The following is a 109,368-nucleotide window of genomic DNA, read 5'->3' as shown; positions in this document are numbered from 1 at the left end:
CGGGCGACGGCGTCGTCGGGTTCCAGGGCACGCGCCTCGTCGTCGCGCGCCCGGCCGTCGATCGCTCGGACGCGACGGAGCTCGCCTTCTTCCGCACCGACGGGGCGCTCGCGCCCGCGGGCAGCGTCCGCTTGCGCGGGAGCGTCGGCTCGGTCGTGGTCGAGGACAGCGGCGACGTCGTCACCGTCGGCTGGACCGGCAACGCGACGACGGGCCGGCGCGCGATCGTCCATCACGTCGACGGTCGCGGCGTCCCGCGGCTGGTCGGGGCGGCGACGTTCGGCGGCGACTGGACGTGGACCCGCGCCTACGACGACGAGCGGGTGATGGGCTTCGATCGAGGCTCGCTGCTCGCGGCGCTCCCGATGACGACGCTGCGCGGGCGGCATCAGCCCACCGCCGCGGTGCAGGTGCTGTCGCTCGATCCGTCGGGACCGCGCGCGATCGCGGAGAAGCCGGCGCCGTTCGTGGATCGCCTGATGTTCGTCGACGGACGGCTCCTCGCCTTCTCCGCCGACGGCGTCACGGTCGTCCGCCGCGAGGGCGAGCAGGGCGCGGAGCAGACCTGGGACGACCTGCGATCGCGATGAGGTTCATCGACGATCGACGGCTATAGACAGCCGGCGCGCTCGATCTCGGCGACGCGCTTCGCGACGGCGTCGCGCAGCTCGGAGCGGCGGGTGGGATCGAGCGGCGCGAGCGCGAGCGCGGCGCCGGTCGGTGTATCTTCCACGTTCGCGCGGGTGGGCGGCAGCGCCCAGAGGCGGAGCCCGTGGTTGCGCGCGCCTTGGTGGTCGCCGAAGTGGCCGCGGCCGCGATGGCGATCGGCGCCGTTCACGCGCGCCTGGTCGTGCACGCGGAGCCGCAGGTCCTCGACGTTGGAGGCGCGCGTCGAGAAGTGGACCGCGACGCCGTCCTGCGTGTCGGAGACGTGCATGCGCGTTCCGGGGACGCCGAGCGGACACCACTCGACGACGCTCGCGGACTGGAGCGCGTCGGGATCCGCGCCGCCGAGCGCGTACCGAGCGCAGCCGGAGACGCCGAGCAGCAGAGCTGCGCACCACACGTACGCGGAGGGGCCCATGGCTCGAGACGAAGCAACGCGCGCGCCGCGCACGCCTCGCGCGTGGCGCAGGAGCTGCGTGCGGCACTCCGCATGCTCCATCGAGGGCATGCGAACGGATCTAGCCGCTGCGATCGTCCTCGCGATCCTCGGGATCGGAGGAGGCCTCTCGACGCTGGTGAACAGAGCGACGACGAAGCTCCACCGCGACACGGACGAGGAGGTCCGCACGATGTTCCGCGCGGACGCGGAGACGCCGCCGCGCGTCGTCGAGCCCGCCGACCTCGAGCCGCTGCCGCCGCCGGTCCAGCGATGGCTGCAACGATCGGGCGTCGTCGGGCGGCCGGTCGCGCGCGGGATCCGACTCCGGCAGGTGGGCGCGATGCACACGTCGCCGACCGCGGCGTGGTTCCCGGTCCGCGCGGAGCAGTACTTCACCACGAGCGAGCCGCAGTTCGTCTGGTGGATGGAGGGCCGCATGAAGAGGGTGCTCCCGCTCGCGGGTCGCGACGCTTACGTCGACGGCGTGGGCTCGACGCACGTGACGGCGGCGGGGCTCGTCGACGTCGCGAACGCGCGCGGCCGGAAGGTCGATCAAGGCGCGCTCCTCCGCTGGCTCGCGGAGACGGTCTGGTTCCCGTCGGCGGCGCTGGAGCCGTACGTCGTCTGGGAGCACGAGACCGCCCTCACGGCGCGCGCGACGATCACGAGCCACGGCGTGACGGCCGCCGCGGTCTTCGCGTTCGACGAAGACGGTCGCCCGATCGGCTTCGACGCGGAGCGCTACTACGGCGCCGACGGCCCGCTCGAGCACTGGGCGGGCCGCAACACCGAGTGGGGTGTCGTCCGCGGCGTCGAGATCCCGACGCGCGGAGAGGTGACCTGGCATCTGGAGACCGGCAACTTCACGTTCTACCGCTGGCGCATCACCGACGTGGAGGAGGGAGCTCCCTTCCCTTACACCGACGCGAGACCTGAGCCCGACTGAGAGGCCGTCTCCCACTTTGCCGCGAATTTGGCGTTTATATCCAAACATACTTCGATATCCTTCGTTCGTGGCCTCACCGTTCGCGCACGTCCTTCATCAGGCGATGATCGCGAAGCTCGCGCGTGGTCCCGCGTTGGCGCGAGGGCGCGCCTACGCGGCCGAGCGGCGTGTCATGTCGATGGCGCGGAAGGAGACCCAGATCGTGGCGGTCGTTCGAGGGACGTCGTTCTACGCCGTCTCGCTCTGGGTCGGCGACGACGGCCTCGGCTACGTGTGCTCGTGCCCCTGCGGCGCCGAGGGCGACTTCTGCAAGCACTGCGTCGCGGTCGCGGTGACGTGGGTCGAGGCCCATCCGCCCAATCCGCCCAAGTAACGCCCGTCGCGCGCCCGTCCGTCGCAATACGCCCTCGCGCGCCCCGTCCGTTGCATCGTGCAACGCGCGCGCCGTGACTGAATGCGCGACGACGAAGGCTCGTCCTTCGACGACATGCGTTTGCTTCTCTCGTCGCTCGTGCTCCTCGGCTTCTCGGCGCTCTCTTCGCTCACGGCGTGCGGCACGTACCGCGGCGAGGCCAACGGCGGGGCCCTCGACCTCACGCCATCTGCTCCTTCTGGCGCGTCTGGCCCGTCTGCTCCGCGGTTCTCGCGGCCGAGCCTCAACGTCAGCTTCGCCGTCACGGGCCAGACGAACGCGGCGGTTGCGTCGTACGCCAGCGTGTCGGCCGCGACGCACGGGACGGCGACGCTCGCGACGAGGAACGACACCGAGGCTGTACGCCGCGCGCTGTTCCCTTCCATCGTCCGCGGCCAGGCGCTCGACGTCGTCTTCGTCGTGGACACGACGGCGTCGATGGGGTGGGCGATGACCTCGGTGAAGAGTGAGCTGCACGCGGTGGTGACGACGCTGGCGGCGACGAACCCCGACGTGCGCTACGGCGTCGTCGCGTTCCGCGATCGCGGTGACTCGTTCGAATCGAAGGTCGGCTTTCGTTTGGACGGCGATCAGCGGCAGGTGCACGCGGCGATCGACTGGCTGACCCCGCTGGGCGGCGGCGACTACCCGGAGCACGTCCACGCGGGGCTCGACGCCGGCCTCCGCGGCGCCGGCGCCTGGCGCCCCCAAGCCGCGCACCACGTCGTGGTGATCGGCGACGCCCCGGCGCAAGACTACCCCGACGATCCACGCACCTTCCGCAGCGTGACGGAGGAGGCACGACGCCAACAGGTCCGAGTCCACACCGTATCGATCGCCTGCGCCTTCATCTGCCACAAGGAGCTAGGCCTCTAACCCCACCGCGACCGAGCGCGCAAGGCAGCCGCCTCCATCCGCAAGCCGGATGCGTGAAGCAGACGCTCTCCCCGCGGTGTCTGCTCTTCGTCGCCAGCACCTTCGCGAACGCGTGCTCGCCGCGATCGACGTCTACGTGAGCAGGCGAAGCGCAGCGCGCACGGCGACGTCGAGCGGCTCCGACCACACCACCGATGGCAGTCGCGCAAGCGCGGTGCCCACATCTCGCTCGCGAAACCCAAGCCGAACGAGCGCAAAGCGAACGATCTCCCACGGTGTCCGCTCATCACGCAGCACCGGCGCGAACGCACCAATCGCCCCGCACCGACACGGATCAACCGCGCCAGCGTCGCCCGAGTGACCCCCGCCCCCATCCGCCAGCACGGAATCAACGCTCACGTTCGCCCTGCCGCCCCCCGTACCGGCCATCGCGACGCTCCCCCCCACATCGTGGGCACGCAAGCTCGTCGCACCGACGACGTCCATTCCGACCGCCGGGACACTTCCGTCCGGATCGGGGCCACGCGAGCTCGTCGCGCCGGCGACCTTCGTTTCGGCCGCCGGAGCACTCCCGCCCACGTCGGGGCCACGCGAGCTCGTCGCACTGACGACGTCCATTCCGACCGCCGGGACACTCCCGTCCACCTCGGGGCCACGCAAGCTCGTCGCACCGGCGACCTTCGTTCTGGCCGCCTCGGCGCTTGCCAGGTCCGTTGCTGGAGAGGAGGCGCTGGCCGCGGCCGTCGTTCCGACTGGCGAGTCGATCAGGTTCGGGGGCGCGCTATGGTCGACGGCGGCGGCCCGCGCGGCGCGCGCCTCCTCGATCTTGCGCGTGATGTGTTCGGCGCCGAAGGCCTGCTCCGCGACGAGCCGATTGTGTGCTCTGCAGAGGAGCCGGACGTTCTCGAGCGTGCCGGCGCCGCCGAGCGCACGCGGCTGACGATGATCGACCTCGAGCCAGTCTCGCGACAGACAGCGCTCGCCGTCCGCGCCGACGAAGGTGCACTGCCCCGCGTCACGTTCATGGACCTCGCGCAGCGTCTCGCGCGAGACGTTGCCCGGATCCGCGCGGCCCTTGCTCCTCCGCGGATGCTTCGCCTTTCCGAGCTTCGTCTTCTCGAGGTGCAAGAGCAGCAGATCGAGCGCGCGCTCGATCACCACCGCCAGGTCGCCGTTCGGGTTCACGTGCCGCAGGAGCGCGCGTGCCAGCTCGAGCTTGTCACGCAGCTCCGCCGCGGCCGTGAACATGATCTGAAAACGCTCGACCGTGAGCGGCAAGAGCTGTGCGCTCGGCGACGGCGACGACGCAGACCCGGCGAACGCCGGCGTGGCGGCGTTCACGGCCGCCGCATCGGTCACGAGCTCGCGCTGCGTGGCGAGCGGTCGAATCGTGTCGGGCACGTCGGGCTTCGGTGCGTGCTTCGCGACGAGGAGATCGAGCTGCGTGCGTGACTTGCCGCTCGCTTCGGCGATGAGGTCAGTGACGTTCGCCTCCGTGAAGAGCGCGCGGAGCTGCAGTACGCCGGAGAGGTGCATGCGCCCGTCACCGATCGCCTCGACGAGCTCCGGGAAGCGCGCGCCCAGCCGCGCAGCGGCGATCCGCCGCGACGCCTGGTCCTCGCTCAGCCCGAGCTTCCGTGTGCAGAAGTCGTGCAGCGACGAGCACGCTTGCTCGAGATGGAGCCGTCGTTTCTCGACTTCGATGAGGTAGGCGAGCATCGCCGCGACAGCGCGACGCTCATCACCAAGGACGCGACAAAGCGCGGATAGGAGCTGTTCGTTCGAGAGGTCATCGATGCGCATGACCTCTCGTACCACGCGATTTTTCAGCCTCTTCAGCGCCTCGAGGTCGACCGCGCGAGGGCATCGATCCGAAATGAATCGTCGCCCTTCCGAAACGCGCACCACGTGTCTGCCATGCGCGGCGCGGGGTCGTCGAAGGGGCCACTCGCTTCGTCGCGCGCTCGTCACTCCAGAAACCGTCAAGCACCACGAACCAAGCGGAGGCATTTCGCTCCCACTCACACTCCTCAACGCTTCTGAACATCGGCGATGGCGAAAGGCGTGTCGCGCACATACTCCACTCCGCATGGCGGCTCCTCCGACGCCGTGCTTGGACGACACGCCCCCGCTGCCTGCCGAATGAGCGCGCGGCCGGCGCGCAGCTACACCACGCCGTCGACGACATGACCTCGGAACAGCACAGCACCGCGCCGTCGACGGACCTCGAGACAGCACCGCGCGCGATACCGCCGCAAGGCCGCAGAGCAGTTAAGGCCACGCCGTCGACGGCACAACTCCGTACAGCACCGCGCGATACGAATGCGAGGCCGCGGCGGATGGCAGCACGACGCGACGGCTCGACGCGCGTCCCAGACGAAGCGCGCGCGATACCGAGGCGCGGAGGGGCACGGGCCGGGGCGCCGCCTGACGAAGCGTGCCATATACGCGGGGCGGGGGGCGCGCGAAGAGACACGCTCGATACGGCGGGGTAGAGAGCGGCACGCGCGGCGAGACGACGCTCGATACCGCAGGCGCGAGTGGCACACGGGCCGGGCGCGGCCCAGACGAAGCGCGGGGGCGGAGGGCGCGCGAAGAGACACGCGCGATACGGCGGGGTAGAGAGCGGCACGCGCGGCGAGACGATGCGCGATACCGCGGGGAGGAGGTCGTTGCGCAGGCGCGGCGAGACGATGCGCGATACCGCGGAGAGCGGAGGGCCACGCGCGGCGCGCGGCATGACGATGCGCGCGGGACCGAGGCGCGGGAGGGCGCGGTGAGACGACGCGCGATACCGCGGGAGAGCGGAGGGGCTCGCGCGGCGCGCGGCATGACGATGCGCGCGGGACCGAGGACGGCGCGCAGGAGCGGCGAGACGATGCGCGATACCGCGGAGAGCGGAGGGGCTCGCGCGACGCGCGGCATGACGATGCGCGCGGGACCGAGGACGGCGCGCAGGAGCGGCGAGACGATGCGCGATAGCGCGCGCAGCGGAGGGGCACGCGTGGCGCGCGGCCAGACGATGCGCCGCACCATACGCGGGGGCCGAGGGCGCCGCGCGGTGAGGCGACGCGCGGTTACCGCGCGGCTCGGTCAGACGCGTTTGCCTGGTGGGGGCTTTTTGGAGCCGCCTGGGGTGTCGCGGAAAGAGAGGATGACCTCGACGCCGAGGGCGATGGCGATTCGGTCGAGCATGCGGAGGGTGATGTTTTGGCCTGCCTCGATCCTTCGGACGTTCTGGGCGGCCGTGCCGAGGAGCTCCGCCATCCGCTCTGTCGTGATTCCCTTCGATTTTCGGAGCGCGACGAGCTGCCGGATCGTTCGGGCGACGAAAGCGTTGGGGTTCCTGGACACAGACCAGCAGGGCCCCAATCGGCGGCGGCCCACTAGCATCATTCATGATGCGTACCTAAGCTAATTCGATGTTCTTCGTGCCGAGAACGCTGGGCGAGCTGCTCAAGTTGCTCCTCGAAGAGATACGAAAACGCGCGCGCGAGCGGCGACGGTTGGGGCTCCGCCGCCGCCGGCGCACCACCGGACGATGACCGCAGAACCGCGACCGCAGAACCGCGACCGCGAAACCGGGACCGGGACCGGGACCGCGCCGCCGCGACCGCGCGGGACCACAACAGCACGAAGCCGCCGACGCGCGGGACCACAACAGCGCGCCGCCACAACCGCACGGCGCCACAACCGCACGGCGCCACAACCGCGCGCCGCAGAGGCGATCACTCCTAGAAGTCGGCGCGTGTGAAGCGGGTGGCGATGGTTGCGGATACACGCTGCGCGCGGTCCGTTACGCGTGACGAGAGTTGCTGGAACTCGGGGCGGGGGCGGATGGGATCGAGAAGCGGGCAGCGTTCGAGCCAGAGTACGTCGATGAGGCCCTGCTCGGTCGATACTCGCAACGCCTCCAGCGCCTGGTCGAGCGCGCCCAACGCGCAGCGTAGCTCCGCGCGGAACTGCGCGTTCAAGGACGCGCGGCGTGGCGGGACCGACGCGTCGTACGGGAGCTGCGCCTCCATGCTCGCGTCCGCCAGCCGCTCGGCCGTCACTCGGCCGAGTGGGATGTCGAGCATCGACGTGACCATCTTCCGCGGCGCGGGTGGGAGCTTCGCTTGGTCCACGATCGCCTGCAGCCGCTCCGCGCTCTCACGATCGGCGTGCCACACCGCGTCGCGCGTCTGGATGAGGATCCACGGCAGCGCGTCGCCGAGCTGCGACGGCATCTCTCCGAGAGCTCACGCATCTTTGCGCGCTCGCCCAGCATCGCGTGGACGCGCGCCTGATGGTGACGCGCGACGACGACCTCCGGATCGATCGCGAGGACACGCTCGAACAACGCGAGCGACTCCTCGACCCGACCCACCTCGCTCATGATGCGCGCGAGCCAGTCGAGCGCGTCGACCGAGTTCGGCGCGACCCCCAGCGCCGTACGCAGATGCCCCACCGCCGCCTCGGGCTGGTTCGTCTGCAACGCGAGGAGCGCGCGCGCCACCTGCGCCTCCGGCTGATGAGGATCCACGCCGAGCGCTCGCTGCGCCAGCGCCTGCGCTCGCGCCGCCGTCTCCGGACCGAAGAACTCGAGGCCATAGACCCGCGCGAGCGAGAGCGCCAGCGTCCCCGTGATGCGCGCGTCGTCCGGAGCCAGCTCGTGCGCCTCACCGAGCAGCTGCACCGACTCGCGCGCCACGTCGAGCCACCCGCGACGCAGGAGGAAACGACCGCGCAGGAAGAGATCCTGCGCCCGCGCACGCGCCTCCTGCGCGAACGTGATCGACGACGACGAGGCGCTCACCGCAGGAGCAGCCGGCGCCGCCGGAGCAAGAGCAGAAGCAAAAGCAGGAACCAGGAACACGCGCGGGCGCCGGCGCCGCGAGCGCCTGCGCGATCGTCGCCGCCGCTTCGTCGGCGATCGTGAGCACGTCGGCCGGCTTGCGCTCGAAGCGCTGGGCCCAGAGCTGAAAGCCGTCCTCGACCGCGATCAACCGGAACGTCACCCGAACGAGCTCCCCCTGACGACGAAGCGAACCGTCGACGACCACGTCCACGTCGACCGCGCGCCCGATCGAACGAACGTCGCGCTGCGGATCGGTGTACTGCGCGGTCTCGCCGCGCGGGCGCGCCAGCACGCCCGCCGTGACGCTGAGCGAGTCGACGAGATCCTCGCACACGTTCTGGACGAGGTACTCGTCGCCGGCGGGTCCGAGGTTCAGGATCGGCAGCACCGCCAGCACCCGCGCGCCGCGCGCGTGCGTGCGCCCGAGCGTGAGCGGCAGCGCCGAGCAAGCCGCGGAGCGGCTACCAACCGCCCACGATCGCGGGCAAGACGTCGCCGGAGCTCTCGAGGGCACCGACGCGTGCCGGCGACACGATCGTCATCGATGCCTCGTCGTCCCGCATGAACCGAACGCTCGATCGTACCACCCACCTCACGAATGCCGAGGCCGCCCCTTGACATTCAGGCCTCTGACACTATTTGAAGATTATCAAAACATCAAACAGTGTTGCGAAATGCGAACCCAGGAAGTCTTCAAAGCCATTTCGGATCCGACCCGACGGAGAGTGCTGAAGCTGCTCCAGGGCGGATCGAAAACGGCGGGCGAGCTCGCCGAGGCGTTCGACATCACGAAGGGCTCGCTGTCGCACCACTTCAACGTCCTCAAGGCGGCCGATCTCGTTCGTTGCGAGCGGCGCGGACAGCAGATCGTCTACTCGCTCAACACGACGGTCTTCGAGGACGTCGCGGCGTTGCTTCTCGACCTCTTCCGGGTCGACAAGCGGAAAGGAGAGCATCGATGAAAGTGAACCGCACCCAGCTCCTCAGCCTCGGCCTCGTCGTCCTCGCCTTCGTACTGGCTGCGGTGCTCTACCCACGCTTGCCCGAGTCGGTGCCCACGCACTGGAACGTGAAGGGCGAGGCGGACGGCTTCACGCCGAAGCCGTGGGGACCGTTCGTGCTGCCGCTCGTGATGGCCGGCGTTCACGCGCTCCTCGTCGTCCTCCCGCGGATCTCTCCGCGCGGCTACCGCATCGATCGGTTCCGCGGCACGTTCGAGATCATCCAAGCGTCCGTCGTCGCGTTCCTCTTCCTCGTGAGCTTGCTCGTGCTGCTGGCGGGGATCGGCGCGGCCGTCCCGATGAACCGCGCGATCCACGCCGGCGCCGGCCTCCTCTTCGTGGTGCTCGGGAACTTCATGGGCAAGCTGACCAAGAACTTCTTCGTCGGCATCCGCACGCCCTGGACCCTCGCGAGCGACGAGGTCTGGCTCCGCACCCATCGCCTGGGAGGGAAGCTCTTCGTCCTCGCCGGCGTCGTCCTCGTCGTCTCCGGCCTCCTCGGCGGTGGAGCGATCCCGATGCTCGTCGCGATCGCGCTCGCGTGCGGAGTCCCGGCCGTCTACTCGTACGTCGCCTACCGGCGCATCGAAGACGTCAAGAACACCTCCCACGGCGAGACGTGAGTGGACACCGACTCGACGACGGACCTGCTCCTCACCGCGTTGCAGACGCGCGACCTCGCGGCGGCCACCGCGAGGTTCGACGCAGCGATGAAGGCCGCGCTGCCGCCGGATAAGCTCGGCGCGACGTGGGACGCGCTGATCGCGCAGCTCGGGGCGCTCCGCGGGTGGACGATCGTTCGACGCGCCCACACGGACGGGAAGGACGTCCGCGTCGCGCGGCTCGACTTCGAACGCGGCGTGCTGCTCGCCCTCGTCTCGATCGCCCCGCCGAGCCAGGAGATCGCCGGCCTCTTCTTCAAGCCCGCCCCGACGGAGGCGACGACCGCGCCCTACGTCGACCTCTCCGCCTTCCGCGCCGAGGAGGTCTCCGTCGGCCGCGCGCCGTTCGTCTTGCAGGGCACGCTCACGGTCCCGAACGGCGCCGGGCCGTTCCCCGCCGCCGTGCTGGTGCACGGATCAGGACCGCACGATCGCGACGAGACGATCGGCGCGAACCGACCGTTCAAGGACATCGCGGAGGGCCTCTCTTCGCGCGGCGTGGCCGTCCTTCGCTACGAGAAGCGCACGTTCCAACACGGCGCGAAGCTCGACGACACGATCACCCTCGACGACGAGGTCGTCGTCGACGCGGTCGCGGCGGTGGACCTCCTGCGAGCGAGATCCGACGTCGACGCCGGGCGCGTCTTCGTGATCGGCCACAGCCTCGGCGCGCTCCTCGCCCCCGAGATCGCCGCTCGCGCGGCGCCGGTCGCGGGGGCGATCCTGCTCGCGCCTCCGGGTCGCCCGCCGTGGGACTCCGTCCTCGCGCAGATGCGCTACCTCGAGGCGCCTCCCGCCATCCTCGCGGAGGTCGAAGCGGCGATCGATCTCCTGAAGGCGGGGAAGCTCGGCGCGGGGAAGCTCCTCGGCGCCCCCGCCTCGTACTGGCAAGACTGGGCCGCGCGCGACGGCGTCGCGACGGCGAAGGAGCTCGGCAAGCCGATCCTCGTCCTTCGCGGAGAGCGGGACTACCAGGTCACCGACGAGGACGTCGCGACCTGGCGGGACGGCCTCTCCGCCGCGGAGGACGCCGTCTTCGTCACCGTCCCCCACGCGAACCACTTGTTGATCCCCGGCCACGGAAAGCCCGGACCGGCCGAATACGAGACGCCGGGCCACGTCGACGCGTCCGTCGTGGCCCGGCTCGCCGACTTCGTCCTTCAGGGCCGGATCGCGACCTTCATCACGCCGTCGCGTTGATGCGCGAAGAGGTCGTACGCCTCTTCGATGCGGTCGAGCGCGAAGGAGTGCGTGACCAGCTTCTCGAAGGGGGCGCGGCGCGCGGCGACGATGCTCATGAGGCGCCGCATCCGCTCCTTTCCGCCGGGGCAGAGCGTGGTCACGACGGTGTGATCGCCGAGGCCCGCCGCGATCGCGTCGAGCGGCATCGCGAGGTGGCCCGAGTAGACGCCGAGGCTCGACACCGTGCCGCCGGGGCGGACCGATCGCAGCGCGCGCTCGAACGTCTCCTGCTTCCCGAGCGCCTCGATCGCGACGTCGGCGCCGCCGTTCGTCAGCCGCTTCACCTCCGCGACCACGTCCTGCTGCGTGAAGTCGAGCACGACGTCCGCGCCCATCGCCTTCGCCATCTCGAGCCGCGCCGGCACGCTGTCGACGCCGATGACGAGCGACGCGCCCGACATCTTCGCGCCCGCCGTCGCGCAGAGGCCGATCGGGCCCTGCGCGTAGACGACGACCGCGTCGCCGAGCCGCACATGCCCGCGCTCCGACGCGGAGAAACCGGTCGACATGATGTCGGGGCAGAGGATGACCTCCTCGTCCTTCAGCCCGGCCGGGATCTTCGCGAGGTTGGCCTGCGCGTTCGGGACGATCACGTAGTCGGCCTGACACCCGTCGATCGTGTTCCCGAAGCGCCAGCCGCCGAGCGCCTGGTAGCCGTCACCGCCGCGCGAGCACTGCGCCGCGCTGCCGGAGAGGCAGGCGCGGCACTGGCCGCAGGGCGTGATCGCGCCGGCGATGACGCGGTCGCCGCGCGCGTAGCCCTCGACGCCGGGGCCGATCTCCTCGACGACGCCGACGAGCTCGTGTCCGACGATCAGGCCCTCACGAACCGGGTATTCGGCCTTCAGGATGTGGACGTCGGTCCCGCAGATGGTCGTCAACGTCGTCCGGACGAGCACCTCCCCGTAATTGGGAATCGGCCGCGCGACCTCGCGGAGCTTGATCTTGCCTTTTCCCTCGAACCGCGCAGCGCGCATCGTCGTCGCCATGTCGTTCCTCGCTTTCCTATTGCTCTCGCGGTGAGGACAGCGGCTCGCTGCCCGTCCGAACGAGATAACCCTCTACGTCGACCGGAATCCTCATCAGGAGGTGGCTCTCCTTTTCGGGATATCGGCCGTAAATCCTCACTTCGTACGGACCGGCGTGGCCCGCGCGCAGGCGCACGTCCTGCATTCCACGATCGAGCACGACGCGCCCGCTCGTGCTCGTCACCGGGACGCCGGCGGGCGCGAGCGTGACCCAGCGCTGGTCGATCGCCACCCCGTCGACGGGCCGGCCGAAGCGCACCACCACGTCGTCTCCGGCCTTCACCGTCGTGCGCTCCACCCACGCGAAGGTCCGGTCGGGCCCCTTCTCCGCGCGCTCCTTGATCCCGCGCAGCATCGCGCGCTCCATGACGAAGTGCGCCGGCTCGAACGCCATGAAGAGCACCGGCGCGAGCGGCACCGGGACGTCGCCCGCGTGCGTTCGGACGTGCAAGCGCGACGTGCGCTCCGAGGTCGGCTCGACCTCGAAGACCGAATGGCGGAGCGCGAGCAGACGGCCCTCCTCGACGTGATCGACCTCCCACCCGAGGCGATCGGCGAAGAGCCCGCCGAGCGGCGCGCCGCGGTCCTGGCCGATCTGGACGAGCCACGACCACACGACCGAGGCCGGCGCGTCGATCGCGATCGCGCGATCGCCGGCGCGCTCGGGCGTCGCGGAGCGCTCGTCGCCGGGCAGCCGCTCGCTCCGCTCCTCCGCGGTCGATCCCCAGTCGCGCTGCCACGGACGCACCGCGACCAGGAGCGCGAGGTACACCACGAGCGCGTACGCCAGGACGGAGCGGATCATGTCGTGACCCTCCTCGGCTCCGCCGGCGCGGTGAGGATGTCCGAGAACGCGAGCAGCAGCACGTCGCCGAGGACGGCGGCGATCGACCGCGACGCCGACGGCGCGCTGATGACGACGAGGAGGAGCGAGGCGAGCACGCCGAGCTTCACGAGGCCGCCCCAGACGTGGCGCAGGCCCGCGACGTTCCACGCCCCGAACCCGGCCGCGACGAACCCCGGCGTCGCGATCGCGAAGAGGACCGTGCCGACGACGAGCTCGATCCCCTGCCGCGCGTCCTGCACCGCGGTGCCGAGCGCGACGTGCGCGAGCCCGTGCAGGATCAACGCGAGCCCGACCGTCCTCTTCGCCAGGAGCGTTCGCATGCCGCCCCGACAAGCACACGCAGTGCCGCGCGCGTCGTCGGCGACAACCGCGCGGCGAGCGCGCTCACGTGGCGAACGCGGGCGCAAACCGTGCGCCTTCGCGCGAGGGGCGCGCGTCCCAGAGCTTGCGGATGTCGGCGGGCGACCTCCGCCGCGCGCGGCGCTGGAGGCGCGCGGGCTCGACGCCGCTCGAGCACGCGAACGACGCGATGCGAGGATCGTCGAGCGCGAGCACGTGGTCCGGCGGACCGTCGAGCACGATCCGCCCGCCGTGCAAGAGCACGACGCGATCGGCGATGCCGTACGCGGTCGCCATGTCGTGCGTGATGACGATCGACGTCACGCAGAAGCGCTCGCGGACGTCCTCGATCAGCCCGTCGACGACGCGCGACGTCACCGGATCGAGCCCCGACGTCGGCTCGTCGTAGACGAGGATCTCGGGGCGCATGACCATCGCGCGCGCGATGCCGACGCGCTTCGCCATCCCGCCGGAGAGCTCGCCCGGGAGGAGCTCCGCCGCGCCGGCGACCCCGAGCGCCTCGAGCTGCTCCATGACGCGCGGCCGGACCTCCTCCGCGGGCAGGTGCTGATCCTCCGTCAGCGGGAACGCCACGTTCTCGAAGACGGTGAGCGAGTCGAGGAGCGCGTACTTCTGGAACACCATCCCGAAGCGCCGCCGCTCCACCGCAAGCTCGTGCTCGCCGAGACCGACGAGGTCCCTCCCCTCGAGCAAGATGTGCCCCGCGGTCGCGCGCTCGAGCCCGACGAGGACGCGCGCGAGCGTGCTCTTGCCCGAGCCGGAGCCGCCGAGGACGACGATCGTCTCGCCGCGCTCGACCACCAGATCGATGCCGTCGAGCACGGTGCGCTCCCCGAAGCGCTTCACGAGGCCGCTGATCTCGAGGAGCGGTGCCAACACCGCGTGACGCCGCAAGAGTCGTTCCGTCGCGACCGGGACCCGGAAGTCGAGGCCTAGATGCCATTGTCGGGCGCGATATCCGACGCGACGATGCCGACGAAGAGCGGCGAGAGCTCGGCCCCGCCCGTGCCCACCACGAGCTGGCGGGCCGAGACCGCGAGCATGAACGGGACCGACGCAAGGCCTGCGCGGCGCGCGCCGTTCCTGCGCGTGGAACGTGACGTGCTCCCCAGGTGAGCATGCCCAGCCAGCTTCCGTCGGAGATCCCGCTCCAGCTCGCGATCGTCATCGCGCTCCTCGCGACGGCCGCGCTCGCGACGCTGCTCAGACCACGCCGAGCAGCGCACCGACGGCGTAACCGAGAGCGGCGCTGACGAGGCCGATCGCCGCATAGGAGAGGCCGCTCCGCAGCGGTCGTCCCACCGTGATCTTCGCGCCCAGCGCGCCGAGGGCGAAGAGCCCGAGCGCGCCGAGCAGCACCGCCGCGACGACGCCGGCCTCGCGCGAGAGCAGCGCGAACGGGATCACCGGCAGCACGGCGCCGCCGAGCGAAGCCACCCCCACGATCGCGGACGAGCGCAGGCTCGCGCGACGATCGATCGGCTCGAGCGCGTGCTCCTCCGCCATCATCACCGCGACCCAGACGTCCGGATCGCGGCAGATCGTGTCGACGACGCGGTCGAGCAGCGGACCGGCGAAGCCCTTCCGCGCGTAGATCCCGCGGATCTCGTCGCGCTCGATCAGCGGAACGCGCGCGACGTGGCGGTACTCTCGCGCGCGTTCGGCGCGGTACATCTCGCCCCGCGCCGACGACGACGTGTACGCGACCGCGGCCATCGAAGCGGCCTCGGCGAGGCCCGCCGCGACGCCGGCCGCGAGCGTGATCCGGACGCTCGCGCTCGCGGCCGCGACCCCGAGCACGACGCCGAGGGTGTTCACGAGCCCGTCCTGCGCGCCCAGGATCAGGTCCGAGAGCCAGCGACCTCGGACGTGAGGATCGACCTCATCGTGATGCCGGCGCTGCTCGTCGATCGCGGTCATCATTCGTGCACGCGCGATGCATCGATTGCGCCGGCCAGGCCCGACCCTTGCTGGGAGGTGGAGGAAGGAGAAACGACGATGGTCTGCGTACGCGATCGAATGACGGCCCCGGCGGTCACGGTGAAGGTCGACACCTCTTCGGGCGACATCATGAAGCTGTTCGCATCGGGAGCCTTCTCGGCCCTTCCGGTCCTCGACGACGAAGGCCGGCTCGCCGGCGTCGTCTCCACCACCGACGTCGTCCGGAAGGTCGTCGCGTCGAGCGAAGGCTCGAGCGCGCGCGCCTCCGATCTGATGACCTCGCCCGCGATCGTCGCGAAGCCGGGGGAGCCGCTCGACGACGCGGCGTGGAGGCTCGTCGCCGCGCGCGCCCACCGCCTCGTCGTCGTCGACGGCGATGAGCCGATCGGCGTGCTCTCGATCCGCGACGTGCTCGGCGGGCTCCTCCACCGCGCGGCGCCGCAGCCGATCCGGACGATCATGAGCCGGCCGGTCGAGACGGTCGAGGTCGGGGACTCGATCGCGAAGGCGATCCATTGCCTCGCCTACGCCGGCGTGCACGGCCTCGTCGTGCTCGACGGCGCGCGTCCCGTCGGCGTCTTCACCCACGCCGAGGCGCTCGCGGCGCGTCACCTCCCGCCGCTCCTGCTCGAGGATCCGGTCGAGGAGGTCATGAGCTACGAGACGATCTGCTTCGACGGCGCGACGCCGATCGATCGCGTGGCGGCCAGCGCGGCGACGATGAACGTCCGCCGCGTGCTCGTCGTCGAGGACAAGCAGCTCGCCGGCATCGTCAGCGACGTCGACGTCGTCGACGCGCTCTCGCGCAGCGGAACCGACGTGTGATCATGCTCGCGCGACCGGCTGCGATCCACGTCGTGGCGGCGGGCATGACCGTGGCCGCGGCCGCCGTCGTCGTGTTCCCGTTCTGGCCCTGGATCCTCGTCGCGCTCTGGATCAGCGGGCTCGTCGCGAGTCCGTGCGAGCGGCTCCTCGCGCGTGCGCGCCATCGCGGTCCGCTCGCCGCCCTGCTCACCGCCGCGGTCCTCCTCGGGATCGCCGCCCCCGTGGTCGCGATCGTCGTGCCGCTCTCGCTCGAGGCGGCCGAGCTCGTTCGCCGCGTCATCGCGAGCGGCGACGCGCGCAAGATGCTCGAGGCGCTCCTGTCGCCCACGAACGGCGGCGGCATGCCCACCGTCGAGGAGCTCCTCCGCCTCGGGAGCACCGAGGGCGGACGAGCCTATGCGTTCGCGCGCGCGGTCGCGGGCGCGACGAGCCACGCCGCGCTCGGCCTCGTCGTCTTCGTGACCGTCGTCTACGTCCGCCTCGCCCACGCCGCCGCCGTGCGCGCGTGGGCGCTCGCGCACGCGCCGGTCGCGCCCGCCATCCTCTCCCGGCTCGCGGCCGCGTTCTCGGAGACCGGCCGCGGCTTGATCATCGGGACGGGCGGCGCCGGCGTCGCGCAGGGCACGGTCGCGACGATCGCCTACGTCGCGCTCGGGGTTCCGCACCCGCTCGTCCTCGGGCTCCTCACGACCTTCACCGCGATGGTGCCCGGTGTCGGCGCCGCCTTCGTCTGGGTCCCCGTCGCGGCCGCGCTCGCGCTCACCGGCCGCCTGACCGCCGCGATCGCGCTCGTGCTCATCGGCGTCGCGATCGTCGGCACCGTCGACAACGTCGTGCGGCCGGTCCTCGCGCGCTACGGGCGGCTCGATCTGCCGATCCCCCTCGTCTTCGTCTCGATGCTCGGCGGGTTCAGCGTCGCCGGTCCCGCCGGCCTCCTCCTCGGTCCGCTCGTCGTCCGCCTCGCGAAGGAGTGCCTGCTCCTGTCGCGCGAGGCGGCGGCCACGTAGCGCTGGCCGGCATCTTGCTCCGACGGAGCGCGGGAGGTGCCCGCCATGAACCCCGTGCTCGTCGTCGTCGAAACTCGTCATGGGCACTGCGCGAAGATCGCAGAGCGCGTCGTCGACCGCATCCGCGCCGAGGGCCTCGAGGTCTACCTCGAGCAGTCGCCGGGAGCCCATCCGATCGCGGTCTCTCGCTTCGGCGCCGCCGTCGTCATCGCCGCGGTCTACGACCGGCGCTACCCGCGCTCGATCGAGGAGCTCGTCCGCTCCCACGCCTACGCGCTCTCGTCGTGTCCGAGCGCGTTCATCTCCGTCAGCCTCGGCGCCGCGGCGAAGCGCAAGTCCGCGAAGGCGGGGATCGCGCGACTGACGCGCTCGTTCCTCGAGCGCACCGGCTGGCGCCGCTGCCACGTCGTCATGACGGGCGGCTGCATCGCCTACCCGCTCTACGCGCCGTGGCTGCGCCGGACGATGCGCATGGCGGCGTGGCTGATGGGGCTGCCGACCGACACGACGAAGAGCCACGACCTCACCACCTGGAGCGCGATCGACGACGCAGCCGACGAGGTCCTCGCGGACCTCGCCACGCTGCGCCTCCAAACGCCGATGCGCGTCGCGTGATCGGGTCTTCACTCGTGCGCCATGACGATGTCGACGCGACGATCGAGCTGCCAGCTCGGCTCGTCGGTCCCCACCGCGTCGAGCTCCCCGCGCGACGTCTCCTGCAGCCGCGCGGGATCGAGCCCGAGCTGCGTCAGGAACGACCCGACGGCGTGGGCGCGCCGCGCGCCGAGCGCCATGTTGTACTCCGTCGTGCCGCGAGGATCGGCGCGACCGACGAGCATGAGCGCGCCGTCGCCGAGGTGACCGTCGCGCACGCAGCGCGCGATCTTCCCGAGGACGACGTGATCCGCGGGCAGGAGCTCGCTCTTGTCGAACTCGAACTTCGGCGAGCCGTCGATGCTGTTGATGTCGATTTTGCACGTACGCGCAATTTCGTCGGAGACCGCGATCGACGGGCTGACCGGGCGCGACTCGGGCGCGCGGAAGAACGCGCTCGTGATGCTCGGATCGGCGGGCGGCGTCGGGCTCGCAGCGGGTTTCTTGTCTCCGCCACACGCAGCGGCGAGCGCTCCGAGGGCGAGGACGAACAGGAACGGTGATCGATGGACCATGACACACCTCCGAGCCCGCCTCGGAGCACCGTTCATACCAACGCCGCCGCTTCGTCGCAGACGTGCTCCGCGCTCACGCTCCGGATCGCTTCGAGCGCGGCGCTCGCCTTCTCCATGAAGTGCTGCGTTCCGTCGATGACGATCCGTCGCGGATGCTCCGCCCACGCTTCGAGCAAGCGCGCGTCGATCGCGAGCGCCTCCTCGTGGGTCTCGCGGCGGATCGTCGTCCCGCGGTACGCGGTGGGGTCCGGCGGAACGCGCAGATGGATGACCTCGTCGTAGCGCCGGAGCTCCTCGTACATCGACGTGCGGAGCTCCGCGAAGAAGTCGGAGCGGTGGCCGGGCCAATACGCGAGGCCGTCGATCGTGCCGCGATCGCAGAGCACCGTCGCGAGCGCGTCGTTCGCGTGCGCGAGCGACTCGAGCTCGTTCTGGATCCAGAAGATCGCGCGCTGCACCGCGCGCTGCTCGATCTCGCCGGAGCGGCGCGGGAAGCCTCCCCCGAAGACGATGGCCGCCGCCTCGGGGAGCACCTCGACGTGGCGGCAGAGCTCGCGCCGCGCCATCTCGAGCACGGCGGTCTTCCCCGCGCCGGGGCCGCCGGTGAGGACGACGCGTTTGGGTGGTTTGTAAAACGGTAGGGTCGACATGCCTCTCGTCGTCGCAGCGCGCATGCCACGCGCAACCGTTGCGCCGCGCGCGCAGCCGCTGCGGTCCGCTCAGCCCAGACGCGCGACGAGGTGGCGGAACGCGTCCGTCGACGTGAAGATGCCGATCACGCTGTCGCGATCGAGCACGACCGCGCAGCCGTATTTCTCCGCCGCCATGACGCGCGCGACGTCGCGGAGCTTGGCGTCCGGCGTCGTGGTGTAGACGTAGGGCGTCATCGCGTCGACGACCTGGTCGAGCTCCTGGTTCGCGCCGCTCAACGTCTCGACGAGGTAGAGATCGCGCTCGGAGACGATGCCGACGAGCTCGCCGTGGCGCACGACGGGGAGGTGGCGGCAGCGATGCCGCCGCATGAGCCCGTGCGCCTCCGCGAGCGAGACGCTGGTCTCGACCGTACAAGGCGCCGCCGTCATGACGTCACGCATCGTCGTCTCGTGGAGGGGTTCGGTGTTCATGCACCTCTCCCGCTGCAAGTCCTCTGCCGGCTCACTCGAAATGGCCGATCCGCAGCGACGCCGCGAGCGCGCGCCGCGCTGCCGGGTCGAGCCGCGGCAAGTTCTTCCGGACGTTGGCCGCGCTCTTGTCGGCCCAGCCGCGGCCGGTGCGCACGAGGTCGCCGCCGAAGTCCGCGAGGTCCCCGCGCTCGAACCCGCTCAGCCAGCGATGCTCCCGCGACGCGGCCCACGTCGGCGCCCAGAGCGCCGTCTTCTCCGCCATCTTCTGCACGAGGAGCGCGCGCTGCTCTTCCGTGAGCGCATCGTAGAGCTGGAGCATCGCGGCGCGGAGCGGGCGGCTCGACTCTTCCATCGCCCACGACACCTGGTCGGAGAAGATCGCGACCTCGACCTCGTCGACCCTCCCCTCCTCCACGCTCTGCGCGAGGATCTCGAGGAACGCGGCGCGCGCGTGCACGATGACGTGCGACTTGAACTCGGCCTCGTGAACGATCATCGCGACGTTGGCGCGCGACGCGTCGTCGAGGCCGAGCTCGTCGCGCGCGGTCCGCAGCATCACGATCGGCAGGACCGGCGCCGCGGACGAGGCGTGCACCTTCGCCGCCATGAGCGTCGGCGGCGGGGCCATGCTCTCGCGCTCGCGCACGCTCGCGAGGAGGCAACCTCCGAGGACGAGCGAGAGGCCGACCGTACGCGCGAAGCTGCCGACGCGGGACATGCCCGGACGTCGAGCAATGACGGTGCCGCGCAAGGTCTGCGCGCCTCGAACGGTACGACGTATGCCTCACCGATCGACGTCATGAGCTCGAACCGTGTCCACCCCGTCGCGCTCGCCCTCGCCGCCTTCGCGGTCGGCCTCCTCGTGAGCACGTTCTCGCACGCGGAGGAGACGACGGCGACCGCGCCTCCCGTCACCGGCGGCTACGCCGGCCCGGAGATGAAGGTCTCGACGCTGGCCGGCGACGCGGTGCTCCTCGCCGGCGGCCAGGCGGGTTGGATCCTCGCGGACTCGATCGTGATCGGCGGCGCGGGGTACGCGACCGTCACCGACGTCATCCCGCCGCTGTCGCTGCAGGCGCCCGGCGGCAACGCGCGGCTCGGGCTCGGGTACGGCGGCGTCCGGATGGGCGGGATCCTCGCGCCGAAGCAGCGCGTCCACGGCGCGTTCGGGCTCCTCATCGGCGGCGGGATGGCGTACTCGGCGACGCGGGACGAGAGCTTCCGGCGCCACGATCGCTTCGTCGTCGTCGAGCCGGCGGTGGAGGTGGAGGCGAACGTCGTGCGTCACGTGCGGGTCGCGCTCGGCGGAGGGTATCGCTTCGTCGGCAACACCGAGGAGCCGGGCTTCCTCCCGATGCGGCTCAGCGGTCCGTCGGCGATGCTCGTCTTCCGCTTCGGGGAGCTCTGATGGAGCTCGAGATCGTCGGCGCGGCGCGCACCGTCACCGGCTCGAAGCACGTCCTCCGCACGCGGAAAGCAGCGGTGCTCCTCGACTGCGGTCTCTTCCAGGGCCGCCGTCACGACTCGTTCACGAAGAACCGCCACCTCGGCGTCGCCGGCGCCGACCTCGACGCGGTGGTGCTCTCGCACGCGCACATCGATCACGCCGGCGCGCTCCCGATCCTCGTCAAGCAAGGGTTCCGCGGGCCGATCTACTCGACCCACGCGACGCGCGACCTCGCTGCCGTCATGCTCGCGGACGGCGCGAACATCCAGGAGTCGGACGCGCGCTACGTGAACAAGGTCATCGAGCGAGACCACGCCGACATGGAGCCGGTGGAGCCGCTCTACACCGAGGCCGACGTCGCGCCGGTGCTCGAGCAGATGGTCTCGGTCCCCTACCACCGGCGCGTGCCCGTCGCGCCGGGGGTCCACGTCACCTTCCTCGACGCCGGTCACGTCCTCGGCAGCGCGGTGACGGTGCTCGACGTGGAGGACGGCGGCGCGCGGCGGCGGATCGTGTTCACCGGCGACCTCGGGCGCCACAGCATGCCGATCCTCCGCGACCCCGAGGTCGCGAACGACGCGCACGTCCTGTTGACCGAGAGCACCTACGGCGATCGCGTCCACCCGCCGATGACGGAGATGCACGAGGAGCTCGCCGCGATCGTCCAGCGCGTCGCGGCGCGGGGCGGGAAGATCATCGTCCCTTCGTTCGCGCTCGAGCGCGCGCAGGAGATCGTCTATTCACTCCGCCGCCTCCGGGCCGATAAGCGAATACCCGCTATACCCGTCTACGTCGACTCGCCGCTCACGGTGAAGATCACCGACATCTTCCGGATGCACCCCGAGTGCTACGACGAGGAGGCGCGCGCGCACCTTCGTCGCAACGAGCCGCTCTTCGACTTCGAAGGGCTCCGCTACGTCTCCGCGGTGGAGGACTCGAAGGCGCTCGATCAGCTGCGCGGGCCTGCGCTCATCATCGCGGCGAGCGGCATGTGCGAAGGCGGACGCGTGCTGCATCACCTCCGCGCCGGCGTCGAGGACGAGCGGAACGCGGTCGTGATCGTCGGCTTCCAGGCGCAGCACACGCTCGGACGCCGTCTCGTCGAGCGCCGGCCCCGCGTGCGCATCTTCGGGGTCGAGCGCGAGCGGCGGGCGGAGGTGTTCGTGCTCAACGGCTTCAGCGCGCACGCCGATCGCGACGACCTGGTCCGCTACGCGAGGGCGACGCACCGCGCCGGCGCGCTGAAGACGATCGTGCTCGTCCACGGCGAGCCGAACGCGCAGCGCTCGCTCGCGGACGCGCTCGCGGACCACGGCTTCCCCCACGTCCTCATGCCGCGGCCGCACGAGGTCATCCGTCTGGTGTGACGGCAGCTCTTGCGCCGCGGCGCGGTCTCTGCGCCCGCGCGCTCCGCACCTCTGCTGGTCTCGCCGCACGGTGCGTGGGTATCGGTGTTGCATCGAGGCGGTGCATGCGCGGCGGATTTCGACTTGGGCAGCTGTTCGGGATTCAACTCGGCGTCGACTGGAGCTGGGGGCTCATCTTCCTGCTCTTGACGTGGAACCTCACGACGGTGTTCCACGAATGGCACCCGTCATGGAGCGGCGGGGCGTGTTTCGTCCTCGCGGTCGTGGCGGCGCTGCTCTTCTTCGCGTCGGTCGTCGCGCACGAGCTCGCCCACGCGCGCGTGGCGCAGGCGTTCGGGATGCGGGTGCGGGAGATCCGGCTCTTCCTCTTTGGAGGCGTCTCGAACCTCGAGCGCGAGCCGCCGTCGCCGAAGGCCGAGCTCCTGATCGCGGTCGCGGGCCCGCTCGTGAGCATCACGCTCGGCGTGCTCTTCCTCTTCACCGCGACGCTGACGCTCTCGCACGTCGATCCGGCCGATCCGGTCGCGACGCTCGCGAGCCTGGGTCCGCTCGGGACGCTGCTCTTCTGGCTCGGCCCGGTGAACCTCGTCGTCGGCGTGTTCAACCTCATCCCGGGCTTCCCGCTCGACGGCGGTCGCGTGCTCCGCGCGCTGGTCTGGAGGGCGACGGGGAGCCTGCACCGCGCGACGGAGGCGGCGACGATGATGGGGCGGATCGTGGGCTGGTCGTTCGTGCTCCTCGGCATCTTGATGTCGTTCGGCGCGCAGATCCCGTTCTTCGGCACGGGAGCGGGGCGCGGCATCTGGCTCGCGTTCATCGGCTGGTTCCTCAGCTCGGCGGCGGAGCGCAGCTTCGGCGCGCTGCTCGTCGAGGAGGCGCTCGAGGGCACGCGCGTCGGCCACCTGATGCGTCGCAGCGGCTACGTCGTGCCGGTGGGCACGAGCGTGCGCGAGGTCGTCAACGACTGGTTCATGCGCTCGAGCGACCACGCGTTCCCGGTCGTCGACGGTCGCGAGCGGCTCGTGGGCCTCGTCTGCGTCGCCGACGTGCGCAAGCTCGCGCAGGACCGCTGGGACACGACGTCGGTGTCGGAGGTCATGACGCCGCGCGAGGAGCTCGCGGTCGTGTCGCCGAACGACAACGCGCACGCGGCGCTGCGTAAGCTCGGCGAGCTGAACGTCGACCAGCTCCCGGTGCTCGACGAGGGCCTCCTCGTCGGCATGCTGACCCGCGCCGACGTCGCGCGCTGGCTCGAGCTGAACATGAACGACAAGCCCCGCTTCGGCGCGCCGCGCACGGCCTGAGCCCGCGATGCCCACGCCGTTCACGCCGTTCGCCCCCTTTGCGCCCTTCGCGCCGAAGCACATCCTCGTCGCGACGGACTTCGAGGACGCCTCCCGCCACGCGGAGGACCTCGCTGTAGCGCTGGCGGCGGAGTTCGGCGCACGCATCACGTTGCTCCATGTCTGGACGGCGCCGCCGCCGGTGTATGCGGGGGCGTTCGCGTGGCCGATCGAGGGCGTGGAGGCCGCCGCGCGCGCGGCGCTCGAGCGAAGGTTGGCGAGCTTGAGGCAGCGACACGCACGGAGCGAGGCGATGCTCGCAGGCGGGCACCCAGCCGACGTCATCCTCGCAACAGCAGCGGCCGACCACGCGGACCTGATCGTGATGGGCACCCACGGCCGCCGCGGCCTCCCCCACATCGTGCTAGGCAGCACCGCCGAACGCGTCCTGCGCCAATCCAACATCCCCGTCCTCACCACCGGAGCCACGGCAACGACGCCCACGTGACGCCCGGCCGAGATCGCGCGTCCGCGGTCCTTTGCGTCCTTGCGTGTCGGCGAGTCCGCAACGGTCCGATCCGAAGGTGGCGAGGGGGCGTACGGCGGCGAGCTCAAGGCCCTCACCGTTCTCGCGCAGCATCCGGTGACACGGGCTCGGTACCACGCGGCGACATGGTGGTCCGTGCCTCCATGCCGGAATTCGCGCGCGGAGATGCGGCGGCGGGCTCGGGACAATGCGACGGTCGTATCGCACGCGCCCTCCCCACCCATCCGACCGCCATCTCGCGCGCCCCGCCCGCCCGCCTCGACACCACGACCCTGTATGCTAATCAAATTTGAGCCTTTAATCAAATTTGATTATTGTCTGCGAAGGGCCTGCGACGACGCGCTCACCAAGCGGTGAAGCCGCCGTCGACGTAGAGCTCGGCGCCGGTGACGTACGAGGCGTCGCTGCTTGCGAGGAACGCGATCGCGGCCGCGACCTCTTCGGGGCGGCCGACGCGGGCCATCGGCGTGGACGCTGCGATGTACTCGCCGAGCGCGCGGCCGGCCTCCGTTCGCATGTCGGTGAACGGCTCGATCATCGGCGTCTTGACGAAGCCGGGATGAACCGAGTTCACGCGGACTCCCTGCTTCGCCCAGTGGATCGCCGCGTTCTTCGTCATCGTCCGCAGCGCGCCCTTCGCCGCGTGGTACGCGAACGAGGTGCCCGTACCGCCCGAGGCGCCGTAAATCGACGACACGTTCACGATCGAGCCGCCGTACTTCCGGAGCTCCGCCGCGGCGGCCTTCATCCCGAGCCATGCGCCCGTCTGGTTCGTCGCGATGACCTTCGCGTAGCCCTCGGGCGTCTCGCTCTCGAGGTCCTCGCTGCACGCGATGCCCGCGTTGTTCACGAGGACGGTGACCTTCCCGAGCGTCGCCGCGCGATCGATCGCGCGCGCCCACTCGACCTCCGACGTCACGTCGAGGTGCTCGTAGACCGCACGGCCCTCCGCGCGCCGGATCTCGGCGGCGAGCGCCTCTCCTTCACGGTCCAGCACGTCGGTGATCACGACGGCCGCCCCTTCGTCCGCGAGCCGACGCGCCGTCGCTGCGCCAATACCGCGAGCGCCCCCCGTCACGAGCGCGACCTGACCTTGGAATCGTTTCATGAGTACCTCTCTTCCCGGCACGTTCCACGCGCCATGCCATCCACGCGGAGCGGGCCCGCCACGCGACGCAACCTTCGACGTGGCCTCGACATCGGGTGGCGACGTGGCCTCGACGCAACTCCTGCGCATCGCACGCGCCGCTTGCGCCCGCCGCCACCGAACCTCCACGCGGCGCTTGGCCCGGCCGTGGTCGTGACGGGTCGCCGGAACGCGAGCCGGATCGCGAGGAGCCGGCCCGGCCCTTGCTCTCGACCCTGCGCATGAAGAAGATCCTCGTCGCGCTCGATGGCTCGCCGCGTCATCACGGCGTCCTCCATGCGGCCGCCGAGCTGGCGGCTGCCACGGGCGCGGAGCTCGTCCTCTTCCGTGCCGTCACGGTCCCGTCCGACGTGCCCGTCGATGCGTACACGATGGCGCCGGCGGACTTCGCGCGCACCCTCGAGGAGCATGCCCGCGCTGCGCTCGAGGTGGCGGCGCGCGAGATCGGCGCGGACAAGGTCCTGCGTGTGCACGTCGAGGCCGGCACGCCGTGGGACGCGATCTGCCGCGCCGCGCGGGAGGACGACGTCGATCTCATCGTCCTCGGCTCGCACGGCTACGACGTCCTCGACCGCTTCCTCGGCACGACCGCGGCGAAGGTGGTGAACCACGCGGATCGCTCGGTCCTCGTCGTCCGTGCGCCCGAGCGAGTCACGAGCAAGTAACGACGCCATGAAAGGAGCCGTCCCATGAGCAGCATCGCCGTCATCTACGAGAGCCGCTATGGCCAGAGCGCGAAGATCGCCGAGCACATCGTCGACCGCGCGTGCCGCGAGGGCCATGCGGTCCGTCTCGTGCGCGCGAGCCTCGCGACGCGCGCCGAGCTCGACGGCCACGACGGCTACGTCGTCGTCGCGCCGGTCTACTTCGGACACCACGCGCCGGAGCTCGAGCGGTTCGTACGGACCTATCGCGACACGCTCGCGTCGCGACCTTTCGCCCTCGTCTCGGTCAGCAACTCCGCCGCCAACCCCGACCTCGGCGCGCGCCGCAACGCCGCGCGCATCGCGCAGGCCCTCGTCGACGACGCAGCGCTCCCTGCCCGCGCCGTCGTCACCGCCGGCGGCGCCATCGCGTACCCGCGCTACGGTCTCTTCACGAAGCTCATGATGCGCGCGATCGCCTGGAAGACGGGCGAGCCACTCGACACCTCACGCGTGCACGAACGCACCGACTGGACCGCCCTCGACCACGACCTCGCCCCGTTCTTCATCGCCTTCGCGCCCGCCGCCACCGCCGAGCCCGATGTCCCACAGTCGAACGACCCCCGCCTGTCGGGCATTCGCCGCCTATCGACCGCCCCTCGCTCGGCGAGCTTCGCACGCCGCTGACGCATCCTCGCGCGAGGCAGACCGTATCTCCCACCGATCCGTATCGGCAGCTCAATTGAAGCGCGAACCTCATACTCGCGACGGACGGCTCTCCGCCCTTCCGAAACATCGTCGAGACACGCTTCGACGAAACGCGGGCATTGACAGCGACGAGCGTCGGCGAGCCCGAACGCGGCGCCGATGCAGCCTTCGCGCATCGCGTGTGTAACGCGCATCAGGCGAAATCTTCGTTCGATACGGCTCGGGCTTCCTCTCGCCGGAGTCCGCCTGCGAGACGACCGGCGAACGTACGCCGCCGGCGTCCGCTCTGGATGGGTGATCTACGTGAGCAGACGGAGCGCGGTGCACACAGCGACGTCGAGCGGCTCCGACCACACCGTCGCGGGCAGTCGCGCGAGCGCGGTGCCGACGTCTCGCTCACGAAACCCAAGCCGAACGAGCACAAAGCGAACGATCTCCCGCGGTGTCCGCTCGTCGTTCAGCGCCAGCGGCCATTCAGGCGACGCCGGCGCAGCGGATCCGAGCATCGCCGCGACAGCGCGACGCTCATCACCAAGGACGCGACAAAGCGCGGATAGGAGCTGTTCGTTCGAGAGGTCATCGATGCGCATGACCTCTCGTACCACGCGATTTTTCAGCCTCTTCAGCGCCTCGAGGTCGACCGCGCGAGGGCATCGATCCGAAATGAATCGTCGCCCTTCCGAAACGCGCACCACGTGTCCGCCATGCGCGGCGCGGGGCCGTCAAAGGGGGCACTCGCCTCGTCGCGCGCTCGTCACTCCAGAAATCCGTCAAGCACCACGAACCAAGCGGATGCATTTCGCTCCCACTCGCGCTCCTCAACGCTTTTGAACATTGGCGCAGGCGGGCTCGGAGCGCGCTTGCCAGTCGCTTCAACGGAGCCGCCGTGATGCGCGAACGTGAGCGCGTCATGTGATGGGTTCTGGGGCGGTGTTCGCGGGTGGGTGTGGGGGCGTCGTGACTGGGAAGCCGGCGCGGCGGGAGAGCTCGTCTTCGAGCATTTCGTGGATGGCGCCTTCGACTTCGCGGCGGAGGCTGCGGACTGCGCGGGCGTCGCTTTCGCTGCCGCGGTGGGTCACCGGGATGGGCTCGCCGACCATGAAGCGGAGCTGCGTCGGATGCAGGATGGGAAGCAGATGCGCCGGGCGCGGGAGCGGGATGCCGAGATGCCAGCGGCGGCCGCGGGCGTACGCGTCGCCGACGATGTCGAACAGGTCGTCGCCGCCGATGCACGCGAGCGGGATGATGGGGGCGTCGTTGCGCATCGCGGCTCGCACGAAGCCGTAGCGGCGACCCCATAGCAACCGATAACGAAGCTCGCGGGGCTTCAACGCCTCGCGAAGCCCGCCCGGCAACACCAGCACGAGCTTGTCCTCCCGCAGGAGCGCGTCGGCGTTCTCGGGCGTCCCGTCGACGATGCCCGCCTCCCTCGCGATGCGACGCACGATCGGGATCTGCCACCAGAGATGCTCACCCAACGACCAGACCTCACGGCCCGTCAGCGCTCGAATGCGCGCGAGCGCGAGCGCCAGGTCCCAGAAACCGAACGCGTGGTTCGCGACGATGAGACCTCGGCCCGGCGGGAGCCGCTCGGCGCCGGTCACCTCCACACGAAGACGGCGCGCGACGGCGTCGAGCAAACGGCTGTACCGCTCGGCGCGCCGTGGGCCCGGGCTCATCGCCGTGGACCGACGGTCAGGACCGGGACCGGCGAGTGCCGGACGACCTTCTCGGCGACGCTCCCGAGGACCACGCGCACGACGCCGCGACGGCCGTGCGTCCCCATCACGATCAGATCCGCGCCGGTGCTCTTCACCGCCTCGAGGATCTTCTCCCACGGATCGCCGGGCAGCATCATCGTCTCGACGCGCTTGTAGCGCTCCACCGCCTTCGCGAACGCCTGGTCGAGCATCGCCTTCCCCTTCGTCTCCATCTCGTCGATCGGAAACGAGACGCCCTCCGCGTACGCCGAGTAGTAGTAGGGCGGCATCCACGACACGTGGAGGAGCGTGACCTTCGCGTCGAAGCGCGTGCCGAGCGTGAGCGCGAGGTCGACCGCGTGCTCCGAAGCATCGCCGAAGTCGACCGGGACCAGGATGTGACGGAACGGGTTCATGCCGCTCTGTCGGTGCAAGGCATGCGCCACTCGATTCTGCGCGCGATTTTCGGCCCGACCTGAAGGGCAGCCGCAACCCGCGCGGCGCAGCGCAGACTCTGCGCTCAATGGACCGTGACGACCGGGACCTCGGCGGTGCGCAGCACGGCCTCGGCGACGCTCCCCACCAGCGCGCGCGCGAGGCCCTTGCGGCCGTGCGTGCCCATCACGATGAGGTCCGCGCGGACGTCCTTCGCGACCGAGAGGATGACCTCGCGCGGATCGCCTTGCTCGATGTGGGTCGTGAGCACGACCTTGCGATCGCGATGCCGCTCCGCCGCACGCTTCAGCGCGGCCTCCGTCGACTGCACGAGGCGCGTCGCCACGTCCGCCGAGGCGACGAGCACACCGTCCGGGAACCCGACGATCGGGAGCTGGAACGCGGAGATGACGTGCACCTTCGCGTCGAGCGACTCGGCGAGGTCGACCGCGAAGTCGAGCGCGTGATCGCTCGGAGGGCCGAAATCGATGGGGACCAGGATCATTTCGATGCGGCGCATGCACGAGCATCGAGCAAGAAGCCGACCAGCGGCGCGCGGCGCAAGCGCGGCGCGCGCCGCGCAAGGCGTGCGCTAATCGGCGTAGCGCTCGGCCGGATCGGCCGGGTCGATCGGGTCGTCGTCGAGGGCGACGGCGTAGTCGGCGAGGTAGTGCCCGCCGACCTCCTCGTCGGCGCGGTCGTCGCGCGCGTCCTCCGCGACGTGCTCGGCCGAGGTCACCTCCGCGATGAACTCCTCCGCGAACGACTCGGCGTCGTCGTCGATGAGACGCGTGTGCGAGCGCGCGACGTCCGGAAGGAACGCGTCGCCGTCGTCGGCGTCGAGCCTCGGGGGCGGAGGGCGCTTGGTCTTCTTCGGCTTGCTCATGATCATCACCGACTCCTCGCGCCGCGTGCGCGGCGCTCTGCGATGCGACATAGGCGAGCAATCCACGTTCCACGGCGCGCTGCGGTGCATGTTGCATCGACGCGCAGATCGTGCGCGGCACGGCACCTGCCTCGTACGAGCGTATGAAGATCGACAAGCTCTGCTCACGTGACGCGGTCACGGTCCCGCCCGACGCCAAGGTCGTCGACGCGGCGCGCTTGATGCGCTCGCATCACGTTGGCGCCGTCGTCGTCACCAACCCCGACAAGCGCCCGATGGGGATCCTCACCGACCGCGACATCGTCGTCGGGATCGTCGCGAAGGACGTCCCCCACTTCGAGACGCTCGACGTGCGCGACGTGCTGACGCCGGATCCGATCGTGGCGCTCGAGCACGAGGACGCCGACGCCGTGCTCGCGCGCATGCGCCGCCACGGGATCCGCCGCGTCCCCGTCGTCGACAAGGAGGGCCACCTCATCGGCGTCTTCGCGCTCGACGACGCGCTCACTCACCTCGCCAGCAAGCTCGGCGACGTCACCTCCCTCCTCCGCGCCGAACAATGGCGCGAGCAGCAGCGGAGGCGCTGAGATGAGCCCCGCCGAGAACCTGCACCCGAGCGCAGGCGCCGCGCGCACGATCCTCGTCGGCACCGACTTCTCCAAGAGCGCCGAGAACGCGATCGCGCGCGCGATCCGGATCGCGAAGGACGCCGGCGCGACGCTCCACGTCGTCCACGCGAGCTCGCGTCTGCCGCGGGCGCTCGCGAAGGCGCTCGGCCTCTCGAGCGCCGCGCTCGCCGGACGGCGCGACGACGACGCCGGGGCGGTCGCGCTCGAGCGGCCGCGCGCGCGCGCGATCGCCGAAGGGGTCGCCGCCCGCGGCCACCACGTCGCCGGCGCCGCGACGAGCGTCCTCCGCGCGAAGGCGCGCGAGCTCGCGGCGGACCTGATCGTCGTCGGCGCGCGCGGGCGCTCGGTGCCGGACACGTTCGTCGGCTCGACCGCCGAACGGATCGCCGGCTCCGTTCGCGTCCCCGTGCTCCTCGTCCGAACCGCTCCGCCGCGCACGTACCAAGAGGTGGTCATCGCGGCCGACGCGAGCACGCACCTCGAGAAGGCCGTCGCCGCGGCGGCGCTGGTCGCGCCCGGCCGTCCGTTCTCCGTCGTCCATGCCTACGAGGGGACCTTCGAGTCCACCCTCCGGCTGCAAGGGGCGAGCGAGGCGAACATCCGGAGCTACCGCCGCGAGTGCCGGCGCGAGGCGCAGGCCGCGATGGCAGCCCGCCTCGCGGACGCCGGCGTCGACGCGCGCGCGCTCGTGCTCCGGCACGGCGATCCGCGACGCGTGCTCAGGCGTGAGCAAGGCATCGGACGCGTGCTGCTCGTGATCGAGCGCGGTCGATCGATGATCGCGCACGGGCTGATGGGCAGCATCACGCGCTCGGTCGTCGAGCACGGGGTCGCGGACATCCTCATCGTGTAGAGCATCGTATGGAGAGCGCGCTCACGCCGTCGGCCACGACGCCTCGCGGCCGGCGACGATCTCGAGCAGCTCGCGCGTGATCGTCTCGCGGCGGCCCGACTGCAGCAAGCGATCGAGCTCCGCGCGGCGGTCGTCGCAGGCTCGCCGCGCCGCGTCCGCCGCCGCGATGCGCGCGCGGAGCTCCGCCCGCAACGTCTCCGCCGCGGCCACCGCGAGCCGCCCCTTCGTCGCCTCCGTGATCGCCGTCGCGACGACGTCGCCGAGCGCGCTGAACGTCTCCGGCGGTCGATCGACGGGCTCGCGCGCGGTGAGGAGCGGCACCACCGCGAGACGTGCGTCGTCGTCGACGACGTGCACGATGACGACGGCGGAGTCGCGCCCGTGCTGGAGCACCGCTCGCGCCACCGCCAGCGCGACGTCGTGGAGATCGTCGTGCGTGACGCTGCCCGGCGATCGGAAGCGCACGCGCGCGTCGAGCTCCGGGATCTGCCGCACCGCCTCGGCGAGGCGCTCGCCGACGATGCCGAGGTCCCCCGCCGGCATCGCCTCGATGATGCGCCGCGCGAGCGCGCTCGAGTACGGCCGCTCCGGTCCGAAGACCACGCTGAGCGTCGCCGCGGCCTCGAGCGCCTGCGGCGGACCGGCGAGCCGCTCCACCGTCTCGTCGACCCAGCGCTGGTACGTCGCGGCGGCGGACGCGGCCTGCTCGACGAGCGGGAGCTGCGCGCGCGAGACCGCCCAGATCGCGTGGACGACCTGGCGGATCGCGGTCACCGCGCGGATCGATCGTTCCACCGCGTTCACGTCGTTCGTCCCGACGTCAATCATCGGACGACACCTCCGGATGGAAGGTCGAGACGTTCGCGCGCAAGAACGCGGCGAGCTCTTGCCGTCCTGCCTCGGGGAGGACGCCGTCCTTCTCGACGACGGTGGCGACCGACGGGAGCGCGCGCGCGGCGGCGACGGCGAGGTGCGTCGCGACGTCGAGCACGCGATCGGCCGGGAGCTTCAAGAGGAGATCGTGATCGGAGGCGAGCGCGAGGCGCGTCGTCTCTTCGAAGAGCGAGAGCGGCGCGGCGGGGCGGCCGTTCAGGAGCGCGCGCAGCCGACCGCCGAGCGCGAGGCGGCGCGCGGTGCTCTCCTCGAGCCGCGTCCCCAGGCGCGAGAACGCCTCGAGCTCGAGGAACGACGCGTAGTCGAGGCGGAGGCGACCCGCGAGCTGGCGGAGCGCCTGCGGCTGCGCCTTCGCGCCGACGCGGCTCACCGAGGTGCCGACGTCGATCGCCGGACGCTGCCCCGCTGCGAAGAGCCCCGCGCTGAGGACGATCTGACCGTCCGTGATCGAGACGAGGTTCGTCGGGATGTAGCCGCCGAGCCGTCCTCCCTCCAGCGTCGCGATCGGGAGCGCGGTGAGCGATCCGCCGCCGAGCGCGGGCGAGAGCTGCGCCGCGCGCTCGAGGAGACGCGCGTGCAGATAGAAGACGTCGCCGGGATAGGCCTCGCGTCCGGGCGGGCGGCGCAAGAGGAGCGAGAGCTCGCGCCACGCGACCGAGTGCGCGCTGAGGTCGTCGTAGACGACGAGCGCGTGCTCGCCGCGGTACGTGAAGTGCTCCGCGACCGCGGTCGCGGCGTACGGCGCGAGGTAGCGGAGCCCGGCGCTCGCGTCCTCCGGCGCCGAGACGATCACCCAGCGTCCCCCCGCGCGCCGCAGCGCTTCGGCGACGAGCCACGTCTCGGCGCGGCGACGGCCGATCGCGCAGTAGACGCAGACGACGTCGGTGCCGCGCTGGCGGAGCATCGCGTCCTTCGCGATCGTCGTCTTCCCCGTCCCTTCGTCGCCGACGATGAGCTCGCGCTGGCCGCGGCCGATCGGGAGCATCGCGTCGATCGCGAGCGTGCCGGTGAGGAGCGGCGCGTGGACCGCGGCGCGCTGATCGATCGACGGCGCCGCGCGCTCGATCGGAGCGGTGACGCGTCGCCCCTGGAGCGGCCGCCCGTCGAGCGGACGACCGAGCGCATCGACGACGCGGCCGAGGAGCGCGTCGCCGACGTCGATCGACGCGACGCGGCCGGTGAGGCGCACCGGATCGCCCTCCCCGATCGTCGCGGCGGCGTCGAGCGCGACGGCCTGCACGGAGTGGCTCGCGAGCCCGAGCACGAGCGCGTGCGAACCGCGCCCCACCTCGACGACCTCCTCGAGCGCGGCGGACGGGAGCCCGGCGATGCGGAGGACGCCGTCCGCCGCGTGAACGACGCGCCCTTCCTCGCGCGCGATCACCGACGGCGCGAACGTATCGACCGTCCGCCCGATCGCCGCTCCGACGCGGCGCACCGTCTCCTGCAGGTCCTCAGCCATCGGTCGCTCCTTCGCCTTCGCCTTCGCTGAGCGCGCGTGCGCGCGCGGCGAGGGCGGTGAGGTTCCCGGCGATCGACGCGTCGAGGACGTGCTCTCCGATCGTCGCGACGACGCCGGCGACGAGGGCGGGGTCTTGCCGCGTCGCGATCGTGGGGTCGGCGTCGAGCGCGTCGGCGAAGGCCTTTCGTAGACGCGTGACCGCCTCCGGCGCGGGCGGACGCGCGAACCGCAGCTCGATCTCGGAGACGCGGCGCCCCGCGCCGTCGCGACGGAGGTCGTGCTCGGGGACCGCGCGCGCGAGCTGCTCGACGAGCGCGTCGTCGAGCGCCCGCGGTGAGAGCTCGGCGAGGAGACGCGCCGCGATGTGCGTGCTCTCTCGGATCGCGAGGTCGCGCACCGCCGCGCGCGCCTCCTCCCGCTCCGAGTCGAGGAGCCGCTCGCCCTGCGCCCGCGCGGCCGCGGTGTCGTCCTTCGCCTCCGCGAGCAGGCGCGCGCGCATCGCGGCCGCGTCCTCGGCCGCCTCGCGCATGACGCGTTCGCGGAGCTCGCCGAGCTCCTTGTGCTTCTCTCGCATCTCCTCGAGCGCGCGCGTCGCCTCGTCGCGCTTGGCCTCCGCCTCGACGCGCAGTCTCTCGTCCGCCGCGCGACGCTCCGCGAGGCTCTTCTTCAGCGGGCGGTAGACGAAGCGCGAGAGCACCCAGACGAGGATGAGGAAGTTCACCGTCTCGAAGAGGAGACTCGTGAAGCTGAGGCCCATGACGTCACCTCACGAACGGGTTGGCGAACAGGAGGATGAGGCCGATGACGAGCGGGTAGATCGCCGACGACTCGACCATCGCGAGGCCGACGAAGAGCGTGCGCGTGATCGTGCTCGCCGAGTCGGGCTGGCGCGCGATCGCGTCGAGCCCCTGCGCGAGCGCGCGGCCCTCACCGAGCGCGGCGCCGAACGAGCCTCCCGCGACGGTGATGCCGGCGGTGATGATGCTGACGATCGAGATCCAGTCCTGGGCGGTCATGTGACCTCCTTTCGTACGTGTTGGCTCGTCTCGCGGAGGGAGCTCGCGGCGAAGACGAGCGTGAGGACCCCGAAGATGTAGGCCTGGACGAGCCCGGTCAGGACGCCGAGGAGCATCAGGGGGACCGGGATCAGGAGGCCCGCGAGGTAGACCACGATCGCGATGACGAGCTGCCCGGACAACATGTTGCCGAACAGGCGCAGCGCGAGCGCGATCGTTCGTCCGAGCTCTCCGATGATGTTGAACGGGAGCAGGAACGGGGTCGGCTCGATGTAGTGGCGGAGGTAGGCGAGGCCGTGCGTGCGGACGGCGTGGACGTGCCCCGCGAAGAAGGAGATGAGCGCGAGCGACGCCGCGAGCGAGAGGTCACGCGTCGGCGTCGCGACGCCGGGCACGAGGCTGATGACGTTCGCGACGCCGAGGAAGACCCAGATCGTCACGATGAGCGGGACGAGCGCGCGGACGTCGGCGGAGGTGGACGTCACGATCGATCGCTCGAGCACCTCGTACCCGATCTCGAGCGCGTGACGCGCGCGCGGGATCCTGAGCGCGACGAGGCCCGCGGCGAGGAGGAGGATCGAGATCACGAGCATGACGAGCATGCTGTCGGTCATGACGAACGGCCCCGCCGACGCCAGCGCTCGCGGAAACGGGTTCATCGCCTCACCCTCCGGAGCACCGCGAGGCGCACCGCGAAGAGCCCGGCCGGCGCGGCCCACGCAGCGACCGGCGAGATGCGCGCCGCGATCAGGACGAGGACGCCGAGGGCGACGAGGCCGAGCGGCATCGTCACGAGCGCAGCGGCGGCGCCGCGCTCGGCCGCGAGCGCCACGCGCCAGCGCGTGATCGCGAGGTGGACCCCCGCGCCGAGGCCGCCGAGGACGAGGCCGATCACGATCTGCAGCGCGGTTGTCATGGCTCGTCGCTCCTCTCGTCGTCGCTCTCGAGCCCGCGCTTCACCTGCGCGTAGACGCCGTAGGCGCCGGCGGCGAGCCCGAGCCCGACGCCGACGAGCGCGAGGCGAGGGCGATCGAGCCACTCTGCGACGAGCCTGCCGCCCGCGGCGCCGAGCGCGAGCGGCAGCACGAGCACCCAGCCGAGCCCCACCACGCGCACGAGCGACGTCCAGAGATCGGTGCGCATGCGGCGCGCGCGCGCGAGCCGCTCGGCCTTCTTCGCCGCCCCGCGCGCGAGGTCCTCGTGCGATGTCATCGGCGCCCCCTCTCGACCAGACGGCGGAGCGCCTCGCGCGCGAGGTCGTCGATGATGCCGCGCTCGCGCGCGATGCGACGCTCGCGGCGATCGACGTAGCGCTCGAGCTCCGGCCCCACCGCGGCGAGGCTGCGGGTCGCGACCGCGTCGCGCACCATCACGCGGCACTCGCGGCCGCAGAGGTGAAGGAGGCCGCCGCCGACCGCGATGAAGCCCTCGCCCTCGTCGTCGCGGTAGACGACGAGGCCGACCGGGAGCGTGGCGACGAGCTCGGTGCGGCCGGGCGCGACGCCGAACCAACCGCTCGCGTCCTCGGCGCGGACGGCGCGGACGGGGGCGTCGAGGACGACGCTCGAAGGCGTCCGCACGCGGAGGAGGAGCGGATCCATCACGTCACCTCCAGGTCGTCGAGGGCGCCGATCATGTAGAGGCGGTCCTCCTCGACGTCGTCGAGCTCGCCGTTCAGGATCGCGGCGCAGCCCTCGATCGTGCGCTCGATCGGGACGCGCGCGCCTCGCCGGCCGGTGAACGGCTCCGAGACCTTGAACGGCTGGGTGAGGAACTTCTCGAGCCGGCGCGCGCGGCGGACGAGCGCGCGGTCTTCGGGCGAGAGCTCGTCGAGCCCGAGCATCGCGATGACGTCCTGGAGCTCGCGGTAGCGCGCGATCGCGGAGCGGACTTGCTCGCCGACCTCGTAGTGCCGCGCGCCGAGCACCTCCGGCGACGAGAGGCGCGACTGCGAGCTCACTGCGTCGACGGCGGGGTAGAGGCCCGCGGCGGCGAGCGAGCGCTGGAGGACGACGCGCACGTCGAGGTGCGCGGTGACGGCGGCGGCGCCGGGATCGTGGAGGTCGTCGGCCGGCACGTAGACCGCCTGCACCGACGTGATCGCGCCGTCCGCGGTCGACGCGATCCGCTCCTCGACCTCCGCGATCTCGGTCGCGAGCGTCGGTTGGTAGCCGACGCGCGACGGGAGCCGGCCCAGCAGCGCGGAGGTCTCCATGCCGGCCTGGACGAAGCGGAAGATGTTGTCGACGAGGAGGAGGACGTCGCGCCGCTCGCTGTCGCGGAAGTGCTCGGCGATCGTCAGCGCCGCGTGCGGGACGCGGAGGCGCGTGCCCGGCGGGGCGTCCATCTGCCCGAAGACCATGACCGCGCGGTCGAGCACGCCGCCGCGCTCGAAGTCGCGCCAGAGCTCGTGGCCCTCGCGGATGCGCTCGCCGATGCCGGCGAACACGGCGACGCCCTGGTACTGCGCGACGACGGCGTCGACGAGCTCCATCAGGAGGAGCGTCTTGCCGACGCCGGCGCCGCCGAAGAGCCCGGTCTTACCGCCGCGCGCGAAGGGGCACAACAGATCGACGATCTTGATCCCGGTCCACATCGGCTCGAGCTTCGTCTCGTGGAGGTGCAGCTCCGGCGGCGCGCGGTGGATCGGCTTCTGCTCGCTCGTCTTCACGGGGGGCCCGCCGTCGAGCGGCTGCCCCGTCGCGTCGACGACGCGGCCGAGGAGCGCGCGTCCCACCGGCACGGTGAGCGGCGAGCCGGTCGCCTCGACCGCCGCGCCGCGCGAGAGGCCTCGGGTCGGCGCGAGCGCGAGGGTGCGGACGAGCCCCGGCTCGAGGTGCGCCTGGACCTCGAGCATCGCGCCGCTGCCGGCGACGCGGAGTCCCTCGCGCACGGCCGGTGGTGCGGAGCGCTCGACGCGGACGTCGACGACGCCTCCGTGCACCGCCGCGATCCTCCCGTCGGTCCTTGGGCGCACGGTCTATCCTCCCGGGGCGAGGATCGCGCGCACGCCCTCCGGCAGACGGCGACCGATCGGATCGGTGGCGTGGACGAAGTCGGTGAGCGCGTCGACGACGACGCCGGTGATCTGGCTCGCGCGCGCCCGCTCGAGCCCGAGCTCGCGTGCCATGCGCGCGTCGAGGCGCTTCCGCGAGGGGCACGCCGCCGACGCGGGATCGAGCTCGCGCAAGCGGCTGCGGAGCGCGACCGGGAGGCGCGCGATGTAGCTCGCGGCGAGGCCGGGCGGCAGGCCACGCACGATCGACTCGAGGACGACGTCGAGCGCGCGCTCCGCCTGGTCGTTCGTCTCGACGCCCGCGCGGTCGCGGATGCGCGCGAGGAGCTTCGCCTTCGTCCCGAGCGCGCGCGAGTGCCGCCGCTTCAAGGACGTCCACTCGTCGAAGCGACGGGTGCGCGCCGGCCCGCCCTCCGCGATCTGCGCCTCTACCACCGCGGTGAGCTCCGCGGGGGTCGCGGCTCCTTCGAGGATCAGGTCGTCGAGGGTCGCCATCCCGACGACACGTCTTCCTTCGACGAGCGGCACGCGGCGGATGTTGCGCTCGCGCATGAGCCGGATCGCGTCCGCGTGCGGCGCCTTCGCGTCGAGCGACGTGACGGGGGTGGACATGATGTCGCCGAGCTGGGTCGCGCGCGGATCGCGTCCTTCCGCGACGACGCGCAGCGCGAGGTCGCGATCGGTGACGAGGCCGACGACGGAGCGGCCGTCGCTGACGAGGACGCAGCCGATCTCGTTGGTCTTCATCGCGAGCGCGGCCTCGACCGCGGTCGCGTGCCGGCTCTGCACGATGACGCGGGCGTGGCGGTAGGCGGAGAGCGAGGGGCTCATCGCGTCACCGCCACGGCGCAGCCCGCGAGCTCGCGGAGGATGTCCATCGACGTAACGACGCCGGCGAAGCGCTCGCGCTCGTCGACGACGACGAGCTGATGGACGTTCTCGACCGCCATCCGCCGGATCGCGAGCTCGAGCGGCGCGTCGGCGCGCACGGTGAGGACGTGCGGCGTCATGAGGTCGCGCGCGAGGCGCTCTTCCGCGCGACCGTAGTGCTCGGTCAGGTCCGTCTTCGAGATGACGCCGACGACAGCGCCGTCGCGCGTACACACCGGCGCGCCGCCTAGCCCTCGCTCCGCGAGCGCCGCCGCGACCTGCTCGACCGGCATGTCGTCGGGCACCCACAGCGGCTCGGCCTCGATGATCGCTCGCACGGTTTGCATGACACCCCTCGCCGAGTGCAAGACCAGCACCACCAGCTCGCCCGGCCATGATTCGCGGTACGGGCGGCGCGAGAGCCGCAAAGGCTGCGCCGCCGTGCATAATTCGCGCGACGCGGAGGCGACTGCGCGGCGCAGCGCCGGCTCAATCGTCTACGGTCTACGGAGTCTGCGTCGGTAGTGCAGAATTCGGCAAACGAAAACGGTGTCGTTCTCGCGACGGAAGAACAGCACGTGACTTCCGGCTCTCGCTCGCCAGAGACCAGGACGGATGTGCTCGGCTGGACGGCCCGCGCGACACTCGACCTAGCGCGACCGGCCGGGAAGCCCGAACCTCGCCCGAACGTGCGCGAATGGATCACCCTCGAAGGGTCCGCTTGCGTCTCCTTCGTCGATCGCATTCCGGTCTTCGGGAAGGTCGACGTGGCGCATGGCTGATACGGTGCGAACGCCGACGCGTTCAGCGCCGCCGAGAGCACGATGAAGCCAGGCTAACTGCGCGCCGCAGCCGAGCGCGCCGAGCCCAGGGAAGGTCTCGCGCGAGCGCGCCGGCATCGCGACGGTCGTGCTGGAGCAAGAGGAGCCCAGGCTCCCGGGCGTCCGCCTCGCCACGATGCACCGGGCCAAGGGGCTGGAGTTCCACGTGGTCCTCGCTTCGAGCGAGAAGCAGGAGCCGCTTCGAAAGCAAGGCTGGGCCAAGCGCGCATCGCGCCGCATCGACGCCGTGCTCGACGTCGCGACTCCGCTCTCCGTGCTCGCGCGCGATCCCTGGTGGGCCGAAGCGTGCGCGCGGCCTGCGGTCGTGAAGTTCGTGGTCGAGACGCTCTTCGACGAGAAGGGCCACGTGTTCGAGCTCGAGGACGCGCCGTGGCTCGCGCGCCATCCGGCGTCCGCGATCGCTTCGGCGTGGCAAGACCTCTGCGCGCGCGCGGAGGCGATCGCGCTGCCTGCGTCACTGTCGGCGTTCGATGCGCTCGTGGCCGCGACGACAAGCAACCTCGGCGACCACGTCGCCGCGCACTTCCGCAACGAGCTGCGCGCGACGATGCAGATCGACGTGGGCCACGACGGCGCGAACCGCGGCGCGAACCGCGTCCTCGCGCTGGGGGCTTCGCGAACCGCCGCGCTGCTCGCCGTGCTCCGTGCGTCCAGCGAGCCACTGCACCGCGACGAGCTCGCGCGTCGGGTCGGGATCGAGCGCATCGGGAACCTCCCCGACGAGGCGATCGTCTTCGGCCGTGGGACGATCGGGCTCCGCGAGCACTTCCGCGACTTCGACCAGTGGAGAGCACGCCTCGTCCCGGCCGCCGTGCGCATCGTCGAGCAGCTTGGTCCGGAGCGGCAGTGGCACACGAGCGAGCTCCTCGACGAGCTGCGCGAGAGCCATGACATACCCGAATGGCTCACGGCCTACGGGCTCGGCGCCCTCATCAAGGCCGGTAGCGAGCTCCGCTACCTCGGGCGTTTTCGGGTCGCCCTGCCCGGCAGCCGCGAGAACGAGAGCCGCGTCTACGTGCACGAGGCGCTCGAGGAGCTCCTCGTGGACGCTGGCGAGCCCGTCGCGAGAGGGGTCCTCGTCACGAAGCTCGGAAGCCGGCTCGGCGCCAGCGAGATCGCGATCGCGCAGGTCTTCACGCGCCCGCAGTTCGTGCGTGTCGACAGGGAGCGCATCGGGCTCCTCGCGCGCGACGTCCCCGGCGGAGCGAGCGCGATCGCCGAGGCTGCCGCGCACGTCGAGGCCGTCCTCGCGCGCCGCGAGCGCGGCTTGTCGGAGGTCCACGCGCACGAGGAGGTCCGCGCATTGTCGCCGGACCACGCGCGGTGGACGGCGGAGCTGACCATGTCGGGCCTGCGCGCGGACGGCCGTTTCCGATTCAGCACGAGCGGAGCGCTGGGGCTCGCGACGTGGGAGTCGACGCGCGTCCCGACGCGGCTCGAGCTCGTACGCAACAGCCTCGCGGAAGCCGGCGGTCGCGTCTCTGCCGAGGCGGTCCTCGCGCGCATCGAGGCGTACTACGGCGACCGCCCTTCGCGTTCCGGGCTGCTCAGTCTTGCGTCGAACATCCAGGCGTCCGTCGACGGCGACTGGCTGTCGAGGAGACCGGAGGACACGGCGTGATCCCGCAGAGCTCGCGCATCGGCACCCGCGCGCGCCTTCAAGACACCGCGGATCGGGCTCGCGATATCGCGCCCGCGGCCGCATACTGTACGCAATGAGTGCTCAAGCCGCTCGAGAGCTCCCAGCGCCGCTCGTGATCTTTCGCGGTGTCGATCGTGACGGAGCAACATATGCGCTCGAGCCACGGTCGCTCGATCGACTGCGGAAGGAGCTGGGCTCGGCCGTGCACGTGCGACCGCGAGTGTTCATCGCGCACGAGACGAAGGCCGACTACGAGCACGTTCAGGGAGCGATCGCGCCGCAGATCATTCAGCTCCTCACCGGACTCACCGAGGAGCGACTTATTGCGCTCGGCGGCGTTACTTTTCGCGACGCGGTGACGGATCAGGAGCTACCTCGGTTGTAACGTCGAGCTCGGAAGCCGCTGGCTTCACGCGATCGTCCCCGGACCGCCGGCTACGACAGGGAGAGTCTCGGGCCACCGCTCGAGGTATGGGGTGAGCGATGCTCCCCAACCCGTCGCGTCCTCACCTCGCAGCACCACCTCGAACGGAAGTCCATCCGTCGTCGCGGTGTCGTCGCCGAGCGGACGCCGTCCCGGCCCTTCACGGTCGGCTGCTGCTGCAACGTACGTGTTTCGGATCTCGAGGAGCTCCGGTCGCGGGATGACGAGGAAGCGCCACGACGCATCGACACGGATCAAGAGCATGTAAAATAGCTCGATCCGTTGAAGGGACCTGAGCTGCGTGCGAGAGAGCTTGAACCTCGCCTTCACGCCATTCCCGTCGGCTTCCGCGATCGGCCCGGTCTCCGCCGACTTCACCTGAAGTCGCCACGTGGTCTTGTCGTTGTCGTCGATGACGAACACATCGTCGCCGACGTCGACGACGGGCACCGCGACGTTCCAGCCGCGAAGGAGAAGCTCGGACATGCCGTAGTACTCCCCCGCACGTCCGAAGTGAGTCTTCTTGTCCGCCATCGAGGTCCACGCATCGTCGCACGTCTTGACACGGAGCAACCAGCCTCACGTCGTTCGCCCGACGAGCCGGCGCGCTCACATCAAGGTGCCGCGGTCGCGCCGAGGGCGTCGGCGAGCTCGGCGCGGACGCGGGCGAGCTCGGAGGCCAGGGCCTCGTCGCCGGGGTCCGTGCGCGCGATCGTATCGTCGAGCTCCGTGAGGAGGCGTTCATCGAAGGCGACGCCCATCGGGGAGCCCTTCCAGCGATTGAGCTCGATCGAGGTCGACAGCATCACCAGCGCCTCGCGCGCCGAGCGGGCGCGCGTGAACAGGGCCGCGAGGCCCGCCGTGATGCGCGCGAGGCCGATGACGTCCTGGATGTCGTCGGCGATCCCGAGCGCCGCTCGGAACGCTCGCTCCGCCGCCGCGTCGTCGCCCGCGAGCGCGTGGAGGCGCGCCTTCGTCTCGAGGACGCGCGCGAGGCTGCGCCTTCGCTCGAACGTCGCGTAGATGCCCTCCGCCATCGCGCAATGATCGAGCGCCGCCGCGATGACCTCGCTCCGCGGGGCGCCCGCCACCGTGCCGTGGAGCGGGAGGCGCGCCATCAAATGGCGCACGTCCGCGAGGTCCGTGCCGCCGTCGACGTGCTCCGACGCGCGATCGAGGAGCGACGCGACGCGTTGGGCGTGGCCCATTCGCAGCTCGATCGCCGCTCGGTCGTCGAGGAGCGACGCGGCCGCGTGCGTCGCGCCCTCCGCGTCGAGCGCCTTCGCCGTGTCGCCGACGGCGCTGCGCGCGCGCTCCAGCGTCGCGCCGTCGCCGATGTCGCACGCGATGCCCGCGATCAACGTCGCGACGTCCGCGCGCAGACCCGCGGGTGGGATCGCGCCGAGCTCCGCCCGCGCCTCCAGCGCCTCGGCGAACGCGACCGGCAACGTGTACGCCGGCTCGAGCCCGGCCGCCGCCCAACCGAGGCGCGACCGCTCGACCTTCACGCGCGCGCGGAGCTCCTGCCCCCCGCGCGAACGCGGCAGCTCCGCGATCGCCTCGCTGGCGGCGCGGAGGCGAGCGCGCGCCTTCTCGACCTGACCCGTCGCGACGTGTTGCGCGACCTCGTCGAGGCTCGTCGCGAGCTCGCGCTCGCGCCGCGCGAGGCCGTCGTCGCGACCGGTGGGCCATTCGAGGGACAGGACTGGGAGATGGGCGTTCATCATGGGCTTCGACGACACCCGGGTGCGAGGCGCATGCCGGCGCAAACGATGCGCCGCCGCGCGTATGCTGCACGGGTGAGCGGCAAGGACGGCAGGGTCATCCCGCCACTTCCGGAAAAAGGCGTCCGCTCCTGGTTCCCAGGGCTCTGGACGGCGCGCCACTACCAGCGCTCGTGGCTCGTGCGCGACGTGGGCGCAGGCCTCGCGCTCACCACGCTCCTCGTGCCGGCCGGGATGGGCTACGCGGAGGCGGCCGGGCTCCCGGCCGTCGCCGGCCTCTACGCCACCGTGCTCCCGCTCCTCGTCTACGCGCTCGTCGGGCCCTCGCGCATCCTCGTGCTCGGGCCCGACTCGGCGCTCACCGCGCTCATCGCCGTCGTCGTCGTCGCGAAGGCGCCCCACGATCCGGCGCGCGCGGTCGCCTTCGCGGCGGTGCTCGCGCTCATGACCGGCGGGCTGTGCGTCGCGGCGGGGCTCCTCGGCCTCGGCTTCGTGACGGAGCTCCTCTCGAAGCCCGTCCGCGTCGGCTACATGAACGGGATCGGCCTCACGATCGTGATCACGCAGCTCCCCAAGCTGCTCGGCTTCTCCGTCGACGCCGCCGACGTCCTCGACGGCGCCCCCGAGCTGCTCCACGGCGTCGCGGCAGGGCGCGTCGACGCGGTGTCGCTCCTGATCGGCGGCGGGTGCCTCGCCGTCATCTTCGTCGCGCGGGCGGTCGCGCCGAGAGCGCCGGGCGTGCTCGTCGCCGTCATCGGCGCGACGCTCGCGGTCAAGGTGTTCGACCTCCACGAGCGGCTCGCCGTCGTCGGCGTCGTCCCGCGCGGCCTGCCGGTCCCCGCGCTTCCGCGCGTCGCGCTCGGCGAGCTGCCCGAGCTCGTCGTCACCGCGATCGGGATCGCCCTCGTCTCGTTCGCGGACACGAGCGTCGTCTCGCGGACCTTCGCCGGTCGCAACGGCTACCGCGTCGAGGCGAACCGCGAGCTCGTCGCGCTCGGCCTCGCCAACGTCGGCGCCGGCCTCTTCGGCGGGTTCCCGATCAGCAGCAGCGCCTCGCGGACGCCGGTCGCGGAGGCGGCCGGCGCGCGCACGCAGCTCACCGGCGTCGTCGGCGCGGTCGCGATCGTCGTGCTCCTCGTGCTCGCGCCGGCGCTGCTCGCCGACCTCCCGCGCACCGCCCTCGCCGCCGTCGTCATCTCCGCCGCAGTGAACATGTTCGACGCCGGCACGCTCCGCCGCGCGTGGAAGGTGCGCCGCTCCGACTTCCTCCTCGCCCTCGTCGCCTTCGCCGCCGTCGCCTCCCTCGGCGTCGTGAAGGGCATCGCCGTCGCGGTCGCGACGTCGCTCCTCGACGTCGTCCGGCGCGTGTGGCGACCGCACGACGCGATCCTCGGGCGCGCGCCCGGCGTGAAGGGTTACCACGACGTGAAGCGCTACCCGAACGCGCGCCAGGTGCCCGGCCTCGTCATCCTGCGCTGGGACGCTCCGCTCTTCTTCGCGAACGCGGACCTGTTCCGCGCGCGCGTCCTCGAGGCGGCGCAGGCGGCGGCGGCGGCGACGCCGACGCGATGGGTCGTCGTCGCCGCCGAGCCCATCACCGACGTCGACACCACCGCCGCCGAGATGCTCGAGGAGCTCGACGTCGAGCTGGGGAAGCTCGACGCGGAGCTTGCGTTCGCCGAGCTGAAGGACCCGGTCAAGGACCGGCTCCAGCGCTACGGCCTCGAGAAGCGCATCGGTCGCGAGTTCTTCTTCCCCACGATCGGCGTCGCGGTGAAGGAGTACCTCGCCCGTCACCCCGTCGAGTGGACCGACTGGGAAGACGCCTGAGTCAGTTCGGGCGCGACGCGAGGCTCGTCGGGCACGGACCCACGACCGCCGCGCAGTTCTTGATCTGTCGGATCGAGTCCCAGAGGAGCTGCTTCGCGTAGGTGGGGTTGTGGACGCCGAGGTCCTTGCTCCGCGCAACGACGAGGTAGTTGTAGATCGCACCCGCCGTGGGGCCGTCGGCGACGATGTTCGCGCCGCCGTCGCCCCCGCCGGGTCGGACCGCGTCGAGGTGGAACTGGCCGTCGGACAGCGCGTCGGGACCGAGCGCGGAGTACGGCGCGGTCGCGGAGCGCGTGAGCATGCCTCGTTCGTTGAGCGCCGCCTGGAGCTCGAAGAGCGCGTTCTTCACGATCGACTGGCCGCTCTGCACGTCGAAGGTCTGGCCGTTGTAGTTCTGGTGGCAGGACTTGCAGTACGTGAGCGAGGGCTTCATCGTGTGGTCCGGCACGCCGCCGTTCGCCGCGACCGGCGCCATGTGGCACGCTACGCAGGCGTTCGCGATCGTCGTGTGCGTCGACTTCGAGTACGGCTGACCCGCGAAGTGATAGCCGCCCTCGCCCGAGAACAGGTCCGACTGCGGTCCGTCGTGCGGACCCCAGCGCACCGAGCTCAGCGCGTTGTTCGCGCCGATGTACAGCGTCACGTCCTTGCGCGACTTGTGACAGAAGACGCAGGTGTTCGCCGCGCGGTACTTCACCGGCGTGCCGGTCGATACGAGCGGCGGCGTGCCCGGCGTCTTCTCGATCAGCACCTCGTCGTCCACGCCGCCGGGGACGCGGAGCGGCGCTTGTCCCGGCGAGTAGCTCCCGGTGACGTGCGGATCGTTCGTCGCGTTGAAGTCGTGGCACGTCGAGCAGTGGATGCGCCCGATCGTGGTCGCGCCGCCGTAGCTGATCTCCGCGACCGTGCCCGACGCGGTCGTGAAGTTCACGTGCCCCTTCTCGACGCCGACCGGCGTGCCGGCGTCGGGCGCGACGACGTAGTTGCCGGCGAGCCGCTGCTGCAGACCGTCGATTCCATGACAGTTGCCGCACGCGCCGGTGCCGATCTCGTTGTTCTGCGGATGCGAGTGATGGCTGAAGCGCCATTGATCGACGACGCCGTTGAACGTATGGCAGGGCGTCGTGCACGCCCCCTGCGTCAAGGGGTTGCCGGCGTCGGCGATCGAGCCGGGCAGGCCATCCGCGCCGGCAGGGCCCGCGGGGCCGACCGGGCCCGCAGGGCCGGCGGGACCGGCCGGGCCGGCTGCGCCGTCGTCGCCGCTGCTGCACGCAGCGATCGCGGCGACCGTCCCGGCGCCGGAGAGCAAGAGCACGAGGGTGAGCGAACGGGTCAATCTCATGAGGGAGGAGCCTTATGCCAAGTTCGCGCCATGAGTCCAGCGTCAGGCTTTTGTCGCGCTCGCGCGCGCCGCCGCAGCGCGGGCTTTGCGCGTCGACGCACGTCTTGCGCGTCGGCGTCCCGGTGCGCGTCGTCCTTTTCGGTCGTGGCTCCGATCGGACGAACAATTGCATACGATGCGCCAGTGCGCTTCTGGCCGCTCGCCGTCCTCGGCGCCGTCGGTGCGTTCGCCGCGTGCGAGCGAACGGACGATCGCCGCGCGCCCGTCACGTACACCGATCACGTCGCGCCGCTCTTCGCCGCGCGCTGCGTCCGCTGTCACGGCGGCGCTGCGCCGGCCGGCAGCTGGAGCGCCGAGACGTACATCGGAGCGATCGGCTGCGTCGGCGGCGATCGCGCCGCCGCCGTTGCATCGAGCGACACTGTCGCGCCGATCCTCGCCGCGCTCGATCGGCCCGACCACGCGGACGTCGCGACCGCGAGCGAGCGCGCGACGCTCGCGACGTGGATCGCGGACGGCGCGTCGCGGAGCGGGGGCGGCGTCCATCCCGCCGGCTTCGCCGATCCGCGCTCGCGCGACGGGCACGCACGCTTCCTCCGCGAGCGCCGCTACGCGCCGATGCTCGACGCGCGAGACGCCGACGCGTGCGCGACGTGCCACGACGGCGCGCGCCCCGCGCCCGGCGCTCCGTCCTGCGCGAGCTGCCACGCCGAGCCCGCCGCCGCGCTCGCGTGCGGGACCTGCCACGGCGACGGCGCGCGCGCCTATCCGCCGCGCAGCCGCTGCTTCCATCCCGAGGAGCGCGAGGACCGCACGCACGCGGCCCACGCGACGACGCTGGCCTGCACGACCTGCCATCCGACGCCGAGCACCGGCGCGCCGAGCGGCGTCCACGCGAACGGCTACGTCGACGTCGCGTTCGACTACGCCGTCGCCGGCCGCACCGCGCGCTTCGATCCGAACGAGAAGCGATGCGCCGGCACCTGCCACGCGCGCGGCGGACAGCGGCCCGCGCCGGCGTGGGGCGAGGCAAGGGTGACGTGCAACGACTGCCATTTCTCGCCGCCGCCGAACCACTACTTCGGCACGTGCACGACGTGCCATCACGAGGCGAACGCGGACGGGACGGCGATCGCGGGCGGCGCCCTCCACATGAACGGCAAGGTCGACCTCGGCGACGGCAGCGGCCGCTGCGGCGCGTGCCACGGGCGCGGCGACGATCCGTGGCCCGCCACCGGCGCGCACGCGGCGCACGCGTCGCCCGCGAACGGCCGCCCGGTCCCGTGCGAGACGTGCCACGAGCCGCCCGGCGCGCGCCATCCGGAGGGCCGCGGCTTCGCGGCGGTGCGCTTCACCGGCCTCGCCGTCCGCGGCGGCCGCCGCGCGAGCTACGATCCCGCGACGAAGACCTGCGCCGGCACCTACTGCCACGACGGCGCCGGCGGCGCGACGCGCGCCCCCGCGTGGACGGCCGCGACAGCGACGACGTGCGGGAGCTGCCACGGCGCGCCGCCGCCCCCGCCCCACGCGCAAGTCACCACCTGCAACGGCGGGATCTGCCACGAAGGCCGCGTCGCCGGCGACACGCTCGTCCCCGCCGCGCGCCCCGCCCACGTCGACGGCGTGGTCGACCACGCGCTGCGATGACGCGCTGGCCCCGGTCGTCCGCTCCCGGGCCTCGTGCTACCTTCTCGTGGTGCAAGCGTCGTGGCCCCGTTGAGCGAGCTGCCGGCTGCTGGAGAGCGGCCCGTCTCGACACTCGAGGAGTGGCTCGAGCTGGGCGAGGATGTCGCCGGAGAGTTCGTCGTCGACCATGTCGAGGACGAGGAGGCGGCGGACTTCGTACACGAGCTCGCCGTGACCTGGCTCGCGGTGCTCCTGCGGGGATGGTTGGGCGCGCAGGGGTTCGTGGCGGGGTCCGAAGTGAAGATGGTCGTGGCCGCCAACCGCGGGCGAAAGGCCGATCTGCTCGTTCTCCTCCCCGGGAGCGCTCCTCCCCCGCGGCGAGGTCCGCTCGTGAATCCGCCGGACATCGTCGTCGAGGTGGTGACGCCTTCACCGCGCGACGAGCGACGTGACAGAGTCGAGAAAATGGCCGAATACGCGGCGTTCGGCGTTCGCTACTACTGGATCGTCGATCCCGCGCTCGGGAGCTTCGAGATCTTCGAGCGAAGCGCGCCGGGCAACTACACGAAGGTCGTGGGGGTGACCGCCGGCCGCGTCGATCCTGTTCCAGGATGCAAAGGCCTCGTGTTCGACGTCGACGCGCTCTGGGCCGAGCTCGCGCGCGTGCCCGAGTAGCGAGGGCTCGGACGCGCGTCACTGCCGGAAAAGGTGGCAGCCCTTGCAGACCTTCGCTTCGGGTTGATGGTCGCGGCGATCGGTGTGGCAGGTGCCGGTGCAGGTCGCGCGATCGGAGCGCGGGCCGCCGTGGGCGGTGTGGCAGCTCGTGCACGTCGCGTGGCCGGGCTTCGCGTGGAGGGCCACGCGCGTCGTGTTCGCGTGGCAGGTCGCGCAGGGCGGGGGCTCTGCAGGGCCCTTCGGGCCGTGCGGGCGGTGGCAGGAGGCGCAGCCCTGCGCGGTCGCGTGCGCGTGGGGTGCGTCCTTCTTGTTCGTGTGGCAGCTCGTGCACGTCGCGCGCGCGCCGAGCGAGCCGGAGTGCGCGTCGTGGCAGCTGGTGCACGCCGCGTGGCCTCGCGGCGCGCTCTGCGTCTCGGCCGCGTGGCAGCTCGCGCACGCGGGCTTCGCGATCGGCGTGTGCGCCGACCCGTGGCACTTCGCGCAGTCGGCGTGGCCCGGCCGCGCGGCGACGGCGGCGATCTTCGGCTCGTGGCACTTCGCGCAGAGCTTCGTCCCCTGCCCCGCGAGCCGGAACTCGTGCGGGGAGTGGCACTGTGTGCATAGTACACTTTTTGCACCGGCGACCGAGGAAGCGTGCGCCGCGCGGTCGTCCTTCATCGTCGTGTGGCACGACGAGCACGCCGCGGCGACGACCGGCGTCTTCGGGTGCGGCGCGTGGCAACCGATGCACGTCTTGCCGCCGGTGGCGGGGTGCTGGGGCGTCACCTTCGCGTGGCACGTCGTGCACGCCGCCTCGGGCCGGACGTCGGGGCGGTGCACGTCGTGGCATTGCGTGCATTGTTCATGTTTCGTGAGGACCGGCTTCTGCGCGTGGCAGCTCGTCGTGCACGCCGCCTTCGCGTTCGACGGCGTGTGCGGCGCGTGGCAGCCGGCGCACGCGGCGTGACCCGTCACCGCGCGCACGGCGACCTTCGCCGTATGGCAACCGTCGCATGCCTTTACCGCCTCCCGCCGCGCCGCGTGCGGCTCGTGGCAGGTGGTGCACGCGGCGTGCTTCTCGTGCGGCTTGGCGTGGCACGTGACGCACTTCGCGCCGGCCGCTTCCTTCGCGGTGTGCGGCGCGTGGCACGCCGAGCACACGTCGTGCGCCGCACCCGCGTCGGGCCCCGGCGTGGAGCGCGGCTCCTCCTTCGGGGCGGGCGTCGAGAGAAGCCCGACGTTGGGGACCTCGGGCGCGACCTCGAAGCGGCCGTGCCGGGCCGTCACCTGCGTGTGGCACGTCGTGCAGTCGGCGGGCACGACGCGCGTCTCGGCGTGGATGCGATGGCACTCCGTGCACGCGATCTCCACGCTCGCGTGCTGCGCGAGCGCGGGCGCGGCGGCGGAGCGATGCTCCTTCGCGTGACACGCGTTGCACGACGCCGGCGCGCGCATCCCGAACGCGTGGCAGTCGAGGCACGTCGTCGTCGCGTCGCCCTTGCCGTGGTGCCCGCGTTCGTCCTGCGGCGCGTGGCACTTCGCGCACACGCTCGCCGGCGCGGGCTTCGTCGCGCCGGCCTCCTCCGCCTGGTGGCACTCCGTGCACGCGATCTTCTTTTGTTGCACGTGGAGGACGTGCATCGGCGCGTCGCGCGCGGTGGTCCACGTCACCGGCACCTGCTCGACCGGCGAGCGTGGCTCGACGCGCTTGTCGAACACGTACACGAGGACCGCCGCGACGGCGGCGAGCGCCGCGAGCGCGAGGAGAACGAGCCGTGCGCGCCCGAGCTTCATGGCGCGTGGCACTGCCGGCAGGGCTGATCGCGCTGCGCGTCGAGGCTGCTCGCGAAGCCGGGGCCGTGCGGGTTGCCGCCCGGTCCGCCGACGCGGTGGCATCCGACGCAGAGCGCCTCGCCGGAGCCGCCATGACAGGTCGCGCAGGAGAGCGGGTTCATCCGCGCCGCGCGCCCGTGCTCGCCGCCGCGCGCGCGGACCCACCCCGGCGGATGCGGGCTCCGCCCCGTCCCCGCTGCGAGCTGACGGCCTTCGTGGCACTCGGCGCAGGAGGTGCCGCCGGTGTGGCACGTCGTGCAGAGGCCCGGGCTCGCGCGCGCCTCGTCGGCGTGGCGCTGCCGGAAGCCGGCGCGGTGCAAGCCGGTGAGCGACGGTCGATCGAACGCGAGGCGCCACGGCAGCACCGGCGCCGTGACGCCGTGGCAGCTCGCGCAGAACGGCTCGGCGTGGCAGGTCGCGCAGAGGTCGCGCGCCGACGCCGCGCGGATGCCGTGCTCGCGCACGAAGTCGCCCTCGTGGAACACGTGGCTCGACGGACGCGCGAGCTCGCGCGGCAGGTCGACGTGACACGCAGAGCACTCCCGGGTCTGCCATTGGTCCTTGTGCTCGTGGCAGCCGAAGCACTGCGCCATCGGCGGTCGCAGCGAGGCCTGCTCCGTCTTCCCCGCCGCCGCGTGGCACGGCACGCACTGCCCGCCGAGGGTGGGCACGTGCCGGTCGTGCGCGAAGCTGAGGTGCGTCCGCGCGAGCCGGACCTCCTCGCGCGTGCGGTGATCGCCGTGGCATCCGCTGCACGTCCGCGTGTCGTGGGGCCGCGTGTGGCAGCCGATGCAGGTCGCGGTCTCGGGGAGGTGGAGCGGGCCCTCGTCGCCGGCGCGGCCGACGCCGGCGTGGCACGTGAGGCAGTCGACGCCCGCGTTCGAGTGCGCGCGATGCTCGAACGGCCGCGCCATGTTGCGCGGCTTGATCCCGAGCACGCCCGCGCACGCGGCGAGGAGGCAGCACGAGGCCAGGAGCGCGAGCCTCACCGTCGACCTCCCGGCGGCGGCGCGCGATCGAACGCGTACGAGACGCGCGCGAGCGCGTGGAGCGAGGCGCGCTCGGTCGCCCCCGACGACGCCTCGACGCCGCTCGCGACCTCCCACCCCGAAGGCGACGACCACGCGATCGACGCGAGCGCCCACGGCCAGAGCGACGGACGCGTCCCCGGCTCGTCGGGGCGCACGAGCTCGAGCTCCGTCGCCGCGCGGAACGCCTGCGTGAGCGGCACCGACGCGAGCGCGCGGAGGCCGATCCACCGCGCGCCGTTGAAGTCGACGCGCCGCGCCTCGAGCCCGATCGTCCCCGCCCACGCGTCGTCGAGCGCGAGCGACGCGCGCCCGAACCCCTGCCCGCCGACCGCGCCGCCCTGCGTCTGCACGCTGCCCGAGCCGACGAGCTCGAGCCGCGGGAACGCGCGCCACCGCGCGGTCGGCCCCGCCGTCGTCGCAGGCACGTCGCCGAGGACCGAGAAGAGCGACGTCCGCGGGAGGAGCCGGCTCGGCTCGCGGTGCGTGACGAAGAGCTCCACGCGCACGTCGTCCTTCTGCGCGCTGACGGAGGCGAGCGCGTCGGCGATCCCCTCCGTGACGAGGTCGAACGACGCGCGCGCGGCGGCGGTCAGCCAGCGCGCCGGCGTGATCGCGAGGTCGGCGCCGGCCTCCTCTTGATCGAGCCCGCTCCGCGGACGCCGGACCGCGTACGACAGACCGAGCGTCCCGCGCTCGCCGAGCGACGCGCCGGCGCGGCCGCCCGCGGTCCACATGAACTCCTTCCACCCGAAGCCGGTCACGACCGGGACGCCCGCGAACGCCTCCAGCGTCGTGTCGCGGTACGGGCGCACGAGGCCGCGGACGCCGTCCACGTGCACCGGCCGCACCGCGCCCATCGTCACGATCTGGCGGCCGAGCCGCGCCTCGGAGCCGCTCCGCGCGTGGCGCGCGCGGACCGAGAGCGTCAGCACGTCGCCGCCCGTGTGCGTGCCGAGCCAGGTCACCGTCTCGGCGTCGAGCCACGGCTGGACCTGGTCTTCCCCGCGGAGGACGAGGAGGCCGACCGGCGAGCGCGTCTGGACGAGCGCGTCGCCGCGAAGACGCAGCTGCGCCGACGCCTGTCGCTCGGCGAGCGCAACTACGGTAACAGTGACGGCGGCGCCGATCTTGCTCCGGCGACGAGGACGAATGGGCACGTTCGCGGGGATTGGCTGGATCGGTTGGCTCGCGACCGCAAGCGCCATCGTCGCTGCGGTTCTGCTCGTCATGCATTTGGTACGCCGGCCGCCCCTCGACGGCGAGCAGGCCGGGAACGCGAAGCTGGTCCTGCTGCTGGGGCTCGGTGTCCTGCCGCTCATCTCCGCAGGATCGGCCAACGTCGCCGGCTTCCAGGCCACGCAGACACGCACGTTTTGCGGGTCCTGCCACGTGATGGAGCCTCACGCGCACGACTCGGAGGACCCGAAGAGCATGACGCTCGCCGCCGTCCACGGCCGAAACCACTCCTTCGGCGCCGACAATTGCTACGGCTGCCACAAGGACTACGGCATGTACGGGTACGTGATGACCAAGTTCGGCGGCATGCGCCACGTCTATTACTACCTGACCGAGTACCACAGCATGCCGCTCGAGGAATCGAACCACGACATCCGCATCCGGCGCCCGCTCCCGAACGAGAACTGCATGAGCTGCCACACGACGATGGCCCCGCGCTGGCAGTCGATCGGCGATCACGCGTCCTCGCTCGATCGCGTCCGCAGCGGCGAGGTCTCCTGCGCGAGCCCCGGCTGCCACGGCTACGCGCACCCGATGACGAAGATCGGCAAGGAGCTGCCGCTGCCGTGAAGCTCCCCCGCCTCCCCAGCACCGACAAGCTCGTACGCATCGCGTGCTGGCTCGGCCTCGTCGCGCTGCCGATGATGGTGCTCTCCGTCTTCGTCCCCACCGTCTGGCCCGTCCTCGTCGCGCTCTCGGTCGGCCAGGTGATCGGGACGCTCTCGTTCGTGCTCTATCTCGTCGCCGTCGCGAAAGACCTCGACGTCCTCAAGCGCCTCCGCCGTCGCTGACGCAGGATTTGCACCTCCGCGCAGCTCTTGCGTCAGCGCGCGACGAGGACCAGGCCGTCGTCGTTGTCGCGCCCGAAGCGCTCGAGGATGCGCTGGGCGATCGCGACGGGGTGCGCGCGGAGGAGCGGGTAGTCGTGCTCGATCGACAGCTTGGAGGTGAGCCCGTCGGTGGACATGACGATGACGTCGTCCGGCGCGAGCGCCGCCGTCTCGCCGCGCGGCTTCACCGGACCGGGCCGCCCCCCCACCACCGCCGAGGATCCGCCGAAGCGCCGCACCGAGCGCGGGGCCACGACCTGCACGTCGACGTTGCCGACCGAGGCGACCTCGAGCTCGGTCGCCGTCGCGCGAAGGGCCGCCATGACGACGCCGCGCGTCCCGACGAGCGCCTGGTGCGCGCCTTCGAGCAGCGTCGCCGGGGCGGCGCCCGCGTGCTCGACGAAGTAGCGCATCGCCGCGTCGGCCGCGGCGCGCGCGGCGGGTCCGTGCCCGAGGCCGTCGCAGACCGCGAGGACGAGCGCGTCGTCCGTCCGCACGAAGAGCGCGTGATCGCCGCTCACGTGCTCGCCGGGGTACGGCCGCCCGTAGACGCCGACCTCGCGCCGCCGCGGCACGTCCCGCTCGAGGACGCGCGCGATGAAGCACGTCCCCTCGAAGAGACGGACGTCGATGTCGACCTCCGACGCGAGGCGGCGCACGGAGCTGACCCCCACGCCGAGCGAGCCGCGGGGGCGCGGCGCGGCGTCGAGCGCGGCGGAGACGTCGGTGAGCCCGAGCCCGCGATCGACGGCGACGATCTCGATCCCGCGATCGATCGCGCGCACCGCGATCTCACCGAAGCGCGCGTGGCGGAGGTGGTTCCGCCCGAGCTCGCTCGCGACGAGGACGGCGCGGTCGACGAGCTCGTCGCGCGCCCCGAGCGCGCGGATCGCCTCCCGCACCAGCGTGAGCGAGGCCTCGTCGCGAACGTCGATGCCGCGGTCTCCGATCCACTGCTGCGTCAGAAGCGCTTCCACTTCGTGACCGTGACGCGAGTTCCGTGCCCGACCTTCGAGTCGAGCTCGAACTCGTCGACGAGGCGCTTGCTCCCGGAGAGCCCGAGCCCCATCGACCGCGCCGTGCTGTAGCCGCCGTTCATCACGCGCGGGATGTCGGGGATGCCGGGTCCTTTGTCCGAGAACGTCAGCCGGATCCCGGTGCGGAACCCGTCCGAGATCTCCTCCACCACCGCCTCGCCGCCCTTGCCGTGCACGAGCACGTTACGCCCGAGCTCGCTCGTCGCCGTCGTCACCGCGGCGATCGCGAACGTGTCGAACTTCCGCTGCTCGGCGAGCTCGCGCACGCGCCGCCGGAGGACGAGGACGTCGTCCTCGGTCGCGAGCCTGAAGTCCTGCGCGGTGACGATCTCGGGCGCCATCACGTCGTCCGGCGCGGGGGCACGACGTGCCCGAGGAGGGCGAGCCCGTCGTCGACGTCGAGCGCCGTCTTCACCCCCTCCATCGCGTAGCCCATCCGGATCAGCGTCGCCGACACCTCCGGCCGCATCCCCACCAGCACGGTCGAGGTCCCCATCAGCTTCGCCATCCGCCCCGTCTCGGCGACGATGCGCGCGACGTAGCTGTCGACCATGTCGAGGCCGCTGATGTCGATGACGAGCCCGGTCGACCCCGTCTTCTCGATCTTCTCGAGGACGTCCTCCTGGAAGGCCTCCGCGACCGCGTCCCGGAGCTCGATGTGCACGGTCGCGAGCAGCGTCGGACCGATCCGCATGATCGGGATCTGCCCGCGCATCAGGCCTGCTCCGTGATGCGCTTCCCGACGATGCCGAGCGCGAGCTCGATCCCGTCGCTGAGGCGGCTGACGGTGTGCATCGCCGAGATGTCGACGCCGAGCTGCACCATCGTGCGCGCGACCTGAGCCGTGATCCCGGTCAGGATCGTCTGCGCGCCGAGGAGCCGGACCGCCGCCGTCGTCTTGAGGAGGTGGTCGGCGACGCGAGTGTCGACGACGGGGACGCCGGCGATGTCGATGATGATGCACTTCGCCTGCGCCTCGACGATGTGGAGGAGCACGCTCTCCATCACCTGGTGCGCGCGATGGCTGTCGATCGCGCCGACGAGCGGCAGGAGCAGCACGCGCTCGTAGACGCGGATGACCGGCGTCGACAGCTCGCGGATCGCGGCCTGGTGGCGCCCGAGCGCCTCGAGGTTCGCCGCGATGTACGTGTCGATCGCGAGCGACATGTCGAAGAAGACGATCCGCTGCACGCTGCCGAACGCCTCGTCCACCTCGCTCTGCGAGCCGCCGAGCTCGCGCCGGAGCGCGGCGCGGATGAGATCGAGGTACTGCCGGTACGCGCCGAGGTACCACTTCGGCGCGAGGCCGATGCGCTCGTGCGCGGCGCCGACGCGGAGGCGGTCCTCGACGTAGGCGAGGTCGCAGCGGCCCTCGAACAGCCCGAGGAAGTAGTCGCTCTGGGTGCTCTTCACGCGGCGGATCGTGGCCTCGTCGCCGAAGAACGCCTTCGTCTCCGGGTGGCCGAGGAGGAGCGCGTAAAACTCCTCCACGATCCCTTTCGTGACCTTCTCGGCGAAGGGCCGCAGCGACGCGAGGCGCGCCAGGTCCGCGTCGGTGAGCTTGAAGAAGGCGCGCCGGCTCGCGACCTCGGCTTCATCGAGCTGGAGCACGGCCATGTACTTGCGGTGAGAGGACACTCGTTGCTCCTTTGCGCTTCGGCGGCGATCCGCTTTGGCATACCATGCTTGCGTGCAAGAGAGGGGCATCGTCACTCTCGGGCGATTCGCGCGAATCGTCTCCGACGCGTCCGGCAAGCACGACGTGCTGGCGCTCCTCGCCGACGCGCTCGCGGAGCACGTCGCGTGCGACGCGGTCGCGGTCTATTCGCTCGCCGCCGACGGCAAGCTGCGCCTCGCGGCGGCGCGCGGGGAGGGCGCCGCGGCCGAGATCGAGGTCGACCTCGAGGACGTCGGCGAGCTCGCGGAGCGCGTGCTCCGCGCGTGCGGCGACGACTACACCGGTCACGTCCAGCGCCCCCTCGTCGCCGGCGCCGCGCTCTACGGCGCGGTCGTGCTCCTCCGCAAGAGAGGTGGTGAGCCGAAGCTCGAGCTCGCGGACGGCCTCGTCGACCTCGCCGCGATGGCGCTCGGCACCGCCGCCCACGTCGAGCAGCTCGAGCGCCAGTTCGCCGAGCTCCGCGCGCAGCAGGAGATGCTCGCCCGCACCGAGAAGCTCCGCGCGCTGGGCCAGATGGCGGCCGGCATCTCGCACGACCTCAAGAACATCCTGAACCCCCTCTCGCTCCACCTCCAGGTCATCGCGATGGCGATGGACCGCGGGAAGACCGACGACGCGAAGTCGAGCATCGCCGAGATGAAGGGGACGCTCCAGCGCGGCGTCCAGACGATCGAGCGGCTCCGCGACTTCAGCCGCCAGCAGAAGGAGACGAAGGGCGAGCTCGTCGACCTCGACGCCCTCGCGCGCGAGGCCGCCGCGATCGGAAAGGCGCGCGCCGCGTCCGGCTCCGGGCGCGTCCCCCGCATCCGCGAAGAGCTCAGCGCGCCGCGGCAGGTCTGGGCGATCGGCGGCGAGATCGTGAGCGCGCTCGTGAACCTCGTCGTGAACGCGATCGACGCGATGGCGGGGGCGGAGAAGGCGGGGACGATCACGCTCCGGAGCGGCGAGGACGAGGGCGGCTCGTGGATCGAGGTCTCCGACGACGGACCGGGGATGCCGGCCGAGGTCGCGAAGCGCGTGTTCGAGCCCTTCTTCACGACGAAGGGTCAGGAGGGCACCGGCCTCGGGCTCGCGATGGTCTACGCGACGATGCAGCGCCACGGCGGGAGCGTGACGCTCGACACCGCGCCCGATCGCGGGACGACCTTCCGCCTCCGCCTGCCCGCGGCAAGCCCGCTGTCCGGTCGCTGACGCGGCGCTCACGCGCTGGGCCGGAGGAACATCGCGCCCGCGCCGTAGCCCTTCGCGAGGGCGTAGTGCACGCGGCCGTGGACGTGCCGCGTCGCGTGGCGCTCGCACCACAGCTTCTCGCCCCGCGTCGCGAACTGCACGTTCACGCAGTCGGGGCAGGGCGGCTCGATCTCCGGCCCCGCCGGCTCGGTCTCCTTCACGCGCGCGACGAGGACGGGGCAGCGCGCGTTCAGGAGGACCTTGTTCGAGACGGAGCCGAGCATGCGCCCGAGCCCCTTCTTCTCGTGCGTGCCCACGACGACGAGGTCCGCGTCGATGTCGGTCGCGATCTGGAGGATGCGCTCCGCCGGCGCCCCGATCCCGAGGTGGCCCACCACCTTCGCCGCCGTCACCGCGAGCGCGCGCTCGACCGCGCGATCGAGGTAGACGCGGCCGTCGGAGACGAGGTCGGTGATCGAGAGCGCCATCGCGTGCGGCGGCGGCCCCGGATCGACGACGTAGACGAGGTGCAGCTCCGCGCCGGGGACGATGCCTGCGAGCGAGCTCGCGGTGTGGATGACCTGATCGCTCGCCGCGCTCGGCTCGACGGCGGCGACGATGACGGTGCGAAGCGTGTTGGGCTGGGACATGATGACGTGACCTCCGATCGGAAGAGATGCAGTGAGCGTGCCTCCGCCTCAGGCGACGAGGCCGCGCGGCCACGCCTCGATCTCGCCGAGGACGCGCGCGAGTGGCGCGTCGAGTGAGCCGCTCGTGTCGACGACGATGTGCTCCCCGGGCGAGAGCTCCCGGATCGGCTCGAACGCGGCCGCGAACGCGTCGACGATGTCGGGCGTCGCGTCCGACGTGCTCGTGGCGGCGTCCCGCGCCGCCACCCGCGCCCGCGCGACGTCGGCCGGGACGCGGCACTCCACGAGCCGGAACGGAACGCCGTGCGCGATCGCGAGCTCGCGGGCGAGCGCGCGCGCCTCCGCGGTGCGGAAGCTGCCGTCGAGGATGACGGGGCGGCCCGAGCCGAGCACCGCCTGCGCGCGACGGTTCATCTCGGCGTAGACCTTCACGCTGAAGCTCGGGTCGTAGGCGCCCTGCCACGCGCCGGCGGTGGCGTGCTCCGTCGCCGCGATCCCGAGCATCTGCTTGCGCGTGCGGTCGGCCTCGACGACGGGCGCGCTCAGGTGCTCGGCGAGCCGCGCCGCGAGCGTGGTCTTCCCGCTCGCGATCCCGCCCGCGACGACGACGACGACGGGGTCGAGCGCGGTGCGGCGGTGCGCGGCCTGCGCGAGGACGAGGCACCGCCGCGCCTCCGCCGCCGCGGCCTCGCGCACCGGATCGGTGAGCTCCGCGCTCGTCGCGGCGGCGGCGTGGATCTTCGCGCGCACGCAGGCGCGGTAGCTCTCGTAGAAGTCGAGCACGCGGTAGAGGTCGTAGTCGCCGGCCTCCTCTGCGTACGTCGCGACGAAGCGCTCGGCGAGGTCGACGCGCCCGAGGCGGGCGAGGTCCATCGCGAGGAACGCCACGTCGGCAGAGACGTCTCCCCAGCGGTAGCGATCGTCGAACTCGATCGCGTCGATCACGTCGAAGTCGCCGCCGCGCACGAACACGTGCTCGAGGCGCAGGTCTCCGTGGCCGTCGCGGATCGCGCCCGCCTTCATCCGCTCGGTGAAGACGCCGCTGCTCTTGCGGACGAACGCGAGCTGCCAGGCCTCCACCTCCGCGAGGCCCTCCGGCGCGAGGAGCGCGCTCGCGGTCTCGCGGAGCGCGACGAAGTTCTCCTCGACGTGGCGCTCGACGAAGCCCGCCTCGCCGCAGCGGACGATGCGCGGCCCGGTCGGGGAGCCGGCGTGGAACCTCGCGATCATGCGCGCGAGCGCGTCGACGGTCGGCCCCTCGAGCCGCCCGTCCTGGAGGAGCACGTCCGCGCGCGTCGCCTCGTCGAGGCGCTTCATGCGGACCGCCCACTCGACGACGGGGCCGCCGCCCGCCGCGAGCGTGAAGCGGCCGTCGCGCCGGCGGCGGACGGGGATGACGCCGTGGTACGTCCGCGGCGCGAGCCGGCGGTTGACGCGGACCTCGTTGTGACACGCGCGCTCGCGCGCTTCGAACGAGGCGAAGTCCACGAACGGCAGCGTCACCGGCTTCTTGATCTTGTACGCGTCCCGGCCGAGGAGCACCCACGAGAGGTGCGTCTCGACGACGCGCACTTCCCGCGGATCCTCCGCAGCTCTTGCGTCCTGCTCGAGCTCGAGGCGGAGGTCGTCGACCATCCGCCGGCGGGTGTCCCATACGTCTTCGCGAAGAGCGGCCAACATGCCACCCCTCGAAGCATCGGGCGTGCCTTACTTGCGAAGCTCGCGCGCCGAGACGCCGTACTCGCTGAGGCGGTACTGGATCGTGCGGATGCTGATGTCGAGGACCTCGGCCGCGCGCGCGGTCGAGCCCTGGACCGCCTCGAGCGTGGAGAGGATCGCGTGACGCTCGATGTCCGCCATCGTCGAGCCCGGGATCCGCACCGTGCCGGTCGACGCCTGCGCGGCGGTGAACGGGAGGTCGTCCGCGTCGACGAAGGGGCCCTCCGTCATGACGACGGCGCGCTCGACCGCGTTCTCGAGCTCGCGCACGTTGCCGGGCCAGCGATGGGAGAGGATCTTCGAGCGCGCGGCGTTCGTGAAGCCGTCGATGTTCTTGTGGTTCTCGCGCGAGAAGCGGCGGAGGAAGTGCTCGGCGAGCGAGACGACGTCGCCGCCGCGGAGCCGGAGCGGCGGCATCTCCACCGCGACGACGTTGAGGCGGTAGAAGAGGTCCTCGCGGAAGCGCCCTTCCCGCACCTCGGTCGCGAGGTCCTTGTTCGTCGCGGCGAGGACGCGCACGTCGACCGGCATGGTCTGGCCGCTGCCGATGCGCTCGATCGTCTTCTCCTGGAGGACCTTCAGGAGCTTCACCTGCATGAGCGCGGGGATCTCGCCGATCTCGTCGAGGAACAAGGTCCCGCCGATCGCCTGCTCGAAGCGGCCGACGCGACGTTTGTCGGCGCCGGTGAACGCGCCCTTCTCGTGGCCGAACAGCTCCGCCTCGAGGAGCGTCTCCGGGATCGCCGCGCAGTGGAGCGAGACGAACGGCATCTTCGCGCGCGGCGAGAGCGCGTGGATCGCCTTCGCGAGCTCGCCCTTGCCGGTGCCGCTCTCGCCCGTGATCAGCACCGTCGCCTTCGACCCCGCGACCTGCCGCGCGACGCGATACACCTTCTGCATCACCGGGCTCGTGCCGAGGAGCCCCTGCAGCCCGTCGCCGTCGCGGTCGCGGAGCTGCCGCTTCAGGTTCTCCGACTCGACCTGGATCGCCCGGCGCTCGATCGCGCGATCGATCGCGAGCGAGAGCACGTCGAAGTCGATCGGCTTCGTGATGAAGTCGGCCGCCCCCTTTCGCATCGCCGCCACCGCGTTGTCGAGCTCGCCGAACGCGGTCGTGACGATGACAGGGAGGTCCTTGTCCTGCTCGCGGAGCTTCCCGAGGAGCGTCATGCCGTCCATGTTCGGCATCTTGAGATCGGTGACGACGACGTCGGGCGCGAACGAGCCGGCGATCTCGAGCGCCTGGACGCCGTCCTCCGCGGTCGTGACCTCGTAGTCGGACGTCTTGAGGAGCTTCTCGAGGCCGGTGCGCGCGGCGGGCTCGTCGTCCACGACGAGGATGCGTCCCTTGATCGTCATTGCTGCGTTCCTTGGCGGGTGAGCGGAAGCTTTAGCCGAAACCGGGTCGATCCGGGACGGCTGTCGACATCGACCGCGCCTTCGTGCTCCGACACGATCCGGTGGACGATGGCGAGGCCGAGCCCGGTACCGTCCGGCTTGGTCGAGTAAAAAGCGTCGAAAATCGGGGCGTTCGCGTCGCCGAGGCCGGGACCGTCGTCCTCGACCTCGATCCACGCGTGCCGCGGCTCGCGCCGCAGCCGCACGGTCACCCGGCCGCCGCTCGCGCGAAGCGCCTCGATCGCGTTGTCGAGGAGGTGGCCGATCACCTGCTCGAGCCGCGGCCCGTCAGCATCGAGGACGACCTCGTTCGTGGGGAAATCGGTCGCGAGCGCGACGCCGGCGGCGGCCGCGTCCGCCGCTCGCTCCTGGATCGCGCGCTCGCACACGCGGCGGGCTTCCACCGGCGCGAAGGCGAGCGCCTTCGGCCGCGCGAACTCGAGGAAATCGGTGACGAGCGCGGCGAGGCGGCGCAGCTCACCGCCCACGGTGCGCACGGCGTCGACCGCCTCCGCCGTGCCTGACTTCGTCAGCGCGCGCTCGAGGAACGCGAGGTGAAGGCTCGCGCCGTTGAGCGGGTTCCGGATCTCGTGCGCGAGGCCCGCCACGAGCGTCCCTGCGGCAGCGAGGCGCAGCCGGCGGTTCTCCTGCTCCCGGCGCTCATCCTCCTCTGTTACGTCGGCGCCGAAGCCGACGAGCCCGCCGCGATCGCGTGACGCGGTGGACATGCGGAAGCGCACCACGCGCCGCTTCCCTGCCCGCGTGCGGAGCGGGACGTCGACGAGCGCGCCCGCCGCGAGCTTCGGCGCGATCTCGGCGCGGCGGTCCTCGGCGACGAGGAGGTCGACGAAGGAGCGACCGAGCAGCTCGTCGCGCGCCCACCCGGTCGCCTGCTCGGTGGCGCCGTTCACGAGCGTGATCGTGCCGTCGGTCGCGAGGCCGACGACGAGGACGGGCGCGCGCTCGAGCACGTGGAGCTGATCGCCGTCGCCGGCTGGAAGCTGCGCGGCGCGATCGACGCGGGCGAGGACGTGCTCGTGATGGCTGTCGAGCATCAGCGCGAGCTCGACGTCGAGGAGCCGGCACAGCGCGTCCCGCGTCGCGGCCGCGTCGGCGTGACGATCGATCAGCGCGGTGAGCGACGAGCGGAGGACCGCCATCGCCGCGACGACGTAGCGCTGCGGGAGGCCGACCCGCACGTGGGCCTGGCCGATCCGCTCGATGCGCGCGAAGTAGGCGTCGTCGTAGACGCCGCCGAAGACGCCCTCGAGCCAGGCGACGAGCGAGCGCTGGAGGCGCGCGATCTGGTCCTCGCCGGAGAACACCGCGTGCGCGCCCTCGTGCTCGCGCAGCCGCTCGTAGAACTCCTGCGCGAGGCGGACGAAGGCGGGCGCGACGTGCGGCCGGACGGCGGCGAGACGACGCGCGTCGTCCTCGCTGAAGCGGACGTACCGCATCAGCTCCGCGTGGATCGGCTCGGGCTCGGTCGTGCTGAGGCTCAACGGGGGCTCCCGAAGCAGCAGTCGTGCCGTCCGCTCCTCGGGCCCATCACGCCCCCGATGAAAGCGCAGTTCTTGCGCGGCCGCGCAACAATCGCGCCCTACGGCGTCGTCACGCGCACGCCCTCGCGGACGCGCTCGCTCGGATGGACGACCACGACCGCGCCGTCCGCGATGCCCTCCGCGATCTCGACGTTCGCCTCGCCGCGCGCCCCGAGCGTCACCTTCACCCGGCGCGCTCGGTCGCCCTCGACGACCCACACCGCCCAGCCGCCGTCGTGCCGGAAGACCGAGCCGAGCGGGACGTGGTGGACCCCGCGCTTCTCCTCGATCACGATCCGCGTCTCGACGCGGAAGCCGTCGCCGAGCGTGCTCCACCGCTCGCGCGGCTCGTCGAGGTCGATCACGATCGGGACGCGCTGCTCCTCGACCCCGAGCGCGGAGAGCCGCGTCGTCCCGGCCGGTTCGACGCGCCGGACCTCCGCGCGGAGGTCGGGGCCGCCCCAGCGCTCGACGATCACGGCCGCGCCGGGGCGGATGCGCACCGCGTCCGCGCTGAGCACCTCGGTCACGATCTCGAGCGCGGCGGGCTCGCCGATCTCGACGAGCGCCGTCCCCGGCTGGACCGGCCCCGCGCTCTCCATGAGGACGCGGAGGATCTTCCCCGTCGCCGGAGCCGGGACGTCGAAGCCCTCGCTCGCGCCGGCGGAAGAGACGCGCGCGAGGGCGGCGCGCGCCATCGCCTCCTCGTGCGCCGCCATCTGCGCGGCGAACCGCGCCGACGCGAGCTCCTCCGATCGCAAGCGCATCTCCAGCGTCGCGCGCGTCACCGCCTCCTCCGCGATGCTGCCGCCCTCGAAGAGGCGGCGCGTCCGCGCGAGGTCGTCGGTGGCGTGGCTCGCCGCCGCCTCGGCGCGTCCGACGGCCGCCTTCGCCTGGCGCTCCCCCGCGGCGGCGGCGGCGGCGCGCGAAGCGGCCTCCACGCGCGTGCGCGGATCGAGGAGCGGCGACTCGAGCGGGGTGATGCGCGCGAGGACGGAGCCCGCCGTCACCTGGTCGCCGGGGCGGAGCTCGATGCGGACGAGGTTCCCCGCGAGCGGCGCGGCGACGACGTAGCGATCGCGGACGCGCGTGCGCGCGAGCTCCTCGACCGTGACCACGAGGTCGCCGCGGGCGACGCGGACGGTGTCGACCGGGACCGGCTTCGGCACGAACGACCAGCCGAGGGCGGCCGCGGCCGCGACGCCGGCGGCGCCCCAGAGGCCGCGGCGGAGCCAGCGGCGCGACGTGCGCTTGGGTGCACGGCTCGGCGCGTCGAGGGTACGCACCACGCTCGGCGTCGCTTCCTTGGCCCTCGAGATGACGTTCGACATGTTCATTCCCTCGCCTTCAAGACGGACACGAGATCCAGCTGGTCGACCCTTCGCCGCACGACGAGCGCGCTCGCGGCCGCTGCCGCCACGGTGATGAGCGTCGCGAACGCGTACGTCGCGAGCGAGACGTGGACCGGCATCCGGTAGCTCTCGGGATCGGCCGTCGCCGCGATCGCGCCGACGAGCACCTGGCCCGCGCGCCAGCCGAGCGGGACCCCGAGGACGACGTACACCCCGAGCTCGCCGAGGAGCATCGCGGAGACCTCCGCGCGCGTGAAGCCGAGCACGCGCAGCGACGCGAGGTCGCGCGACCGCGTCGAGAGCGCGATCCGCGCCTGGTTGTAGACGACGCCGAACGCGATCGTGGCGCCCATCAGGGTGAGGATCGTCGTCGTCACCGCCATGTGGTCCGCCTGATCGTGGAACTGGGTGACGACGTCCTTCCGCCGCGCGATCGACACGACGTGCGGGAGCTCGGCGAGGCGCTGGAGGAGCCGGTCCTCCTCTGGAGGGTCGACGGTGAGGAGGACGGAGGACACGTTGCCCTCCTCGCCGGCGAGGCGGCGCACGGTCTCTCGCGACGCGTGGACGTTGAGGCCGAACATCTCGTCGATGCGCGCCGCGACGACCGCGCGCACGACGCGGCGATCGCCCTCGAGCAGCTCGAGCTCCACCGCGTCGCCGGGCGCGATCGCGAGGATCTCGGCGAGCTTGTCGTTCACCACCACGCCGGCGAGCGGCGGCTCGAAGGGCTCCATCGGCCAGCGCGGCAGGGCGCGGAGCGAAGGCGCCTCCGCGCTCGATCCGTGCGCGACGAGCGCGACGTCGCGATGGAGGTGTCCGGCGCGGACGCGGACCGGCACCACGCGCCGGCCCTCCGCGACGATCACGCCCGGCAGCGCCGCGATCTCGCCGCGCACGCTCGCGGGGAGCGGGCGGTCGAACGTGACCTCGAGGTCGTCGTGCTGCGCGCGATCGAACAACGTGTCGAAGAGGAGGCTCACCGCGTCTTCGCCGAAGCGGCCGGAGACCACAGTCGCGGTCGCGAGCGCGATCGCGACGACGGAGAGCGCGGCGCGAAGCGGGCGCCGGACGAGCTCGCGGAGGACCATCCGCGAGGGCGGACCGAAGAGCCGCGCGAGGCCGAGCGCCTCGAGCCAGGGGCGGCGGTAGCGCGCGGGCGCCTCCGGCAGCATCGCCTCCGCGGGCGGGATGCGGACCGCGCTCCGGATCGCGAGGAAGGCCCCCGCGGCGCCGACCGCGACGCTGATCGCGCTCGCGAGCGCGGCGGTCTGCACGTCGAGACGGAACGCGAGCGCGGGGAAGCGGAAGAACGGGCGATAGAGCGAGATCATCCCGCGCCCGAGGAGCTCGCCGAGCGCGACGCCGAGGAGCGCACCGCCGAGCAGCATCGCGAGGACGAGCTCCAGGTAGTGCGCCGCGATCTCGCGGTCGGTGTACCCGAGCGCCTTCAGCGTCGCGATCTGCGCGCGCTGGAGCGACAACGTCCGGACGAGCACGACGTTGATCAGGAACGCCGCGACGCCGAGGAAGATCGCGGGCGCGACGACGGCGTACGACGAGAGCTGCTCGAGCTCGCCGTCGAGCACGTGGTTCGAGACCTGGCGCGCGCGGCCGTGCGCGGCGAAGACGCCGTACGGGCGCAGCACCTCGCGGACGCCGGCGACGACCGCGGTCTCGTTCGCGCCGGGCTGGAGCGCGAGGGTGACGTCGTTGAAGCTCGCGTCCATCCGGAAGGCGGCCGCCACCGCGCGCTCGTCCATCCAGAGGACGCCGAAGCGCTTCGGATCGCTCATCATCCCGCCCGGCCCGACCGCGAAGACGTACTCCGGCGACATCGCGACGCCGACGACGCGGAGCTGCCGCTTCGTCCCGCCGATCACGGCGTCGAGCGTCGTGCCCGGCGTGAGCTCATGCGCGATCGCGAACGACTCGAGGAGCATGACCTCGTCGTCGCGCCCGGGCTCGATCCAGCGTCCGGCGCGGAGGCGCGGCGCGGCGATCGGCGGCTCGCCGTGCGAAGGCAGGCTCACGATCCGCCCGACCGAGGGCATCACCGCGCCCTCCATCGGGAGGAGGACGTCCTTCACGATCCGGGTGTGCACGCGCGCGACGCCCTCGACGAGCTCGAGGCGCGGGACGAGCGACGACGGCGCGCGCTCGACCGACGCGAACACGTCGCCGAACCGCTGCTCCGCGTAGAACGCGTCCCGCTCGCGCAGGATGCTCGCGTACGCGCCGCGCATCGCGACGAACGACGCGACGCCGCACGCGAGGACGAGCGCGATCGTCGCCGCCTGCGCCCAGATCCGGCGGAGGTCGCCGAGGAGCTTGCGCTCGAGCGCCTTCACCACGCCACCTCCACCGCGCGCACCGGCCGCCGGTTCGTCTCCGTGCGCGCGATGAGCCCGCCCGACATCGTCACGACCCGGTGCGCGATCGCCGCGATCGGCGCGTTGTGCGTGATGAGCGCGGTCGCGGTGCCGAGCTCCTGGTTCACGCGCTCCAGCACCTCGAGGACGACGCGACCGGTCTTGAAGTCGAGCGCGCCGGTGGGCTCGTCGCAGAGCAGGATCTGCGGGCGCTTCGCGATCGCGCGCGCGATCGCGACGCGCTGCTGCTCGCCGCCGGAGAGCTGGGAGGGGAAGTGATCGGCGCGGTCGCCGAGGCCGACGAGCTCGAGCGCGAAGTCGGGCTCGAGCGGATCGGCGGCGATGTCGGTCACGAGCGCGACGTTCTCGCGCGCGGTGAGGCTCGGGATCAGGTTGTAGAACTGGAACACGAACCCGACGTGCTCGCGCCGGTAGCTCGTGAGCAGCGCGTCGTCGGCGTGGGTGAGCTCCTCGCCGCGGTACCAGACCTCGCCCGCGGTCGGGACGTCGAGGCCGCCGAGGATGTTGAGGAGCGTCGACTTCCCGCTCCCGGAGGCGCCGAGGAGGGCGACGAGCTCGCCTTCGCGGAGCTCGAAGTCGACCCCGCGCAGCGCGACGACGTCGACCTCGCCCATGCGATACACCTTCGTCACGCCGCGGGCTTCGAGGAGGGACGCCGGCATGCCCACCGGCGAGCACCCGCCGTGCCGGCGCAAGGCGTGCACGCGACGCAGGGGCTGCGGCCGGCCGCGCGCTTGCATCGGCGCGTCCGCAGAATCCGCAGAAGGAGCACGATCATGGAAACCGAATTTCGGAAGGAAGTGGACAAGGCGCTCGACGACCTCGAGCAGCTCGCCGACGAGGTCCGGGTGAAGCTTCACCTCGCCGAGCTCGACGCGCGCGACGCCTGGAGCCTGAAGCTCGAGCCGCGCCTCTTCGAAGCGCGCATGCACGCGCGCGAGGCGACCGCGGCGTCGAAGGCGGCGATCGAAGCGACGGCGAAGGCCTTCCGCGACTTCGTCGACACGATCTGAAGCGATGATCACGCCGCATCCGCTCGTCTACGGCAAGCGACTCGAGGACGTCGACGTCCTCGCGCGCGCGCGGCTCCTCGCGGGCCTCGGCATGCGCGACGTCGGCACCTTCCTCGATCTGCTCGATCAGGTCGCGCTCGCGCCCGGGACGACGGTGTTCCGCGAGGGGGACGCCGGCGAGATGATGTACTTCGTCCTCGAAGGCACGGGCCGCATCGGACGCGGCGGGCTCGACCTCCGCACGATCGGTCCGGGCGATCACTTCGGCGAGCTCGCCCTCCTCGGCGAGCAGCCGCGCGCGACCACGGTCGCGGCGGACACCACGATGCGGCTCGCCCGGCTCTCGCGCTCTCGCTACCGGTCGCTCGCGCTGAGCCACGCCCGCGTCGCGCTCCACTTCACGCAGGCGCTCGCGCGCGTCCTCGGCGACGACCTCGCCGCGATGACGGACTCCGCCGCGCTCCTCGCGCACCCGCGCTCCTCGCCGCGCAAGCTCGCGGTCCGCGTCGTGCGCGGCGGCGAGCTGCTCGTCGTCGCGACCGGCACGCTCGCGGGCACGCTGCTCCCCGAGACCGACCACGCCGCGCCGGTCGTCGGAGCGACGTTCAATCGGCTCGAGATCGGGCTCGAGACGCCGCTCGTCGCCGACGGCGAGCTCGCGCCGCTCACGCTCGCGTCGCCGGAGGGGCGCGCGATCCACGCGCGCAGCGTCGCGCTGCTCGTGCTCGAAGCGGCGCGCCGCGTCGCGCCCGCCCTCGCGATCCGTACGAGCGCGGTGCTGGAGGACGCGTGCGTGCTCGCGCTGCCGGCCGACGTCGATCACGCGCGCGTGGCGGCGGCGATCGAGGCGGAGGCGAAGCGGCTGATCGCGGAGGACGTCCCTCTGCGCGAGGAGATCTGGTCGCTCGACGAGGCGCGGGCGGAGCTCCCCGAGCGCGAGATCTCGCGCGCCCTCCTCGCGAGCCGGCACGCGCCCGCGGTCGCGGTCGGTCGCTGCGGCGAGACCTACGCGCTCGCGACCGGACCGCTCGTCCCGCGCGCGAGCCGCCTCGGCCCCTTCACGCTCGCGCCGCACGCGGACGGCCTCCTCCTCCACCTCCCGAGCCACGACGCTCACCTGCCCGCGCGCGCGATCCCTCGTCATGGCGGCGAGATGGCGATCGCGTCGCGGCGGTGGCTCGCGGGGCTCGGCATCGACAGCGTCGGCGCGTTCGACGCGCGCTGCGTCGCGGGCGGAGTGCCCGAGCTGATCCGCGTCGCGGAGGGCTTCCACGAGAAGTGGGTGGCGCGCCTCGCCGAGCAGATCACGCGCCGCCGCGGGACGGTCCGCGTCGTCGCGGTCGCGGGCCCCTCGTCGTCGGGGAAGACGACGTTCATCAAGCGCCTCGTCGTCCAGCTCCTCGTCGAGGGGATGCGCCCGCACGCGCTCTCGCTCGACGACTACTTCGTGGATCGCGAGCGCACCGTGCGCGACGAGGACGGCGAGCTCGACTTCGAGGCGATCGAGGCGATCGACGGCGACCTCCTCCGCGCCCACGTCCGGCGCGTCCTCGCCGGCGAGGCCGTGACGACCGCGCGCTACGACTTCGTCGCCGGCACGAGCGCCCCCGCCGGCGGCCCGACCTTGCGCCTCGCGGGCGACGACGTCCTCCTCGTCGAGGGGATCCACGGCCTCCATCCCGACCTCTTCGCCGGCGTGGCGCCGCCGGAGGCCGTGCACCGGATCTTCATCCACCCCGCGCAGACGACGCCGCTCGATCGCGTGAACGTCGTGACGCCGGAGGACATCCGGCTCCTCCGCCGCATCGTGCGCGACCGCCACCAGCGCAACTACACCGCCGCGGCGACGATCGCGCGCTGGCCGTCGGTCCGCCGCGGCGATCTCGTTCACGTGTTCCCGCGCCTCGCCGGCGCGGACGCGGTCTTCGACTCGTCGCTCCCGTACGAGGCGAGCGTGCTCAAGGTCTTCGCCGAGCGCTACCTGCTCGAGGTCCCGCCCTCCGATCCGGCGTTCACGACCGCGCATCGCCTCCGCTGCCTGCTCGACGAGTACGTCGCGATCCATCCGGACCACGTCCCGCCGACCTCGGTCATCCGCGAGTTCATCGGCGGGAGCGGCTTCGAGTACTGACGATCAGCTGCGCCGCGCGACGTAGCCGAGCTGCGCGGCGACCCAGCGGAGGACGTCGAGCGCGTGGCACATGCCGACGACGGTGCCGTCCAGCTTCACGACCGGGACCTCGCCGACGTCCTCCTGCGCGAGGAGCGACACCGCGTACGGGAGCGGCGCCTCGTACGGCAGCGCGTGCGCGGACGGGGTCATGACGTCTTTGACGGTGCCCTCCGCCGAGACAAGGTCCGAACGCGACACCAGCCCTTGGAGCTTCCCCTCGTCGTCGACGACCGGGAGCGTGCGGGCGACGCCGTTCGCGAAGAGCTCGCGCACACGCTCGAGCGGGACCTCGGGTGTCACGCACGTCGCGACCGGCGCGATGACGTCGAACACCTTGGTCCGGGCCGCGATCTCGGCGAAGTCCGCGCGCGGATCGAGCGGCGGCTCGTCGTCGCCGACCACGCAGCCGACCTCGCCGCCGGAGGTCGGCCCCCACTCGAGCGAGCGCATCCGCATGCAGCCCGCGCACGTGTGCGCGTCGATCGCCTGATGCGTGCGTGGACACACGACGAACGGACGCAACGTCTCGTGCGCGGGAGCGATCGTGGTGCAGAGCCGGAGCGGGATGATCCGCTCCTTCATCTCACGCGAGGCCATCGGCCAGCTGCCTCACCGCGTCGGTGACGGTGAAGACGCCGACGACGCGATCGCGATCGACGACGACGGCGCAGCCGTACTTCTTCTCCGCCATGACCGCCGCGACGTCGCACAAGGCCGCGTCCGGCGCGGTCGTGTAGACGTCCGACGTCATGGCGTCGGCGATCACGTCGATGTCGACGTCGACGCCGGCCATGCTCTCCACGAAGTAGAGGTCGCGCTGGGAGAGGACGCCGACGAGCTTGCCCGCGCGGAGCACGGGGAGGTGGCGGAGGGCGTTGTCCTTCATCTTCCGGTGCGCGACGGAGAGCTTCTGATCGCTCCCGATCGTGTACGGAGCGGGCGTCATCACCTCGCCGATCGTGATCCGGCGCGAGCGCGCGGCGGCGGCGCTCACGACGCCCTCTCGTCGGAGCGGACCACGTCCGACGACAGCCAGAGGAGGAGGAGCGGCACCAGCACCGAGGCCCCGACCACGAAGGCGCCGATCGCGCCGAAGGTCGCGATGAACGCGAGGGAGAACGCGGCGACGGCGGCGGTGATGATCGAGGCCTGGAGGCGGCGGGCCTGCGCCGGCGCGGGCAGGGTGGAGGCGGATCGCCGGGCGGACGAGAGGGCATGGGTGTTCGTCATGTGCGCCAGACCTGCGAGGCGCGTGCCGCGCAGACGCCGCGTCCGTCGCGCACGCTTTGCGCGTGGACGGCGGGGGCGGGACGGCGACGGCGGGACGGCGACGGCGGGACGAGGATCGCCCCGCGGCAGGCGAACCGGATGCGCGGGTGCACGCCCTGCAGAGGACGCGCACCGCTTGCGCGTGGCCTGCGTGTTGCTCGAACGGCGGACCATGAAAGCCCGCGTCGCCGACATCATGAACCCAAAGCTGCTCTACGTCCGTGAGGGCGACCGCCTGGCGATGGTCCGCTCGAAGATCCTCGCGTTCGGCGTCACCGCCGTCCCCGTCCTCGACGAGGACCACCGCCCCGTCGGCGTCGTCTCGCTCCGCGACTTCGACCGCGACGGCGAGGTCGAGCCGAGCTCGCCGGTGCGCGTGGTCCGCGGCGACATGACGGTCACGGAGGGCGCCCGCGTCCTCGCCGACTCCGGCATGCACCACCTCGTCGTCGTCGACGACCGCGGCGTCGCGATCGGAATGGTCTCCGCCGTCGACTTCCTCCGCGCGCTCGTCGGCGCGCCGCCCTCTCACCCCGCCGCGTTCGCCGCGTTTTGATCGTCATGAGCGCTCATCGCACCGACATCCGCGAGCTCGGCCCACGCGCCGTCCGCTCGCCGCTCACGTCCGGCGGCTTCGTCGCCGACAGCGAGCGGATCCTCCGCGAGATCGAGCTGCCGCGCCCCGTCGCCGGCGGAGCTCCCCGCTTCTTCGAGCTCGCGGGTCCGCGCGCAGAGCTCTTCTTCGATCCCACCCGCGTCCACGCCGCGATCGTCACCGCCGGCGGCGTCTGCCCCGGCATCAACGACGTCATCCGCGGCCTCGTGCTCGAGCTCCGGCATCGCTACGGCGTCCGCGCCGTCACCGGCTTCCGGTACGGCTTCCGCGGCCTCGTCACCGCGCCGCCGATCGAGCTCGACCTCGCGTCGGTCGCGTCGATCCACATGACGGGCGGCACGATGCTCGGGACCGCGCGCGGCCCGGCCGATCCGCGCGACGTCGTCGACGTCCTCGAGCGCGAGGGCGTGCAGATGCTCTTCGTCGTCGGCGGCGACGGGAGCATGCGCGCCGCGCACGCGGTCGCGGAGGAGGCGGCGCGCCGGAACGCCGCGATCGCCGTCGTCGGCATCCCGAAGACGATCGACAACGACATCCCGTTCGTCGACAAGACGTTCGGCTTCGACACCGCCGTCTCGACCGCGCGCATCGCGCTCGAGGCCGCGCACGCGGAGGCGATCAGCGGCGAGCGCGGCGTCGCGCTCGTGAAGCTCATGGGGCGCCACGCCGGCTTCCTCGCGGCGCACGCGACGCTCGCGAGCCACGACGTGAACGCGTGCCTCGTGCCGGAGGTCCCGTTCGAGCTCGAGGGTCCGCACGGGCTCCTCCGCTGGCTCGATCGCCGGCTCGAGGCGCGCGGCCACGCCGTCATCGTCGTCGCGGAGGGCTGCACGCTGCCCGGCGCCAACGCGCGCGAGCGCGACGCCTCCGGCAACGAGCGCCTCGCGGCGGACGACCGCGACGTCGGGCGCCTCTTGAAGCGCGCGATCGAGCGGAGCTTCGACCGCGCGACGACGCTCAAGTACATCGACCCGAGCTACATCGTGCGCGCGCTCCGCGCGACGGCGGAGGACGCGACGTTCTGCGACGCGCTCGCCCGCAACGCGGTCCACGCCGCGATGGCCGGCAAGACCGACATCCTCGTCGGCCGCTGGCACCGGCGCTTCACGCACGTCGCGCTCTCCGACGCGCTGCGCGCGGACAAACGCCTCGACCCGAACGGCCCGGTGTGGCGCCAGGTGCTCGAGGCGACGGGGCAGCCATCGTTCGTCGCCGGCGCGCGGAGCGCCGAAAGGATCGTCGCATGAGCACCACGAGCACCAAGCGCACCGTCATCGTCGCCGCGGTCGACGACACCCCCGCCGCGGACGAGGTCCTCCGCACCACCCTCGCCGCCGCGCGCGGCTTCGACGCGAGCGAGGTCCACTTCATCAACGTCGCCGAGCCTCCGATCGTGGGCGAGCTCCAGCTCGTCCGTCTCGGCACCCTCGTCGACGAGGGCCGCGAGCTGCTGGCGCGGATCGCGGACCGGGCGCGCGAGGAGTACGCGGGGCGGGTCGAGGGCCACCTCGCGGTCGACCTCGCTCCGACGGGCATCTTGCAGCTCGCGACCGACCTCGAGGCGGACCTCATCGTCGTCGGGACGCACAACAAGCGGCGTCTCCAGCGCCTGGTCCTCGGCTCCGTGGCCCGCGCCGTCGTCGATCGCGCGCACTGCGCCGTCCTCGTCGCGCGCGCGCCCGACTACCCCACCAGCAACGCGCCCGCGATCGAGCCCGCCTGCCATCGCTGCGTCGAGGTGCAGCGCGCCTCCGGCGGCGCGCGGCTCTGGTGCGAGGAGCACTCTCGCCGCTCGCTCACGCCGCACCTGCACTACCGCGTCGCGCAGCCCTTCGCGGTCGGCTCCGGTCTCCTCCGACCGACGGGCTCGGGCCTCTGAACGGCGCGAAGCTTGCTTCGCACTCCAGTCGGAGGTGCCGCCATGAGCGACAAGAGCCCGCTGGAGTCCGTGCGAATGAAGGTCCTTCGCCAGCATGCCGAGCTGCGCGCGCGGCTGGGCTCGCTCGATCGCGCCGCGCCGTCGGCGACGTCACCCGCGGCGCGGACGCACCTGCGTTTGTCGCTCCTCCGCTTCGCGGCCGCGTTCGAGGAGCACCTCGCCTTCGAGGAGAGCGCGCTCGTCGACGCGATGCGCGACTTCGACCCGTGGAGCTCGGTCCGCGAGGCGAGGCTGCTCGAGGAGCACGCGGAGCAACGCGACCGCGTGGAGCGCCTATGCGCGATGGCCGACGAGGGCGGCGTGACGAGCGCCGAGCTCGCGGGCGAGGTGCACTGGTTCACGCAGGTCTTGCGCGACGACATGGTCGAGGAGGAGTCCCGCCTCGCCGACCTCATCGCGATCGAGGAGCACGGCCTCGAGCAGATGACGGGTTGACGCTACTTGCCCGCGGGCTCGATGCCGAGGCGCTCCTCGACCCGACGAAGCCGCGTCTCGTGCTCCCGCACCGTCTCTCCCATCGGCCCCAAGATGACGTTGTCGATGCGAGCGTTATGCTCCTGCACCACCCGCACGAGCCCCCTCAGGATCTCCGCAGTATCACGCTGCGCCGCCTCCAGCCCCACGATCGCAGTCGCGTGCCGAATCTGCTGCTCGACGACGCGATCGAGGCGGTCGTTCGTCTGGTCGATGCGATCGTTCGTCTTGCGCACCTCATCGCGAATCTCGCGGAGGATCGCGACTGTCAGCTCTCCCTCGGTCATTCCTCAACCTTAGCAGCTCTTATTCGTATTCAGCCTCGGGCTTCGCCCCGACACCCCAGACACGGCCCTCGCGCTCGGGGCCCGAGCTCCGCCGCCGAAACATGGCGCGCAACCGAAACACGGCGGCGGCCGCGCTCGCCTGCGCCCCAACGTGATGACCCCGACAACGCAGACGGTCGCGAGCTCCTCGCCGGCCAATACGCGCGTCGCAAGCGCGACGAACGCGCTCGCCCACGACGACGCGGACGCGAACATACCGTCGGCGGACGAGATGGGCGGCGCCGGGGGCCACGAACGCGCCTACACAATGCAGATGCAAGCGTCGGTTCGGCAAGCGCCTGCATACGATGATGATGCCTCGCGAGCGTCGGTTTCGCGGTGCTTACACGACGCGGGCGCGGCGGCCGTTCCCGCGCCGCTGTGCATGACGCGGACGCGTCGGCTTCGTGGTGCTTACACGGACCCGAGCGCGGCGGCCGTTCCCGCGCCGCTGTGCATGACGCGGACGCGTCGGCTTCGTGGTGCTGGTCGCGGGCGAGTGAGTGCGAGCGACGATCCGCGTCGGCGCGTCGGCGCGGATCGCTTCGTGGGTACGCGGTATCGCGGGAGGGGTGGATGACGCACGAGGTTGCTCGTTCGGGCCACAGGCCGTGTGGTGAAGCCGGTCGATGCCGCCGTGCCTGCCTGCTCACTTCGAGCAGTCGCCATCATGCAACCGCGACGAGCCGGAGGGTGGCTCCGTGACGGCAACGAGCCCGCGCCGCATCGGCCATCACGCAACCGCGACGAGCCGGAGGGCGGAGCCCCCGTGACCGCGACGAGCCGGAGGGCGGAGCCCGTGACGACGACGAGCCCGTCGTCGCATCGGCCGTCACGCAACCGCGACGAGCCGGAGGGGCGGAGCCCCGTGACCCCGACGAGCCGCGTCGCATCGGGCCATCACGCAATCACGCAACCGCGACGAGCCGGAGGGGCGGAGCCCCGTGACCCCGACGAGCCGCGTCGCATCGGGCCATCACGCAATCACGCAACCGCGACGAGCGGAGGGCGGAGCCCGTGACCGCGACGAACCGAGTCGCATCGGTCATCATGCAACTGAGCGGGGGGCGGCAAGCGGGGACCGGGGAGCGGGGCCGGGGCGGCGTGCCGGCGAGCGGGGGCGGCGTGCCGGCGAGCGGGGGCGGCGAGCGGGCGGGGGTTGGGTTGTGGACTCGGGGAGGGAGCTTTGGCGGGGGTTGGGTTGTGGACTCGGGGAGGGAGCTTTGGCGGGGGTGTGGGCGTGATGCGTGGCGGAAAGGCAGAGGCTCGCGATGCCGCATACCGAAGGCGTTGCAGTGGGCTGGAGAGTCGTGCGCGCCTAAAGAAAAATGGTTGTGCGATAGGCCTTTAGGTATGGGGGCTATGGGACTTCGCGGGTGCAGGTGGTTTTGGACCAGGCGAAGGACGTTGCGCTGAAGGTTGCGTCGGCGCAGGTGTCGGCGGCGCAGATGCGGTGGTTCAGGCAGTCGATGCGGAGCTCGAGCGTTCCGGAATTTGTGGTAATTTCGCCTTTACAGCCTGTATCGATGATTTCTACGAACGCCGCACCTTCATTGCATGCGAACGAGGCGTTCTGGCAGGCGGCGAAGCACGACGGCGCCGAGGTGTCGCGGCCGGCGGCGGGGCGCTCCTCGCCGTCGCCCTCGCGGTCGTCGTCGCCGGGGGCCTCGCGCGGCGGGGTGCTCGTCGCGGACTCGGAGGCGCAGCCGGCGAGCGCGACGACGACACCGAGGCCGAGCCCGAGCCCGAGCCCGAGGTGCCGCGCGATCATGCGAGCACCGCGTGTGGGTTCGCGCCGAAGGGGTTCTGGTCGACCTTCGCCGCCGCGGCGAGGCACTGCCAGAGGCCGGCGACCGACGGCGTGCCCGGCGGGAGCCCGACGCGCGCGTCGGTCTTGCCCGTCGTCGCGTTCTTGAGGTGCTTGCCGATGAGGAGGGCGGAGACGTTTCCTTGATGGTCGGAGCCGGGCAGGCTGCGGTGGAAGTCGCCGAAGAGCGCGACGACGACGTTGCGCTGCGTCGCGGCGGGGCCGTCGACCATGCGCTCGAGGAACGTCTTGAGGCCGGGCTGGATCCGGCGCGTCATCGAGTTGCGGACGCTGTTGCCGTTCGAGTCGCCGTGCGAGTCCCACGGGCCGTCGTCGATCGCGACGACCACGTTCGTGCCGGAGCGAACCATCAGCTCCGCCGCCGCCATCCGCGACGCGAACCCGCTCACCGCGGTGCCGCCGAGGGAGTAGGCGGCGCGGAACTCGTCGGCGTTGAAGGGCTGGACCGGCTTCTCGAGCGTCGCGATCGCGGCGGTGAGCCCCTGATCGATCGAGGTCAGCGACTGCGCGTTCTTCGCCGCGACCGAGCGCGACATCGCCTGCGCCGCCGCGATCCCCTTCGCCGTGCCGGCGCGGTCCGCGACGTCGGGGGCGTTCTCGGCGCCCGCGATCGCGTCGATCGTCGCCTGCATGTCGGTGATCGGCTGGAGCGAGACGCCGCCGACCGGGGCCGGCCGCACGCCGTTGGGCAAGCTCGCCTGCCCCACCACCGCCGCCTTGATCGCGCCGCTCCCGCCGATCGCGTTCGCGAGGACGAGCGGCGCGCTCTGGTTGCCCGCCGCGAAGAGGCTCCGCTGCGCGTTGCCGTGATCGCTGATGCCGTGGCGAATGCCGACCGACGCGACCTTCGCGCGCGCCGCGGCCGGGATCGCGGTCGCGAGCGCGTTGTCGACGACGACGTTGCCCATCCGCGTCGCGTTGTTCGCGGTGACGCCGAACGCGTTGCCGGTGAAGGCGTCCGCGCCGGTGAAGATCGCGTTGATGCCGCCGCCGAGGTAGACGAGGACCACCGCGGTCGGCTCCGGCGTCGCCGCGCGCGCGACGCCGATGCGCGTAGCGACCATCGCCCCGGCGCCAGCGGCGAAGGCTTTCAAGAGACCGCGTCGCGAGAGATGGCTCATCGTCGTCTCCTCAGTAGGTGGTGAAACCGGCGGACGTCATGATCGACGCGCACCCGTGCGCCCAGCGCCGCCGCGGCGTCTCGCTCGTCAGCGCGAGGACGAGATCGGCGCAGCTCTTCGTCTCGTCCGGGAGCGGGGTGCGCTGCCACGCCTTGTGCTGGAGGCTCGCGCACTCGCTCGTCGCCGTCGCCGCCGTCGGCGGGACGGCGTGCGGCGCGTCGTCCAGCGCGGCGTAACACGCGCTGAACGCGAGGGTGTACGTCGTGTAGAGGCTCACCGCGCCCGCGGTCGGCTCGATGTACCAGCGCGCGGGCACCTCGCCGAACGCGGCGGAGCTCTGCGCGAGCGCGGCCGGCGCGACGCCGATCGCGCGCTCCATCTCGGAGCGCATCGCAGTGTAGGGCTTCACCCGGCGCCGGTTCTCCGCGATCGCGCCCGGCTTGCGATCGGCGACGAAGTCGTTCTTCGCGAAGCCGACGTGCGGGGCGCCGACGTCGCACGATCCCGGCTGCGTGGGGTCCCCGCTCGCGCCGTCGTCGCCCTCCGCGCTCGACTCGTCCTCGGTGAGGGGGCGGTTCTTGCGGCGCCCGCTGAGCTGGTCGACGGGCTCGTCGCACGCGATGAGGAACAGGAGGAACGAGACGAGGGCGGTTCGCAGGCGCATGGTGGTCCTCATTCGCAGAACGTCGCGTCCTTCGCGACGGCGCGCAGGGCGGAGGTGATCTTCTTGTCGGCCTTGAACGCGGCGACGCAGCGATCGAAGACGGGGCCTTCGCACGAGGTCTCGGCGCGACCGTAGAGGTACTTGAAGGCGAGGCGGCAGGCGTTGACGTCGAACGCCTCGTTCGCGACGAGCGCCTCCGCGAGCTCGCGATCGTTCGAGATCGCGACGTCGCCGAGGATCGTCTGGCGCCCGTTCGTGGAGGGCTCGAACGTCACGTCGTCGCCGGCGCCGACGCGCTTTCCGAGGACGGCGGCGACGGAGTCGAGCGCGAACCACGGGGTGAAGTGACAGCCCGCGCACTGCGCCGCGCGCCGCCCCGCCGCGCTCACGTCGGCGTCGGGCGCGTTCGTCGACGCCGCGAGCTGGAGCCCGATGACGTTCTGCATCATGCGGTACGCGTAGACGATGCGGAGCCCCTCCGGCTCGTTCCCCGCGTAGCGCACCATCCACGCGCGGCTGTGGAAGTAGCCGAGACCGCCGAGGTCGATCTTCACCACCGCGGGCGAGCCCGGATCGTTCGCGTCTTGGAGCGCGACGTCGTAGCGGCCGACGAACATCTCCGACCACGGCTCGTCGTTCTCGAGGACGTGCTTCGCGAGGTAGTACGCGGCGTCCTCCGCCGGCGTCGCGCCGGGGGCCGGGTTCATCTGCGAGTTGATGAAGCGCGCGAACCGCTCGACGAACCGCGGCTCCTCGAGCAGCGCGTCGACGTCGGCCGGGCCCGCGGGCGCGCCTTCGCCGATCATCGCGGTGTAGAGCCGGGTCGCGCAGCGCGCGCTCCGCTCGCCGTCGATCGGCGCGTCGTCGGCGACCGCGGTTCGCGGCGCGATCGTCGCGACGAGCGCCGCGGCGACGATCGGGAGCACGGGCCAGAGAGTCCGAAGGGTCATCGTCGCTGCCTCCGCGAGGACACGACAGCAGCGCGTGTGCCGCCCGCGAACCCCCCAAATTTGCGGGAGAAATGGGCCTCTTGCGCATCGCCCCATGGCGCGCCGAGTCGCCTGGGCGACGCTTCCTCCGGCCGCGCGCGACGCTGGGTCGTCGAAGACTCATCGAAAACGCGAAACGATTGCGCCGGGTGGATCGCGCGCGCGTGGCGGCGACCTTGCATCCCTCCCGCCCCATGTCCGATCCGTACCGCCGGGCTCACATCGCGCACCCGATCCTCCGGCTCGATGTGCTCGCACCGGACGGAACGCGGCAGTCCGAGTACCGCGTCTTCTGCAAGAAGCAGCAGCGCGCGGTGCCGATGGCGACGTGCTGCGGCTGCGTTCATTGCGACTCGATCGACGCCGGGCCCGCGCCCTCGGTCAACTGCACCGTGCCGGCCGAGAGCGTCGCGCACGAGCCGGATCCGGACGGGCTCCACACCGCCGTCGGGCAGGTCCTCACCCACGGGGTCTCCGCGGTCGAGCACGGGACCTCGCTCCGCGACGCGCTCGCGCTGCTCCGGGCGGAGGACCGCCGCTCGCTGCCGGTCGTCGACGACGGCGGCGTCATCGTCGGCGTGGTGTACGACGCGGGCGCGCAGCAGCCCGCCTTGAGGGACGCGTGCGTCGCCGCGTCGATGTCGACGAGCCTCGCGGTCCCCGACACGACGCCGGTGCGACGCGCGCTCGAGCTGATGGCGGCGGCGCACCTCCGCGAGCTCACCGTCATCGACGAGCATCACGTGCCGCTCGGCACCTTCCGCGACATCGACGGCCTGCGCTGGCTCGTCGAGGCGCGGAAGGGCTGATGCACGGTCTGCGCGCCGACGCAGCCTTTGCGCCGCCGCGATTCGCCGATCAGACCCCTACCCCACGCACGAGCATGACCGCGAGCACGACGACGACGACGGAGAGGACGAGGATCGCGCGTCCCAGCTTCGCGGCGCGCATTCGGTCGCCGCGCCGGGCGTCGCGAGCGTGCGCGACGCTCGCGAGCGCGACGAGCGCGACGACGCCGAGCTTCGCCGCGAGCGTGTGCCCGAACGGCGACCGCCAGAAGTCGGCGGTCGCGAGCGCGGCGTCGAGCCCGCGCAGGTGGAGGTTCAGCGCGCCGGTGACGACGAGCGTCCCGAGCGCGTACCAGCCGACCGACGCGAAGCGAAGCCCGATCCCGTGGAGCAGCGCGCGCGCCCGCTCCTCGTCGAGCGTCCGCTTCGCGACCGGGACGACGACGAGCGCGAAGAGCCCCATCCCTCCGACCCAGAGCGCCGCCGCGAGCACGTGCACGACGACGACGAACGTGTAGAGCGTGCTCATCCCGCCTTCCCGTCCGCGCGCGGCGCGACGAGGATCGGGACGTGGCCGGCGAGGTAGAGCGCGAAGGCGAGGACCCACGCCGTGCCCGCGACCGCGAGCGTCGTCGTATACGCCGCGGGCCAGAGGGCAGGACCGGCCACGCGCGCGACGGCGGCGACGGTGATGCACGCGAACGCCGCGGTGGTGGCGCGCGCGGCCGCGAGCGGACGGCCGGTGTGCCCGAGCGCGACGCGCGCCATCATCCCGAGCGTGAGCGCGCCGATCGCGCCGAGCGTGAGCGCGTGGGTCGCGAGCGACGGCGGAGCGCCGGCGGCGCGCAGGAGGAGGCCGGCCGCGATCCAGGCGTGGCCGGCGTGGAGGATCCAGAGGAGCGGGTGCCGGCCGGTGTGCTGCGCGCCCCACCGCGCGGCGCGCGCGAGGACCGCGACGCCGGCCGCGCCCGCCACGAAGACGCCGGCGCGCGAGCCCGGCGCAACGACGTCGCTCGCGAGGACGCCGAGCATCGCCACGATCGCGATCCGATCGAGCGCGGGCGACGAGACGATGCCCTCGGCCTGCGTCGCGTTGCGCGTGAACATCGGCACGATGCGCCCCGCGATGACGACGCAGAGGAAGACGACGACGTCGAGCGCGACCACGAGCGCGCGCTGCGCCGTGACCGCGTCGCTCGCGAGGTGCACCGCGACGTTCGCGGCGGCGAGGACGCCGAGCACGGCGAGCATCACGAAGTTGCGACGGTTCCCGGTCGCGACGAGCGGCCGCGCGAGCACGACGGCGAGGAGCGGCAAGAACGCGAGGTCCACCGCCGCGATCGCGCCGGCGGGCAGGTGGAGCGGCAGCGTCATCACGACGCGCCCGAGCCCCCAGACGCCGGCGAGCGCGAAGAGCAGCGGCCCGGTCGCGGTCTCGCGCCCGGTCCAGTTGCCGACCGCGGTGAGGAGGAAGCCAGCGATGACGGCGGCGGTGTAGCCGAAGAGCATCTCGTGCGCGTGCCACGTCACCGCGTCGAAGGTCGGCGGCGGCGCGAGCTTCCCGAACAAGACGAGCAACCAGACCGGCACCGCGACGCACGCGAACAGGGCGGCGAGGAGGAAGAACGGCCGAAACCCCTTCCGCCCGATCGCGTACCCCGAGGGCGCGCTCGGCGTGGGGATCTCGCCGTGGAGCGGCAGCGCCCGATTCACGACGACCTCGGGCGGATCGGGCCTTCGTAGTACTTCGCGACCGGGACGGTCGGCTGCTCGCGGAGGCGCGCGACGACGTCGGTCGAGCTCGAGCCTGCGAGCGCGTCGCACGTAGCGTAGAGGCCCGCGTCGCCCTCCTCGAGCTGGTTGTGCCGCGCGAGGAGCTCGCGGAGCGCGGTGAGCGTCGCGGCGGTGGGCGCCCGCACGAGGAGCTTCGCGATCTCGCCGTGATCGCGGCGGAGGGCCGGCGCGACCGCGAGCGGCTCACCGCCCCGCCGCTCGCGCGCGAACGGGAGAAGCACCTTCTCTTCCATCGCGATGTGACGGAGGAGATCGTGGCGGAAGCGAGCGAACGTGGGCTCGTCGACGTGCCCGTCCTCGTGCTCGCTCGCGAGGAGCAGGCGATCGAGGCGGACATGGTCCTCGGTCATGAAGTGCTCGATCGGTCCGATCGCGGGTTGCATTCCGCGTGGCATAGCAACCCCCGCGCCGTCGTCACGCCGGCACGAGCCGCGCGATCCGCGCTCTTGCGGGATGCATTCGATGCATCTCTGCCCGCAGCTTTTGCGCCGATCGCCGGCGCACCGCGAAAAAAGCCCGGCGCGGCGCTCGGCACGCGCGGTGCTCTTTGCGGCGATAGTCCCCATGAGACCGGTCGCGCTCCTCCTCCTCGTCTTCCTGCTCGGCGCATGCGTCGTCGAGCGGTGCTCGTACGAGACCTCCGACGGCTTCGCCGCGGACGACCTCGACGCTGCGGCCGAGCTCGCGGAGGCGATGGAGCCGGTGGAGCTTCCGTGAGCGCTGTCGCACGGGCTCGCGCGCTCTGCCGTCATTGCTCCGAGCCGCTCCCCCGCGGAGAGCGCGGCGACTTCTGCTGCCGCGGCTGCGCGGAGGTGCATCGGCTGCTCGCGGGCGCGGGCCTCGAGCAGTACTACGCGCTCGGCGGCGGCCGCGGCTATCCGGTCCTCCTCCCGGAGGGCGCAGACCACAAGTGGCTCGAGCCGATCCTCGCGTCGCGACCGTCGCGCCTCGCGCTCGACGTCCAGGGGATCCATTGCTCCGCGTGCGTGTGGCTCATCGAGCAGCTCTTCGCGCGGATGCCGGGGGCCGGCCGCATCGTGGTGAACCCCGCGCTCGGCACGGCCGAGCTCGCGATCGACGAGACGTTCGATCTCCGTCGCTTCGTCGAGGACGTCGAGGCGTTCGGCTACCGCCTCGGCCCCGCGCTCAAGCGCACGAACGAGCGGCAGAGCGACCTCGTCTGGCGGATGGGGGTCTGCATCGCGATCGCGATGAACACCATGATCTTCGGGTTCGCGGTGTACAGCGGCCTCACGAGCGGCCCCGTCTATCGCCTCTTCCACGCGCTCGACTTCGGGCTCTCGCTCATCAGCGTGCTCGTCGGCGGCACCGTGTTCTTCCGCTCCGCGTGGACGTCGGTGAAGCAGCGCGTCCTCCACCTCGATCTCCCGATCGCGCTCGGCATCGCGCTCGTCTTCGCGAGCTCGACGTACACCTACTGGACGCGCGGCGGCGCCTCCTCGTACTTCGACACGCTCGACGTCTTCATCGCGCTCATGCTCGTCGGCCGCTTCCTCCAGGAGCGCGTCCTCGCGAAGAACCGCGCGATGCTCCTCGCGTCCGACGGCGCCGACGGCGTCCTCGTCCGCCGCCTCGCCGGCGCGACGGAGCCCGCCGGCGCGCGGGCCGAGCTCGTGCGCGCGACCGAGCTCGCGGCCGAGGACGTCATCCTCGCCGGGCGCGGCGACCTCGTGCCGGTCGACGCGGTGCTGCTCGAGGACGGGCCGCGCACGTTCTCGCTCGACTGGATCAACGGCGAGAGCGCGCCGCGCGTCTTCTCCCCCGGCGCGGTCGTGCCCGCCGGCGCCTTCGCGCAGGACGAGCGCGCCTCGCGCCTCCGCGCGCGCACGGCGTTCGATCGCTCCGCCCTCTCCGCGCTCCTCCGCACCGACACGCGGCGCGACGAGGACCTCCCCCGCGCGACGGACTGGCACCGGCGCCTCACGCGCGTGTACGTGCTCGCGGTCCTCGTCGTCGCGACGCTCACGTTCGCCGGCTGGCTCGCGGTCACGCGCGACGTCGCGCGCACCTTCGACGTCGTCGCGGCGGTGCTCATCGTCACGTGCCCGTGCGCCTTCGGCATCGCGACTCCCCTCGCCTACGAGCTCGCGCAGGCGTCCTTGCGGAAGGTCGGCCTCTACGTGCGAACCCCGGGCTTCCTCGATCGCGCCGCCGGCGTCGAGCGCGTCGTCTTCGACAAGACCGGCACGCTGACGACGGGCCGGCTCCAGGTGCAGGACGTCTCCACGATCGCGTCGCTCCACGAGCGCGATCGCCGCCGCCTCTACGCCCTCGCGGCGCAGAGCTCGCACCCGAAGAGCCGCGCGATCGCCGAGGCGCTCACCCGCATCGACGAGGCGCCCACGCTCGCGAGCGCCGGCGTCCGCGAGCTCCCCGGCAAGGGGATGGAGCTCGTGGAGGACGGGCACGTCTATCGCCTCGGCGCGCGCGGCTGGGCGCTCGCGCCGGCGGAGCTCCCCTCGCTCGAGCGCCGCGCGCCGCGCGTCGACGTCGTCTTCACCCGCGACGGCAAGGTGCTCTCCGAGATCGCGACGACGGAGGAGCTCCGCCGCGACGCGGCCGCGGAGCTCCGCGCGCTCGAGCGCCTCGGCTACGAGACGTTCCTCCTCTCCGGCGACGGCGCGGCGGCGACGAAGGAGCTCGCCGCGACGTGCGGGATCCGCCCCGAGCGCGCCTTCGGCGGCCGGAGCCCGGAGGGCAAGCGCGAGTGGCTCGCGCGCGCCGGCGACGCGCCGACCCTCTTCGTCGGCGACGGCATCAACGACAGCCTCGTCGCGGAGGCGGCGGAGTGCGCGGGTACGCCGGCGATCGATCGCCCGTTCATGGCCGCGCGCTCCGACTTCTACTTCGTCGCGCCGGGCCTCCGCCCGATCCGCGCCGCGCTCCTCACCGCGCGCCGGCTCGCCTCCGTCGTGCGCCTGAACCTCGGCGTGGCCCTTGCCTACAACGCGATCACCGTCTCGCTCGCGGTGATGGGCCTCATGACGCCGCTCCTCTGCGCCGTGCTCATGCCCGTGAGCTCGCTCTCCACCGTCCTCGTCACGACCCTCCGCCTCGAGAAACCATGGACATCCTGATCATGCAGGTCTTCGTGAGCCTCGGCCTCGTCGCCGGCTCGGTCCTCCTGTTCCTCTTCACCACCAAGCAGCGTGACTTCGATCACGCCGATCGCCTCGCGCTCCTCCCGCTCGAAGACAAGGCCGAAAACAAGAAGCCATGAGCACCCTGACCACACGCATCACCTACGAAGACGACACACCGCGGAGGTTCGTCGCCGCCTCGGTGCTCTGGGGCATCGTCGGCATGCTCGTCGGCGTCGTCGCGGCGCTGCAGCTCGCGTTCGCGCCCGCGAACGTGCACGCGATGCTCTCCTTCGGGCGCCTCCGGCCGCTCCACACGAACGCCGTCATCTTCGCGTTCGTCGGGAACATGATCTTCGCCGGGATTTACCACTCCACCCAGCGGCTCCTGAAGACGCGCACGGCGAGCGATCTCCTGTCGAAGATCCATTTCTGGGGCTGGCAGGCGATCATCGTCGCCGCCGCGATCACGCTCCCGCTCGGCCTCACGCAGGGCAAGGAGTACGCGGAGCTCGAGTGGCCGATCGACATCGCGATCGCCGGGATCTGGATCGTCTTCGCGGTCAACTTCTTCTGGACCCTGGCGCGGCGGAACGAGAAGCACCTCTACGTCGCGCTCTGGTTCTACATCGCGACGATCGTGACGGTGGCGATCCTCCACGTCGTCAACTCGCTCGCGATCCCGGTACTGGGCACTACGCTGAAGAGCTATTCGGTTTACGGCGGCGCGCAGGACGCGCTCGTGCAGTGGTGGTACGGCCACAACGCGGTCGCGTTCTTCCTCACGACCCCGGTGCTCGGCATCATGTATTACTACTTGCCCAAGGCGGCGGGGCGGCCGGTCTACAGCTACCGGCTCAGCATCATTCACTTCTGGGCCCTCATCTTCGTCTACATCTGGGCGGGCCCGCACCATCTCCTGAATACCGCGCTCCCGGATTGGGCGCAGACGCTCGGGATGATCTTCAGTCTGATGCTTTGGGCGCCGTCGTGGGGCGGAATGCTCAACGGCCTCCTCACCCTCCGCGGCGCCTGGGCGAAGGTGCGGAGCGAGCCGGTCCTCAAGTTCTTCGCCGCCGGCGTCACCTTCTACGGAATGGCGACGTTCGAGGGTCCGCTCCTCTCGATCAAGAGCGTCTCCGGCCTCGCGCACTACACCGACTGGATCATCGGCCACGTCCACTCCGGCGCGCTCGGCTGGAACGGCTTCATGGCGGCGGGGATGTTCTATTTCCTCGTCCCGAAGCTCGCCGGCCGCGAGCTCCACTCCAAGCGCCTCGCCGACTTCCACTTCTGGATCGGGACGTTCGGGATCCTCCTCTACATGGCGGCGATGTGGATCAGCGGCGTCACGCAAGGGATGATGTGGCGCGCGACGAACCCGGACGGCTCGCTCGTCTATCCCACGTTCGTCGAGACGCTCGAGGCGATCAAACCGATGTACTGGTTCCGCCTCGTCGGCGGCTCGATGTACCTCGCCGGCATGGTGCTGATGGCCTACAACCTCGTGCGCACCGGCATGAGCCGGCGCGCGATCGAGACGACGGTGGACGTGGTGCCGCTCGCGCCCGCGCCGGAGGTGCCTTGGCGCGACGTCGTCTTCTCGCGGCCGATCGTCCTCGTCGTCGTCGTGCTCGGCCTCGGCGGCGCGGCGCTCGCCTCGAACACCTTCACGAGCCCGCTCTTCCTCATCCTCGCGGGCTGCGTCGGCGTGTTCGGCGCGATGGCGACGCAGGCCGCGCGGAACGGCCACGGCGCCGGGTTCCACCGCATCCTCGAGGGGCGCGCGCTCCTCTTCACCGTCCTCGCCGGCCTCGCCGTGCTCGCCGGCGGCGTCGCCGAGCTCGTCCCCGCGCTCGTGGTGAAGCCGATCGAGGCGGCGGACGCGAAGCCGTACCGCGCGCTCGAGATCGAGGGCCGCGACGTCTTCATCGCGGAGGGTTGCTACACGTGCCACTCGCAGATGATCCGCCCGATGCGCTTCGAGACGCTGCGCTACGGCGATCCGTCGACGCTCGCGGAGTCGAGCCTCGACCACCCGTTCCAGTGGGGGAGCAAGCGCACGGGGCCGGACCTCGCGCGCGAGGGCGGCAAGTACCCGAACCTCTGGCACTACCACCACCTCGTCGATCCCCGCGCGATCACGCCGGGCTCGAACATGCCGGCCTACGCCCACTTCTCGCACGAGAAGCTCGACCTCGCGCGCACGGGCGACAAGCTGCACGCGCTGAAGCAGGTCGGCGTCCCGTACACCGACGAGCAGATCCGCGCGGCGGAGGCGGACGCGCGGGCGCAGGGCGGCGAGATCGCGGCCGACCTGGCGAAGGAGGGAGCGGAGGTCGCGCCCGACACGCAGATGGTCGCCGTGATCGCCTATCTCCAGCGCCTCGGGAAGAAGCCGGCGCCGCCGGAGAAGACGAACGAGGCCGTGTCGCTCGAGGAGGGCAAGCGATGAAATCCGAGCTCCTCGCGAAGAGCCCGCTCCTCCTCCTGCCGCTCGCCGCGTTCGTCCTCTTCCTCGTCGTCTTCGCGACCGTGCTCTTCGTCACGATGACGCGAAAAGCGCGCTCCTACGACCCGGTCGCGCGCCTCCCCCTCGACGACGACGGAGACGAATCATGAAAGAGGAACCGAAGCCGGACACCGTCATCCACGAAGTGGACGGGATTGCCGAATACGACAACAAACTACCGAACTGGTGGCTCTATACCCTCTACGGCTCGGTCGTCGTCGCGGTCGGCTACTGGTATCTTTATCAAACCACCGGATTCGGCAATACGCCGGCGCAGGCCTACCAAGAGGAGCTCGACCGCGCCGCCGCCGCGCAGGCGATGCAGCTCCAAGTCGGCGAGGCCACGCCGGAGTCGCTCACGGCGCTGAGCCGTGACCCGAACGCGCTCGCGCTCGGCAAGTCGGTGTTCACCGCGACGTGCGCGGCTTGCCATCGCAACGACGGCGGCGGCACCGTCGGCCCGAACCTGACCGACGAGTTCTGGCTCCACGGCGGCGCGCCGGAGAAGGTGTTCAAGACGATCGCGCTGGGGGTCCCCGACAAGGGGATGCCGGCGTGGCAAGCGCAGCTCGGCGCGTTGAAGACGCAGGCGGTGACGGCGTACGTCCTCACCCTCCGCGGCACGAACGCCGCCGGCGGCAAGGCCCCCCAAGGCGAGCGCGAGACGCTGAGCGCCCGCTGACACGAGAAGCAGCCGATGGCCAACGTCGACTCCCCGCGCCCGTCCCCCAAGCGCCGACTGCCGCTCGTCGACGACGCCGCCCCCGGCGTCGGGTCGCGAGCGCCCGAGCGCGACGCGGACGGCGCCGTCCGCGCTGGCTCGTTCGACGACGACGCGTTCATCCCCGGCGCGGGGTCGCTCGGGCGCGACGGGAAGCGGCTGCGGCCTTATCCCGCCGACGTTCGCGGGCGCTTCGTGCGCGCGCGGCGCGTCGTCTACTACGGGCTCATCGTGCTCTGGGCGGCGCTGCCGTGGATCCCGATCGGCGGGCATCCGGCCGTGTTCCTCGACGTCGAGCGGCGCGTCTTCTACCTCTTCGGCGCGACGTTCAACGCGCAGGACCTCTGGCTCGCGTTCTTCCTCCTGAGCGGCTTCGGCTTCGGGCTCCTGTGCGTCACCGCGCTGCTCGGGCGCGCGTGGTGCGGGTGGGCGTGCCCGCAGACCGTGTTCACGGAGGCGGTCTTCCGTCCGATCGAGCGCCTCGTCAACGGGCCGCGGAACGAGGCGCTCCGGCGCGCGAGCGCCACCGCCTCCGCGGACGCCGTCGTCCGGCGCGTCGTCACGCACGCGCTGTACGCCGTCGCCGCGTTCCTCGTCGCGCACGTGTTCCTTGCCTACTTCGTCTCGCTCCCCGGCCTCTTCGCGATGATGAGCACGCGACCGCGCGCGCATCCGGAGGCCTTCGCGTGGATGCTCGGCACGACCGCCCTCGTCTACGTCGCGTTCGCGGTCTTCCGCGAGCAGTTCTGCGTCGTGATGTGCCCCTACGGGCGCCTCCAGTCCGTGCTCCTCGACGACGACGCGCTCGTGGTCGGCTACGACGTGCGCCGCGGCGAGCCGCGCGGCAAGGCCGGCGCAGCGGACACCGGCGACTGCGTGGACTGCAAGCGCTGCGTCGTCGTCTGCCCGACCGGCATCGACATCCGGGAGGGCCTCCAGCTCGACTGCATCGCGTGCACCGCCTGCATCGACGCGTGCGACGAGGTCATGGACCGCCTCGATCGGCCGCGCGGGCTCGTCCGCTACGACTCGCTGCGGGGCCTCCGTGGCGAGAAGCGACGCGTGCTGCGCCCGCGCCTCGTCGCCTACGCGACGCTGCTCGTCGTCGGCTTCGTCGTCGCCGCCGTCGCCGCGCGCGGACGGGAGCCGTTCGAGGCGAACCTGCTTCGCCTCCCCGGCGCGCCCTACACCCGCGACGCGGGCGTCCTCCGCAACGGCTTCGAGGTCCACCTCGTCAACAAGGAGTCGGCGCCGATGACGTTCGTGCTCGAGCCGGGCGACGGCAACCAGGCCGACCTCGTCATCCCGATCGCGACCGTCGAGGTCGCCGCCACCACGAGCCGCCGCATCCCCATCTTCGCGACCGTCCCCGAGGACCACTTCGCCGGCCCGCGCCCGGTCGTCGTCCGCATCCGAACCGATCGCTCCCAGCGCGAGGTCCGCGCGACCTTCCTCGGCGCCCGCGCGGCGGAGGTCCGATGAGCGCGCTCGTGGCGGCGGCGGCGCTCGCCGGGCTCTTCGGCGGCGTGCACTGCGCGACGATGTGCGGGCCCGTGACCGCGGTCGTGTGCGCGCGGGAGCGCGCGGGCGGGCACGCGATCGCGTTCAACGCGGGGCGCGTCGCGAGCTACACCGCGCTCGGCTTCCTCGCCGGCGCGCTCGGATCGTGGACGGTGGGGCACGGCCTCGATCCGCTCCGCTTCGCCCTCCGCGCCGTCGCCGCGCTCGCGATGCTCGCGGTCGGCCTCCACCTCGCCGGCCTCCCCAGCTACGTGCGCCTCGTCGAGTCCGCCGGCGCGCCGATCTGGCGCCGTATCGCGCCGCTCGCGCGACGGCTCCTCCCCCTCCGCACGCCGTGGCACGCCTTCGCCGCGGGCGGGCTCTGGGCGCTCATGCCGTGCGGCCTCCTCTACGCCGCCCTCGCGATGAGCGCGTCCGCTTACTCCGCGCAGGGTGGCGCGCTCGCGATGTTCGCCTTCGCGGTGGGCACGCTCCCGATCATGCTCGGCCTCGCCGCGCTCGCCGCGCGCCTGATGGCCCGCCCGATCGTGCGCCGCCTCGCCGGCCTGGTGGTGCTCCTCTGCGGGCTCCAGGCCTTCGCGAGCGTCGCCGCGCAGGCCGGCATCGTCCCCCAGACGAGCTCGCACTGCGAGCGTCCGTGACCGCTCACGGACGAGGGAAGAGCGGCGAGCGAACGAGCCGATCGAGCAAGCGCACGCCCTCGGCCGGCGCGTTGATCGAGCTCTCCTCGGCGCCGGCCAGGTCGTAGAGGTGGGCCTGTCCTTCGCGCAGGTCGACGACGAGCTTGCGCTCCGCCGACTCGAGGAGGCCGAGCTGCACGAGCGTCCCGTCGAGCATCGCCGAGAGCAAGATTGGCAGCCGGCGCCCGGAGGTCCGATCGGTGAGGAGGTCCTCGCCGTGGCAGCGATCGTCGTCCGGGACCGGGCCGATGAAGCGCGCGAGCGTCGTCGGGACGTCGATGAGCGACACCGGCGCGTCGATCCGCTGCGGCGGGAGCCCGTGGGCCTCGACCGCGAGGGGCACACGGACGAGCGTCTCCCAGAGGTAGGTCGAGTGCCACCACTGCCCGTGCTCGCCGAGCCCCTCACCGTGGTCGGCGAGGAACACGATCACGGTGTGATCGAGCAGCCCCAGGTCACGGAGCCCGTTGCGCAGCCGCGCGAAGCTGCGGTCGACCGCGCGCGCCGCCGCGCGGTAACGCCACGGCAGCCCCTCCGTCTTCGAGAGCTGCGCCTCGTCCGCGATCTCCTCCATCGGTCGATCGGGGAAGTGGATCCACTCGTGGACGTCGAAGTCGTAGAGCCAGAGGAAGAACGGGCGCGAGCCCTCGTCCTTCAGCCACGTGAGCGCGTGGTCGACCAGCGTGTTGCCGGTGAGGAGGACGGTGCCGCGCCGGTCCTCGATCACGTCCTGGTGATCGAACCGGAACGTCGGGAAGAACGCCTGGTGGTAGTCGGCCGCCTCGCGCGGGATGAAGAGGGCGCTCTTCATCCCTCGCTCTTGCGCGACGCGGAGGAGCGCGGGCGGCTCGGTCGGGCTCACGTCGTAGCGGCAGCCGAGGAGCGGGGGGAGAGACTGGAGCGTGCTCGAGGCCGGCGCGTACGCGCGCGAGAACGAGACGTGCTCGCGCATCCACCGCGCGGTCTCCGGCATCGTCGCCTCGTCGAAGGCCACGTCCGCCCGCAGCGCGTCGACGAAGAAGAAGACGACGTTCCACGGCCGCGAGTCGTCGGGGATGACCGGCCGCGCGACGCGCGCGCGCCACGCCTCGTCGAGGCGCGTGTCGTGGAGCTCGTAGCGCTTCGTCAGGTGATGCGCGCCGGCGGGGTCGCCCGAGACGCTCCCCTTGTCCGCGATCCGCTCCAGCACGCGGAGGCGGCGGACGACGCGACTGAGGTAGATGCGGCGGCCCTCGGCGTTGTCCGGCAGCGCGGCGTCGAGCGCGGCGCGCGCGTGCTTCGACGCGGACAACACGAGGACCCACGCGAGCATCGCGACGGCGGCGCCGGTGACGAGCCGCCGCGCGCAACGCCGGTTCAGCAGCGCCGCGACCGCGACCGTCATCGCGATGCAACCCACCGCCTCGACCACCGAGTGCGCGCGCTCGTAGAGCGACACGAGCACGAGGCGGTCGACCGCGATCGCCGCGCAGCCGGCGAGCGCGCACGGCACCCACGGGAGCGGCCGCCGGCGTCGCGCGGGCGAACGAACGTGCGCCGCCGCCAGCCACGCGACGACGGACGCCGTCACGGCGAGGAACGAGAGGAGCAACGTGTAGCGCCACGCGCGCGTCCCCGCGACGAGCGCGGGCGTCCGGAGCGCGTAGTGTCCGGCCAGGAACACGAGCGCGCCGACGTACGCCGCGACGAGACGGCGCCGCGTCACCGGCCGCCGGACGCGCGTGAAGAGGCGGAGCGGGACGGCCATCGCCACCATCACCGTGCCCGCCACTGTGCCGGAGGCGAGGAACGCGGCGAGCATCGCGACGAGGCTCGACGTCCGCGGGGTCACGTCGGCGAGGAGGTCGAGCACGCACAGGCCAAGCCCACAAAGCGAGCTCGCCGCCACGATGAGGGCGGGCTCGCGCAGGAGAGACGAAGCCTGTTGGACCGAGGTGCGAATGGGACGAGTCGTAGCACCCTCTCCCGCGGAAGGGACGCCGCGCGAGCACGATAGCCGACGGGCCGGCGCTCGCGCGGAGCAGGACGAGGATTCTCGCATACCGGCCGAAAGCCGGCGCCCGTCTCGTCCCCGCGAAGACGCGGGGCCCCCTGCGACTCAAACGTCCGACCGCGCCGGGGCGGCCTCCCCCACCCCGAGGGCGGCGGCGACGCGCGAGGCCGCTCCCACCACGTCGACCCCGAGGCCGGCCCCGATCTCGACCGCCGCGAGCTTGCTCGTCGCCGCGAGGCTCCGGCCCTCGCCGTGGAGCCGGCCGTCGATGACGGTGACGTTCTCGATCGGGAGCTCCGCGACCGTGTCCAGCATCTGCCCCGCGAGGGTGCCGAGCCGCTGCGCGACGAAGATCCGGCGCGCCTCGCCGCCGGCGCGGTTCCAGGCGCCCGAGACCTCCGTCAGCGAGCGCGCCTGCGCGCGGCCGTTCTCGACGATGCTCGCGACGGCGCCGCGGGCGAGCGCGATGCGACGCTCCCGCTCCGCCTCCGCCGCGCGGATGCGGTCGGCCTCGAGCTGGAGGCGGATCTGCTCGAGCCGCGCGCCCTGGACCTCGATCTCGGCGTCGGCGCGGGCGATGAGGGCGACGACCTCGGCGCGCGTCTCGGCCGCGAGCGCCTCGCGCTTGCTCTGCGCGTCCACGATCCGGCGCAGCACCTCCGCGCGCGTCTTCTCGACGTCGGCGTCGATCCGCGCGAGCGACCGCGTCTCGAAGTTCGCCGCTTCGCGCTCCGTGGAGAGCGCGCGGTTCTCCGCCTCGGCTACGCGCGAGCGCATGATGAGCTCCGCGGACTGCCGGCGGCCGAGGCTGTCGAGGTAGCCCTTGTCGTCGGAGACGTGCTGGATCTTCAGCGTGTCGAGGACGAGCCCCAGCTTGCGCAGATCGCTGTCGGCCTCGTGGAGCAGGCTCTGCGCGAACTTCACGCGGTCGTGGTTCACCTCCTCCGGCGTCAGGGTCGCGAGGACGCCGCGGAGGTTCCCCTCCAGCGTCTCCTTCGCGACCGTCTCGACGAGCTTCCGCGGCTTGCCGAGGAAGCGCTCGATCGCGTTGCGGATGACGGGCTCCGTCGACGCGATCTTCACGTTCGCGACCGCGTTGACGTTGAGCGGGATGCCGCCCTTCGAGTACGCGCCCTCGACGCGGACGTCGACGATCATGTTCGTGAGGTCGAGGCGATCGACCCGCTCGAGGAGCGGGATGAGGATGCCGCGTCCGCCTTGGACGAGGCGGTACCCGAGCGCGCGATCGCCCTGCCGCCGCTGCGTACCGGAGAAGACGAGCACCTCGTTCGGCTGACAGATGTGAACGAGCTTGTTGATGATGGCCATGACCGAGGCCACGGCGAGGACGGCGACGACGACGATGACTACTGCGACGATCAGCATGCTACGGGCTCCAATTGGGGAAAACAGGTAACGGGGTCCTTTGGCTCATTCGGCGTCGAGCTGCTCGGCCCGGAGCGCCGACCGGAAGTCGACGCCGAGGGTGTCGGAGACGCGCGCGAGGAGCATGTCCACGGTGGCGGGGTAGGCGGCGGCGTAGCGGGCGATCGACGCGCCGTCGCCGGCGTCGACGAGCGAGGCCTGGCGCGCGTGGATGCTCGTCGCGGCCGCGGTCGCGCGCGAGAACACCTCGTCCACGTGCTGGACGACGATCATGTCCATCGCGCGCGGACCGCACTCCGACCACGCGTCGTGGACCTGCGTGAGCGCCTCGGCGACGGCCTCGCCCTTCGCGACGATCGCGGCCGCGTCGCCCTCGGCGAGGAGGCTCTGCACGCGACGCTCGATCTCGGCGGGGATCGTCACGTCGGCGGCGAGGCGCATGCGCTCGACCTCCGCGCGGCGGCGGTGGAGCTCCTGCTCGGCCTCGGCGCGCACGGCGCGGCCGACCTGCGCCGTCCGCTCCTCCTCCGAGAGCGCCTCGCGCGTGAGGTCGGCGATGGTGCGGCGCGCCTCGTTCTCGCGCCGCTGCACGTTGGCGCTCGCCTGCGTCTTCGCGACTTGGGCGCGCGCCTCCGCTTCGGCCTCGACCTTCTCCGCCATCCGCACCGCGTCGGACTCGGCGACGACCGCGGAGCGGAGGATCTCCGCGATGCGGCTCCGGCCGAGGCTGTCGAGGTAGCTGCGGTCGTCGGAGACGTTCTGGATCTTCAGCGTGTCGAGCTGGAGGCCGAGCTTCGCGAGATCGGGCCCCGCCTCGTCGCTGAGGCGCTCGGCGAACTTGAGGCGGTCCTCGTTCACCTCCTCCGGAGTCATCGTCGCGAGCACGCCGCGGAGGTGCCCCTCCAAGGTCTCCTTGCTCACGCGCGCGATCTCGTGCGCGCTCTTGCCGAGGAAGCGCTCGACCGCGTTGCCGACGACGTCAGGCTCGCTCGAGACCTTCACGTTCGCGATCGCGGTGACCGCGAGCGGGATCCCGCCCTCCGAGTACGCGCCGCTGATCGACATCGGGACGGAGATGAGGGTCACGTCCATCCGATCGACCCGCTCGAGGATCGGCAGCCGGAAGGCGCGCCCCGAAGAGACGATGCGGAACCCGACGTCGTGCCCGTTCGCGGTGCGGCGGCGGCGGCCGGAGAAGACGAGCACCTCGTTCGGGCGGCACACGTGGAGGAAGCGGCTGGCGAACGACGCGACGGCGAGGACGAAGACGACGAAGACCAGGCCGCCGGCGGCGGCGATGACGGACTCGATGGCTAGATTCACGGACGTGTCCTTTCATGGCGAGGGGTCGAGCTTGGAAGGAAGGGAAGCGACGAGCGCGACGCCGTCGTCGCGGATCGCGTAGACGAAGACCGGCGCGGCGACCGCGAGGGCGAGCTCGTCGTCGCTCTCCGCGTCGAAGTCGACGGTCCGGCCGTCGACGTGGACCCGGACGCGACCGCGGCTGCCGCCCTCGATCGGGAGGACGACGGTGGCGCTCGTACCGACGCACTCGCGCGCGCCGAGCGAGCTCGAGACCTCGTCGCGCGCGACCAGCCGCATGAGCGCCGACGAGCCGACGCCGGCGGCGTACCCGAGCGCGGCGGCGACGAGCGCGGTGGCGAAGGCGCCGAGCGGCGAGAGCGCGGTGAGGAGCGCCCCGGCGAGCCCGCCGAACGCGAGGAAGAACGTCCAGAAACGGAGCGACGCGAAGGGAAACGCGGTGAGCGCGACGGCGGCGAGCGTCGACGTGACGCCGCCCGAGACGGCGTGGTCGTCGCCGTCCCCGTGCGCGTCCGCGTCCATGTCCACGTCCCCATCGACGTCCACGTCGACGTCCGGGTCGTCGCCGCCTCCGATGACGGAGAACAGCAGCAGCACGCCGCCCGTCGCGAATCCTGCGAGGTAGAGCCCAATCACTTCATCCTCCCTTGCGAAAAGACACGATGCGAAGCGCGTGCCACGCGGTCATCTCGCTACGTTCGCGCGCCGAGGCGGCGTGCTCGAATGCAACGCTACATTTTGCTAATGTATATTTCGTCAGTAGGGATGATTTGCAGCGGAGGGAAGGATGGGAGCAGCGACGAACGCGGACGTAAGAGCCCTCTTGGAAAATCCGTTCGACGGCCCTACGGATCGCGTCGCGGCGTCCATCGCCGCGTTCGTGAAGAAGGGCAGCGCCGAGTCGCTCCTGCGGAGCGCGCTCGATCGTGGGGATCCGCACACCGTCGAGCGCGTCGTGCTCGCGGCGGCGCACGCGTTCGCCTGCGCGTCGCCGGCGCGCGCTGCGCACCTCTTCGCCGACCTGGTCACCTCTCACGTCGCGCGCTCGCTCCCGCGTCCGCGCAGCGAGTACCTCGTCGTCGGGGCGGCGGCGGGTCGATGCCTCCGCGCGCTGGGCGCGCTCCGGGGCTCGAGCTCGGCCATCGTCGGCGTGTGCCGCGCGGCGTGGGCGGCGTGCTTCGGCGACTCGCTCGTACACGCGCTGGTCCTGGCGCGCGTGATCGACGACCACGACGTGTTGATCCTCGGCGAGACGGGCACCGGAAAGGAGGCGGTCGCGCACGCGATCCAGGAGGGCTGCCTCGGACCGAAGGACGGCTCGCCCGCGCCGCACGCGTCGCTGAACGCGGCCGCGGTCCCGGACACGCTCGTCGCGGCGGAGCTGTTCGGCCACGTGAAGGGCGCCTTCACCGGCGCGAACGACACGCGCCTCGGCCGCATCCGCACCGCGCACGGCGGCTCGCTCTTCCTCGACGAGGTCGGCGACCTCGGGGTGAGCACGCAGGTGAAGCTCCTCCGCGTGATGGAGACCAACGAGCTGAGCCCGCTCGGCTCGGACCGCACCTACCGCGCGAGCTGCCGCTACATTTCGGCGACGCACAAGGACCTCGCGAGCATGGTCGAGGCGGGCCACTTCCGCCGCGACCTCCACCAGCGCCTGGCGGGCACCGTCATCCGGCTGCCTCCGCTGCGCGACCGGCCGGAGGACATCCCCGCGATCGGGCGCGCGTTCGTCGATCGCTACCTCCCGGCGAGCTCCCTCGACGAGACGCGCAAGCGGATCGACACGTGGCTGACGAGCCGGGAGGCGCGCCGCCACGCGTGGCCGGGCAACGTGCGCGAGCTGCAGAACGCGCTCCGGAACCTCCTCCTCGGCCTCGAGCCCGGCGTCACGCCCGCGGCGGGGAGCCACGAAGCCCAGGCGCGCGAGGCGCTCCCGGCCGAGATGCGCGACGCGACCGCGACGCTGGACGACGTCGTCGACTGGTACGTCGCGCACGTGCTCGCGCGGAGCGCCGACAACGTCGCCCACGCCGCGCGGATCCTCGGCGTCGACCGCAGCACGGTCCGCCGCCGCACGCGCGCGTACGCTTCCTCGTGACATGCCCCTGTCCGCGGAGCAGATCGGGCGGTTCGTCCACGACGGCTTCGTTCGCGTCGACGAGGCCTTTCCCCGCGAGCTCGCCGGCCCGCGCGCGACGACGTAGCCGTCACCGATCGATGAGCCACCCGTTGTCGCGCGCGGTCGACGTCATCACGAGCGCGGCGACGAGGAGGCCGCTGCTCAACGCGACGACGCCGGCGGCGCGGCGGCCCTTCATCTGCAGCCACATCGCGATGCCGGAGAGCGCCCAGAAGACGAGCGTGCAGGCGGTCACGTCGGCGAACAGGATCCAGTAGGTCCGCGCGCCGCCGTGGACGGGGTAGCGGTGCGTGGTGTGGAGGTCGGCGAGCACTTCCATCGTGCGCGCGCCGGGGGCGTCGGCGCGCTGAGCGTCGACGGCGCCGCTCGAGAGGTCGTAGGCCGCGTTCCAAAGCACGCCGTCGCGATCGCGGACGCCGAAGCGCACCTCGGGCCGCGACTTCGGGTGCGCGCGGAGGGGTCCGGTCCCTTCGAGCCCGAGCGAGGGGAGGAGCCCGGTCATGTTGGACTCGAGGGCGGTCATGCTGCGATCCGCGAGCGGCAGCTTCGTGCCGGCGAAGGAGGGACGCGTGCGTTTCTGCTTCGGCGGCCGCGTGTCGACGACGACGAGGCCGTCGTCGAGTCGCACGACGACGACGTGCTCGCCGCCGTCCGCCGCGCTCGCGGTCAGCGTCGGCGTCCCGGAGAAGCGCGGGACGACGCCCGGATCGAGCGTGAACGAGTCCCCCGTCTTCCCGAGCTCCCCGACGATACGCGTCGCGATGTCGGCCGCGCTCCACGCCTCCTGCCGCGCCGGCGCCACCCGCTCCGTCACGCCGCGGAGGCGCGGATGATTGAACGAGAGCCCGGTGACGCCAAAGAACAAGACCCACGGAAACAGCACGAGCCCGAGGTACATGTGCACCCGCCGCACGAACCGCATCGCCACCCCAGGCGACCGCCAACGCCGCCACGCAGCGGTGATATTGAAAGTCATTTTCAATGATTGCCGCACGCGCCGCGGCCGGTCAAGCCACCCCGACCTCGGCGTTCTGCCGTCGTGGGCGGGCGGTGGAGAGGATATCGTCGTGGGATGGGCGGCAGCTCGCTGGGTGAGGCGGCGGGGCGGCGCGGGCTCGCGATCGCGCCGCGGGCGAAACCGGGGAGGCGATCGTTGCCGCTCGCCGCGGAGGCTCGGCGCGCCGACGCGGTTCGTCCCGTCTACGCGGTGTGGGAGCTCACGCTCGCGTGCGACCTCGCGTGCCGGCACTGCGGGTCGCGCGCGGGGCGGGCGCGGCCCGACGAGCTCACCACCGCGGAGGCGCTCGACCTCGCCGACCAGATCGCCGAGCTCGGCGTCGCGGAGGTCACCCTCATCGGCGGCGAGGCGTACCTCCGCGACGACTTCTTCGACGTCGTCCGCCGCCTGCGCGGACACGGCGTCGACGTCACGATGACGTCCGGCGGTCGCGGCTTGACCCCCGCGATCATCGAGCGCGCCGCCGCCGCCGGTCTCCAAGGCGCGAGCATCTCCCTCGACGGCGACGAGCCGATCCACGATCGCCTGCGCGGCGTCGCCGGCTCCTACCGCGCCGCGATCGCGGCGATGCGCGCCCTGCGTGAGCGCAACTTGCGAGTCGCGTGCAATACCCAGATCAACCGGCTCTCGATGAGCGCGCTCCCCGGCATCCTCGAGACCGTCGCCGAGCTCGGCGTCCATTCGTGGCAAATCCAGATTACGGTCCCGATGGGACGCGCGGCCGACGCGCCGGAGATGTTGCTTCAGCCCTATGACCTCCTCGAGCTGTTCCCTCTCCTCGCTTCGCTGAAATCGCGCTGCGGCGAGCTCGGTGTTCGCATGTGGCCGGCGAACAACATCGGCTACTTCGGACCGTACGAGTCGGCGCTCCGCGGCCACCGCCTCGCCAGCCACGGCGGATCGTGCAGCGCCGGGCGCGGCAGCCTCGGCGTCGAGGCGAACGGCGCGATCAAGGGATGCCCCTCGCTGCCGTCGGAGGCCTGGACCGGCGGCAACGTCCGCGACGCGCGGCTCGTCGACATCTGGGAACGAGCGGCGCCGCTCCGCTACACCCGCGACCGCACGGTGGAGACGGCGCTCTGGGGGTTCTGTCGCGATTGCTACTACGCCGACGAGTGTCTCGCGGGCTGCACCTGGACCAGCTTCGTCGCGTTCGGCCGCGCCGGGAACAACCCGTATTGCCATCATCGCGCGCTCGAGATGCAGCGGCAGGGACGACGCGAACGGATCGTGCGCCGGGAGGCGGCGCCCGGTCAGCCGTTCGATCACGGAGTGTTCGAGATCGTCTCGGAGCCGATCCCGGAGGAGGAGACGTAACGTGGCAAAGGCGCATCTGGTCATGTGTTCTGCGTGCTCGCGGCACGTCCGCGTGAACGAATCGAGCTGCCCGTTCTGCAGCGCCGCGCTCTCGGCCGAGCTCCGCGCGACGCCGCCGCCGCGCCGCCTCACCGCGCGGCTCTCGCGCGCCGCCGTCTTCGCGCTCGGGACCTCCGGCGCGGCGGGGATCGCGTCGCTCGCCGCGTGCTCCGACGAGCCCGCCGACACGATCGACCCGAGCTGCTGCCGCGACGCATACGGCGGTCCGCCCGTCAACGGTCCCGACGGCTACTCGTTCGACGCCGGGACCGACGCGCCCGCCGACGCCGACACCACCACCGACGCCGACGACGCCGACTAGCTCCTCCGGAGCAGGTTCGGGATGTAGAACTGCATCGTCGTGAAATTGTTGAATTCGCGAGCTTTCGCGCCCGCCCTCAGCGACGCGCGACGGTGTAGTTGAATGGCGGCGCCGTGCCACAGCGGCCCATCGCGGCATCGACGGTTTTGCTCCATTTCTCACTAGCGGACTATCCCACTCAAAATAGCATGGGTTGAATGCGTGTCCTTGTCGTGGACGACGAGCACTACATTCGCGACCTCTTGTCGCGATCGCTCCGCAAGTGGGGCTACGAGGTCACGACCGCCGAGGACGGCGACGGCGCGTGGCGGATCTTGAAGCGCGCGGACGCGCCGCCGATCCTCATCGTCGATTGGGACATGCCCGGCTTGAAGGGCGTCGAGATCGTGCGCCTGCTCAGGACCGCGGAGCACGGCCACTCCGTCTACGTCGTCATGCTCACGGGGCGGATGAAGAAGACCGATCTCGTCGAGGCGCTCGAGGCCGGCGTCGACGACTACCTGACGAAGCCGTTCAACGCGCGTGAGCTGCAGCTCCGTCTCGCGCGCGCCGTCGCCGCGCGCGACCAGCGCACCGCGCCGCCGGCCGCGCTCCCGCCGGGGCCGCTCAGCGGCGTCGTGCTCGCCGGCAAGTACCGGCTCGAGCGCCAGGTCGGGGAGGGCGGGATGGCCGACGTGTGGCGCGCGACCCATATCGCGCTCGAGATCCCCGTCGCGATCAAGTTCATGAAGCCCATCTTCGCGGCGAACGCCGACTACGCGAGCTTCGAGCGCGAGGCGCGCGCGGCGGCGAAGCTCCGGAGCCCGCACTCGCTCCACGTCTACGACCACGGCGTCACCGGCGCGGGGATGCCTTATCTCGTGATGGAGTACCTCTCCGGCGAGATGCTCGCGGACCGCGTCATTCGCTGCGGACCGCTCCCGCCGGTCGCGGTCACGAGCATCGTCGACCAGATCGGTCGCGCCCTCGCGGAGGCGCATCAGCAGGACATCGTCCACGGCGACGTGAAGCCGGAGAACATCGTCCTCGTCGACCACGCCGACTGGCCGCACGGGCTCGCGAAGCTCGTCGACTTCGGGCTCGCGAAGCACGTGAAGCCGGACGCCGCCGCGCCGGGGACGATCTCGGGGACCCCGAGCTACATGTCCCCCGAGCACATCACGGGGACCGCTCCGCCGAACGTGGCGCTCGACCTCTGGGCGCTCTCCGCCACCGCGTTCACCGCGCTGACCGGGCGATGCGCCTTCGAGGCCGACACGCTGGCGGCGCTCATCCATCGCGTGTGCAACGTCCCGCATCCGCCGCCGTCGGCGCTCGACCCCACCCTCGACGGCGCGGTCGACGCGTGGTTCGCGCTCGCGTTCGCGAAGGACGCCGCGCTCCGGTTCCGGAGCGCGCAGGAGCTGACCTCGTCGTTCGCGATCGCGTGCGCGAACGCGGACAAGGGGCTGAGCGAGCGCGCGCTCAGGGCGCTCCAGAGCCCGCCCGCGCTGGCGAAGACCGAGCCGCTCGTCGCGGGGACGGTGAGGCGGTCGTGAGCGAGTCGTCGAACCCGGTCGCCGCGAAGGAGCTCCGCGTCCTCTTCGTCGAGGACAGCGAGGACGACGAGTACTTCAATCGACGCGCGCTCGAGCAGGCCGGCTTCCGGATCGCCCACTCCGCGCGGGTCGAGACCGAGGCCGACCTCGACGCGGCGCTCACGAACGAGGAGTGGGACGTCGTATTGAGCGACTACGCGATGCCGGAGTTCAGCGCGCCGCGCGCGTACGAGGTCCTCCGCCGCCACGCGCTCGACGTGCCGTTCATCGTCGTCTCGGGCACGGTGGGGGAGGACACCGCGGTCGAGATGATGAAGCGAGGCGCGCACGACTACATCGTGAAGGGGCGCCTCACCCGGCTCGGACCCGCGGTCGAGCGCGAGCTCCGGAGCACGGAGGCGCGCCGCGTCCAGAAGCGCGCGCAGGCGGAGCTCCAGCGGATCGAGGAGCGGAACCGCGTCCTCCTCGCGCACTCGTCGGACGCGATCTCGATCGTCGACGCGGCGGGGGTCATCCGCTACGTGTCGGCGCCGATCGCGGCGATCGTCGGGTACGCGCCGCACGAGCTCGTCGGCCGTCCGCTCACGGAGACGGTCTGCGACGAGGACCGCCCCGACGTCGTCGCGACGCTCGCGCGCGCACGCGCCGAGGTCGCGCAGGTCACCTTCGAGGCCCGCCTCCAGCACAAGGACGGATCGCTCCGCTACGTCGAGGTCACGGTGCGTGACTTCCTCCACGATCCCACCATCGGCGGGCTCGTCGCGACGACGCGCGACATCAGCCAGCGACGCGCGATGGACGAGGAGCGGCGCGCGCGCCTCCACGCCGAGCTCGCGAACAAAACGAAGAGCAGCTTCCTCGCCAACATGAGCCACGAGCTCCGGACCCCGCTCAACGCGATCATCGGCTTCTCCGAGCTGATGGAGACCGGGCTCGCGGGCCCGCTTTCGCCGAAGCAGACGTCGTACGTCGACAACGTGCTCCAGGCCGGGCGCCACCTCCTCCGCCTCGTGAACGACATCCTCGATCTCTCGAAGGTCGAGGCCGGAAAGCTGACCCTCACCCGCGAGTGGACGTCGCTCGCCGACGTCGTCGCGGGGGTCGGCGAGATGGTCGCCCCGCTCCTCCGTCAGGCCGACCTGCGCTTCGAGGTCGAGGTCCCGCCCGCGCTGTCCGCGCTCTACGTCGACCCGCTCCGCCTGAAGCAGATCCTCTTCAACCTCGTCTCGAACGGGATCAAGTTCACGAAGCCCGGCGGCGTCGTGCGCGTCGCCGCGCGCACGGTCGGGCGCCGGATCGAGATCGACGTCGCCGACACCGGCATCGGCGTCGCGGCGAAGGACCTCCATCGTCTGTTCCAGGAGTTCGAGCGGGTGGAGAGCTCGGGCGCGGCCGGCAAGAAGGCGGAGGGGACCGGGCTCGGCCTCGCGCTCACGAAGCGGCTCGTCGAGCTGCACGGCGGCACGATCGCGGTGCGGAGCGAGGCCGGCGTCGGGACGACCTTCACGATCACGCTCCCCGACGTGCGGCGGCCGGCGCACACGAACGAGCGGCCGTCGCTCGCGCCGAAGACGGTCCCCAACGTGCTCATCGTCGACGACGATCCGCAGGCGAGCGCGCTGATCGCTCAGCACGTGCGCGGCGCCGGCTTCCAGCCGCTGTTCGCGCAGACCGCGGAGGAGGCGCTCCGCATCGCCGCGGTCGAGCGGCCCGCCGTCGTCACGCTCGACATCATGATGCCGAACATCGACGGCTGGGCGATCCTCGAGTGCCTGCGGCACGACCCCTCCACCGCCGACATCCCCGCGATCGTGATCTCGGTCATCGACGATCGCCCCCGGAGCCTCGCCCTCGGCGCGATCGCGCACCTCACGAAGCCGGTCTCGCGCGACGAGCTCCACGACGTGTTGAAGACGGCGGGCAAGCGGGAATGAGCCGCGTGCTCGTCGTCGAGGACCACCCGATGAACCGGATGCTCGTCCGCGAGCTCCTCGAGCATCGCGGTCACGAGGTCGCGGAGGCGTGCGACGTCGAGGAGGCGCGCGGCGCGCTCACGCGCGGGGCGCCCGACATCGTCCTCCTCGACATCCAGATCCCCGGCGGCGGCGGCCCCGCGGTGCTCGACTTCATCCGCGCGAGCCCGGCCCTCCGCGCGCTCCCCGTCGTCGCGGTCACGGCGCAGGCGATGACGGGCGACCGCGAGCGGTTCCTCGCGGCGGGGTTCGACGGCTACGTCAGCAAGCCGATCGACACGCGCTCGTTCTGCGCCACGATCGAGGGCTTCTTGCGCATCGAAAGGAGCGAAGTGTGAGCGCCCGCATCCTCGTCGTCGACGACACGCTGCAGAACCGCGTCCTCGCCGAAGCGCAGCTCGAGGCGGCGGGCTACGAGGTCGCGCTCGCCGAGAGCGGCGAGGAGGCGCTCGCGCAGTTCGGGCGCGGCGGCGTCGCTCTCGTCCTCCTCGACATCATGATGCCGGGGATCGACGGCTTCGAGACGTGCAAGCGGCTGCGCCGGCTCGAGGGCGGGGCGGACGTGCCGATCCTCTTCCTCACCGCGTCGCACGACGCGTCGATGCACGACCGCGCGATCGACGCGGGCGGCGACGACTTCCTGCGCAAGCCGATCGATCGGACGGAGCTCCTCCTCCGCGTCCGTTCGCTCATCCGCATCACGCGCTTGCAGGCAGAGCTGCGGAAGGAGCGCGACCAGCTCGTGCGCGTGCAGCGGCACAAGGACCTGCTCTCCGCGCTCCTCGTCCACGACCTGAAGAACCCGCTCTCGAGCGTCCTCGCGAACAGCCAGTTCGTGCTCGAGAACCCGACCGACGAAGAGGCGACGGGCGCGCTCGAGGACGTGATCTCGGCGGCGGAGGCGATCCATCAGATGGTGCTCAACCTGCTCGACGTCGGGCGCGCGGAGGACGGCGCGCTCGCGCCGGCGATCGAGGAGGTCGACCTGCATCGGCTCTTTGAGGAGCTCGATCGCTACAGCCGGCGCCGCCTCGCGACGAGGCAGCAGCGGCTCGAGCTCGGGCGCGAGGCGGCGCCGCGCGCGATCCGCGCCGACGCCGCGCTGCTCTCGCGGACGCTGCAGAACCTCCTCGACAACTCGATGAAGTACTCGCCGCCGGGCAGCGCGATCGGGCTCGACGTCGAGGTGACCCCCGCCGCGCTCCGCTTCCGCGTCCGCGACGACGGTCCCGGCATCCCGGCCGATCAGCGCGCGCGCATCTTCGAGAAGTACGCCCAGGTGGACGGGCGGGCCCCTGATCGCGCGAGCCGCGGCCTCGGCCTCGTCTTCTGCCGCCTCGCGACGGAGGCGCACGGCGGACGGATCTGGGTCGAGGAGAACCCGCCGCGAGGGAGCGCCTTCGTCGTGGAGCTCCCGTCTTCACCTTCGCTCGGAGGAGGGAACGATGCCGACTGAAACGACGAGCCGAATCCTCGTGGTCGACGACGACGCCGAGATGCTCCGCGCGCACCAACGCATCCTCACGCGCGCCGGCTTGACCGTCGACACGGCGGAGAACGGGCGCGCCGCGCTCGAGATGCTCTCCCGCGCTTCGTACGGCGCGGTGGTGAGCGACATCGCGATGCCGGAGATGGACGGCGTCTCGTTCCTGCGCGCGGTCCGCGACGTGGACCTCGATCTGCCGGTCCTCCTCGTCACCGGCTCGCCGGACGTGACGACCGCCGCGGCGGCGGTGCAGTACGGCGCGTTCCGCTACCTCACGAAGCCGGTGCCGGCGGAGATCCTGGTCGGCGCCGTGCGCCGCGCGGCGCGCCTCCACGAGTGGGCGGTCTTGCGGCGCACCGCGCACCTCGGCGATCGCGGCGCCGACGTCGGCGATCGCGCCGCGATCGACGCGAGCCTCACCCGCGCGCTGAAGAGCATGTGGATGGCGTTCCAGCCGATCGTGTCTTATCGCGCGCGCGAGGTCTTCGCGTACGAGGCGCTGATGCGGACGAGCGAGCCGGCGCTGCCCCATCCCGGCGCGGTGCTCGAGGCGGCGCTGCGCGTGGGCCGTCACGCGCAGGTGGGCCAGCGCGTGCGGCAGCTCGTGGCCGCGACGCTCGACACCGCGCCGAGCGTCACCTGCTTCGTGAACCTCCACGTCCGCGACCTCGCCGACGACGCGCTCTACGAGGACGGCGAGCCGCTCTCGCGTCACGCGGAGCGGGTCGTCCTCGAGCTGACGGAGCGCTCGCCGCTCGACGAGGTCGGCGGCCTGCGCGCGCGGCTCGAACGTCTTCGCAAGCTGGGCTTCCGCCTCGCGGTCGACGATCTGGGCGCGGGCTACTCGGGGCTGACGAGCCTCGCGCAGCTCGATCCCGAGGTCGTGAAGGTCGACATGTCGCTCGTGCGCGACGTCGACAGCCAGCCGATCAAGCAGAAGCTCATCGCCTCGCTCCAGGCGCTCGCGCGCGACCTCGACAAGAAGCTGGTCCTCGAGGGCGTCGAGACGCCGGCCGAGCGCGACTTCCTCGTCGAGACCGGCTGCGACCTCTTCCAGGGCTACCTCTTCGCCCGCCCCGCCAAGCCCTTCACCGACGTCGCGTGGTGACGGGCGCGGGCGTTGCATCGCTCGCGCGCATGGGCCTCGTCGATCACGCCAACGGAGCGCTCGAGCGCTACCGCACCACGCTCCGCACCGCGCCGCCCGCGGCGATCGAGGAGGCGCACGCGGACGCGATCGCCCAGCTCACGCACGCGCAGCGGCGGCGGCTCCTGGCCGAGCTCGCGAACGCGGCGCCGCCGGGGGAACGCGCCGTCGCGCGCGCGACGTCGGCCGACGACGCGCAAGCGCTGGGGCGCCTCGCGACGCGTGCGGAGATGCGCCAACCGGGCTTCATGGAACGCGCGCTCCGCGGGGCCGGCGGCCTCGACGACCCGCTCCTCGGCAGCTTCGCGATGGCCTTCCTCGGCAGCACGGTCGCGTCCGGCTTCTCCAGCGCGTTTTTCGATGAATACGCCGGTATCGAGGAAGGCGACTTCGCCGCCGACGACTTCGACCTGGACCTCTGACCGCTAGGCGCGGCGGAGCCAGTTGTCCGCGACCCACGCGCAGGTGTCGTCGACGAAGTGCAGCGCGTACGCGTGGCGGGAGCGCGCGGAGCGGTTCGCGCAGCTGAAGTGGGGGAGGAGGCCGTGGAGCAGGATCATCGTGCCGGCCTTCGCTTCGAGCGGCACCCACGGCGCGGCGGTCGCGACCGCGGGGAGCGGCGTCGCGTCGAGCGTGTGCATCACCGTGCCGCCGGCCCGCGCGCGCGCGAACCGCTTGCGGAGGGGACCGCGGTGTCCGCCGGGCAGCGCCCACATGCAGCCGTTCTCGATCGTCGCGTCCTCGAGCGCGAACCAGAGGCCGACCACGCTCGGCGGATCGGTCTGGAGGAAGGAGGCGTCCTGATGGCAGCTCACGTCGCCGCCGATGAACGCGTTCTTGAAGATGTACATCGACTGCACGAGCGCCGGCCGGGCGAGCCCGAGCGCGCGCGCGATCGCGACGAGGCGCTCACCCTGCGAGAACGCCGCGAACGCCGGCTCGCGGGCGTGGAGCGCGTGCCCGATCTTGTTGATGCTCTCTTCCTTCGCTCGCCGCAGCGACCCGTCCGCCGCGAACGCCTCCTCCTCGAAGAAGAAGCGGACCTCACCCCCGGACTCGAGGAAGTAGTCGTCGCTCGTACGCGTCTGCTCGTTCGTGCTGAAGACCGAGACCGTCCTCGGCTCGAAGCCCGCGACCAACTCCCCCGCCCGCCCGCGGAGCGCCGCGCACGTCGCTGCATCGACGAACCCCGGCACGACGAGGAACCCATCCCGCTCGAACGCAGCACACAGCTTCGCGTGCATCCGAGGGGTCATAGCCGGCGGGGGGCGTGGTAGTCGAGGTGCATGGTGCGGAGCATCGTCGGGGGGTTGCTCGTGTGCGCGGCGATGTCCGCGTGCGGGGCGAAGCCGGTCGCGTTTCCGCGGCGAGCGGCGCCGGCGGGGTATCCGGCGGCCCGCGCGGAAGAGCTGCCGGGCTCCTTCCCCCAGATCGCGCGCGGCGACATCGCGCGCGCGCTCGAAGGACGGCGCTACCGCGTGCGGTTCGGCGTGCTCCCGGCGCGATGCTGGGACTGCCCGATCGACGCGATCTCCGCCGCCGCTCCCGAGCGCGCGGAGGGACCCTTCGAAGACGAGACGCGCGTGAAGGCCGCGGACGTGACGGTTCGGCTCGTCATGCCTCCGCAGCGCGAGCGCGCCGAGCATCGCCTCGTCGCGTGCGTCGACGTCGCGCCCACGCTCACGCTCGCCCCCGCGCCGGGCGGCCCCGAGCGACGTGTCCTCGTCCTCGACGTGCAGCCGCTCGACGACGCCCCCGCGCTGCCGCTCGTGCTCGACGCCGTGACCGGCGAGCCGCTGGCGCACGAGGTCGAGACGCTCTTCGACGAGAACAATACGCCGTGCGACCGCCGCAAGATCGCGCGGACGTACTGGGACGACAACCTCCTCCGTTGGCGACGCACCCACCGCTGAGGAGCGCCCGCACGTATGATGAGACCGATGGCCCGCCAGAAGCCCCTCGTCCTCTCCTACTCCGGATGCTCCACCTGCAAGCGCGCGCTCAAGTGGCTCTCGGAGCACGGCGTCGACGCCGAGGTCCGCCCGATCGTGGACCAGCCGCCGACGAAGGCCGAGCTCGCCGAGTGGATCCCGAAGAGCGGACGCCCGGTCCGGAAGTGGCTGAACACCAGCGGCCAGAGCTACCGCGCCCTCGGGAAGGAGAAGATCGACGCCGCGTCGGACGCCGACCTCGCCCTATGGCTCTCCAAAGACGGCAAGCTCGTGAAGCGCCCCGTCCTCGTGACGTCGAAGACCGTCCTCGTCGGCTTCGACGAAGCAGCCTACGCCGCGACGTTCGACCCGTGAGGCACGTAGGATGGGCCCTCGCCTGCGCGCTCGCCGCGACCGCGTGCGCGAACGATGCGCCACCGCCCACGACGCCGCGCACGCAGACGCCCGCGCCCGAGCTCGACCTCGAGATCTCCCGACCCGCCGCGCCGTCGCTCACCGATCGCTTCGCGACGAAACGCATCGGCGAAACGCCACCGCCGATCGCGCACGGAACGGGTCGCCCCATCGATCTCGACGTGAAGGACGCCGACATCCACGACGTGCTCCGCCTCCTCGCCGACGTCGGCCACGTCAGCCTCGTCGTCCCCGCGGAGGTGACCGGCCGCGTGTCCCTCCAACTCCGCCGCGTGCCATGGGACCAGGCCCTCGCGACGATCGCCCAAGCCAAGGGCCTCCACACCGAACGCACCGGCGACGTAGTCACCGTCACCCCGCGCTGATCGAACGCCCGGGCCTACCCTCTCGGGGGCCCGGGGCGGCGACGCGCGCCCCGCGCGCGGAGAGGCCCCGGCGGGGAGAGCTCGAGAGGGGCTGGCCCCTCTCGAACAAGAGAGAGCAGCTTCGTCACCGTGTTCCAGTTTCGCGTCGTGACCGCGCCGCGTGCGGGGACCTTCGCGAGCGCGACCGCGAGCGCGCTCCGCGCCTGCCCGTTCGGGTACCACGTGTAGATCTCCCTCCCCGCGACGTGGAAGCGCTCCGGCGCGAAGTCCTGCGAGCGCAGCGGCGCGAGCGCCTCCTTCGCCGGCGGCTCCTCGAGGAACGTGACGCAGAGGTACTTCGGCTCGGTCATGACGTCCGCGAACGGGTTGCCCGCCACGATCGCCGCGAGCTCCGCCTCCGTCCGCAGCGTCGTCGCGATCGGGCGGCCCATGTAGCGATCGAGCGCAGGCGCGAGCGCCTTCGCGAGCGGGGTGGGCCGCAGCTTCGTCTCGAAGACGGCGTTGCCGCTCTGCAGGTACGTGCTCACGTCCGTGCAGCCGATCGCCGCCAGCATCTTGCGGAGCTCCGCCATCGGCAGCGTGTTCTTGGTGCCGACGTTCACGCCGCGAAGCAAGAGCGCATACCGAGCCATGCCGCCGCGAGCGTACCAGCTAACGCGCGACGTGCACGTCGACGCGGAGGCCGAGCGGGAGCGGCGTCGGGTCGTCGAGGACGACGATCGCCTCGAGCACGCGCGTGTCGACGCGGGCGCGTGGGTCGTCGGTGCGGATGTTCTTGCGTCCGAGCTCGCGCTCGACGCGCACGACCTTGCCCGCGAGGCGCTTCTCGCCGAGCGCCTCCGCGGTCGCGTACGCCTTCGCGCCGGGCGCGACGCGCGCGACGTCCGACTCGTCGATCTCCGCGCGGAGGCGGACCTTGTCGAGGTCCGCGATCTTCAGCGCCACCGTCGGCGGCATCGTCGTCACCTGCTCGCCCGGCTCGACGAGGCGACGCACGATCGTGCCCGTCGCCGGCGCGCGGAGCTCCGTCTGCGCGAGGCGCGCCCGCGCCTCCTCGAGGTCCGCCCGCGCCGCCGCCACCGCCGCGATCGCCTCGCGACGCACCTCGTCGCGGACGCCCGCCTTCGTCACCGCCGCGCGCGCGTCGGCCGCCTCCGCCGCCGCCTTCGCCGCGTCGGCCGC

The 109,368-nt window shown here is 72.0% G+C and carries 122 protein-coding genes (1 of these 122 only partly in view); 53 read left to right on the top strand and 69 right to left on the bottom strand.

Annotated features, from left to right (window positions below):
* A protein-coding gene (locus KF837_34875; GenBank protein ID MBX3232563.1) for a hypothetical protein crosses the window boundary here: on the top strand, positions 1–590 show its end. 898 nt of this gene lie to the left of the window's left edge; only the last 590 of its 1,488 coding nucleotides appear in the window; its start codon lies off the left edge, out of view; the stop codon is at positions 588–590.
* Positions 591–610: 20 nt separating this feature from the next.
* Here the strand turns inward: KF837_34875 and KF837_34870 are convergent, their stop codons facing one another.
* The gene (locus tag KF837_34870; GenBank protein MBX3232562.1) at positions 611–1,084 is read right to left on the bottom strand and encodes a hypothetical protein; all 474 of its coding nucleotides are present in this window, start codon (positions 1,082–1,084) and stop codon (positions 611–613) included.
* Between the two features lie 88 nt (positions 1,085–1,172).
* Between KF837_34870 and KF837_34865 the strand changes: the two genes are divergently transcribed.
* The 3 genes from KF837_34865 (at position 1,173) to KF837_34855 (ending at position 3,339) form a co-directional block, all read left to right on the top strand.
* A complete protein-coding gene (locus KF837_34865; GenBank protein MBX3232561.1) occupies positions 1,173–2,051 on the top strand; it encodes a hypothetical protein in 879 nt (292 codons plus the stop codon).
* Positions 2,052–2,118: 67 nt separating this feature from the next.
* Positions 2,119–2,424: an SWIM zinc finger family protein gene (locus KF837_34860; protein ID MBX3232560.1), complete on the top strand. Its 306-nt coding sequence runs from the start codon at positions 2,119–2,121 to the stop codon at positions 2,422–2,424.
* Between the two features lie 114 nt (positions 2,425–2,538).
* The gene (locus KF837_34855; protein MBX3232559.1) at positions 2,539–3,339 is read left to right on the top strand and encodes a VWA domain-containing protein; all 801 of its coding nucleotides are present in this window, start codon (positions 2,539–2,541) and stop codon (positions 3,337–3,339) included.
* Positions 3,340–3,471: 132 nt separating this feature from the next.
* On the opposite strand, the gene KF837_34850 is transcribed toward KF837_34855, so the two are convergent.
* The 5 genes from KF837_34850 to KF837_34830 form a co-directional block, all read right to left on the bottom strand.
* Positions 3,472–5,310 carry an HNH endonuclease gene (locus tag KF837_34850; protein ID MBX3232558.1) on the bottom strand — a complete coding sequence of 613 codons (1,839 nt, stop codon included), beginning with the start codon at positions 5,308–5,310 and terminating at the stop codon, positions 3,472–3,474.
* 1,122 nt (positions 5,311–6,432) lie between these two features.
* Entirely contained in the window at positions 6,433–6,735 is a 303-nt protein-coding gene (locus tag KF837_34845) for a helix-turn-helix transcriptional regulator (GenBank protein ID MBX3232557.1), read from the bottom strand.
* A gap of 338 nt (positions 6,736–7,073) precedes the next feature.
* Positions 7,074–7,418, bottom strand: a complete 345-nt coding sequence (locus KF837_34840) for a hypothetical protein (GenBank protein ID MBX3232556.1) — start codon at positions 7,416–7,418, stop codon at positions 7,074–7,076.
* Positions 7,391–8,032: a tetratricopeptide repeat protein gene (locus tag KF837_34835; protein ID MBX3232555.1), complete on the bottom strand. Its 642-nt coding sequence runs from the start codon at positions 8,030–8,032 to the stop codon at positions 7,391–7,393. The genes KF837_34840 and KF837_34835 overlap by 28 nt, the downstream gene beginning before the upstream one ends.
* Positions 8,001–8,567 (bottom strand): hypothetical protein, encoded by a 567-nt coding sequence (locus KF837_34830; protein MBX3232554.1) that lies wholly within the window; start codon positions 8,565–8,567, stop codon positions 8,001–8,003. The genes KF837_34835 and KF837_34830 overlap by 32 nt, the downstream gene beginning before the upstream one ends.
* A 286-nt stretch (positions 8,568–8,853) precedes the next feature.
* Here KF837_34830 and KF837_34825 point away from each other — a divergent pair, with 286 nt between their 5' ends.
* From KF837_34825 to KF837_34815, 3 genes are all read left to right on the top strand, one after another.
* Positions 8,854–9,141, top strand: coding sequence for a winged helix-turn-helix transcriptional regulator (locus tag KF837_34825; protein ID MBX3232553.1), 288 nt, complete (start codon positions 8,854–8,856; stop codon positions 9,139–9,141).
* Entirely contained in the window at positions 9,138–9,803 is a 666-nt protein-coding gene (locus KF837_34820) for an SdpI family protein (protein ID MBX3232552.1), read from the top strand. Before KF837_34825 ends, KF837_34820 begins: the two co-directional genes overlap by 4 nt.
* 87 nt (positions 9,804–9,890) lie before the next feature.
* The gene (locus KF837_34815; protein ID MBX3232551.1) at positions 9,891–11,042 is read left to right on the top strand and encodes an alpha/beta fold hydrolase; all 1,152 of its coding nucleotides are present in this window, start codon (positions 9,891–9,893) and stop codon (positions 11,040–11,042) included.
* Here KF837_34815 and KF837_34810 read toward each other — a convergent pair.
* The 5 genes from KF837_34810 to KF837_34790 form a co-directional block, all read right to left on the bottom strand.
* The gene (locus KF837_34810) at positions 11,003–12,061 is read right to left on the bottom strand and encodes an alcohol dehydrogenase catalytic domain-containing protein (GenBank protein MBX3232550.1); all 1,059 of its coding nucleotides are present in this window, start codon (positions 12,059–12,061) and stop codon (positions 11,003–11,005) included. The genes KF837_34815 and KF837_34810 overlap by 40 nt on opposite strands.
* A 28-nt stretch (positions 12,062–12,089) precedes the next feature.
* Entirely contained in the window at positions 12,090–12,917 is an 828-nt protein-coding gene (locus tag KF837_34805; GenBank protein MBX3232549.1) for a hypothetical protein, read from the bottom strand.
* The gene (locus tag KF837_34800) at positions 12,914–13,279 is read right to left on the bottom strand and encodes a hypothetical protein (protein MBX3232548.1); all 366 of its coding nucleotides are present in this window, start codon (positions 13,277–13,279) and stop codon (positions 12,914–12,916) included. Before KF837_34800 ends, KF837_34805 begins: the two co-directional genes overlap by 4 nt.
* Before the next feature lie 64 nt (positions 13,280–13,343).
* Entirely contained in the window at positions 13,344–14,198 is an 855-nt protein-coding gene (locus KF837_34795) for an ABC transporter ATP-binding protein (GenBank protein MBX3232547.1), read from the bottom strand.
* A 324-nt stretch (positions 14,199–14,522) separates the two neighbouring features.
* Entirely contained in the window at positions 14,523–15,242 is a 720-nt protein-coding gene (locus tag KF837_34790; protein MBX3232546.1) for a VIT1/CCC1 transporter family protein, read from the bottom strand.
* Between the two features lie 96 nt (positions 15,243–15,338).
* Between KF837_34790 and KF837_34785 the strand changes: the two genes are divergently transcribed.
* Genes KF837_34785 through KF837_34775 form a run of 3 tightly spaced genes read left to right on the top strand, consistent with a single transcriptional unit; the run spans position 15,339 to position 17,707 of the window.
* Positions 15,339–16,085 carry a CBS domain-containing protein gene (locus tag KF837_34785; GenBank protein ID MBX3232545.1) on the top strand — a complete coding sequence of 249 codons (747 nt, stop codon included), beginning with the start codon at positions 15,339–15,341 and terminating at the stop codon, positions 16,083–16,085.
* A 2-nt stretch (positions 16,086–16,087) separates the two neighbouring features.
* Positions 16,088–17,092: an AI-2E family transporter gene (locus KF837_34780; GenBank protein ID MBX3232544.1), complete on the top strand. Its 1,005-nt coding sequence runs from the start codon at positions 16,088–16,090 to the stop codon at positions 17,090–17,092.
* Positions 17,093–17,137: 45 nt separating this feature from the next.
* Positions 17,138–17,707, top strand: coding sequence for a hypothetical protein (locus KF837_34775; GenBank protein MBX3232543.1), 570 nt, complete (start codon positions 17,138–17,140; stop codon positions 17,705–17,707).
* A gap of 8 nt (positions 17,708–17,715) precedes the next feature.
* On the opposite strand, the gene KF837_34770 is transcribed toward KF837_34775, so the two are convergent.
* The 4 genes from KF837_34770 to KF837_34755 all read right to left on the bottom strand — a co-directional run bounded on the left by KF837_34770 (position 17,716) and on the right by KF837_34755 (position 20,103).
* The gene (locus KF837_34770) at positions 17,716–18,261 is read right to left on the bottom strand and encodes an OmpA family protein (GenBank protein MBX3232542.1); all 546 of its coding nucleotides are present in this window, start codon (positions 18,259–18,261) and stop codon (positions 17,716–17,718) included.
* 32 nt (positions 18,262–18,293) lie between these two features.
* Positions 18,294–18,911, bottom strand: a complete 618-nt coding sequence (locus KF837_34765) for an ATP-binding protein (protein ID MBX3232541.1) — start codon at positions 18,909–18,911, stop codon at positions 18,294–18,296.
* 69 nt (positions 18,912–18,980) lie between these two features.
* Positions 18,981–19,343: a CBS domain-containing protein gene (locus KF837_34760; protein MBX3232540.1), complete on the bottom strand. Its 363-nt coding sequence runs from the start codon at positions 19,341–19,343 to the stop codon at positions 18,981–18,983.
* Positions 19,344–19,416: 73 nt separating this feature from the next.
* Entirely contained in the window at positions 19,417–20,103 is a 687-nt protein-coding gene (locus tag KF837_34755; protein ID MBX3232539.1) for a hypothetical protein, read from the bottom strand.
* A gap of 81 nt (positions 20,104–20,184) precedes the next feature.
* Here KF837_34755 and KF837_34750 point away from each other — a divergent pair, with 81 nt between their 5' ends.
* From KF837_34750 to KF837_34735, 4 genes are all read left to right on the top strand, one after another.
* On the top strand, positions 20,185–20,793 hold the full coding sequence (locus KF837_34750; protein ID MBX3232538.1) for a hypothetical protein: 609 nt from the start codon (positions 20,185–20,187) through the stop codon (positions 20,791–20,793).
* A complete protein-coding gene (locus tag KF837_34745) occupies positions 20,793–22,199 on the top strand; it encodes an MBL fold metallo-hydrolase (protein ID MBX3232537.1) in 1,407 nt (468 codons plus the stop codon). The genes KF837_34750 and KF837_34745 overlap by 1 nt, the downstream gene beginning before the upstream one ends.
* Positions 22,200–22,303: 104 nt before the next feature.
* Positions 22,304–23,503, top strand: coding sequence for a site-2 protease family protein (locus KF837_34740; protein MBX3232536.1), 1,200 nt, complete (start codon positions 22,304–22,306; stop codon positions 23,501–23,503).
* A 7-nt stretch (positions 23,504–23,510) separates the two neighbouring features.
* Complete coding sequence (locus KF837_34735) at positions 23,511–23,990, top strand: universal stress protein (GenBank protein ID MBX3232535.1); 480 nt, start codon at positions 23,511–23,513, stop codon at positions 23,988–23,990.
* A 382-nt stretch (positions 23,991–24,372) separates the two neighbouring features.
* On the opposite strand, the gene KF837_34730 is transcribed toward KF837_34735, so the two are convergent.
* Positions 24,373–25,137 carry a glucose 1-dehydrogenase gene (locus tag KF837_34730; GenBank protein MBX3232534.1) on the bottom strand — a complete coding sequence of 255 codons (765 nt, stop codon included), beginning with the start codon at positions 25,135–25,137 and terminating at the stop codon, positions 24,373–24,375.
* Between the two features lie 260 nt (positions 25,138–25,397).
* On the opposite strand from KF837_34730, the gene KF837_34725 reads away from it, so the two are divergent.
* Positions 25,398–25,841, top strand: a complete 444-nt coding sequence (locus KF837_34725; protein ID MBX3232533.1) for a universal stress protein — start codon at positions 25,398–25,400, stop codon at positions 25,839–25,841.
* Between the two features lie 24 nt (positions 25,842–25,865).
* Entirely contained in the window at positions 25,866–26,507 is a 642-nt protein-coding gene (locus tag KF837_34720) for a flavodoxin domain-containing protein (protein MBX3232532.1), read from the top strand.
* Between the two features lie 320 nt (positions 26,508–26,827).
* On the opposite strand, the gene KF837_34715 is transcribed toward KF837_34720, so the two are convergent.
* From KF837_34715 to KF837_34695, 5 genes are all read right to left on the bottom strand, one after another.
* Positions 26,828–27,223: a hypothetical protein gene (locus KF837_34715; protein ID MBX3232531.1), complete on the bottom strand. Its 396-nt coding sequence runs from the start codon at positions 27,221–27,223 to the stop codon at positions 26,828–26,830.
* 213 nt (positions 27,224–27,436) lie between these two features.
* Entirely contained in the window at positions 27,437–28,168 is a 732-nt protein-coding gene (locus tag KF837_34710; protein MBX3232530.1) for an acyltransferase family protein, read from the bottom strand.
* Between the two features lie 35 nt (positions 28,169–28,203).
* On the bottom strand, positions 28,204–28,644 hold the full coding sequence (locus KF837_34705) for a universal stress protein (protein ID MBX3232529.1): 441 nt from the start codon (positions 28,642–28,644) through the stop codon (positions 28,204–28,206).
* Between the two features lie 104 nt (positions 28,645–28,748).
* Positions 28,749–29,183, bottom strand: a complete 435-nt coding sequence (locus KF837_34700; protein ID MBX3232528.1) for a universal stress protein — start codon at positions 29,181–29,183, stop codon at positions 28,749–28,751.
* A gap of 72 nt (positions 29,184–29,255) precedes the next feature.
* On the bottom strand, positions 29,256–29,600 hold the full coding sequence (locus KF837_34695; protein MBX3232527.1) for a hypothetical protein: 345 nt from the start codon (positions 29,598–29,600) through the stop codon (positions 29,256–29,258).
* 92 nt (positions 29,601–29,692) lie between these two features.
* On the opposite strand from KF837_34695, the gene KF837_34690 reads away from it, so the two are divergent.
* Entirely contained in the window at positions 29,693–30,136 is a 444-nt protein-coding gene (locus KF837_34690) for a CBS domain-containing protein (GenBank protein ID MBX3232526.1), read from the top strand.
* A gap of 1 nt (position 30,137) precedes the next feature.
* The gene (locus tag KF837_34685) at positions 30,138–31,031 is read left to right on the top strand and encodes a universal stress protein (GenBank protein ID MBX3232525.1); all 894 of its coding nucleotides are present in this window, start codon (positions 30,138–30,140) and stop codon (positions 31,029–31,031) included.
* Positions 31,032–31,052: 21 nt separating this feature from the next.
* Here KF837_34685 and KF837_34680 read toward each other — a convergent pair whose 3' ends face one another.
* The 12 genes from KF837_34680 to KF837_34625 form a co-directional block, all read right to left on the bottom strand.
* Positions 31,053–31,859: a F0F1 ATP synthase subunit gamma gene (locus tag KF837_34680; GenBank protein MBX3232524.1), complete on the bottom strand. Its 807-nt coding sequence runs from the start codon at positions 31,857–31,859 to the stop codon at positions 31,053–31,055.
* A complete protein-coding gene (locus tag KF837_34675; protein ID MBX3232523.1) occupies positions 31,852–33,387 on the bottom strand; it encodes a F0F1 ATP synthase subunit alpha in 1,536 nt (511 codons plus the stop codon). Before KF837_34675 ends, KF837_34680 begins: the two co-directional genes overlap by 8 nt.
* Positions 33,380–34,144, bottom strand: coding sequence for a F0F1 ATP synthase subunit delta (locus tag KF837_34670; GenBank protein MBX3232522.1), 765 nt, complete (start codon positions 34,142–34,144; stop codon positions 33,380–33,382). Before KF837_34670 ends, KF837_34675 begins: the two co-directional genes overlap by 8 nt.
* 4 nt (positions 34,145–34,148) lie before the next feature.
* Positions 34,149–34,403: a F0F1 ATP synthase subunit C gene (locus KF837_34665; protein ID MBX3232521.1), complete on the bottom strand. Its 255-nt coding sequence runs from the start codon at positions 34,401–34,403 to the stop codon at positions 34,149–34,151.
* Complete coding sequence (locus tag KF837_34660; GenBank protein MBX3232520.1) at positions 34,400–35,062, bottom strand: F0F1 ATP synthase subunit A; 663 nt, start codon at positions 35,060–35,062, stop codon at positions 34,400–34,402. The genes KF837_34665 and KF837_34660 overlap by 4 nt, the downstream gene beginning before the upstream one ends.
* On the bottom strand, positions 35,059–35,319 hold the full coding sequence (locus KF837_34655; protein MBX3232519.1) for a hypothetical protein: 261 nt from the start codon (positions 35,317–35,319) through the stop codon (positions 35,059–35,061). Before KF837_34655 ends, KF837_34660 begins: the two co-directional genes overlap by 4 nt.
* Positions 35,316–35,615, bottom strand: coding sequence for an AtpZ/AtpI family protein (locus KF837_34650; GenBank protein MBX3232518.1), 300 nt, complete (start codon positions 35,613–35,615; stop codon positions 35,316–35,318). The genes KF837_34655 and KF837_34650 overlap by 4 nt, the downstream gene beginning before the upstream one ends.
* The gene (locus tag KF837_34645; GenBank protein MBX3232517.1) at positions 35,612–36,004 is read right to left on the bottom strand and encodes a hypothetical protein; all 393 of its coding nucleotides are present in this window, start codon (positions 36,002–36,004) and stop codon (positions 35,612–35,614) included. Before KF837_34645 ends, KF837_34650 begins: the two co-directional genes overlap by 4 nt.
* Positions 36,004–37,380 (bottom strand): F0F1 ATP synthase subunit beta, encoded by a 1,377-nt coding sequence (gene atpD, locus KF837_34640; GenBank protein MBX3232516.1) that lies wholly within the window; start codon positions 37,378–37,380, stop codon positions 36,004–36,006. Before atpD ends, KF837_34645 begins: the two co-directional genes overlap by 1 nt.
* 3 nt (positions 37,381–37,383) lie before the next feature.
* Complete coding sequence (locus KF837_34635; protein ID MBX3232515.1) at positions 37,384–38,250, bottom strand: CBS domain-containing protein; 867 nt, start codon at positions 38,248–38,250, stop codon at positions 37,384–37,386.
* Positions 38,247–38,636 (bottom strand): CBS domain-containing protein, encoded by a 390-nt coding sequence (locus KF837_34630; protein MBX3232514.1) that lies wholly within the window; start codon positions 38,634–38,636, stop codon positions 38,247–38,249. The genes KF837_34635 and KF837_34630 overlap by 4 nt, the downstream gene beginning before the upstream one ends.
* Positions 38,637–38,786: 150 nt before the next feature.
* Complete coding sequence (locus KF837_34625; protein ID MBX3232513.1) at positions 38,787–38,906, bottom strand: hypothetical protein; 120 nt, start codon at positions 38,904–38,906, stop codon at positions 38,787–38,789.
* Between the two features lie 340 nt (positions 38,907–39,246).
* Here KF837_34625 and KF837_34620 point away from each other — a divergent pair, with 340 nt between their 5' ends.
* Together KF837_34620 and KF837_34615 are read left to right on the top strand one after the other, a co-directional pair.
* Positions 39,247–40,752 (top strand): hypothetical protein, encoded by a 1,506-nt coding sequence (locus KF837_34620; protein MBX3232512.1) that lies wholly within the window; start codon positions 39,247–39,249, stop codon positions 40,750–40,752.
* 241 nt (positions 40,753–40,993) lie between these two features.
* Positions 40,994–41,158, top strand: coding sequence for a hypothetical protein (locus KF837_34615; GenBank protein MBX3232511.1), 165 nt, complete (start codon positions 40,994–40,996; stop codon positions 41,156–41,158).
* A gap of 24 nt (positions 41,159–41,182) precedes the next feature.
* Here the strand turns inward: KF837_34615 and KF837_34610 are convergent, their stop codons facing one another.
* Both KF837_34610 and KF837_34605 read right to left on the bottom strand, forming a co-directional pair.
* Complete coding sequence (locus KF837_34610) at positions 41,183–41,770, bottom strand: hypothetical protein (GenBank protein ID MBX3232510.1); 588 nt, start codon at positions 41,768–41,770, stop codon at positions 41,183–41,185.
* A 41-nt stretch (positions 41,771–41,811) separates the two neighbouring features.
* A complete protein-coding gene (locus tag KF837_34605) occupies positions 41,812–42,924 on the bottom strand; it encodes a hypothetical protein (protein MBX3232509.1) in 1,113 nt (370 codons plus the stop codon).
* Between the two features lie 72 nt (positions 42,925–42,996).
* Here KF837_34605 and sulP point away from each other — a divergent pair, with 72 nt between their 5' ends.
* Positions 42,997–44,751 carry a sulfate permease gene (gene sulP, locus KF837_34600; GenBank protein MBX3232508.1) on the top strand — a complete coding sequence of 585 codons (1,755 nt, stop codon included), beginning with the start codon at positions 42,997–42,999 and terminating at the stop codon, positions 44,749–44,751.
* A gap of 1 nt (position 44,752) precedes the next feature.
* On the opposite strand, the gene KF837_34595 is transcribed toward sulP, so the two are convergent.
* Complete coding sequence (locus KF837_34595; protein MBX3232507.1) at positions 44,753–46,093, bottom strand: hypothetical protein; 1,341 nt, start codon at positions 46,091–46,093, stop codon at positions 44,753–44,755.
* A 183-nt stretch (positions 46,094–46,276) separates the two neighbouring features.
* On the opposite strand from KF837_34595, the gene KF837_34590 reads away from it, so the two are divergent.
* The gene (locus KF837_34590) at positions 46,277–47,740 is read left to right on the top strand and encodes a CxxxxCH/CxxCH domain-containing protein (protein ID MBX3232506.1); all 1,464 of its coding nucleotides are present in this window, start codon (positions 46,277–46,279) and stop codon (positions 47,738–47,740) included.
* A 69-nt stretch (positions 47,741–47,809) separates the two neighbouring features.
* Complete coding sequence (locus KF837_34585) at positions 47,810–48,394, top strand: Uma2 family endonuclease (protein MBX3232505.1); 585 nt, start codon at positions 47,810–47,812, stop codon at positions 48,392–48,394.
* A gap of 18 nt (positions 48,395–48,412) precedes the next feature.
* Here the strand turns inward: KF837_34585 and KF837_34580 are convergent, their stop codons facing one another.
* Genes KF837_34580 through KF837_34570 form a run of 3 tightly spaced genes read right to left on the bottom strand, consistent with a single transcriptional unit; the run spans position 48,413 to position 52,442 of the window.
* The gene (locus KF837_34580) at positions 48,413–50,167 is read right to left on the bottom strand and encodes a hypothetical protein (GenBank protein MBX3232504.1); all 1,755 of its coding nucleotides are present in this window, start codon (positions 50,165–50,167) and stop codon (positions 48,413–48,415) included.
* A complete protein-coding gene (locus KF837_34575) occupies positions 50,164–51,195 on the bottom strand; it encodes a hypothetical protein (protein ID MBX3232503.1) in 1,032 nt (343 codons plus the stop codon). The genes KF837_34580 and KF837_34575 overlap by 4 nt, the downstream gene beginning before the upstream one ends.
* The gene (locus tag KF837_34570) at positions 51,192–52,442 is read right to left on the bottom strand and encodes a hypothetical protein (protein ID MBX3232502.1); all 1,251 of its coding nucleotides are present in this window, start codon (positions 52,440–52,442) and stop codon (positions 51,192–51,194) included. The genes KF837_34575 and KF837_34570 overlap by 4 nt, the downstream gene beginning before the upstream one ends.
* 22 nt (positions 52,443–52,464) lie before the next feature.
* On the opposite strand from KF837_34570, the gene KF837_34565 reads away from it, so the two are divergent.
* Positions 52,465–53,043, top strand: coding sequence for a NapC/NirT family cytochrome c (locus KF837_34565; protein ID MBX3232501.1), 579 nt, complete (start codon positions 52,465–52,467; stop codon positions 53,041–53,043).
* Positions 53,040–53,264, top strand: coding sequence for a hypothetical protein (locus KF837_34560; GenBank protein ID MBX3232500.1), 225 nt, complete (start codon positions 53,040–53,042; stop codon positions 53,262–53,264). The genes KF837_34565 and KF837_34560 overlap by 4 nt, the downstream gene beginning before the upstream one ends.
* 32 nt (positions 53,265–53,296) lie before the next feature.
* Here the strand turns inward: KF837_34560 and KF837_34555 are convergent, their stop codons facing one another.
* From KF837_34555 to KF837_34540, 4 genes are read right to left on the bottom strand one after another with little or no spacing between them, the layout of a single operon-like run.
* Positions 53,297–54,280 (bottom strand): SpoIIE family protein phosphatase, encoded by a 984-nt coding sequence (locus KF837_34555; GenBank protein ID MBX3232499.1) that lies wholly within the window; start codon positions 54,278–54,280, stop codon positions 53,297–53,299.
* On the bottom strand, positions 54,265–54,681 hold the full coding sequence (locus KF837_34550) for an anti-sigma regulatory factor (protein ID MBX3232498.1): 417 nt from the start codon (positions 54,679–54,681) through the stop codon (positions 54,265–54,267). Before KF837_34550 ends, KF837_34555 begins: the two co-directional genes overlap by 16 nt.
* Entirely contained in the window at positions 54,681–55,055 is a 375-nt protein-coding gene (locus KF837_34545) for an STAS domain-containing protein (GenBank protein MBX3232497.1), read from the bottom strand. Before KF837_34545 ends, KF837_34550 begins: the two co-directional genes overlap by 1 nt.
* The gene (locus KF837_34540; protein MBX3232496.1) at positions 55,055–55,978 is read right to left on the bottom strand and encodes an STAS domain-containing protein; all 924 of its coding nucleotides are present in this window, start codon (positions 55,976–55,978) and stop codon (positions 55,055–55,057) included. The genes KF837_34545 and KF837_34540 overlap by 1 nt, the downstream gene beginning before the upstream one ends.
* Before the next feature lie 52 nt (positions 55,979–56,030).
* Between KF837_34540 and KF837_34535 the strand changes: the two genes are divergently transcribed.
* A complete protein-coding gene (locus KF837_34535; protein ID MBX3232495.1) occupies positions 56,031–57,209 on the top strand; it encodes a HAMP domain-containing histidine kinase in 1,179 nt (392 codons plus the stop codon).
* Positions 57,210–57,217: 8 nt separating this feature from the next.
* Here KF837_34535 and KF837_34530 read toward each other — a convergent pair whose 3' ends face one another.
* From KF837_34530 to KF837_34500, 7 genes are all read right to left on the bottom strand, one after another.
* Positions 57,218–57,838 carry a universal stress protein gene (locus KF837_34530; protein ID MBX3232494.1) on the bottom strand — a complete coding sequence of 207 codons (621 nt, stop codon included), beginning with the start codon at positions 57,836–57,838 and terminating at the stop codon, positions 57,218–57,220.
* A 48-nt stretch (positions 57,839–57,886) separates the two neighbouring features.
* Positions 57,887–59,518 (bottom strand): dephospho-CoA kinase, encoded by a 1,632-nt coding sequence (locus tag KF837_34525; GenBank protein ID MBX3232493.1) that lies wholly within the window; start codon positions 59,516–59,518, stop codon positions 57,887–57,889.
* 27 nt (positions 59,519–59,545) lie between these two features.
* Positions 59,546–60,916, bottom strand: coding sequence for a sigma-54-dependent Fis family transcriptional regulator (locus tag KF837_34520; protein ID MBX3232492.1), 1,371 nt, complete (start codon positions 60,914–60,916; stop codon positions 59,546–59,548).
* Positions 60,913–62,457 (bottom strand): PAS domain-containing protein, encoded by a 1,545-nt coding sequence (locus KF837_34515; GenBank protein MBX3232491.1) that lies wholly within the window; start codon positions 62,455–62,457, stop codon positions 60,913–60,915. The genes KF837_34520 and KF837_34515 overlap by 4 nt, the downstream gene beginning before the upstream one ends.
* Positions 62,458–62,555: 98 nt before the next feature.
* Complete coding sequence (locus tag KF837_34510) at positions 62,556–63,827, bottom strand: HlyD family efflux transporter periplasmic adaptor subunit (protein MBX3232490.1); 1,272 nt, start codon at positions 63,825–63,827, stop codon at positions 62,556–62,558.
* A 2-nt stretch (positions 63,828–63,829) separates the two neighbouring features.
* Positions 63,830–66,199, bottom strand: coding sequence for an ABC transporter permease (locus KF837_34505; protein ID MBX3232489.1), 2,370 nt, complete (start codon positions 66,197–66,199; stop codon positions 63,830–63,832).
* The gene (locus KF837_34500) at positions 66,196–66,903 is read right to left on the bottom strand and encodes an ABC transporter ATP-binding protein (GenBank protein MBX3232488.1); all 708 of its coding nucleotides are present in this window, start codon (positions 66,901–66,903) and stop codon (positions 66,196–66,198) included. The genes KF837_34505 and KF837_34500 overlap by 4 nt, the downstream gene beginning before the upstream one ends.
* Positions 66,904–67,017: 114 nt before the next feature.
* Here KF837_34500 and KF837_34495 point away from each other — a divergent pair, with 114 nt between their 5' ends.
* A complete protein-coding gene (locus KF837_34495) occupies positions 67,018–67,254 on the top strand; it encodes a hypothetical protein (GenBank protein ID MBX3232487.1) in 237 nt (78 codons plus the stop codon).
* Between the two features lie 4 nt (positions 67,255–67,258).
* Positions 67,259–69,385 (top strand): cyclic nucleotide-binding domain-containing protein, encoded by a 2,127-nt coding sequence (locus KF837_34490; protein MBX3232486.1) that lies wholly within the window; start codon positions 67,259–67,261, stop codon positions 69,383–69,385.
* Between the two features lie 3 nt (positions 69,386–69,388).
* Here KF837_34490 and KF837_34485 read toward each other — a convergent pair whose 3' ends face one another.
* The 3 genes from KF837_34485 to KF837_34475 are packed head-to-tail and all read right to left on the bottom strand — an operon-like array spanning position 69,389 to position 70,657.
* Positions 69,389–70,024 carry a CBS domain-containing protein gene (locus KF837_34485; GenBank protein MBX3232485.1) on the bottom strand — a complete coding sequence of 212 codons (636 nt, stop codon included), beginning with the start codon at positions 70,022–70,024 and terminating at the stop codon, positions 69,389–69,391.
* Positions 70,011–70,421 (bottom strand): CBS domain-containing protein, encoded by a 411-nt coding sequence (locus tag KF837_34480; GenBank protein MBX3232484.1) that lies wholly within the window; start codon positions 70,419–70,421, stop codon positions 70,011–70,013. Before KF837_34480 ends, KF837_34485 begins: the two co-directional genes overlap by 14 nt.
* Positions 70,418–70,657 (bottom strand): hypothetical protein, encoded by a 240-nt coding sequence (locus KF837_34475; GenBank protein MBX3232483.1) that lies wholly within the window; start codon positions 70,655–70,657, stop codon positions 70,418–70,420. Before KF837_34475 ends, KF837_34480 begins: the two co-directional genes overlap by 4 nt.
* Before the next feature lie 211 nt (positions 70,658–70,868).
* Between KF837_34475 and KF837_34470 the strand changes: the two genes are divergently transcribed.
* The 4 genes from KF837_34470 to KF837_34455 are packed head-to-tail and all read left to right on the top strand — an operon-like array spanning position 70,869 to position 73,686.
* Positions 70,869–71,252 (top strand): CBS domain-containing protein, encoded by a 384-nt coding sequence (locus tag KF837_34470; protein ID MBX3232482.1) that lies wholly within the window; start codon positions 70,869–70,871, stop codon positions 71,250–71,252.
* A 5-nt stretch (positions 71,253–71,257) separates the two neighbouring features.
* The gene (locus KF837_34465; protein MBX3232481.1) at positions 71,258–72,559 is read left to right on the top strand and encodes an ATP-dependent 6-phosphofructokinase; all 1,302 of its coding nucleotides are present in this window, start codon (positions 71,258–71,260) and stop codon (positions 72,557–72,559) included.
* The gene (locus tag KF837_34460) at positions 72,556–73,191 is read left to right on the top strand and encodes a universal stress protein (GenBank protein ID MBX3232480.1); all 636 of its coding nucleotides are present in this window, start codon (positions 72,556–72,558) and stop codon (positions 73,189–73,191) included. The genes KF837_34465 and KF837_34460 overlap by 4 nt, the downstream gene beginning before the upstream one ends.
* A 42-nt stretch (positions 73,192–73,233) precedes the next feature.
* Positions 73,234–73,686 carry a hemerythrin domain-containing protein gene (locus KF837_34455; protein MBX3232479.1) on the top strand — a complete coding sequence of 151 codons (453 nt, stop codon included), beginning with the start codon at positions 73,234–73,236 and terminating at the stop codon, positions 73,684–73,686.
* A gap of 2 nt (positions 73,687–73,688) precedes the next feature.
* On the opposite strand, the gene KF837_34450 is transcribed toward KF837_34455, so the two are convergent.
* From KF837_34450 to KF837_34430, 5 genes are all read right to left on the bottom strand, one after another.
* Positions 73,689–74,012 (bottom strand): hypothetical protein, encoded by a 324-nt coding sequence (locus tag KF837_34450; protein ID MBX3232478.1) that lies wholly within the window; start codon positions 74,010–74,012, stop codon positions 73,689–73,691.
* Positions 74,013–75,411: 1,399 nt separating this feature from the next.
* Entirely contained in the window at positions 75,412–75,822 is a 411-nt protein-coding gene (locus KF837_34445) for a hypothetical protein (protein MBX3232477.1), read from the bottom strand.
* Positions 75,819–77,000, bottom strand: a complete 1,182-nt coding sequence (locus KF837_34440) for a hypothetical protein (protein MBX3232476.1) — start codon at positions 76,998–77,000, stop codon at positions 75,819–75,821. The genes KF837_34445 and KF837_34440 overlap by 4 nt, the downstream gene beginning before the upstream one ends.
* A gap of 10 nt (positions 77,001–77,010) precedes the next feature.
* Complete coding sequence (locus tag KF837_34435; protein ID MBX3232475.1) at positions 77,011–77,664, bottom strand: hypothetical protein; 654 nt, start codon at positions 77,662–77,664, stop codon at positions 77,011–77,013.
* Between the two features lie 8 nt (positions 77,665–77,672).
* Positions 77,673–78,614, bottom strand: a complete 942-nt coding sequence (locus tag KF837_34430; GenBank protein MBX3232474.1) for a hypothetical protein — start codon at positions 78,612–78,614, stop codon at positions 77,673–77,675.
* 233 nt (positions 78,615–78,847) lie between these two features.
* Between KF837_34430 and KF837_34425 the strand changes: the two genes are divergently transcribed.
* Entirely contained in the window at positions 78,848–79,462 is a 615-nt protein-coding gene (locus KF837_34425) for a CBS domain-containing protein (GenBank protein ID MBX3232473.1), read from the top strand.
* A 49-nt stretch (positions 79,463–79,511) separates the two neighbouring features.
* On the opposite strand, the gene KF837_34420 is transcribed toward KF837_34425, so the two are convergent.
* The 3 genes from KF837_34420 to KF837_34410 are packed head-to-tail and all read right to left on the bottom strand — an operon-like array spanning position 79,512 to position 81,618.
* On the bottom strand, positions 79,512–79,970 hold the full coding sequence (locus KF837_34420; GenBank protein ID MBX3232472.1) for a DUF4149 domain-containing protein: 459 nt from the start codon (positions 79,968–79,970) through the stop codon (positions 79,512–79,514).
* Positions 79,967–81,154, bottom strand: a complete 1,188-nt coding sequence (locus KF837_34415; GenBank protein ID MBX3232471.1) for an NnrS family protein — start codon at positions 81,152–81,154, stop codon at positions 79,967–79,969. The genes KF837_34420 and KF837_34415 overlap by 4 nt, the downstream gene beginning before the upstream one ends.
* Complete coding sequence (locus KF837_34410; GenBank protein MBX3232470.1) at positions 81,151–81,618, bottom strand: hemerythrin domain-containing protein; 468 nt, start codon at positions 81,616–81,618, stop codon at positions 81,151–81,153. Before KF837_34410 ends, KF837_34415 begins: the two co-directional genes overlap by 4 nt.
* A 181-nt stretch (positions 81,619–81,799) precedes the next feature.
* On the opposite strand from KF837_34410, the gene KF837_34405 reads away from it, so the two are divergent.
* The 8 genes from KF837_34405 to KF837_34370 are packed head-to-tail and all read left to right on the top strand — an operon-like array spanning position 81,800 to position 89,731.
* Positions 81,800–81,952, top strand: a complete 153-nt coding sequence (locus KF837_34405; GenBank protein MBX3232469.1) for a hypothetical protein — start codon at positions 81,800–81,802, stop codon at positions 81,950–81,952.
* Positions 81,949–84,333 carry an HAD-IC family P-type ATPase gene (locus KF837_34400; GenBank protein ID MBX3232468.1) on the top strand — a complete coding sequence of 795 codons (2,385 nt, stop codon included), beginning with the start codon at positions 81,949–81,951 and terminating at the stop codon, positions 84,331–84,333. The genes KF837_34405 and KF837_34400 overlap by 4 nt, the downstream gene beginning before the upstream one ends.
* The gene (locus KF837_34395; protein MBX3232467.1) at positions 84,321–84,476 is read left to right on the top strand and encodes a cytochrome oxidase; all 156 of its coding nucleotides are present in this window, start codon (positions 84,321–84,323) and stop codon (positions 84,474–84,476) included. Before KF837_34400 ends, KF837_34395 begins: the two co-directional genes overlap by 13 nt.
* The gene (ccoN, locus tag KF837_34390; protein ID MBX3232466.1) at positions 84,473–86,791 is read left to right on the top strand and encodes a cytochrome-c oxidase, cbb3-type subunit I; all 2,319 of its coding nucleotides are present in this window, start codon (positions 84,473–84,475) and stop codon (positions 86,789–86,791) included. Before KF837_34395 ends, ccoN begins: the two co-directional genes overlap by 4 nt.
* A complete protein-coding gene (locus tag KF837_34385) occupies positions 86,788–86,958 on the top strand; it encodes a hypothetical protein (protein ID MBX3232465.1) in 171 nt (56 codons plus the stop codon). Before ccoN ends, KF837_34385 begins: the two co-directional genes overlap by 4 nt.
* The gene (locus KF837_34380) at positions 86,955–87,530 is read left to right on the top strand and encodes a c-type cytochrome (GenBank protein MBX3232464.1); all 576 of its coding nucleotides are present in this window, start codon (positions 86,955–86,957) and stop codon (positions 87,528–87,530) included. The genes KF837_34385 and KF837_34380 overlap by 4 nt, the downstream gene beginning before the upstream one ends.
* Before the next feature lie 15 nt (positions 87,531–87,545).
* Positions 87,546–89,051, top strand: coding sequence for a cytochrome c oxidase accessory protein CcoG (gene ccoG, locus KF837_34375; protein ID MBX3232463.1), 1,506 nt, complete (start codon positions 87,546–87,548; stop codon positions 89,049–89,051).
* Complete coding sequence (locus KF837_34370) at positions 89,048–89,731, top strand: sulfite exporter TauE/SafE family protein (protein ID MBX3232462.1); 684 nt, start codon at positions 89,048–89,050, stop codon at positions 89,729–89,731. The genes ccoG and KF837_34370 overlap by 4 nt, the downstream gene beginning before the upstream one ends.
* Positions 89,732–89,735: 4 nt before the next feature.
* Here the strand turns inward: KF837_34370 and KF837_34365 are convergent, their stop codons facing one another.
* From KF837_34365 to KF837_34350, 4 genes are all read right to left on the bottom strand, one after another.
* Complete coding sequence (locus KF837_34365) at positions 89,736–91,622, bottom strand: sulfatase-like hydrolase/transferase (protein MBX3232461.1); 1,887 nt, start codon at positions 91,620–91,622, stop codon at positions 89,736–89,738.
* Positions 91,623–91,868: 246 nt separating this feature from the next.
* On the bottom strand, positions 91,869–93,146 hold the full coding sequence (locus tag KF837_34360; protein ID MBX3232460.1) for a flotillin family protein: 1,278 nt from the start codon (positions 93,144–93,146) through the stop codon (positions 91,869–91,871).
* A gap of 48 nt (positions 93,147–93,194) precedes the next feature.
* Positions 93,195–94,472 (bottom strand): flotillin family protein, encoded by a 1,278-nt coding sequence (locus KF837_34355; GenBank protein ID MBX3232459.1) that lies wholly within the window; start codon positions 94,470–94,472, stop codon positions 93,195–93,197.
* Between the two features lie 12 nt (positions 94,473–94,484).
* Positions 94,485–95,108 carry a hypothetical protein gene (locus KF837_34350; GenBank protein ID MBX3232458.1) on the bottom strand — a complete coding sequence of 208 codons (624 nt, stop codon included), beginning with the start codon at positions 95,106–95,108 and terminating at the stop codon, positions 94,485–94,487.
* Between the two features lie 187 nt (positions 95,109–95,295).
* Here KF837_34350 and KF837_34345 point away from each other — a divergent pair, with 187 nt between their 5' ends.
* The gene (locus tag KF837_34345; GenBank protein MBX3232457.1) at positions 95,296–96,573 is read left to right on the top strand and encodes a sigma 54-interacting transcriptional regulator; all 1,278 of its coding nucleotides are present in this window, start codon (positions 95,296–95,298) and stop codon (positions 96,571–96,573) included.
* 109 nt (positions 96,574–96,682) lie between these two features.
* Here KF837_34345 and KF837_34340 read toward each other — a convergent pair whose 3' ends face one another.
* Entirely contained in the window at positions 96,683–97,591 is a 909-nt protein-coding gene (locus tag KF837_34340; protein ID MBX3232456.1) for a PepSY domain-containing protein, read from the bottom strand.
* A 96-nt stretch (positions 97,592–97,687) separates the two neighbouring features.
* Between KF837_34340 and KF837_34335 the strand changes: the two genes are divergently transcribed.
* From KF837_34335 to KF837_34300, 8 genes are all read left to right on the top strand, one after another.
* Positions 97,688–98,950, top strand: coding sequence for a radical SAM protein (locus KF837_34335; GenBank protein ID MBX3232455.1), 1,263 nt, complete (start codon positions 97,688–97,690; stop codon positions 98,948–98,950).
* Between the two features lie 52 nt (positions 98,951–99,002).
* Positions 99,003–99,311 carry a hypothetical protein gene (locus KF837_34330; protein ID MBX3232454.1) on the top strand — a complete coding sequence of 103 codons (309 nt, stop codon included), beginning with the start codon at positions 99,003–99,005 and terminating at the stop codon, positions 99,309–99,311.
* Positions 99,312–99,508: 197 nt separating this feature from the next.
* Positions 99,509–100,849 carry a response regulator gene (locus KF837_34325; GenBank protein MBX3232453.1) on the top strand — a complete coding sequence of 447 codons (1,341 nt, stop codon included), beginning with the start codon at positions 99,509–99,511 and terminating at the stop codon, positions 100,847–100,849.
* On the top strand, positions 100,846–102,783 hold the full coding sequence (locus KF837_34320; protein ID MBX3232452.1) for a response regulator: 1,938 nt from the start codon (positions 100,846–100,848) through the stop codon (positions 102,781–102,783). Before KF837_34325 ends, KF837_34320 begins: the two co-directional genes overlap by 4 nt.
* Positions 102,780–103,160 carry a response regulator gene (locus KF837_34315; GenBank protein ID MBX3232451.1) on the top strand — a complete coding sequence of 127 codons (381 nt, stop codon included), beginning with the start codon at positions 102,780–102,782 and terminating at the stop codon, positions 103,158–103,160. Before KF837_34320 ends, KF837_34315 begins: the two co-directional genes overlap by 4 nt.
* On the top strand, positions 103,157–104,278 hold the full coding sequence (locus KF837_34310; protein MBX3232450.1) for a response regulator: 1,122 nt from the start codon (positions 103,157–103,159) through the stop codon (positions 104,276–104,278). The genes KF837_34315 and KF837_34310 overlap by 4 nt, the downstream gene beginning before the upstream one ends.
* Positions 104,268–105,416 carry an EAL domain-containing response regulator gene (locus KF837_34305; protein ID MBX3232449.1) on the top strand — a complete coding sequence of 383 codons (1,149 nt, stop codon included), beginning with the start codon at positions 104,268–104,270 and terminating at the stop codon, positions 105,414–105,416. Before KF837_34310 ends, KF837_34305 begins: the two co-directional genes overlap by 11 nt.
* A gap of 29 nt (positions 105,417–105,445) precedes the next feature.
* Positions 105,446–105,877 (top strand): hypothetical protein, encoded by a 432-nt coding sequence (locus KF837_34300; protein MBX3232448.1) that lies wholly within the window; start codon positions 105,446–105,448, stop codon positions 105,875–105,877.
* Positions 105,878–105,880: 3 nt separating this feature from the next.
* Here the strand turns inward: KF837_34300 and KF837_34295 are convergent, their stop codons facing one another.
* Positions 105,881–106,699 (bottom strand): phytanoyl-CoA dioxygenase family protein, encoded by an 819-nt coding sequence (locus KF837_34295; protein MBX3232447.1) that lies wholly within the window; start codon positions 106,697–106,699, stop codon positions 105,881–105,883.
* A 42-nt stretch (positions 106,700–106,741) separates the two neighbouring features.
* On the opposite strand from KF837_34295, the gene KF837_34290 reads away from it, so the two are divergent.
* From KF837_34290 to KF837_34280, 3 genes are read left to right on the top strand one after another with little or no spacing between them, the layout of a single operon-like run.
* Positions 106,742–107,368 (top strand): hypothetical protein, encoded by a 627-nt coding sequence (locus tag KF837_34290; protein ID MBX3232446.1) that lies wholly within the window; start codon positions 106,742–106,744, stop codon positions 107,366–107,368.
* 27 nt (positions 107,369–107,395) lie between these two features.
* Positions 107,396–107,761 carry a Spx/MgsR family RNA polymerase-binding regulatory protein gene (locus tag KF837_34285; GenBank protein MBX3232445.1) on the top strand — a complete coding sequence of 122 codons (366 nt, stop codon included), beginning with the start codon at positions 107,396–107,398 and terminating at the stop codon, positions 107,759–107,761.
* Positions 107,758–108,186, top strand: coding sequence for a secretin and TonB N-terminal domain-containing protein (locus KF837_34280; protein MBX3232444.1), 429 nt, complete (start codon positions 107,758–107,760; stop codon positions 108,184–108,186). Before KF837_34285 ends, KF837_34280 begins: the two co-directional genes overlap by 4 nt.
* A 14-nt stretch (positions 108,187–108,200) precedes the next feature.
* Here KF837_34280 and KF837_34275 read toward each other — a convergent pair whose 3' ends face one another.
* Both KF837_34275 and KF837_34270 read right to left on the bottom strand, forming a co-directional pair.
* Entirely contained in the window at positions 108,201–108,818 is a 618-nt protein-coding gene (locus tag KF837_34275; GenBank protein MBX3232443.1) for a DUF1697 domain-containing protein, read from the bottom strand.
* A 19-nt stretch (positions 108,819–108,837) separates the two neighbouring features.
* A partial coding sequence (locus KF837_34270) for an efflux RND transporter periplasmic adaptor subunit (protein ID MBX3232442.1) occupies positions 108,838–109,368 on the bottom strand: 531 nt, incomplete at its 5' end.

This window comes from Labilithrix sp. (genome assembly GCA_019637155.1).
Lineage (GTDB): Bacteria > Myxococcota_A > Polyangia > Polyangiales > Polyangiaceae > Labilithrix.
The sequence above is the reverse complement of the archived record's forward strand: the minus strand, read 5'-3'. Positions and strand labels throughout refer to the sequence as shown.

Excerpts from the sequence above, each read along its gene's own strand:
- KF837_34655 (MBX3232519.1), bottom strand. The coding sequence starts at position 35,319 with ATGACAACCGCGCTGCAGATCGTGATCGGCCTCGTCCTCGGCGGCCTC.
- KF837_34435 (MBX3232475.1), bottom strand. The coding sequence starts at position 77,664 with ATGCGCCTGCGAACCGCCCTCGTCTCGTTCCTCCTGTTCCTCATCGCG.
- KF837_34750 (MBX3232538.1), top strand. The coding sequence starts at position 20,185 with ATGAGCTCGAACCGTGTCCACCCCGTCGCGCTCGCCCTCGCCGCCTTC.
- KF837_34870 (MBX3232562.1), bottom strand. The coding sequence starts at position 1,084 with ATGGGCCCCTCCGCGTACGTGTGGTGCGCAGCTCTGCTGCTCGGCGTC.
- KF837_34485 (MBX3232485.1), bottom strand. The coding sequence starts at position 70,024 with ATGGCCTCGCGTGAGATGAAGGAGCGGATCATCCCGCTCCGGCTCTGC.
- KF837_34645 (MBX3232517.1), bottom strand. The coding sequence starts at position 36,004 with ATGGATCCGCTCCTCCTCCGCGTGCGGACGCCTTCGAGCGTCGTCCTC.
- KF837_34380 (MBX3232464.1), top strand. The coding sequence starts at position 86,955 with ATGAAAGAGGAACCGAAGCCGGACACCGTCATCCACGAAGTGGACGGG.
- KF837_34455 (MBX3232479.1), top strand. The coding sequence starts at position 73,234 with ATGAGCGACAAGAGCCCGCTGGAGTCCGTGCGAATGAAGGTCCTTCGC.
- KF837_34630 (MBX3232514.1), bottom strand. The coding sequence starts at position 38,636 with ATGCAAACCGTGCGAGCGATCATCGAGGCCGAGCCGCTGTGGGTGCCC.
- KF837_34745 (MBX3232537.1), top strand. The coding sequence starts at position 20,793 with ATGGAGCTCGAGATCGTCGGCGCGGCGCGCACCGTCACCGGCTCGAAG.
- KF837_34690 (MBX3232526.1), top strand. The coding sequence starts at position 29,693 with ATGAAGATCGACAAGCTCTGCTCACGTGACGCGGTCACGGTCCCGCCC.
- KF837_34410 (MBX3232470.1), bottom strand. The coding sequence starts at position 81,618 with ATGCAACCCGCGATCGGACCGATCGAGCACTTCATGACCGAGGACCAT.
- KF837_34845 (MBX3232557.1), bottom strand. The coding sequence starts at position 6,735 with ATGATGCTAGTGGGCCGCCGCCGATTGGGGCCCTGCTGGTCTGTGTCC.
- KF837_34725 (MBX3232533.1), top strand. The coding sequence starts at position 25,398 with ATGAAGAAGATCCTCGTCGCGCTCGATGGCTCGCCGCGTCATCACGGC.
- KF837_34595 (MBX3232507.1), bottom strand. The coding sequence starts at position 46,093 with ATGAGATTGACCCGTTCGCTCACCCTCGTGCTCTTGCTCTCCGGCGCC.
- KF837_34785 (MBX3232545.1), top strand. The coding sequence starts at position 15,339 with ATGACGGCCCCGGCGGTCACGGTGAAGGTCGACACCTCTTCGGGCGAC.
- KF837_34695 (MBX3232527.1), bottom strand. The coding sequence starts at position 29,600 with ATGTCGCATCGCAGAGCGCCGCGCACGCGGCGCGAGGAGTCGGTGATG.
- KF837_34495 (MBX3232487.1), top strand. The coding sequence starts at position 67,018 with ATGGAAACCGAATTTCGGAAGGAAGTGGACAAGGCGCTCGACGACCTC.
- KF837_34705 (MBX3232529.1), bottom strand. The coding sequence starts at position 28,644 with ATGAACCCGTTCCGTCACATCCTGGTCCCGGTCGACTTCGGCGATGCT.
- KF837_34295 (MBX3232447.1), bottom strand. The coding sequence starts at position 106,699 with ATGCACGCGAAGCTGTGTGCTGCGTTCGAGCGGGATGGGTTCCTCGTC.
- KF837_34520 (MBX3232492.1), bottom strand. The coding sequence starts at position 60,916 with ATGACGATCAAGGGACGCATCCTCGTCGTGGACGACGAGCCCGCCGCG.
- KF837_34395 (MBX3232467.1), top strand. The coding sequence starts at position 84,321 with ATGGACATCCTGATCATGCAGGTCTTCGTGAGCCTCGGCCTCGTCGCC.
- KF837_34735 (MBX3232535.1), top strand. The coding sequence starts at position 23,511 with ATGCCCACGCCGTTCACGCCGTTCGCCCCCTTTGCGCCCTTCGCGCCG.
- KF837_34335 (MBX3232455.1), top strand. The coding sequence starts at position 97,688 with ATGGGCGGCAGCTCGCTGGGTGAGGCGGCGGGGCGGCGCGGGCTCGCG.
- KF837_34755 (MBX3232539.1), bottom strand. The coding sequence starts at position 20,103 with ATGTCCCGCGTCGGCAGCTTCGCGCGTACGGTCGGCCTCTCGCTCGTC.
- KF837_34285 (MBX3232445.1), top strand. The coding sequence starts at position 107,396 with ATGGCCCGCCAGAAGCCCCTCGTCCTCTCCTACTCCGGATGCTCCACC.
- KF837_34490 (MBX3232486.1), top strand. The coding sequence starts at position 67,259 with ATGATCACGCCGCATCCGCTCGTCTACGGCAAGCGACTCGAGGACGTC.
- KF837_34530 (MBX3232494.1), bottom strand. The coding sequence starts at position 57,838 with ATGTCCCAGCCCAACACGCTTCGCACCGTCATCGTCGCCGCCGTCGAG.
- KF837_34370 (MBX3232462.1), top strand. The coding sequence starts at position 89,048 with ATGAGCGCGCTCGTGGCGGCGGCGGCGCTCGCCGGGCTCTTCGGCGGC.
- KF837_34300 (MBX3232448.1), top strand. The coding sequence starts at position 105,446 with ATGGGCCTCGTCGATCACGCCAACGGAGCGCTCGAGCGCTACCGCACC.
- KF837_34325 (MBX3232453.1), top strand. The coding sequence starts at position 99,509 with ATGCGTGTCCTTGTCGTGGACGACGAGCACTACATTCGCGACCTCTTG.
- KF837_34815 (MBX3232551.1), top strand. The coding sequence starts at position 9,891 with ATGAAGGCCGCGCTGCCGCCGGATAAGCTCGGCGCGACGTGGGACGCG.
- KF837_34650 (MBX3232518.1), bottom strand. The coding sequence starts at position 35,615 with ATGACATCGCACGAGGACCTCGCGCGCGGGGCGGCGAAGAAGGCCGAG.
- KF837_34500 (MBX3232488.1), bottom strand. The coding sequence starts at position 66,903 with ATGCCGGCGTCCCTCCTCGAAGCCCGCGGCGTGACGAAGGTGTATCGC.
- KF837_34475 (MBX3232483.1), bottom strand. The coding sequence starts at position 70,657 with ATGACGAACACCCATGCCCTCTCGTCCGCCCGGCGATCCGCCTCCACC.
- KF837_34420 (MBX3232472.1), bottom strand. The coding sequence starts at position 79,970 with ATGAGCACGCTCTACACGTTCGTCGTCGTCGTGCACGTGCTCGCGGCG.
- KF837_34855 (MBX3232559.1), top strand. The coding sequence starts at position 2,539 with ATGCGTTTGCTTCTCTCGTCGCTCGTGCTCCTCGGCTTCTCGGCGCTC.
- KF837_34740 (MBX3232536.1), top strand. The coding sequence starts at position 22,304 with ATGCGCGGCGGATTTCGACTTGGGCAGCTGTTCGGGATTCAACTCGGC.
- KF837_34605 (MBX3232509.1), bottom strand. The coding sequence starts at position 42,924 with ATGATGAACGCCCATCTCCCAGTCCTGTCCCTCGAATGGCCCACCGGT.
- KF837_34440 (MBX3232476.1), bottom strand. The coding sequence starts at position 77,000 with ATGAGCCATCTCTCGCGACGCGGTCTCTTGAAAGCCTTCGCCGCTGGC.
- KF837_34580 (MBX3232504.1), bottom strand. The coding sequence starts at position 50,167 with ATGAAGCTCGGGCGCGCACGGCTCGTTCTCCTCGCGCTCGCGGCGCTC.
- KF837_34470 (MBX3232482.1), top strand. The coding sequence starts at position 70,869 with ATGAAAGCCCGCGTCGCCGACATCATGAACCCAAAGCTGCTCTACGTC.
- KF837_34800 (MBX3232548.1), bottom strand. The coding sequence starts at position 13,279 with ATGCGAACGCTCCTGGCGAAGAGGACGGTCGGGCTCGCGTTGATCCTG.
- KF837_34670 (MBX3232522.1), bottom strand. The coding sequence starts at position 34,144 with ATGGGCCTCAGCTTCACGAGTCTCCTCTTCGAGACGGTGAACTTCCTC.
- KF837_34825 (MBX3232553.1), top strand. The coding sequence starts at position 8,854 with ATGCGAACCCAGGAAGTCTTCAAAGCCATTTCGGATCCGACCCGACGG.
- KF837_34840 (MBX3232556.1), bottom strand. The coding sequence starts at position 7,418 with ATGCTCGACATCCCACTCGGCCGAGTGACGGCCGAGCGGCTGGCGGAC.
- KF837_34790 (MBX3232546.1), bottom strand. The coding sequence starts at position 15,242 with ATGATGACCGCGATCGACGAGCAGCGCCGGCATCACGATGAGGTCGAT.
- KF837_34450 (MBX3232478.1), bottom strand. The coding sequence starts at position 74,012 with ATGACCGAGGGAGAGCTGACAGTCGCGATCCTCCGCGAGATTCGCGAT.
- KF837_34430 (MBX3232474.1), bottom strand. The coding sequence starts at position 78,614 with ATGACCCTTCGGACTCTCTGGCCCGTGCTCCCGATCGTCGCCGCGGCG.
- KF837_34780 (MBX3232544.1), top strand. The coding sequence starts at position 16,088 with ATGCTCGCGCGACCGGCTGCGATCCACGTCGTGGCGGCGGGCATGACC.
- KF837_34775 (MBX3232543.1), top strand. The coding sequence starts at position 17,138 with ATGAACCCCGTGCTCGTCGTCGTCGAAACTCGTCATGGGCACTGCGCG.
- KF837_34805 (MBX3232549.1), bottom strand. The coding sequence starts at position 12,917 with ATGATCCGCTCCGTCCTGGCGTACGCGCTCGTGGTGTACCTCGCGCTC.
- KF837_34680 (MBX3232524.1), bottom strand. The coding sequence starts at position 31,859 with ATGATTGACGTCGGGACGAACGACGTGAACGCGGTGGAACGATCGATC.
- KF837_34460 (MBX3232480.1), top strand. The coding sequence starts at position 72,556 with ATGAGCACCACGAGCACCAAGCGCACCGTCATCGTCGCCGCGGTCGAC.
- KF837_34275 (MBX3232443.1), bottom strand. The coding sequence starts at position 108,818 with ATGGCTCGGTATGCGCTCTTGCTTCGCGGCGTGAACGTCGGCACCAAG.
- KF837_34675 (MBX3232523.1), bottom strand. The coding sequence starts at position 33,387 with ATGGCTGAGGACCTGCAGGAGACGGTGCGCCGCGTCGGAGCGGCGATC.
- KF837_34635 (MBX3232515.1), bottom strand. The coding sequence starts at position 38,250 with ATGAGCCCCTCGCTCTCCGCCTACCGCCACGCCCGCGTCATCGTGCAG.
- KF837_34510 (MBX3232490.1), bottom strand. The coding sequence starts at position 63,827 with ATGTCGAACGTCATCTCGAGGGCCAAGGAAGCGACGCCGAGCGTGGTG.
- KF837_34765 (MBX3232541.1), bottom strand. The coding sequence starts at position 18,911 with ATGTCGACCCTACCGTTTTACAAACCACCCAAACGCGTCGTCCTCACC.
- KF837_34550 (MBX3232498.1), bottom strand. The coding sequence starts at position 54,681 with ATGGCGCCCGAGATCGTCACCGCGCAGGACTTCAGGCTCGCGACCGAG.
- KF837_34570 (MBX3232502.1), bottom strand. The coding sequence starts at position 52,442 with ATGGCGCTTGCGGTCGCGAGCCAACCGATCCAGCCAATCCCCGCGAAC.
- KF837_34525 (MBX3232493.1), bottom strand. The coding sequence starts at position 59,518 with ATGTTGGCCGCTCTTCGCGAAGACGTATGGGACACCCGCCGGCGGATG.
- KF837_34660 (MBX3232520.1), bottom strand. The coding sequence starts at position 35,062 with ATGAACCCGTTTCCGCGAGCGCTGGCGTCGGCGGGGCCGTTCGTCATG.
- KF837_34665 (MBX3232521.1), bottom strand. The coding sequence starts at position 34,403 with ATGACCGCCCAGGACTGGATCTCGATCGTCAGCATCATCACCGCCGGC.
- KF837_34810 (MBX3232550.1), bottom strand. The coding sequence starts at position 12,061 with ATGCGCGCTGCGCGGTTCGAGGGAAAAGGCAAGATCAAGCTCCGCGAG.
- KF837_34620 (MBX3232512.1), top strand. The coding sequence starts at position 39,247 with ATGCACCGGGCCAAGGGGCTGGAGTTCCACGTGGTCCTCGCTTCGAGC.
- KF837_34315 (MBX3232451.1), top strand. The coding sequence starts at position 102,780 with ATGAGCCGCGTGCTCGTCGTCGAGGACCACCCGATGAACCGGATGCTC.
- KF837_34305 (MBX3232449.1), top strand. The coding sequence starts at position 104,268 with ATGCCGACTGAAACGACGAGCCGAATCCTCGTGGTCGACGACGACGCC.
- KF837_34545 (MBX3232497.1), bottom strand. The coding sequence starts at position 55,055 with ATGCGCGGGCAGATCCCGATCATGCGGATCGGTCCGACGCTGCTCGCG.
- KF837_34770 (MBX3232542.1), bottom strand. The coding sequence starts at position 18,261 with ATGGTCCATCGATCACCGTTCCTGTTCGTCCTCGCCCTCGGAGCGCTC.
- KF837_34700 (MBX3232528.1), bottom strand. The coding sequence starts at position 29,183 with ATGCGCCGCATCGAAATGATCCTGGTCCCCATCGATTTCGGCCCTCCG.
- KF837_34565 (MBX3232501.1), top strand. The coding sequence starts at position 52,465 with ATGCATTTGGTACGCCGGCCGCCCCTCGACGGCGAGCAGGCCGGGAAC.
- KF837_34685 (MBX3232525.1), top strand. The coding sequence starts at position 30,138 with ATGAGCCCCGCCGAGAACCTGCACCCGAGCGCAGGCGCCGCGCGCACG.
- KF837_34445 (MBX3232477.1), bottom strand. The coding sequence starts at position 75,822 with ATGATCGCGCGGCACCTCGGGCTCGGGCTCGGGCTCGGCCTCGGTGTC.
- KF837_34760 (MBX3232540.1), bottom strand. The coding sequence starts at position 19,343 with ATGACGGCGGCGCCTTGTACGGTCGAGACCAGCGTCTCGCTCGCGGAG.
- KF837_34465 (MBX3232481.1), top strand. The coding sequence starts at position 71,258 with ATGAGCGCTCATCGCACCGACATCCGCGAGCTCGGCCCACGCGCCGTC.
- KF837_34385 (MBX3232465.1), top strand. The coding sequence starts at position 86,788 with ATGAAATCCGAGCTCCTCGCGAAGAGCCCGCTCCTCCTCCTGCCGCTC.
- KF837_34405 (MBX3232469.1), top strand. The coding sequence starts at position 81,800 with ATGAGACCGGTCGCGCTCCTCCTCCTCGTCTTCCTGCTCGGCGCATGC.
- KF837_34720 (MBX3232532.1), top strand. The coding sequence starts at position 25,866 with ATGAGCAGCATCGCCGTCATCTACGAGAGCCGCTATGGCCAGAGCGCG.
- KF837_34290 (MBX3232446.1), top strand. The coding sequence starts at position 106,742 with ATGGTGCGGAGCATCGTCGGGGGGTTGCTCGTGTGCGCGGCGATGTCC.
- ccoG (MBX3232463.1), top strand. The coding sequence starts at position 87,546 with ATGGCCAACGTCGACTCCCCGCGCCCGTCCCCCAAGCGCCGACTGCCG.
- KF837_34730 (MBX3232534.1), bottom strand. The coding sequence starts at position 25,137 with ATGAAACGATTCCAAGGTCAGGTCGCGCTCGTGACGGGGGGCGCTCGC.
- ccoN (MBX3232466.1), top strand. The coding sequence starts at position 84,473 with ATGAGCACCCTGACCACACGCATCACCTACGAAGACGACACACCGCGG.
- KF837_34340 (MBX3232456.1), bottom strand. The coding sequence starts at position 97,591 with ATGACTTTCAATATCACCGCTGCGTGGCGGCGTTGGCGGTCGCCTGGG.
- KF837_34820 (MBX3232552.1), top strand. The coding sequence starts at position 9,138 with ATGAAAGTGAACCGCACCCAGCTCCTCAGCCTCGGCCTCGTCGTCCTC.
- KF837_34865 (MBX3232561.1), top strand. The coding sequence starts at position 1,173 with ATGCGAACGGATCTAGCCGCTGCGATCGTCCTCGCGATCCTCGGGATC.
- KF837_34425 (MBX3232473.1), top strand. The coding sequence starts at position 78,848 with ATGTCCGATCCGTACCGCCGGGCTCACATCGCGCACCCGATCCTCCGG.